Annotated in this window: 89 protein-coding genes and 1 tRNA gene (1 of these 90 running past the window's edge); 60 read left to right on the forward strand and 30 right to left on the reverse strand. The window is 40.4% G+C overall.

Features of this window, described 5'->3' with window-relative positions:
- Positions 1-386, reverse strand: partial view of a trimeric intracellular cation channel family protein gene (locus H5154_RS03475; RefSeq protein WP_182717403.1) — the 5' portion only. 244 nt of this gene lie to the left of the window's left edge; the window shows 386 of its 630 coding nt (coding positions 1-386); its start codon is at positions 384-386; the stop codon falls past the left edge of the window.
- Between the two features lie 387 nt (positions 387-773).
- On the opposite strand from H5154_RS03475, the gene H5154_RS03480 reads away from it, so the two are divergent.
- On the forward strand, positions 774-2,663 hold the full coding sequence (locus H5154_RS03480) for a peptidase M61 (protein WP_310736230.1): 1,890 nt from the start codon (positions 774-776) through the stop codon (positions 2,661-2,663).
- Between the two features lie 107 nt (positions 2,664-2,770).
- Here H5154_RS03480 and H5154_RS03485 read toward each other — a convergent pair whose 3' ends face one another.
- Positions 2,771-4,081, reverse strand: coding sequence for an amidohydrolase (locus tag H5154_RS03485; protein WP_182717404.1), 1,311 nt, complete (start codon positions 4,079-4,081; stop codon positions 2,771-2,773).
- 51 nt (positions 4,082-4,132) lie between these two features.
- Between H5154_RS03485 and H5154_RS03490 the strand changes: the two genes are divergently transcribed.
- From H5154_RS03490 to H5154_RS03505, 5 genes are all read left to right on the forward strand, one after another.
- Positions 4,133-4,807, forward strand: a complete 675-nt coding sequence (locus tag H5154_RS03490) for a Crp/Fnr family transcriptional regulator (protein WP_182717405.1) — start codon at positions 4,133-4,135, stop codon at positions 4,805-4,807.
- Between the two features lie 89 nt (positions 4,808-4,896).
- Complete coding sequence (locus tag H5154_RS23600) at positions 4,897-5,028, forward strand: hypothetical protein (RefSeq protein WP_259398447.1); 132 nt, start codon at positions 4,897-4,899, stop codon at positions 5,026-5,028.
- 277 nt (positions 5,029-5,305) lie between these two features.
- Entirely contained in the window at positions 5,306-5,809 is a 504-nt protein-coding gene (locus tag H5154_RS03495; RefSeq protein ID WP_182717406.1) for a DUF962 domain-containing protein, read from the forward strand.
- 19 nt (positions 5,810-5,828) lie between these two features.
- Positions 5,829-6,632: an SDR family oxidoreductase gene (locus tag H5154_RS03500; RefSeq protein ID WP_182717407.1), complete on the forward strand. Its 804-nt coding sequence runs from the start codon at positions 5,829-5,831 to the stop codon at positions 6,630-6,632.
- Between the two features lie 227 nt (positions 6,633-6,859).
- Entirely contained in the window at positions 6,860-7,315 is a 456-nt protein-coding gene (locus H5154_RS03505) for a DUF4826 family protein (RefSeq protein ID WP_220491234.1), read from the forward strand.
- A 178-nt stretch (positions 7,316-7,493) separates the two neighbouring features.
- Here H5154_RS03505 and H5154_RS03510 read toward each other — a convergent pair whose 3' ends face one another.
- The 8 genes from H5154_RS03510 to H5154_RS03545 form a co-directional block, all read right to left on the reverse strand.
- Positions 7,494-7,952 carry a GNAT family N-acetyltransferase gene (locus H5154_RS03510; protein WP_145233126.1) on the reverse strand — a complete coding sequence of 153 codons (459 nt, stop codon included), beginning with the start codon at positions 7,950-7,952 and terminating at the stop codon, positions 7,494-7,496.
- Positions 7,953-7,964: 12 nt separating this feature from the next.
- Complete coding sequence (locus H5154_RS03515; protein ID WP_182717409.1) at positions 7,965-9,107, reverse strand: cupin domain-containing protein; 1,143 nt, start codon at positions 9,105-9,107, stop codon at positions 7,965-7,967.
- 82 nt (positions 9,108-9,189) lie between these two features.
- Positions 9,190-10,560, reverse strand: a complete 1,371-nt coding sequence (purB, locus tag H5154_RS03520; RefSeq protein WP_182717410.1) for an adenylosuccinate lyase — start codon at positions 10,558-10,560, stop codon at positions 9,190-9,192.
- Positions 10,561-10,592: 32 nt separating this feature from the next.
- Positions 10,593-11,195, reverse strand: a complete 603-nt coding sequence (gene hflD / locus H5154_RS03525; protein WP_149982535.1) for a high frequency lysogenization protein HflD — start codon at positions 11,193-11,195, stop codon at positions 10,593-10,595.
- A complete protein-coding gene (mnmA, locus tag H5154_RS03530; protein ID WP_182717411.1) occupies positions 11,195-12,295 on the reverse strand; it encodes a tRNA 2-thiouridine(34) synthase MnmA in 1,101 nt (366 codons plus the stop codon). Before mnmA ends, hflD begins: the two co-directional genes overlap by 1 nt.
- 576 nt (positions 12,296-12,871) lie before the next feature.
- Positions 12,872-14,719, reverse strand: coding sequence for an ABC transporter ATP-binding protein (locus H5154_RS03535; RefSeq protein WP_182717412.1), 1,848 nt, complete (start codon positions 14,717-14,719; stop codon positions 12,872-12,874).
- Between the two features lie 113 nt (positions 14,720-14,832).
- Positions 14,833-15,144 carry a DUF962 domain-containing protein gene (locus tag H5154_RS03540; protein ID WP_149982533.1) on the reverse strand — a complete coding sequence of 104 codons (312 nt, stop codon included), beginning with the start codon at positions 15,142-15,144 and terminating at the stop codon, positions 14,833-14,835.
- A gap of 19 nt (positions 15,145-15,163) precedes the next feature.
- A complete protein-coding gene (locus H5154_RS03545; protein ID WP_149982532.1) occupies positions 15,164-16,453 on the reverse strand; it encodes an anti-phage deoxyguanosine triphosphatase in 1,290 nt (429 codons plus the stop codon).
- Between the two features lie 176 nt (positions 16,454-16,629).
- Here H5154_RS03545 and H5154_RS03550 point away from each other — a divergent pair, with 176 nt between their 5' ends.
- The 6 genes from H5154_RS03550 (at position 16,630) to H5154_RS03575 (ending at position 22,064) form a co-directional block, all read left to right on the forward strand.
- A complete protein-coding gene (locus tag H5154_RS03550; protein WP_182717413.1) occupies positions 16,630-17,436 on the forward strand; it encodes a glucosaminidase domain-containing protein in 807 nt (268 codons plus the stop codon).
- A complete protein-coding gene (locus tag H5154_RS03555; protein ID WP_182717414.1) occupies positions 17,429-18,097 on the forward strand; it encodes a DUF2987 domain-containing protein in 669 nt (222 codons plus the stop codon). Before H5154_RS03550 ends, H5154_RS03555 begins: the two co-directional genes overlap by 8 nt.
- Positions 18,098-18,302: 205 nt before the next feature.
- Positions 18,303-18,779, forward strand: coding sequence for a GreA/GreB family elongation factor (locus tag H5154_RS03560; RefSeq protein WP_149982529.1), 477 nt, complete (start codon positions 18,303-18,305; stop codon positions 18,777-18,779).
- Between the two features lie 257 nt (positions 18,780-19,036).
- Positions 19,037-20,431, forward strand: a complete 1,395-nt coding sequence (locus tag H5154_RS03565) for a RimK family protein (RefSeq protein ID WP_182717415.1) — start codon at positions 19,037-19,039, stop codon at positions 20,429-20,431.
- On the forward strand, positions 20,431-21,537 hold the full coding sequence (gene rimI, locus H5154_RS03570; protein WP_149982527.1) for a ribosomal protein S18-alanine N-acetyltransferase: 1,107 nt from the start codon (positions 20,431-20,433) through the stop codon (positions 21,535-21,537). The genes H5154_RS03565 and rimI overlap by 1 nt, the downstream gene beginning before the upstream one ends.
- A gap of 14 nt (positions 21,538-21,551) precedes the next feature.
- Positions 21,552-22,064 (forward strand): MgtC/SapB family protein, encoded by a 513-nt coding sequence (locus H5154_RS03575; protein WP_145233140.1) that lies wholly within the window; start codon positions 21,552-21,554, stop codon positions 22,062-22,064.
- Positions 22,065-22,075: 11 nt separating this feature from the next.
- On the opposite strand, the gene H5154_RS03580 is transcribed toward H5154_RS03575, so the two are convergent.
- Complete coding sequence (locus H5154_RS03580; RefSeq protein WP_182717416.1) at positions 22,076-23,308, reverse strand: EAL domain-containing protein; 1,233 nt, start codon at positions 23,306-23,308, stop codon at positions 22,076-22,078.
- A 357-nt stretch (positions 23,309-23,665) separates the two neighbouring features.
- On the opposite strand from H5154_RS03580, the gene H5154_RS03585 reads away from it, so the two are divergent.
- Complete coding sequence (locus tag H5154_RS03585) at positions 23,666-24,484, forward strand: ABC transporter substrate-binding protein (protein WP_182717417.1); 819 nt, start codon at positions 23,666-23,668, stop codon at positions 24,482-24,484.
- A 93-nt stretch (positions 24,485-24,577) separates the two neighbouring features.
- On the opposite strand, the gene H5154_RS03590 is transcribed toward H5154_RS03585, so the two are convergent.
- The gene (locus H5154_RS03590) at positions 24,578-25,588 is read right to left on the reverse strand and encodes a GlxA family transcriptional regulator (protein ID WP_182717418.1); all 1,011 of its coding nucleotides are present in this window, start codon (positions 25,586-25,588) and stop codon (positions 24,578-24,580) included.
- 126 nt (positions 25,589-25,714) lie between these two features.
- Here H5154_RS03590 and H5154_RS03595 point away from each other — a divergent pair, with 126 nt between their 5' ends.
- The 8 genes from H5154_RS03595 to H5154_RS03630 all read left to right on the forward strand — a co-directional run bounded on the left by H5154_RS03595 (position 25,715) and on the right by H5154_RS03630 (position 36,702).
- Complete coding sequence (locus H5154_RS03595) at positions 25,715-27,622, forward strand: beta-ketoacyl synthase (protein WP_182717419.1); 1,908 nt, start codon at positions 25,715-25,717, stop codon at positions 27,620-27,622.
- Between the two features lie 185 nt (positions 27,623-27,807).
- Entirely contained in the window at positions 27,808-29,610 is a 1,803-nt protein-coding gene (locus tag H5154_RS03600; protein ID WP_182717420.1) for a M14 family metallopeptidase, read from the forward strand.
- Positions 29,611-29,613: 3 nt separating this feature from the next.
- Entirely contained in the window at positions 29,614-30,255 is a 642-nt protein-coding gene (locus H5154_RS03605) for an MBL fold metallo-hydrolase (RefSeq protein ID WP_182717421.1), read from the forward strand.
- 89 nt (positions 30,256-30,344) lie between these two features.
- Positions 30,345-30,803: an Lrp/AsnC family transcriptional regulator gene (locus tag H5154_RS03610; RefSeq protein ID WP_016707271.1), complete on the forward strand. Its 459-nt coding sequence runs from the start codon at positions 30,345-30,347 to the stop codon at positions 30,801-30,803.
- Positions 30,804-30,926: 123 nt separating this feature from the next.
- Positions 30,927-32,483: a SulP family inorganic anion transporter gene (locus H5154_RS03615; RefSeq protein WP_145233147.1), complete on the forward strand. Its 1,557-nt coding sequence runs from the start codon at positions 30,927-30,929 to the stop codon at positions 32,481-32,483.
- 268 nt (positions 32,484-32,751) lie between these two features.
- The gene (locus H5154_RS03620; protein ID WP_182717422.1) at positions 32,752-34,365 is read left to right on the forward strand and encodes an ABC-F family ATPase; all 1,614 of its coding nucleotides are present in this window, start codon (positions 32,752-32,754) and stop codon (positions 34,363-34,365) included.
- Between the two features lie 222 nt (positions 34,366-34,587).
- Positions 34,588-36,099: a BCCT family transporter gene (locus H5154_RS03625; protein ID WP_246175591.1), complete on the forward strand. Its 1,512-nt coding sequence runs from the start codon at positions 34,588-34,590 to the stop codon at positions 36,097-36,099.
- A 219-nt stretch (positions 36,100-36,318) separates the two neighbouring features.
- A complete protein-coding gene (locus tag H5154_RS03630; protein ID WP_182717423.1) occupies positions 36,319-36,702 on the forward strand; it encodes a hypothetical protein in 384 nt (127 codons plus the stop codon).
- Here the strand turns inward: H5154_RS03630 and fghA are convergent.
- Together fghA and H5154_RS03640 are read right to left on the reverse strand one after the other, a co-directional pair.
- Positions 36,656-37,498 (reverse strand): S-formylglutathione hydrolase, encoded by an 843-nt coding sequence (gene fghA, locus H5154_RS03635; RefSeq protein WP_182717424.1) that lies wholly within the window; start codon positions 37,496-37,498, stop codon positions 36,656-36,658. The genes H5154_RS03630 and fghA overlap by 47 nt on opposite strands.
- Positions 37,499-37,557: 59 nt before the next feature.
- Positions 37,558-38,679, reverse strand: a complete 1,122-nt coding sequence (locus H5154_RS03640; protein ID WP_145233151.1) for an S-(hydroxymethyl)glutathione dehydrogenase/class III alcohol dehydrogenase — start codon at positions 38,677-38,679, stop codon at positions 37,558-37,560.
- A 117-nt stretch (positions 38,680-38,796) separates the two neighbouring features.
- On the opposite strand from H5154_RS03640, the gene H5154_RS03645 reads away from it, so the two are divergent.
- The 5 genes from H5154_RS03645 (at position 38,797) to H5154_RS03665 (ending at position 43,489) form a co-directional block, all read left to right on the forward strand.
- Entirely contained in the window at positions 38,797-39,666 is an 870-nt protein-coding gene (locus tag H5154_RS03645; RefSeq protein WP_182717425.1) for a LysR family transcriptional regulator, read from the forward strand.
- A gap of 137 nt (positions 39,667-39,803) precedes the next feature.
- Positions 39,804-41,021, forward strand: coding sequence for a lipoprotein-releasing ABC transporter permease subunit (locus H5154_RS03650; RefSeq protein WP_145233153.1), 1,218 nt, complete (start codon positions 39,804-39,806; stop codon positions 41,019-41,021).
- On the forward strand, positions 41,014-41,712 hold the full coding sequence (lolD, locus tag H5154_RS03655; protein ID WP_145233154.1) for a lipoprotein-releasing ABC transporter ATP-binding protein LolD: 699 nt from the start codon (positions 41,014-41,016) through the stop codon (positions 41,710-41,712). Before H5154_RS03650 ends, lolD begins: the two co-directional genes overlap by 8 nt.
- Positions 41,702-42,946 (forward strand): lipoprotein-releasing ABC transporter permease subunit, encoded by a 1,245-nt coding sequence (locus H5154_RS03660; RefSeq protein WP_145233155.1) that lies wholly within the window; start codon positions 41,702-41,704, stop codon positions 42,944-42,946. The genes lolD and H5154_RS03660 overlap by 11 nt, the downstream gene beginning before the upstream one ends.
- A 9-nt stretch (positions 42,947-42,955) precedes the next feature.
- On the forward strand, positions 42,956-43,489 hold the full coding sequence (locus H5154_RS03665) for a DUF924 family protein (protein ID WP_182717426.1): 534 nt from the start codon (positions 42,956-42,958) through the stop codon (positions 43,487-43,489).
- On the opposite strand, the gene H5154_RS03670 is transcribed toward H5154_RS03665, so the two are convergent.
- Positions 43,486-44,250, reverse strand: a complete 765-nt coding sequence (locus tag H5154_RS03670) for a spermidine synthase (RefSeq protein ID WP_182717427.1) — start codon at positions 44,248-44,250, stop codon at positions 43,486-43,488. The two genes, H5154_RS03665 and H5154_RS03670, sit on opposite strands and share 4 nt — an antisense overlap.
- A 135-nt stretch (positions 44,251-44,385) precedes the next feature.
- Between H5154_RS03670 and H5154_RS03675 the strand changes: the two genes are divergently transcribed.
- From H5154_RS03675 to H5154_RS03695, 5 genes are all read left to right on the forward strand, one after another.
- Positions 44,386-44,859 (forward strand): DUF1456 family protein, encoded by a 474-nt coding sequence (locus tag H5154_RS03675; protein ID WP_145233406.1) that lies wholly within the window; start codon positions 44,386-44,388, stop codon positions 44,857-44,859.
- 334 nt (positions 44,860-45,193) lie between these two features.
- Entirely contained in the window at positions 45,194-46,546 is a 1,353-nt protein-coding gene (gdhA, locus tag H5154_RS03680; RefSeq protein WP_182717428.1) for an NADP-specific glutamate dehydrogenase, read from the forward strand.
- 203 nt (positions 46,547-46,749) lie between these two features.
- On the forward strand, positions 46,750-48,147 hold the full coding sequence (locus tag H5154_RS03685; protein WP_182717429.1) for a M28 family peptidase: 1,398 nt from the start codon (positions 46,750-46,752) through the stop codon (positions 48,145-48,147).
- A 216-nt stretch (positions 48,148-48,363) separates the two neighbouring features.
- Positions 48,364-48,795: a hypothetical protein gene (locus tag H5154_RS03690; protein WP_182717430.1), complete on the forward strand. Its 432-nt coding sequence runs from the start codon at positions 48,364-48,366 to the stop codon at positions 48,793-48,795.
- 14 nt (positions 48,796-48,809) lie between these two features.
- Positions 48,810-49,280 (forward strand): hypothetical protein, encoded by a 471-nt coding sequence (locus H5154_RS03695; protein WP_182717431.1) that lies wholly within the window; start codon positions 48,810-48,812, stop codon positions 49,278-49,280.
- 145 nt (positions 49,281-49,425) lie between these two features.
- Here H5154_RS03695 and H5154_RS03700 read toward each other — a convergent pair whose 3' ends face one another.
- Together H5154_RS03700 and H5154_RS03705 are read right to left on the reverse strand one after the other, a co-directional pair.
- A complete protein-coding gene (locus H5154_RS03700; protein WP_145233162.1) occupies positions 49,426-50,601 on the reverse strand; it encodes a putative zinc-binding metallopeptidase in 1,176 nt (391 codons plus the stop codon).
- A gap of 129 nt (positions 50,602-50,730) precedes the next feature.
- Positions 50,731-51,531, reverse strand: coding sequence for an SHOCT domain-containing protein (locus tag H5154_RS03705; RefSeq protein WP_182717432.1), 801 nt, complete (start codon positions 51,529-51,531; stop codon positions 50,731-50,733).
- Between the two features lie 575 nt (positions 51,532-52,106).
- Between H5154_RS03705 and H5154_RS03710 the strand changes: the two genes are divergently transcribed.
- From H5154_RS03710 to H5154_RS03730, 5 genes are all read left to right on the forward strand, one after another.
- A complete protein-coding gene (locus H5154_RS03710; RefSeq protein ID WP_182717433.1) occupies positions 52,107-55,418 on the forward strand; it encodes a DUF2126 domain-containing protein in 3,312 nt (1,103 codons plus the stop codon).
- A gap of 146 nt (positions 55,419-55,564) precedes the next feature.
- Positions 55,565-58,084, forward strand: a complete 2,520-nt coding sequence (locus H5154_RS03715; RefSeq protein WP_182717434.1) for a circularly permuted type 2 ATP-grasp protein — start codon at positions 55,565-55,567, stop codon at positions 58,082-58,084.
- Positions 58,081-58,959, forward strand: a complete 879-nt coding sequence (locus H5154_RS03720; protein WP_145233166.1) for a transglutaminase family protein — start codon at positions 58,081-58,083, stop codon at positions 58,957-58,959. The genes H5154_RS03715 and H5154_RS03720 overlap by 4 nt, the downstream gene beginning before the upstream one ends.
- A 43-nt stretch (positions 58,960-59,002) precedes the next feature.
- Positions 59,003-60,457: a circularly permuted type 2 ATP-grasp protein gene (locus tag H5154_RS03725; protein ID WP_182717435.1), complete on the forward strand. Its 1,455-nt coding sequence runs from the start codon at positions 59,003-59,005 to the stop codon at positions 60,455-60,457.
- A gap of 1 nt (position 60,458) precedes the next feature.
- Positions 60,459-61,388: an alpha-E domain-containing protein gene (locus H5154_RS03730; RefSeq protein WP_182717436.1), complete on the forward strand. Its 930-nt coding sequence runs from the start codon at positions 60,459-60,461 to the stop codon at positions 61,386-61,388.
- A gap of 82 nt (positions 61,389-61,470) precedes the next feature.
- Here H5154_RS03730 and H5154_RS03735 read toward each other — a convergent pair whose 3' ends face one another.
- The 3 genes from H5154_RS03735 to H5154_RS03745 form a co-directional block, all read right to left on the reverse strand.
- On the reverse strand, positions 61,471-63,216 hold the full coding sequence (locus H5154_RS03735; RefSeq protein ID WP_182717437.1) for an AMP-binding protein: 1,746 nt from the start codon (positions 63,214-63,216) through the stop codon (positions 61,471-61,473).
- A gap of 201 nt (positions 63,217-63,417) precedes the next feature.
- The gene (locus H5154_RS03740; RefSeq protein WP_145233170.1) at positions 63,418-63,864 is read right to left on the reverse strand and encodes a DUF3010 family protein; all 447 of its coding nucleotides are present in this window, start codon (positions 63,862-63,864) and stop codon (positions 63,418-63,420) included.
- Positions 63,865-63,930: 66 nt separating this feature from the next.
- A complete protein-coding gene (locus H5154_RS03745; RefSeq protein ID WP_182717438.1) occupies positions 63,931-64,944 on the reverse strand; it encodes an endonuclease/exonuclease/phosphatase family protein in 1,014 nt (337 codons plus the stop codon).
- A 258-nt stretch (positions 64,945-65,202) separates the two neighbouring features.
- On the opposite strand from H5154_RS03745, the gene thrS reads away from it, so the two are divergent.
- The 6 genes from thrS to H5154_RS03775 all read left to right on the forward strand — a co-directional run bounded on the left by thrS (position 65,203) and on the right by H5154_RS03775 (position 70,591).
- The gene (gene thrS / locus H5154_RS03750) at positions 65,203-67,113 is read left to right on the forward strand and encodes a threonine--tRNA ligase (RefSeq protein ID WP_145233174.1); all 1,911 of its coding nucleotides are present in this window, start codon (positions 65,203-65,205) and stop codon (positions 67,111-67,113) included.
- A 59-nt stretch (positions 67,114-67,172) separates the two neighbouring features.
- A complete protein-coding gene (gene infC / locus H5154_RS03755; protein ID WP_145233176.1) occupies positions 67,173-67,736 on the forward strand; it encodes a translation initiation factor IF-3 in 564 nt (187 codons plus the stop codon).
- Positions 67,737-67,944: 208 nt separating this feature from the next.
- Positions 67,945-68,145, forward strand: a complete 201-nt coding sequence (gene rpmI / locus H5154_RS03760; RefSeq protein WP_004587840.1) for a 50S ribosomal protein L35 — start codon at positions 67,945-67,947, stop codon at positions 68,143-68,145.
- Positions 68,146-68,160: 15 nt separating this feature from the next.
- Positions 68,161-68,523, forward strand: coding sequence for a 50S ribosomal protein L20 (rplT, locus tag H5154_RS03765; protein WP_008110477.1), 363 nt, complete (start codon positions 68,161-68,163; stop codon positions 68,521-68,523).
- A gap of 173 nt (positions 68,524-68,696) precedes the next feature.
- On the forward strand, positions 68,697-69,770 hold the full coding sequence (locus H5154_RS03770; protein WP_149982502.1) for a sensor histidine kinase: 1,074 nt from the start codon (positions 68,697-68,699) through the stop codon (positions 69,768-69,770).
- Positions 69,767-70,591, forward strand: coding sequence for a LytTR family DNA-binding domain-containing protein (locus H5154_RS03775; RefSeq protein ID WP_149982501.1), 825 nt, complete (start codon positions 69,767-69,769; stop codon positions 70,589-70,591). The genes H5154_RS03770 and H5154_RS03775 overlap by 4 nt, the downstream gene beginning before the upstream one ends.
- 104 nt (positions 70,592-70,695) lie before the next feature.
- Here the strand turns inward: H5154_RS03775 and pyk are convergent, their stop codons facing one another.
- A complete protein-coding gene (gene pyk, locus H5154_RS03780; protein ID WP_182717439.1) occupies positions 70,696-72,132 on the reverse strand; it encodes a pyruvate kinase in 1,437 nt (478 codons plus the stop codon).
- 404 nt (positions 72,133-72,536) lie between these two features.
- On the opposite strand from pyk, the gene gndA reads away from it, so the two are divergent.
- Positions 72,537-73,910 (forward strand): NADP-dependent phosphogluconate dehydrogenase, encoded by a 1,374-nt coding sequence (gene gndA, locus H5154_RS03785; RefSeq protein ID WP_182717440.1) that lies wholly within the window; start codon positions 72,537-72,539, stop codon positions 73,908-73,910.
- Between the two features lie 85 nt (positions 73,911-73,995).
- Here the strand turns inward: gndA and ansA are convergent, their stop codons facing one another.
- Positions 73,996-75,006 (reverse strand): asparaginase, encoded by a 1,011-nt coding sequence (gene ansA, locus H5154_RS03790; RefSeq protein WP_182717441.1) that lies wholly within the window; start codon positions 75,004-75,006, stop codon positions 73,996-73,998.
- Between the two features lie 70 nt (positions 75,007-75,076).
- Positions 75,077-76,942: a signal peptide peptidase SppA gene (sppA, locus tag H5154_RS03795; protein WP_182717442.1), complete on the reverse strand. Its 1,866-nt coding sequence runs from the start codon at positions 76,940-76,942 to the stop codon at positions 75,077-75,079.
- Positions 76,943-77,160: 218 nt separating this feature from the next.
- On the opposite strand from sppA, the gene H5154_RS03800 reads away from it, so the two are divergent.
- The 7 genes from H5154_RS03800 (at position 77,161) to H5154_RS03830 (ending at position 82,457) form a co-directional block, all read left to right on the forward strand.
- On the forward strand, positions 77,161-79,122 hold the full coding sequence (locus H5154_RS03800) for an FAD-dependent oxidoreductase (protein WP_182717443.1): 1,962 nt from the start codon (positions 77,161-77,163) through the stop codon (positions 79,120-79,122).
- A gap of 64 nt (positions 79,123-79,186) precedes the next feature.
- Positions 79,187-79,864, forward strand: coding sequence for a DoxX family protein (locus H5154_RS03805; protein WP_149982495.1), 678 nt, complete (start codon positions 79,187-79,189; stop codon positions 79,862-79,864).
- 114 nt (positions 79,865-79,978) lie between these two features.
- Entirely contained in the window at positions 79,979-80,527 is a 549-nt protein-coding gene (locus H5154_RS03810; protein ID WP_182717444.1) for an NAD(P)H nitroreductase, read from the forward strand.
- Positions 80,528-80,729: 202 nt separating this feature from the next.
- Positions 80,730-81,107 (forward strand): hypothetical protein, encoded by a 378-nt coding sequence (locus tag H5154_RS03815; protein ID WP_182717445.1) that lies wholly within the window; start codon positions 80,730-80,732, stop codon positions 81,105-81,107.
- A 101-nt stretch (positions 81,108-81,208) separates the two neighbouring features.
- Positions 81,209-81,299, forward strand: a tRNA-Ser gene (locus H5154_RS03820).
- 49 nt (positions 81,300-81,348) lie between these two features.
- A complete protein-coding gene (locus H5154_RS03825; protein WP_182717446.1) occupies positions 81,349-81,735 on the forward strand; it encodes a hypothetical protein in 387 nt (128 codons plus the stop codon).
- Between the two features lie 104 nt (positions 81,736-81,839).
- Positions 81,840-82,457, forward strand: coding sequence for an FKBP-type peptidyl-prolyl cis-trans isomerase (locus tag H5154_RS03830; protein WP_182717447.1), 618 nt, complete (start codon positions 81,840-81,842; stop codon positions 82,455-82,457).
- A 70-nt stretch (positions 82,458-82,527) separates the two neighbouring features.
- Here H5154_RS03830 and H5154_RS03835 read toward each other — a convergent pair whose 3' ends face one another.
- Positions 82,528-84,930, reverse strand: coding sequence for a TonB-dependent receptor domain-containing protein (locus tag H5154_RS03835; RefSeq protein ID WP_182717448.1), 2,403 nt, complete (start codon positions 84,928-84,930; stop codon positions 82,528-82,530).
- A gap of 149 nt (positions 84,931-85,079) precedes the next feature.
- Here H5154_RS03835 and H5154_RS03840 point away from each other — a divergent pair, with 149 nt between their 5' ends.
- Positions 85,080-85,607, forward strand: a complete 528-nt coding sequence (locus H5154_RS03840; RefSeq protein ID WP_182717449.1) for a YaeQ family protein — start codon at positions 85,080-85,082, stop codon at positions 85,605-85,607.
- A 4-nt stretch (positions 85,608-85,611) separates the two neighbouring features.
- On the opposite strand, the gene yfaE is transcribed toward H5154_RS03840, so the two are convergent.
- From yfaE to ubiG, 5 genes are all read right to left on the reverse strand, one after another.
- Positions 85,612-85,884 carry a class I ribonucleotide reductase maintenance protein YfaE gene (yfaE, locus tag H5154_RS03845; protein WP_145233207.1) on the reverse strand — a complete coding sequence of 91 codons (273 nt, stop codon included), beginning with the start codon at positions 85,882-85,884 and terminating at the stop codon, positions 85,612-85,614.
- Positions 85,884-87,014, reverse strand: a complete 1,131-nt coding sequence (gene nrdB / locus H5154_RS03850) for a class Ia ribonucleoside-diphosphate reductase subunit beta (protein ID WP_145233209.1) — start codon at positions 87,012-87,014, stop codon at positions 85,884-85,886. The genes yfaE and nrdB overlap by 1 nt, the downstream gene beginning before the upstream one ends.
- A gap of 69 nt (positions 87,015-87,083) precedes the next feature.
- Positions 87,084-89,366, reverse strand: a complete 2,283-nt coding sequence (gene nrdA / locus H5154_RS03855) for a class 1a ribonucleoside-diphosphate reductase subunit alpha (RefSeq protein ID WP_145233211.1) — start codon at positions 89,364-89,366, stop codon at positions 87,084-87,086.
- Between the two features lie 401 nt (positions 89,367-89,767).
- The gene (locus H5154_RS03860) at positions 89,768-90,451 is read right to left on the reverse strand and encodes an HAD family hydrolase (protein WP_149982490.1); all 684 of its coding nucleotides are present in this window, start codon (positions 90,449-90,451) and stop codon (positions 89,768-89,770) included.
- The gene (gene ubiG, locus H5154_RS03865; protein WP_145233215.1) at positions 90,451-91,161 is read right to left on the reverse strand and encodes a bifunctional 2-polyprenyl-6-hydroxyphenol methylase/3-demethylubiquinol 3-O-methyltransferase UbiG; all 711 of its coding nucleotides are present in this window, start codon (positions 91,159-91,161) and stop codon (positions 90,451-90,453) included. Before ubiG ends, H5154_RS03860 begins: the two co-directional genes overlap by 1 nt.
- A gap of 179 nt (positions 91,162-91,340) precedes the next feature.
- Between ubiG and gyrA the strand changes: the two genes are divergently transcribed.
- From gyrA to pyrF, 9 genes are all read left to right on the forward strand, one after another.
- Positions 91,341-94,040, forward strand: a complete 2,700-nt coding sequence (gene gyrA / locus H5154_RS03870; protein WP_182717450.1) for a DNA topoisomerase (ATP-hydrolyzing) subunit A — start codon at positions 91,341-91,343, stop codon at positions 94,038-94,040.
- A 114-nt stretch (positions 94,041-94,154) separates the two neighbouring features.
- A complete protein-coding gene (gene serC / locus H5154_RS03875; RefSeq protein WP_182717451.1) occupies positions 94,155-95,237 on the forward strand; it encodes a 3-phosphoserine/phosphohydroxythreonine transaminase in 1,083 nt (360 codons plus the stop codon).
- Positions 95,237-96,514, forward strand: coding sequence for a 3-phosphoshikimate 1-carboxyvinyltransferase (gene aroA / locus H5154_RS03880; protein WP_182717452.1), 1,278 nt, complete (start codon positions 95,237-95,239; stop codon positions 96,512-96,514). The genes serC and aroA overlap by 1 nt, the downstream gene beginning before the upstream one ends.
- Before the next feature lie 107 nt (positions 96,515-96,621).
- Positions 96,622-97,332 (forward strand): (d)CMP kinase, encoded by a 711-nt coding sequence (cmk, locus tag H5154_RS03885; protein ID WP_149982486.1) that lies wholly within the window; start codon positions 96,622-96,624, stop codon positions 97,330-97,332.
- Between the two features lie 93 nt (positions 97,333-97,425).
- Complete coding sequence (rpsA, locus tag H5154_RS03890; protein WP_029216020.1) at positions 97,426-99,093, forward strand: 30S ribosomal protein S1; 1,668 nt, start codon at positions 97,426-97,428, stop codon at positions 99,091-99,093.
- A 62-nt stretch (positions 99,094-99,155) separates the two neighbouring features.
- Positions 99,156-99,443, forward strand: coding sequence for an integration host factor subunit beta (ihfB, locus tag H5154_RS03895; RefSeq protein ID WP_016707218.1), 288 nt, complete (start codon positions 99,156-99,158; stop codon positions 99,441-99,443).
- A 21-nt stretch (positions 99,444-99,464) separates the two neighbouring features.
- Complete coding sequence (locus H5154_RS03900) at positions 99,465-99,746, forward strand: lipopolysaccharide assembly protein LapA domain-containing protein (RefSeq protein ID WP_016707217.1); 282 nt, start codon at positions 99,465-99,467, stop codon at positions 99,744-99,746.
- Between the two features lie 2 nt (positions 99,747-99,748).
- Positions 99,749-100,885, forward strand: a complete 1,137-nt coding sequence (gene lapB, locus H5154_RS03905) for a lipopolysaccharide assembly protein LapB (protein ID WP_145233226.1) — start codon at positions 99,749-99,751, stop codon at positions 100,883-100,885.
- Between the two features lie 49 nt (positions 100,886-100,934).
- Entirely contained in the window at positions 100,935-101,639 is a 705-nt protein-coding gene (pyrF, locus tag H5154_RS03910; protein WP_182717453.1) for an orotidine-5'-phosphate decarboxylase, read from the forward strand.
- A gap of 516 nt (positions 101,640-102,155) precedes the next feature.
- Here the strand turns inward: pyrF and H5154_RS03915 are convergent.
- Positions 102,156-102,464 (reverse strand): hypothetical protein (locus H5154_RS03915; protein WP_182717454.1); only part of this gene is annotated, 309 nt, incomplete at its 5' end.

The raw sequence follows: 102,464 nt of genomic DNA on the forward strand, positions 1-102,464 counted from the left end.
CCCGTGGTCATGCCCATAGTAATAGCCACAATCATCGTAGTGCCTTCGATTAAGGATTTTTCAATGCCAACAATATTAAAAATTGCCATGCCCAAAGCATCGACCAGCAACATGTAATAGTTTGATACGTGAGGTAAATGACGAATAAATATTACGGCGATAAATATGGCGCTGTATGTTGCGTATAAGTAATCCGGTTCGGCTATCCAAAATACTGGCTGGTTTAACAATACGTCGCGCAGTGTGCCACCGCCGAGCGCTGTTACTGACGCGACAACCACAACACCAAAACCTCCTATGTTTTTTTCATGGCCCATTAGAGTACCTGAGATGGCAAAAAACGCTACCCCGATCAAATTTAACAAATGAAAATAGTCAGATGCCATTGTGGTCTCCATACCATTACCAAAAAAGTAGCCTATTAGGATAGCGTACTGATGATTTATTTAGCCTGAACATAGGTATTGTGCATGATTAAGTTTTAAAACAGTGCTTGCAGCGCTCTTATATTCTCAGTACAAGAATGCAAATAAGCGCTGATACAGCTAAATTCGGCACTATAAATTGACTTAAAGCGCAAATAAATTGAACGCATTAAATGGTTGTTCGTCCATAAATCATTGCTATTAGCTGTTGTTATAGTTATAACTGATGTTGGTTGTTTCAGAAGTTTCTGAAAGTAAAAAGGAGGTTGCCGAGTGTTTTGCACTCAAATTACCAGGATAATACCCATCTAATGCGCGTGTTTTGCGCCTCTCTAATTGGAGAAGTAAGTGAATAAACATGTTTTTGCTGCTGCCGCCCTCAGCTCTGTTATGGGCTTTACGCTTCCAGCGTTTGCTGATGTTCCAAACCCGATTGATACTCCATATTCCGGCACTATAAAAATAGCGGTTGATGCCACAGATCTAGCTCATCGTATTTTTAAAATAAACGAAACTATCCCTGTTAGTGCTGGTGAAATGACTTTGCTTTATCCACAATGGATACCTGGACATCACTCACCAGTTGGACCAATAAGTCAGTTGGCTGGATTGAAAATGTCAGCAAAAGGTAAAGTGATCGAATGGCAACGAGATCCTGGCAATGTATATGCTTTTAATCTTAAGGTTCCTAAAGGTGTACGTGAGTTGCATGTTGAATATCAATTCTTGTCACCACAAAGTTCAGCGCAAGGGCGCGTTATGATGACGCCAGAAATGCTCAATTTACAATGGGATACAGTAGCGCTTTACCCTGCTGGGCACTATAGCCGTAAAATTAAATTTCAACCGAGTGTAACGTTACCAAAAGGGTGGCAGTTTGCTACTGCACTTGAAAAATCTTCGCAAAAAGGCAATACAGTTACCTTTGAGGGAATTGATTTTGAAAACCTTGTAGACTCGCCAATGTTTGCCGGTAGCCACTATAAGCGTGTTGATTTAAACCCAAATGCAGATACTCCGGTGTTCTTAAATGTCTTTGCCGATAAAGAAAAAGATCTTGAGATCAGTGCTGAAGGGTTAACAGCACACCGTGAGCTTATTCAACAAATGTATGCGCTTTATGGTGCACATCACTTTGATCATTATGACTTTTTACTTGCCCTGACAGATAAGTTAGGCGGCATCGGCATGGAACATCATCGCTCAAGTGAAAATAGCGCGAAAGAAAATTATTTTACTGACTGGGATAAGTCATGGGTCGGTCGCGATTTATTAGCACACGAATTTAATCATTCATGGAATGGTAAATATCGTCGCCCTGACGCATTATGGACACCGACCTATAACCAAGTTAAAGAAGCTAATGGTTTATGGGTATATGAAGGGCAAACACAGTTTTGGGGGCAAGTCATTGCGGCTCGTTCAGGACTTTGGAGCCAAGAAAATGCGATGGATATGCTAGCTCGTTTAGGTGCAACCTACGACCAAGGCCGACCTGGCATGGCATGGCGTAATATTTTAGATACAACCAACGATCCAACTATCGCTCAGCGTTCATCTTTGCCTTATCGTAGTTATCAAATGAGCGAAGACTATTACTCTGGTGGAGAATTAATTTGGTTTGCGGTTGATGCAAAATTACGTGAATTGAGTAACAACAGTCATTCATTAGATGATTTTGCCCAGAACTTTTTTGGCGTAAACCCGGGTGATTGGAATGTGTTGACCTATAAATTTGATGATGTGATTAACACGCTTAATGGTATTGAAAAGTATCAATGGGATGACTTTATTAATTCGCGTTTAAAAGGCCATGTTAACTTATCTAAATCACTGGAAGACCAAGGTTGGAAATTGACCTATAACGATAAAGCCTCTGATGGCATTAAAGCAATTGAAAGCCGCTATAAATCGACTGATTTACTTTATTCTCTGGGCTTCTCGGTAAATAAAGAAGGCAAAATGCGTGACGTATTATGGGATAGCCCTGCATTTAATGCGGGTCTTGCGCCAAGTATGCAAATTGTTGCCGTTAATAATACTCAGTTTAGTGCTGATGCACTCAAAGATGCAGTGACGGATGCTAAAGGCTCAAAAGCGCCAATTAAGCTCTTGGTGAAAAACTTTGATCAGTACAGTGAAATTCAGATCGATTATCATGATGGCCTTAAATATCCTCACCTTGAACGTATTGAAGGTAAGCCTGACTATTTATCACAACTACTAACCGCACGATAAAATAAATCCGCGTAGGTTTATCAATACTTTTAAATATACCCACAGAGTGTGGGTATATTTATTTCATGCCAACCGATTATGATTTTGCATGTACGTTGAAGTTATGGTTATTTTTTCATTGCAAAGTAATCCACAACTAACTGCGTCATAGCATTCACGCCTAATTGCAGTGCTTGCTCGTCAGCGAAAAACTGTGGTGAATGATTACTTGCTGCCGTTTTTGCATCTTGACCTTGTGGGGTAACACCTAAAAAGAAAAACAATCCAGGAGTTTCTAAAGCGTAATAGCTGAAATCTTCAGCGCCGGTGATCAAATCAGTGGTAATGATATTCTCAGCCCCAGCAACTTTAGTTAGTGTTGGCGTCATTTTTTGCGTGAGTTTTACATCGTTTACGGTGACAGGGTAGCCGTGGTCGATATGTACATCAGCTTTAGCACCACCGGATTCAGCGACCATTTCAGCTGTTTTCACTAAACGTTTTTTGATATCAGCGCGCATTGCTTGGTCAAAGGTGCGAATCGTGCCAATTAACTCGACACTATCCGGAATGATATTGGAACGTACGCCGCCATTAATAGCACCAAACGAAATAACTGACGGCGCTTTAGTAACATCAACTTGGCGAGATGAAATTGTTTGTGTGGCCATAATTATTTGTGATGATGCCACAATCGGATCAACACCATTCCATGGTCGTGAACCATGAGTTTGGCGGCCTTGTACATTGATTGTAAATGAATCTTCACTGGCCATAAGCGGACCTTCACGGAAGCCAATTTGGCCTGTGTTTAATGAACTGGTTACATGTAAACCAAACACGGCATCAGGTTTTTCTTTAAATAAGCCTTCTTTTAGCATGAGTTCAGCACCGCCTTCTTCACCTTCTGGGGCACCTTCTTCAGCTGGTTGAAAGACAAATAATACATCACCCGCTAAGTCATCTTGAATTTTAGCCAAAGATTCAGCTACAGCCATTAGAATAGCGACATGGTTATCATGGCCGCAGGCGTGCATAACACCTACTTCATTACCACGGTAGGTTGAGGTCTGAGTTGAAGCAAACGGTAAATCAACTTGCTCAGTGACAGGCAAGGCGTCCATATCGGCACGCAGTGCCACCAAAGAGCCTTTTTTACCACCTTTGAGTTTAGCAACTACACCAGTATGGGCTATCCCAGTTTGTACTTCGAGCCCCAGTGCTTTTAAATGTTTAGTAATGTATTTAGCCGTTTCAAATTCGCGGTTACTAAGCTCTGGGTATTGGTGAAGATGGCGTCGCCAAGTGATCACTTTTTCACTTACACTGTGGTTAGCTTTTTTTAGATTCTTGTTGAGCTGTTGATCAGGAGCTGCTGCAAAACTTGGTGCAGATAACGTACTTAGCAATAACCCGCTGTAAATAACTTTGTGTAACATAGTGATCCCTTTTATTATTTGATTATTAAAACTAATGTAGAGTAAACCGATATGAATGAACAGGACCGTGCGATAATTAACCAAGGAAATTGGTTTAGTAGCCGCTCGGAAGAATTTCAACACCAGCTATTGTTACATGCAAAAGTAATTAAACTCGATGCGGATGAAGCATTATTTTTAAGAGGAGATGAAAATGCGGGTTTATACGCTGTTGTTAATGGAGTTATGCGAGTCAGTGGAGTAAATGGAGGAGGTAAAGAAGCGGTACTGAGTTTTATAGATCCCGCTATTTGGTTTGGTGAAGTTGCTTTATTTGATGGTGGTTTGCGTACCCACGATGTTTATGCACAAACACCCGCTCGATTGCTACATGTACCGCATCGGGCACTGATACAATTATTAACAATCACGCCTGTTTATTGGCATGATTTTGGTGTTTTACTTTCACAAAAAATGCGGCTGCTGTTCACTTCATTAGAAGATCATGCTTTATTAACTGCACAGCAGAAAGTCTGTAAACGGCTGGTTATGATGGCAACCATGTCGCTGCCCAGTAATACCGCTACTATTATGTTATCGCAGCAACAACTCGCAGATATGACCTATTTAACTCGTCAAACTATTAATCAAATCTTGCAGTTATTAAGTGAAAAAAAGCTTATTTCCCTGCATTACCAGCGTATAGAAATTCTTGATAAACAACAGCTGGCTTTACTTGTACATTAGCTGTGCTATTTTTTACCTGATATGGGTTCACTGGCCTTAAATTTGCTTTATAAAATAAAACTATCAATGGATTCGAAGCAATAACCGAATTGCCAGAAACGGCAAAAAATAGCCAAGCTGATACTGTTAGTAGCCTTAAAAACCCTTCATATGGAAAAGACTTTTTAGAAGAAGTAAATGAAGCGCTTATTTATCAACGACTAGGTGTTGATAAAGATTAAATAGCTGAACATAAGGCCGCGATTGAAAAGCTGACAGAAAAAATACAACAGCAGGGGGGAATGACGAATTAGCAAAACAAATGGAATCGTTACAAAAAATGCTTGGACAAGAATATCAAAAAGGCCGTGAGTTACAATCTAAAACCCCGGATCACGATAAAGGTAAAATCATAAGCGCATTTGTATAAGTGGATTTTACAAATGTCGGGTAGAAGATATTGTTACGTTGTGTTAACTGCTAAAGTAAATAATAAGATAATTATATAAAGTAGAGAAAATGAAAACACTGCAACAACAACTGGGCAATTATGGCTTATATCACCGTTCAAAACGCAATGTACTCACACACTTTTTTGGTATTCCACTCATTGTATACGCTGTATTGTGTTTATTAGCGCGTATTAATTTACCGGTTGCTGATCATGTTATCAATGGCGCTCATGTTTTTGTGTTAGTTACTGTGATTTATTATTTACTGCTTAATGTCTCACTAGGTTTGATAATGGCTGTTATTTTAGTAGTAATGAGTATAGCGGCTGCGCCAATTGCATCACTTAGTTTTACTAGCTGGTTAGCTGTTAGTATAGGTGTTTTTATTTTTGGCTGGGTTTTACAGTTTATTGGGCATTATTTTGAAGGTAAAAAACCAGCTTTTGTTGATGACTTAATCGGGCTTATCATTGGGCCATTATTTGTGCTTGTTGAGGCGCTTTTTTTACTCGGACTATATAAACAACTCGAGCAACAGATCACAGACATTGCGGGTCCTACAAAGCCTTAATAATAATCATAGGTAGAGCATGAACTTTAATAATAAAACGGTGTGGATCACCGGGGCATCATCAGGTATTGGTAAAGAGTTAGCGATACAGTTAGCGATACAGTTAGCACACTTAGGCGCTAATATTATTTTATCAGCCAGAAGTGCAGATAAACTAAATCAACTTTGTAGCGAGTTACCGGCTGGACAACACAAAGTAATACCTCTTGATTTATCACAACCTGAGCGGGTACTTGAGTATGTTACAAATAGTATGGCTACGATTGGTAACGTTGATATTTTAATTAATAATGGTGGCGTGTCGCAGCGTAGTTTGTTTTTAGAAAATGACTTTATTGTGTATCGTCAACTTATGGAAGTTAACTATTTTGGTTTGATTGCGCTAACTAAAGCGGTATTACCGAGTATGGTTAAAAATGGCGGCGGCTGTGTAGTATCAATCAGCAGTGTCGCAGGTAAAGTTGGCTCTAAGTTCAGAACCGGTTACTCAGGCTCTAAATATGCAGTCGTTGGTTTTATGGATTGTTTGCGAGCTGAAGTGGCCAATAAAAACATTCATTGTTTGACTATCTGCCCAGGCTCTATAAAAACGGCTATTGCTCATAATTCACTTAATGAACATGGTATTGCGCAAAATAAGGCTGAATACTCCATTGAAAATGGTATGGATGTAACGGCTGCTGTGAAGCAAATGGTCAGTGCAATAGCTAAACGTAAAGATGAAGTGGTGGTTGGCGAGGGGATCAGTGGCTGGGCTCCGACTATAAAACGTTTCTTTCCTAGTTTTTTTAATCGTATGACAGCGAAAAAGAATTATCGTTAAACAAACGATGAATAATACCGTGCTGGTATGCATTAACAACGGCTTTATAGTTTATAAATTAGCTATAAATTGATTTTTCTGCTGTATTAGTAAACAGTTGTGCGTAGAACGATGGGTTAGAGTGTAGAAAAAACAGGCGATCGTTTATGCTCTCGCTGGAATTGGTCTTTTATACTTGCACCGATAATTATATGCCCTTAAAGTAACTAAAATTATGTAAACGAGTGATGAATACTGTGGAACAAAAACAACTTAAAGAATTAACACCAGAAGAACAAGAACAAGCAAAGCAGCAAAGTATTGCATGGCAACGTGAGTGTTTTCAAAATGCACAAAAGCATTTAGCAGAGAAGGGCGTAATGCCAAAAACTTTGCTAGAAAAAGAAAGCCGCTTTATCGCTCCGTTATGTGCCCTATGGAAGTTTAAAGGCCAAGACGGTAAAAGTTATTGGGTTATCACCGGTCGCTTACCAACTGATCATGCGTTAGCATCAGTTGCCGAAAATGCGCGTGATGCGCTGCGATATTTTTCTCTGCAATGGCAGTTAAAAGCAGATCAAATTATGCAAACCGGTGGACACGATAAAACTAAAGTTGATTTTGCAAACCTACTAATTAATCGTGCGCATGGTATTTATGAAATGTACGAAAAAGAACAGCTGTGGGCAAACGAAGTTAATTGACCTGAAAGCTTATTTATAATTTTAACTTAAAGATTTTAATATAAAGAACAGCTTTAAAAATTAAAAAAGCGAACGTGTTATGTGGAGTTGCACATTAATATGTTCGCTTTTTTAATGCCCATTGCGTTAAATTGGTGGTTTTTAACTCGCTAGGATGGCCATTTTTAATAAATTTTTATCAATGCACCAGTGTAAATGGTTTCGTATTGAATTTATTAATGGGGCATTGCATACGAAGCCGTGGAATACCTGCTTCCATAAACACACAACCTTGTTGTTCAAAGCCATTACGTTTAAATCGTTCTACCTCATTTAAAATACAATTAATGCTGACGCAATCACAACCCTGCTGTTGTGCAAGCTCAACAATATAATTCAGCAATGAACGATAGACGGAGCGATTACGGTGCTCTGGCAGCACCGCAATACGGCCAATAAGGCCATCGCTACATAATCGGCCTGTTGCAACTGGGCCTTGGCTGTCATCTGTTACCAGTATATGATGAGCATATCTATCAAGATTATCAAACTCGATATGTTTGGGAATATGTAGTTCACATACAAATACCCGCTCTCTGATCTGTTGTAGTAACTCCTTGCCTATATCCCATTCTACCTTGTTGATATGATAGCCCATACAAACACACTCCTAGCAAAACCAAATCCCCTCATTAATTAGTGTAGTAAAGGTTTGTATAAAAACTAAACTATTTTTTGAACTATTTAGTTGCTCTGCTGTCACCATAGTATGGTCAGTGAGTAATTTAACCGCAGTTAAGTCACTAACAGGGAGTGGGTAGTTTTCACCATTTACGCTGAGAAGTATTTCATTTTCAAAAACTTGATACAATGCACGGGTGCCACCGAGGCGCTCAAAAATCACATCATCATTCAATAGCTCAGCTATTTGTTCACTATTAAATAAATCTTCTGGCGGCATTAAATCCATTTCATGCTTAGGTTGACTAAGTGTATTACCTAACCAAGATTTAAGTAATGCATCGTCATTTAGGGCCGCTTGCATTAATAGTTTAATGTTTTCGACTTCGCAAGCTTGGATCTCACCTTTAGAATCGCGCAGTGTTATTGCAGGGTCTTGATAACGGCTATTTCCCGCTTCTTTATCAATAATGTGATCAGCAAAGTTTGATAATAGATCGCGTTGATTTGGTGCACGAAATCCGATCGAGTAGTTTAATGCGTTTTCTACAGCATAACCTTCATGTGGACAGCCCGGCGGGATGTATAAAATATCGCCTGGTTCTAGGATGCAATCAATCACGGCTGGAAATTGTTCAACTTGTAATAAACTTTTATTTTGTGCAAATTGTTTTAGTTTATTATCTGGCATACCGACACGCCAATGACGCTTGCCTTCACCTTGAATAATAAATACGTCGTATTGATCTAAATGCGGACCGACTCCACCCCCAGGCGTTGAAAAGCTGATCATTAGGTCATCAATACGCCAATTAGGAATAAACCGAAATGGTTCCAGCAGCTGCGCAGCATTAGGATGCCAATGATCGACTGCTTGTACGAGTAGGGTAGAATGTTGCTCGGTTAGTAATTCAAAATCTTCAAATGGGCCATGATGCGCTTGCCAGTCATTATCATGATTAGTGATAATACGCGATTCAATGCTCTCTTCCATGGCAAGACCGGCAAGCTCATTAGCATCAAGCGGGTCGGCAAAGTCTGTAAACCCTTGCTTGATCAAGAGCGGTTTTTTTTGCCAAAACTGTGTTAGAAAGTCTTGCTCGGATAAGTCGTTAATCGTTAATTGATACATGCTGCGCCCATTAAAATGAAAAAAGCGAAAGGCAAGAGCCTTTCGCTTTATAGTGTATATAAAATAAGTTGTCGCAGAAAGCTTAAACTAGGTTGTCGATAAACTCGACAGCACGACCAATATAGTTAGCCGGTGTTAGTTTTTTCATTTCTACTTTTGCTTCTTCCGGTAACTCTAAACCATCGATGAAGTCAGCCATGATCTCTTGATTTACACGTTTACCACGGGTTAAATCTTTTAGCTTTTCGTATGGTTTTTCGATGCCGTATTTACGCATTACCGTCTGAATTGGCTCTGCTAGCAGTTCCCAGTTCTGATCCAACTCGTCAAGTAATCGTTGCTCGTTTACTTCTAACTTGCTTACACCTTTTAGGGTTGACTGGTATGCAATTAGCGCATAACCCATACCAACACCTAAGTTACGCAGTACTGTTGAGTCAGTAAGGTCACGTTGCCAGCGAGATACCGGCAGCTTTTGCGCTAGATGAGCGAAAATAGCATTTGCTAGACCTAAGTTACCTTCTGAGTTTTCAAAATCAATCGGGTTAACTTTATGTGGCATAGTTGATGAACCAATTTCACCCGCAATGGTTTTTTGTTTAAAGTGATTTAGCGCTATATAGCCCCATGCATCACGGTCAAAATCTAATAAGATAGTGTTAAAGCGAGCAATCGCATCAAATAACTCGGCAATGTAGTCATGCGGTTCAATTTGCGTTGTAAATGGGTTGAATGTTAACCCTAGGCTAGTTACAAATTGCTCAGCATGATTGTGCCAATCGTAATCAGGGTAGGCACTGAGGTGAGCATTGTAGTTACCTACAGCACCGTTGATTTTACCTAGCATTTCAACTTGTGAAATTTGGTCACGTTGACGCTTTAAACGCATATATACGTTGGCAAATTCTTTGCCCATAGTTGAAGGTGTTGCAGGTTGACCGTGAGTACGTGTCATCATTGGTACTGCTTTGTACTCAATGGCTTTTTCTTTAATTGCATTAAGTAGTTGATCACAGTAAGGAAGTAATACTTCGTTACGTGCTTCAGTGAGCATTAAACCGTGAGACAGGTTATTGATGTCTTCTGATGTACATGCAAAGTGAATAAATTCATTAATTGCATGTAACTCGGCGTTGTCAGCTACTTTTTCTTTTAATAAGTATTCAACGGCTTTAACATCGTGGTTTGTAGTACGCTCGATATCTTTTACACGTTGCGCATCGGCTTCGCTGAAGTTATCAACAATCGCGTTAAGTAAAGCATTGGCTTCGTCGCTAAATGCCGGTACTTCTTTGATCGCATCAGCTGCTGCAAGGGCTTGTAACCAACGAACTTCGACTGTTACACGGTATTTTATCAAGCCAAATTCGCTGAAAATACTGCGTAGTTCAGTGGTTTTGCTGCCGTAGCGACCATCCACCGGAGAGATAGCTGTTAACGCTGAAAGCTCCATAATAACTCCTAAATTTTAGTTTTGAACGATAATTAAATATGGTTTTTAGCAATGGCGATAATTCTTCTTTTCGCAAAGAAAAAGTGACGGCGTTTACCGCCCATTTGTCGCCATAATACTGCACTGCGAATACCTGCTAATAATAATGCACGTATTTTGTGTTGTACTAATTGCTGTTTTAGTAAGTCAGGCTTGCCATAAACCTGAATTCGGTGCCCTAGGGGGCTAAGCACCTTTGAATAAATATCGGCAAGAGCCGTAATAACAGTGTCATCAGTAATAGCAAAGTGATCAAGACGTCGCTTGATATCATCAATGCTTTTACCAAGCTCTGCTAAGCTACTTGCTTTTGCGCTCAGTGCACGCTCAAGTTGCATTAAACCGCCAACGTATTTGACGATTTCAACATCTTTCTTTTCACCTGCACTGAGTTGATCAAGTAAGATTTTATAACCATCTCTTAGATTCTCAGTGCCTTGATACACATCACTGGGTGAATCAGGGGAGGTTTGTACAATACTGGTTAATAGTTTTTCTAATTCGTAATCGTTGCTACTGCCGTACTGCGCTATTTTTTGAACTTGTTTAGCAACTTGGCACATGGCTGCTAATGCCATGACTTGGTGTTCATTCATTATTTGATCACCGAATCAATAATACCGCCACCTAAACATATTTCGTTGACATAAAACACCGCAGATTGTCCTGGGGTTACTGCTTTTTGTGGTTCATCAAATAATACTCGGGCAAAACCATCATCGCCAACGAGCAGCGTACAGTTTAGGTCTTCTTGACGATAGCGAGTTTTTACCGTGCAGCGGGTGGTACCTTTTGGCCCAACACGATCAACCCAGTGTAATTGGTTGGCATTTAGTCCATTGCTGTAAAGACGCGGATGGTCTTTACCTTGACCAACAATCAATACGTTGCGTTCTAAGTCTTTATCTACTACATACCATGGTTCGCCAGAGCCTTCTCTCATGCCACCAATTAGCAAACCTTTGCGTTGACCGAGAGTGTGATACATTAAGCCTTCGTGCTCACCAACGTTGTTACCGTCTGTGTCTTCAATAACACCCGGTTGTGCAGGTAAGAATTTTTGTAGGAAGTCTTTAAACTTACGCTCACCGATAAAGCAAATACCGGTACTGTCTTTTTTATCGTGGGTAATTAAGTCTTGCTCTTCAGCAATGCGACGCACTTCAGGTTTGGCAATATCACCAACTGGGAACAGCGTTTGTGCAATATGTTCATGACTTAATGTGTATAAAAAGTAGCTTTGGTCTTTGTTATCATCAAGACCACGACACATAACGTATTTATCATCGCGTAATTCACGGCGTACATAATGGCCCGTGGCTATAAAATCAGCGCCAAGCGCCGTTGCTGCAAATTCTAAAAAAGCTTTGAATTTGATTTCTTTATTACACATGATGTCAGGATTTGGCGTACGGCCTGCTTTATATTCAGCAAGAAAGTACTCAAATACGTTATCCCAATATTCTGCGGCAAAATTAACTGTGTGTAGTTCAATCCCCAGCTTGTCACAGACTGCTTGCGCGTCTTTTAAATCGTCGGCAGCAGCGCAATATTCATCATTATCATCTTCTTCCCAGTTTTTCATAAACAGGCCTTCAACTTGATAGCCTTGTTGTTTTAATAAATAAGCTGATACAGAAGAATCAACACCGCCGGACATGCCAACGATGACTTTAATGTGACTATTTTCGCTCATGGATAATTTCGCTTATACAGGTTGCTGTCATTTAAACTACTAGCGCATATGCGTATTACAGAGCTAAAAGGAGACACTCTGACAAATTACGCAGGCTATGAAAGGCCGCGATTATAGCAGTATACCCAAACCACCTCAAGGTGCAGAATTCAGCGTTTCACAGGGGCTTAATATCAAGGCGTTACTTTGCAACAATGGCAGTCCCTTTTAAGAAGTAACAACGCTGAGAGTAAGTGCCTGTGAAACTCCCAACAGGTTGGTTTAAAGCGATTTATACTGCGTTATTGATTTTAACAATAGAACCACTATTCCTTGCAAGCAATGCCTTGCCTAAATCGCTTTTAATTCCAACTGAAACTCGCATCTTGAGGTGGTTTGGGCATAAATAGACGGCCAAGCCACCCAAAATATGAGTTTTGTAGGGAACAGTTTCATAGCCAAATTGGCAGGGAAGGTATGGTTTTTAAGTTGTATTAAAAACGATAAAAATTTTCGTAATGACACTTGGCTGGTTAAGTTTCAAAAAACAGCGCTTGGATTTTGAAACTTAACTAAGGCGTTATGGCTAGGTAAAAATTATTCTACACCAATAAACCCGCCGGTTTGGTGTGTCCACAACGCGGCATAAATACCATTTTGTGCCAGCAGTTCTTCATGGCTACCTAGCTCTACAATGCCGCCCTCATCAAGTACGATGAGCCGATCCATTTGTGCAATAGTGGATAGTCGATGCGCGATGGCAATGACGGTTTTACCGGCCATTAAATCATCAAGACTAGCTTGAATAGCCGCTTCAACTTCAGAATCGAGCGCGCTGGTGGCTTCATCTAAAATTAATATCGGGGCGTTTTTCAGCAGCACCCGAGCAATGGCGATACGTTGGCGTTGACCTCCAGAGAGTTTTACGCCGCGCTCACCCACTTGGGCTGCAAAACCTTTGTTGCCTTTGCTATCTTCAAGGTCATCAATAAACTCTAGCGCTTTGGCTTGTTTAGCCGCTTTCATCATTTCTTCATCGCTGGCATCTGGGCGGCCATAAAGGATATTTTCTTTGACTGTCCGATGCAGTAAAGAAGTATCTTGGGTAACCATCGCAATGTACTTACGCAGGCTTTCTTGACTCACTTTTGAGATATCTTGGCCGTCGATGTTGATACTACCGCTATCAATATCGTAAAAACGTAGCAACAAATTAACGAGTGTTGACTTACCAGCGCCAGAGCGACCAACAAGACCTATTTTCTCTCCGGCTTTGATGTTGAGATTTAAGCCATTGATAACAGCGCCGCGATTCGTTTCGTTTGCGGCCTTACCATAGTTAAAATGCACATTATTAAAGTCAATTGCACCTGTGGTTACACTTAATGTGCTGGCATCAGGCAGATCATCGACTTCAATTGGGTTTGATAACGTTTTCATACCATCAGCGACAGTGCCGATGTTTTCAAACAAGCCACTAATTTCCCACATGATCCACTGTGCCATGCCATTTAAACGCAGTGCTAAGCTTACCGCAATTGCAATTGCGCCGGCACTAATGGCACTCAGAGTCCATAAATACAAAGATAATGCCGCAACACTAAATACTAAAAAGTAGTTAAGCGTTTGAATGGCAAAATTTAAACTGGTAACTAAGCGCATTTGCTTATACACAGGTTGTAAAAATACATCCATGCTGTCTTTTGCGTACTGCTCTTCACGTTGGGTATATGAGAACAATTTAATAGTCGAAATATTAGTGTAACTGTCAACTATTCGGCCGGTCATCTCAGAGCGAGCGTCTGCTTGCGAGCTAGCCACTTTTTTGAGCTTAGGTACATAGTACATTTGGATCAAAATATACAGAGCTAACCATACAAGCAAAGGAAGCATTAAGCGCCAATCGGCTTCGGCTACTAAAAACACCATAGCGCCAAAATAAACCACTATGTACATTAATACATCAAGTAGTTTCATCACGGTTTCACGCACCGCGAGGGATGTTTGCATTACTTTGGTGGCGATGCGCCCTGCAAATTCATTTTGGTAAAAGCTCACACTTTGGCGAAGCAAATAGCGATGTGCTAACCAACGAATTGACATCGGGTAATTACCTAACAAGGCTTGGTGCAATATCGCAGAATGAAAAAACACCACGATAGGTAGGACAACAAGTAGCACTATCGCCATTTTTATGAGTTCAGATTTTTGCTCAACAAATAATGTTTCAGGGGTGTAGATACTTAGCCAATCAACAAGCTGGCCCATATAGCTAAACAGTGATACTTCTAAAATCGCGAGCAATGCTGCGCTTAGCGACATAAAAAATAGCGAGACTTCCATACCTTTAGTGTAGTGACGACAAAATGCAAATAGCGTCGCAGGAGGCTGGGTTGGCTTTTGTTCGGGAAACGGCTTGATCATCCGCTCAAATAATCGATACATTTTAATATCTTGAATAGCAAAAATGGCGTTAACTATATCACTGAAAAGCGACAAAAACAGGTTTGCATAATGATCTTTTTGCTTGTTTGTCGGTTATTACAAAACAACAGTGACTACCATTTTATTTTGCCAATCAGCATATCTTTAAACATCACCCAGTCTGCCCATAAGCTATAAAACGGGTATTTGAACGTAGCAGGGCGGTTTTTCTCAAAGAAGAAATGACCAACCCAGGCAAAACCATAACCAATAATGGGTAGCAACCACAACAGCATAAATTGTTGGCTATACAGCACATACAAAACGATAATAAGCACCAAAGAGCTACCAAAAAAATGTAACCGTTTGCAGGTAATATTTTTATGTTCTTGTAAGTAGTATGGGTAAAACTTCTTAAAGCTAGTAAATTCTGGTGTACTTTTCATATCACATATCTTGTTAATGCTAGCTATTACTTGAAAAAAGGCGTTGGTGTGTTTTAAACGCATACTCGTCAGTCATGCCACTTAAATAATCACAAATTACTCTGTGTGTATTACCATTTTGTTGTTGTGCTAGGCGAAACACATTTGCTGTGGTTTCAGGTAAAAGTCGTAATGGTTCGCAGGCAAATGCTTCAAATAATTCAATAATTAACTTTTGTCCTTTAAACTCAATTTGCTGCATATGTGAAGCACGAATGAGTCGTTGATAAATAAATGACTTTAAAGTCTCAAGTAAATGCTGATAACAGTGGGGTAGTTCAACGGTGTAATTTAAAATTGGATTTTCAAACTCAAGTTCTGTGTGCACAATGGATGATTGAGTAATAAATAAGTTTACTAATTCCCCAATCACATCTTTACGTTGTGCTTCGCTACCTAAAAATAGCCGCTCGGTTAAGTTACTGTCGCCAAGCCACTCACATTGCACAAGCTCAAGTGCGGGTAAGGCATGATTTTGCCACTCTTTTAGGGTGATTTGCTCTGTTGCAATTGCGTCTTCAAGGTCATGTACGGCATAAGCAATATCGTCGGCAAGTTCCATAATTGCTGCATCAAGGGATTTAAAACTGGTTTTAGATCTAAACTCATCGACGGCCTTAAAATCGCCTAAGCGTTGTTTATCAGCGTCAGATAAAGGCGCTACAATCCAGTCAAAGGTCGCTTTATCATCCTTGTATAAACCTTTTGCTGGACGCCAGTCGTCAGCTTTTATAAATGCACGTTGCGGATCATGATGTGGGATGGTGTGCCATAAGTCATCAATAAAAGCCGGGTATTTTATAAAGCCAAGCAAAGTACGGCGCGTTAAGTTCATACCATGACCATCACTGTATGGTTCGAGTCTTGAAACAATGCGCAGTGTTTGTGCATTGCCTTCAAAACCACCATGTTCACGCATCATGTAGTTAAGGGCAATTTCACCGCCATGGCCATAAGGAGGATGGCCTATATCATGCGCCAAACAAAGCGTCTCAAGCAAACTAGGGTCGGGAAAATGTGTGAAGTCAGGGTGTTGTTTCTCTAAATGACGAAGTAAACCACTGCCAATTTGCGATACCTCTAAAGAATGAGTTAATCGTGTACGATGAAAATCATTTAGGCCAATTCCCATTATCTGAGTTTTAGCTTGCAAACGTCTAAATGCAGCTGCATGGATTATCCGGGAGCGGTCTACTTGCCACGCTGAGCGATTGTCATTAGGGCGAAACTTGTTTTGATTTATTATGCGGCTTTGCCAGTCTAATTCCATTAATGAGTATCCGGTAACTTTTTTAGCGTTTCTATGCGCATAATTGTAGCTGATTTTTTTAGATTATAAATCCTTCAAATGGGTATATTCGCCTTTATTGAAGGGCTTAGGTATAATGAATGGTCAGATGCGTGTGGATATACCATGCATAAATGTTAGTTTCTTTGAGAGAATACATGCTTAAGTATCTTTTTCGTTTAATCGTTAGCCTATTTTTTATTTGGGCATTGAGTTACCCATTTATAGAAAAATCGGATCCAGTTATTGAGGACGAAACAACCTCAATCAAGCCACAAGTCAAAAAGAAAGAAAAGCCATTACATAATGTTAAACTTCCTGACTTTGATGGTTTTAGTGATGTAAAAGAAAAAAAACATGCTTTTTTTAACTTTATTCGGCCGCATGTTGAGGCTGAAAATAAAAAAATTCTGCAGCAGCGGGCAACGTTGGAGATTGCATTGATGATGATGCAATACGATGAGCCATTAAGTCGCACGCAAACCAAGCAAGTTAAAACGATTTTAAATAGCTATAAATTACCAGAAACGATTGATAGTTTGTCTTTGCGTAAGGCATTAAGCCGAGTTGATATTATTCCTAAAGAGTTAGCGCTGATGCAAGCGGCCAACGAATCAGCATGGGGAACGTCTCGATTTGCTCGAATAGGTTTAAACTTTTTTGGTCAGTGGTGTTATAGCAAGGGCTGCGGTATGGTGCCTAATCGTCGTAATACCGGTGCAGATCATGAGGTGGCGGCATTTAAATCTGTGCGCGCAGCCGTGACTTCTTATTTTAAGAATATTAATACTCATGCTGCCTATAAACATTTACGTAGTATCCGCGCCGATTTACGTTTACAAGAAAAGCCAATTTCAGCGACTAAACTAAGCTACGGATTAACCTCATACTCTGAGCGTGGTGAGGCGTATATCGAAGAATTAAATCAAATGATCAACCAAAATAGAGCCTACTTTGATGAATAACCCAGTACGTAGTATCAGTCATATTATGGCAGCTGCCGCTGTACTAATAGCAACATTTACTGTGCAAGCAAAAGAGTTTGTGGTCTCCTATGATGGCTTTTATGATCGTTTAAAAGTCGTCAATAAAGGTGATTTTCAATTTGCTCAGGTCAATTTTTATATCACCGACATTGCTAGTAATGATGAATGTTTAATTAAAACCGGGCGCATTATTACTGAGCGAGAGGAGTTTCCACTTAATTACACTGAGCATGCTCAGCTTTTACTTCCTTTTGATAAACAACTTGATACAAATAAAGCTGTGGTGGTTATCGAGCCTCAGAACGAAAATCACGATTGCCAGTTAAAACTGCAAATTGAAGCGCGTGAGTTTAATAATAGTAATTTGAATAAACACCAGTTGTATCAGCTTAATAATGAATTTGATGAATTATTATCGGATCTGTCGGGTTTTTTTGTTAGCAAACTGATGAGCTTTTTATTGCCTGAACAACAAGGTGTAGTGCTGACTTTTGCAGATCCAGTCACTATTGCCGATCCTGCTTTTGATTGCCAAGGGGCAATTTGTCATGTCAGAGTTACTGAGCAGTGGGAAGACGATAAAACAGCATTTGCTGTGTCGGTGCCATTACTAAAAGTAACGCCATGGATAGCTAAGTAGTAAAAAACAGTTCAGCAAGCGTTGTTAACAACAGCGCTTGATTTATGTTATTACTAATCAAGAGTAATCAAGAGTAATTAAAAAATATCCTTCCATATTTACTAATCAATGCCTATGAATAACCATGTTTTTAGGCAATTGAGTTACATGCAGCCCAAAGCACGTTAAAATACAGTCATTATAGATTTAAAATAATTCCTTAGATATGAATAAAACCCATGTGATTGAATGCCTGCGTTTTGCTTTAGAAGCGCAACTTACTACCGCGCAGGCTGCTGCAAAGACAGCCCATGACACCGCCACTCATGAAGAAAACATTGCTGAAAATAAATACGATACATTAGGCCTAGAAGCTGCCTATTTGGCACAAGGGCAAGCACAGCGTGTGAATGACTGCCATTTGAGTATTATCGAGTTTGAAAAGGCATTTAAAATCGCTGTATCAAGTAAAGTTACCATTGGTTCGCTGGTCTGTATCTGCGATGAAGACGAAAATCTAAAATGGTATTTTTTAGGACCACTTTCTGGTGGTTTAAGCATTAAAATAAAAGACACCACAGTGTATGTTCTCACACCACTGTCGCCATTAGGTCAATTACTGATGGATAAGCAACAAGGTGATGAGTTTAGTTTTACAATAGCAAATAAATCCACGTTATTAGAAATTGTTTCAATAAGTTAGTGGTGATGAAAGGCGCTTTAACCAGCTTTATTAGACCTTACTGTGGTTGATTAAATTTACTTATCTTAACGCTAAAAATTACTCGTTGGTAAGGTAGCGAAAAACCCTTTATAAATCACCTGTAGATTAAGCAGTAGCTGAATCTAAAGCACCCATCCTGTTAAGTACACCAGTAGCACAACAATGACTTAGCAGTATGGGTGTTTCTATTTACATTCACTCTTATATTTGTATTTTGACTTATTTTAGGAAAAGTCGTGTTTAAAACCTTGATTGTGGTTGATAACAACGAGCAGGCACTTGCTCATTCATTCGAAAACGTAATTACCTTCAACACTTACTTACGAGATTACCCAAAGCATAATGAGCCAAAAACGCGCATTATTAATCTATGCGACTCAAGCCAATACTTGAGTAAAGGCTATTATTGCTCATTACTTGCTGAGGCACGTAAACATCAGGTATTACCAAGTGTAAAAACGATTAATGCGCTACGTAGTGGCCAAACTTTAATGCTTAATATTGGTCATCTTGATGATGCCTTATATTTTGGGCACGCAGTAAATGAATTACAAAATAAAGCGGCAAAAATGGTATTTAAACAATATCCAGCGCCTATTTTATTTGTAGATGAAGCTGGGCTGTTACAGCAAGGTTCATTGGCGTCGCTTAATGCTCAGCAGCATCAAGACTTTGTTGCTAAATTAACTGAGTTTACGCAAACACAGTGGCGTATAAGCAGTACGCAAAAACGTTACCGCTGGGATATGGCTATTTTAGTTGATCACAATGAAAAAGTACCACCAAGCGATAAAGATGCAATAGCCCGTTTTATCAAAGCGGCAGCTAAACATGGTATCTATGCTCAAGCGCTAAGCTTTGACGAAATAGATAATATCGCTCAGTTTGATGCGCTATTTATTCGTCAAACAACTGCAATTGACCACCCAACTTATCGTCTGGCAAGTAAGGCGCAGAGCCTAGGATTAGTGGTGATTGATGATGCTGAGTCTATTTTACGCTGTTGTAATAAAGTGTATTTGCATGATGCGTTTAATTATCAAAAAGTACCGAGCTTAAAAACCGTAGTAGTAGCTGATCAAAGTGATGAAACCATCAGTCAGCTTGAAGAGGCATTTACTTATCCACTAGTGCTTAAAATGCCGGAAGGGTCGTTTTCAAAAGGTGTCTACAAAGTAACTGATCGCAATGAGCTGGCAGCAAAATTGGCTGAGCTATTTGAATTTAGCGCTTTAGTTCTAGCCCAAGAATATATGTACACAGAATACGATTGGCGAGTAGGGGTACTAAATGGTCGTGCTATCTATGCATGCCGTTATTTAATGGCTCGCAATCATTGGCAAATTTATAATCATGATGCAAAACGGTTTTTCTCTGGTGGTTTTGAAACACTGCCTACTTTTGAGTTGCCAAAAGCAGTTTTAGATGCGGCATTAAAAGCATGTAAAACTGTAGGCAAAGGGCTCTATGGTGTGGATGTTAAAGAACACCAAGGCCGTGCATATGTGCTTGAAGTAAACGATAACCCAAGTATTGACCATAAAGTAGAAGATGGTTACTTAGGTGATGAACTCTATATGATCATTATGGAAGAATTTAAACAACGCCTCGAAGCACGAGGCCGGAGTTAATGACCGAGCATAGTGTGGCAGTTCGCGCTGCCACAGATAGCGATTTAAAAGCGTTACTTGAGATAGAGCAGCAAAGTTTTAATCAAGATAGATTAAGTGCGCGTAGCTTGAAGCGCTGGATTGCAGCCAAACATGGTATTTTAATGGTTGCAGAGTTAGATCAACAGATACTCGGCTATGGCTTAGTGTGGTGTCATAAAGGCACTCGTTTAGCACGTTTATATTCGCTAGCAGTTGCACCAAATGCACAAGGCAAAGGCATTGCTCAGCAGCTTTTGAAAGCACTAGAAAGAGCAACGGCTGAACGCGGGCGGTTATTTATGCGTCTTGAAGTGGCGGTAAATAATAAAGCTGCAATCGCACTTTATGAAAAGCTTGGCTATCGGGTATTTGGGCAATACAGTGACTATTATGATGATCATAGTGATGCCTTGCGGATGCAAAAAAACATTCGTAAAACTAATGAGCTTGAGTTTTCGCGTGTAACGCCTTGGTATCAACAAACAACCGAATTTACTTGCGGGCCAGCGGCATTACTAATGGCAATGTCATCAATAAAAAAAGCGATTATTTCACAAGTGAATGAGCTTGATATTTGGCGTGAAGCAACCACTATTTTTATGACCTCAGGTCATGGCGGTTGTCATCCATTAGGACTTGCTTTAGCTGCCAATAAACGCGGTTTTACAGCCGATGTGATTATTAATACACGTGATACATTGTTTGTTGATGGCGTAAGAAGTGACAAGAAGAAAGCGATTTTACATACGGTTCATAATCAATTTGTGGTTGAGGCAATTAATCACAAACTAGATGTGAAGTATCAAGACTTAACCCTTGAGCACATAGAGCGCTGGTTAGCAGCAAAAATGGCCGTGGTGCTATTGATCAGTACGTATCGCTTTGATGGTAAAAAGTCACCGCATTGGGTGTGTGTAACGCATTTAGATGAGCATTGTTTATATGTTCATGACCCTTTTTGTGAAAGCGATAAACAGCTGGCGATTGATTGTCAACACGTACCCATCGCTAAGAGTGACTTTTTAAAAATGGCCAGTTTCGGTAGTTCTCGTTTGAGTACGGCACTGGCTATACACATGCAGTAATTTTAGGATTTTGAGTGACTTTTTTTGAATTAGTAGATATCGCCCCCTATTCGTGGTCGGCAATAGGCAGTGCTGCATTTTGTGGCGCTTTGATTGGTATGGAACGCCAGTTACGGGGCAAACCAGTAGGAATAAGAACCTCAGTACTGATTATATTAGGTACTTATTTGTTTTTAGCCACGGCGTTTATGCTCCATGGTGATGTGATTGACCACTCGCGCGTGGTTGGTCAAATTATTACTGGCATCGGCTTTTTAGGTGCTGGAGTTATGCTCGCTAAAGATGGTGCTGTGGTTGGGGTAACATCGGCGGCAACTATCTGGGTTTTGGCATCTATTGGTGTAGTGATTGCAACCGATAATTTATTGGCAGCTATTAAACTATCCATTTTAGTGGTGGGTATTTTATATGGTGTAGATGTCCTTGAAGCTAAGTTTAAAAGCTTAAGTAAAGGTGTACACGCTAAAGTTAAAAGTTATCACAAACGATACTATCGAAAAGAAATTAACGAGTCAGAACGCCACTAAGAGTGGCGTTTTTATGTTGATAAAGTCATGCTTTGATAGCTCAATGCATCTTCAATAGGAGCAGGGCGGCCAATAAAGTAACCTTGCACATTATCAACATTTAATTTTCTTAATGCGTTAAGCTCTGCTTGCGTTTCAATGCCTTCGGCAACAATCGTACAGTCTATTGCTTTAGCAAAGCCACACAGTGCCTTGGCCAGTAAAAACTTCCGATTGTCTTTATTTATATTTTGCGTAAGGCTGATATCTAATTTAATAATGTCGGCTTCTAGTTCTAAAATATGTTGAAACGACGAAAAGCCAGCACCTACATCATCAATAGCCAAACGTAGCCCTTTTTTTCGCAGTGGCGCTAATGCAGCTCGCATTACTGTATAGTCTGATATTGGTGAATGTTCAGTTATTTCTAATACCAACCTTGAACAATCGGCTCCTTGCAGAGTATATTCAAGTGCACCCGAGAGTATATGGGATGGTGAACAATTAATGGCGATATAAGTGGTATCATTAAATTGCGCAATATAGGCGAGGCTGTTTTTTATTGCCAGCATTTCCAGAGATTCATCTAGGCCCACATCTGTTGCCTCTTTAAACCAGAGATCAGGTGTTTTATAAGGTTTGGTAAAAAAGCGTGACAGTGATTCAAAGCCCGCAATTTTATTACTAAATAGATTAAAAATAGGCTGAAAATAAATACTTATATTGTTGCTTGCAATAACCTCTTCAATTGCTAATTTGGTTTGGCCATGCAATGCAGTGTTATGCAGGTTTTTTTCAATTAATCCAGTTGCAATTTCAGAGATTATGTTTAAAAAAGACAAGTCCCGCTCGTTTAAGCTTTCATCATGATGCGATTTGTAACAACAAAATGTACCATATAATTTACCATTTGAAAGATTGATAGGCACACCAATATAAGCGCCTATGTTTAACTTGTCGGTTACTGGCATTATTTGAGTAATTGGATTTGTTTTTGAATTGGTAATAATAGGGCTAAGCTGTTTCTCACTGATTTTATGGCAATATGTTTCATTAATAGGATCGGAATTGCCCACTTTAACCGTTTTATTTGCTGATGGATTATCGACAACTTTGAAAACGCGCTCATCGTTAATAAACTCTGAAATAAAAGCAACATCCATATTTAAATGTTTGCGCACCAATCCCAGCAAATTTGTCAATTTAGCATCGATTGTTGAATTATCTTTTTGATCCAAAAGCACATCGCTAAAATTTGCCGTCATGGCGCCTCCATGTAATTTTTAGCACTTTTAATGCTATTACTATAATTTATATAGATATAAACGTCTAATTAGCGTTTGATTTTATTTGCTGCTTAGTTCGGTTTTCTCTATCTATGATCGAGGGACTAGCTCGTTTAAAGATTTACAGTCCAGCGCGATTAAATCGGTTGTTAGTGGCCTAGCAAGTCCGGCATCTAGATGGTCCTTGTCGTACGCTTATCGTAATAATAAGAGTAAGCCTATGCTTTTGTTATTTTAGCGTTTGAGTAGGTATACTAATTGGGGAAGTTAAGATTTGTAAAAAATATTAATCTGACTACGCTAATAACCAGTGATTATTTATTTAGGTGTTGTTTAATGGAATCGAGTTGGCAAATAATACAGTGGAATGGGCCGAAAAGAATTGCATTACTGCTGTTTGCTTTCTTTTTTACAATACCGGTAGTGGCCCAACCAAGCTATCGTGTTGTGATATTAGTCGATGATAGTTATCCCCCATATTCTTACCTTAAAGACGGTGAGTTAGTGGGCTTATATGTTGATGTAGTTCGTCAAGCTGCCGATTTGGTCAGTGAAAAATATATTATAGAGTTGCAACCAGTACCTTGGAAGCGCGGTGTTGACGCACTTAGACGAGGAGAGGACTTTGCCTTACTACCTCCTTATAAAAATGTGCAAGGGCGCAGTTTTATTTGGCCTTACTCAGAGCCGCTGCATGAAGAAGTAATACAAGCTTTTTGTAATCCAAACTCAAGCTTACTCAAGATTGAAAACACAGAATATCCATTAAAGCCGATTAATGTTGGTATCAATGCAGGGTATCTCTTATTCGATCAAGCATTGAACACTGCCCTGGAGCAAAACAAAATAAAAATATGGGAAAACAAAGATACATTATCAAATATTTTGAAGCTGGCTAAAAATAGAATCGACTGTTATATCAATGACAAGTGGGCCATCTTATCAGGTATTAAAGCACTTAAGCAAAGCCATCCATTTGTTGATTTGAGTCAACTTCAGCAAGACAGAATTATTTTCAAGCGAACTGCTCACATTGGTTATTTGAAAGCGCCATCAGAAAAATTTCCATTTAAGGATGACTTTATTAAAGAAATGGACGCAGCATTAAAGTTAGTATTTGAAAGGCGTACTCAAATCGACAGCGATGGTAAATGATGCGCGTTAAACGTCGATACTCATGTTTAACCCGCACTGTATATTTTGCTATCTAAAAGGTTTAACTGTTTAAAAATAACACCCCGCAACTTATTAACCAAATAACTTTCTTCTAACCACTTTTCGATACTCGCTAGGCGTTTGCGAGAGCACTTTCTTAAACACGCGGGTTAAATGACCTTGATCATTGTAACCCACCTCTAAAGCAACCTCCTGAATTGATAAGTTAGATGATGCAAGTAGCTCTTTGGCTGTTTGTACGCGTAATTGCTGCCAATATTCAATGGGGCTTTGGTTGGTCGCAATGCGAAAACGGCGGGTAAAAGAGCGGTAACTCAAACTAAATAGTTGAGCTACCTCTGTTAAACTTTGTTCTGTGGTTAAGTTGTTTTTTAACCAAAATTGAATTTGCGCGATGAGTTCATCTGGATGCCGATCAACGGCGCCTTCAAGGTAGCGCTGGTCTTCGTAAGGTTTCCTAATTTCGTGAGAAAAGTTGCGCTCAACATGCTGAGCGGCGGCCTGTCCGTAGTATTGGCTAATAATATGCACGATCACATCTGCTAAGGCATTTAGACTTGCCACACTGTATAAGCGCTCAGATTGAGTGATAAAAAAATCAGGCTTGAGCAGCACTTGTGGGTAGTCGCGTTTAAATTGTTCTGCATAATGCCAATGAGTGGTAGCGGGGTGACCATTTAATAACTTAGCTTCAGCGACTAAGCAATTGCCAGTACCCACGCCAATGATTGAGCTACCCGTTTGCCAGCTGCTGGCAAGCCACTGAACTAACCCAGAGTTTGCTCTGACAACAGGGCGAGGATTGCGCCAAATACCGGGCACAATAATCAAGTCACTGTAAGGTGCTGTGCCGTAAGTGTGATCCGGTAATATTGCTAAGCCGCTGCGATTTTTGATAGGTTCGCTGTCCTCAGCGATTAAATTAATCGTTAATGGCCGAAAAATTTTGCTGTTTAGATGCCCCTTGGCGTACGCCTCACCGGCTCTGAGCATTTCAATTGGCAAGGTGACACTGGTGATCAATAAGTGCTGGTATACCAAAATACTTATTTGCAAAGGGCTAAGTACCAAGTTGTTGTCCATTTAATTGCTCCGACCAGTTTGATTTGGCCTCATAGGCTCATTATTTGGCTATTTAAGCACAATGTTGATAATTAAATCCATCTAAACTGCAAGCTTCTCCTATAACACGTTTTCTCAAGGTAAATTATGACAGCATTACCCGTTATTATCGGCATGGGTGGAATTAACGCCGCAGGCCGTACTTCTTTTCATCAAGGTTATCGTCGTATCGTGTTAAATAACTTAGATACTCAAGCCCGGCAAGAAACATTTTTAGGCCTCGCCACGTTAATGAATTTAGTGAGTCTTGTGAATGGGCAACTGCAAGATTTAAAAGGCAATACTGTTGAGCAAAGCGACATAGAAGCACGCTTTGGTGAGCAAATTATTGCCGGTACGTTAATTCGTAAAATTGAAAAAGAGCATTTTGATGTCGATGCAACACCATGGCAGCAAAAAATGACGTTAACCGCGTCAGATGAAAGCGCCATTGTGTTTGAAACACGTCGTCGAGATTTACCTTCGCCGGTCCCTACAAGTTGGCAAGTAGAAGAGCTTGAAAATAAAAAAGTAAAAGTAACCATTGCGGCTCAGTTTGATATTAAACATGATTCTACTCGCGATAATCCGATTAAATCGGCTGGGCAACTACCAACAGGGTTTGATCCATCTCTTATGTACAACAGTCGCTACCAGCCACGTGGTTTACAAGCCACTATTTTTGCTGCTACTGACGCGATTAAATCAACCGGACTTGATTGGCAACACATTATGAATAGTGTTGAGCCTGATAAAATTGGCACTTATTCAGCGTCGGTTATTGGTCAAATGGATGACAAGGGCTTAGGTGGTTTAGTAAAAGCGCGCCAGCAAGGTGACCGCGTCAGCACCAAGCAGTTAGCGCTTGGCTTAAATACAATGTCGACCGATTTTATTAATGCCTATGTGACGGGCAATGTAGGCACTACGTTTTCAACTTCTGGCGCGTGTGCAACATTTTTATATAACTTGCGCGCTGCAGTAAACGATATACAAGCAGGGCGAACACGTGTTGCTATTGTGGCAAGTGTTGAATGCGCAATTACTCCTGAAGTTGTTGAAGGCTTTGGCAATATGAATGCGCTGGCGAATATTGAAGGTTTACGCCGCTTGGATAACTTAAGCAATGATGATGAGCCTGATTATCGTAAAAGTAGCCGCCCATTTGGCGAAAATTGTGGCTTTACTTTAGGTGAAGGCGCACAAGTAGCGATTCTAATGGATGATGTGTTAGCACTGGAGTTGGGTGCAGACATTCTAGGCTGCGTGCCTGATGTATTTGTAAATGCTGATGGCGTTAAAAAATCAATTACATCACCGGGACCGGGTAATTATATAACCATGGCTAAGTCGGCGGCATTAGCCACGAGCTTATTAGGTAAAGAAGCATTACAACAACGTAGCTTTATTTTAGCGCATGGTTCAAGCACACCGCAAAACCGCGTAACAGAGTCATTAATTTATCATAAGGTGGCACAAACGTTTGCCATTGATAATTGGAAAGTAGCAGCACCAAAAGCGTATGTAGGGCACACAATTGCGCCAGCTAGTGGCGACCAATTAGCGATGGCGCTGGGTGTATTTGCACATAATATTATGCCGGGTATTACCACCATAGATAAAGTGGCAAAGGATGTGCATAACCAGTATTTAGATATTCGTACTGAGCATTATCAATGCGAAGACATGGATATTGCTTTTATTAATTCAAAAGGCTTTGGCGGAAATAATGCCACCGCCACTGTTTTGTCACCCATGGTGACCATGAAAATGTTAGCAAAACGCCATGGTAGTGCGGTGATGGATGCATATGCATTGAGCAATCAAACCGTTACAGCTGCTCAGACTAATTATCAGCAACAAGCTGACCTAGGACAATATGAGCTAATCTATCGCTTTGGTGATGGCATGATTGATGAAGATGAAATTGTCATTTCTGATACCGACATGCATATTCCCGGTTTTGATAAAGCCATTGCATTTAGTAAAACGAATCCTTATCAAGATATGTTTTAAGCACATTATTCTTGAGTGGCAAGGCGCTTTTATAGCGCCTTTTTTAATGCGTGAAAATTAGCCCTATAAAGTTTTTAAATTGTCATTGGCTGCATTTTTTTGTTGAATCACCGCAGTTTACGCGATCTGTCATTTATCCTTGTTATAATTTCAAGCTATTAAAGAGGCCAACGTTTGAGAGTCCTATGATCGCCAGTTTATTATTGTTAAGTGCCAGTGTTACATTAGATAGCCATTTACCGCCATTGTTGCCATGGCAAGGTCAAAGTTTGGCACTGATACAACAAAAAGGCCCATTAACCACTGATTTCGAACTAAGCGAAGGGCTAAAGTCACCAAATTATCAGCAAACTATGGCCTTTGTAGATCGTCTTGTTGCAGCAAACCCTACCCAATTCCAAGTGCAAACTATTGCACATAGTGCCAGTGGCCGTGCGATCAACATGATGGTAGCAAGCGAAGATGGTGCATTTACACCTTCGCAGTTAATGCAAAACGCCAAGCCGACTATTTTTATTCAAGCGGGAATTCATGCCGGCGAAATTGACGGTAAAGATGCGATGTTTATGTTGCTACGCGATATTGCAACCGGTAAACGTCGAGATATTTTAAGCCAAGTGAACATCTTATTTATTCCTATTTTAAATGTTGATGGCCATGAGCGTAGTAGTCAGTTTAATCGCATAAACCAGCGTGGGCCAGTTGAAATGGGCTTTAGAACCAATGCTAATAATTTAAATTTAAATCGTGATTTCACCAAACTAGATACGCCGGAAGTACGTGGTGTATTAAAGGTGATCAAGCAGTTTAACCCAGATTTATATATCGATGTGCATGTGACTGACGGTGCAGATTATCAATACGATGTAACTTACGGGTACAACCCCGTATTTGCCAGTGAATCGCCAAGTGTGTCAGATGCGCTCAATAATTATTTTAAACCTATCATCGACACAAAATTACAAGAGCAAGGCCATATACCTGGGCCGCTGGTATTTGTAATGGATAAGCGCGAGTTTAAAAAAGGCTTAGCGGGCTGGGTTGCCACGCCTCGTTATTCGAATGGTTGGGGGGATTTAAGATCGTTACCCACAATTCTTGTCGAAAATCATTCATTAAAACCGTATAAACAACGTGTACTTGGCACCTATGTATTTTTAGATGGGGCTATTTCAGCATTGGCGCAACATCATCATCAATTAACCGAAGCGGTTGAAAAAGAACGAGCTTTTGTGCCAAGCCAGCTTATTGTTGAACGCAGTTATGCAAAAGAGCCAAACACTATCGCATTTGCAGGGATCAAATATTCGCGCAGTAAAAGCGCCTTGAGTGGCCAGATGGAAGTAAAGTATTTAGGCGAAAAACAGCACTATGATGCGTTGCCTATTTACTGGCAGAAGGACGCAAAAACCGTGATCACCGTACCAAGTACATTTTATATTCCACCTGCGTATCCAGACATTGTCGAAAAACTCAAATTACATGGTATTACAGTAGAAAACGTGAGCAGTGATGAGCTGGTAACTAATTTAAAAGTCGCGGTAGTAACAAAGCATGAATTTGATAAAGCGCCGTTTGAAGGACGCTTTCGAGTAAACACAGATTTTGATTTTGTTGATGTACCAGAAAAGTCTTTGACCGGTTGGTATAAAGTTGAAACTGCTCAACCTTTCGGTGAGTTAGTTGCCCATCTTTTACACCCCAAAGCACCGGATTCATTTTTTGCGTGGGGTGAGTTTAATACGATTTTTCAACGTACTGAGTACATGGAAAACTATGCATTAGCGCCGTATGCTCGCCATATGCTCAAAGATAAACCGGCACTTGCACTTGAGTTTGATAAAAAAATTCGTGAGGATGCCGCTTTTGCTAAAGATGCACAAGCACGATTAAACTGGCTCTATGAGCATACGCCATTTTATGATCAAGCTTATTTAAAGTATCCTGTGCTGATGACATTTGACACTAAACCGCAAATAAAGAATTAACATATGGAAATAATTACCGTACCGGTGACCGCTTTTGCACAAAATTGCCGAGTGGTTATTTGTAAACAAACACGCCACGCAGCGGTTATCGACCCGGGTGGCGACGCTGATAAAATCATTACTGAGCTTGCCAAGCATCAGTTAAGCTTGCAGTGTATTTTACTCACCCATGGCCATCTTGATCATGTCGGTGCGGCAAAAGTACTTGCTGAGCATTTTTCTGTTGATATTGTCGGGCCACAAAAAGAAGAATTGTTTTGGTTTGATGCATTACCTATGCAAGCGCAAATGTTTGGCTTTGCACCAATTGCGCCTTTTCATCCTCAGCATTGGTTAAGTCATGGCGATACGTTTACATTGGGTCAATTGCGATTTGACATTCGTCATTGTCCGGGCCACACGCCTGGGCATATTGTATTTTATGAAGCAACACATCAGTTAGTGATAGTGGGTGATGTTATTTTTAAAGGCTCAGTAGGGCGTACAGACTTCCCTAAAGGGGATGCCCAGCAGTTACTTGACTCGATTAAAAATCAAATTTTGACACTGCCTGATGAAACGCGAATTCTATCTGGGCATGGACCTGACACTAAAGTGCTGACTGAGCGCATATCGAATCCATTTATAAGTGGTAAATTTGGTTAGTTGCGCATAATAAATGCATAAAAGTACAAGACTCAACCTATAAACCAATGTATAATTTAACCAATTTAGTAAAATAAATAAGAAATAAAATGTCTCTAAATCATGTTGACCGCCAAATTTTGGCACTGTTACAGCAAGATGCAAGTCTTTCGACCGCTGATATTGCTGATAAAGTCGGTTTATCTCAATCACCTTGTTGGCGTCGTATTGCTAAGCTTGAGCAAGATGGTTACATCAAAGGCAAAGTTGCCTTATTGGATGAGAAAAAGCTCGGCTTTGATATGCTAGTGTACGCTCATGTTCGTTTATCAAATCATGGCCGTACAAATTTAGCTGAGTTTGAACGACTTATCCTAAGTTATGATGAAGTAACAGAATGTTACAGTATGGCTGGCACTATGGACTTTATGTTGCGGATCATTTCTAAAGGCATTGAAGGCTATGAACAGTTTGTTCGTGATAATTTATTGAATCTTGAATTTGTTCAAGAAGTTCACTCAAACGTCACTATGACTTGTGTCAAACGCAGTACATCGCTGCCACTTTAATCGTATCTAATCATGCTAGCGCTATAAAGGCGTTAGCTTGTTCCTCTTACTGCAATTGTTAACCTTAGCTTAATTTGTTAGAATTCAGCGCTTTTTTGATCCCACACCCCGAAGAGGAATTCAATGTTTAACTTATTAAGCAAGGCGCCGAGCTCTGCTAAAAACGATATCTTATCAGGTATAACGGTTGCCCTAGCACTCGTTCCTGAAGCTGTTGCATTTGCGTTTGTTGCAAATGTAGAGCCTTTAGTTGGTTTATATGCAGCATTTATTGTTGGCTTGATCACCGCTATTTTTGGCGGCCGCCCAGGTATGATCTCCGGTGCAACCGGTGCACTTGCCGTTGTTATGGTAAGTTTAGTGCTAGATCATGGGGTTGAGTATCTCTTCGCGACTGTATTGCTGATGGGGATACTGCAAATACTAGCAGGGGTGTTTAAGCTCGGTAAGTTTATTCGTATGGTTCCGCATCCGGTGATGCTTGGGTTTGTAAATGGTTTAGCGATTGTCATCTTCTTAGCGCAACTAGGTCAATTTAAGGTGTCCGATGGTCAAGGTGGCATGCAGTGGATGACAGGCACGCCGATGATGATCATGCTAGGATTAGTCGCTTTAACGATGGCTATTATTCACTTTTTGCCAAAGTTGACTACAGCTGTGCCATCAACATTAGTCGCTATTGTTACTGTAACCGCCATTGTTATCGGATTTGATTTAGAAGCGCGTACAGTACTTGATTTCTTAAAAGATATGACCGGTGACAGTGCGGCAACTATTGCTGGTGGTTTACCACAATTTCACATTCCAATGGTGCCATTTACCTTTGAAACACTGAAAATTATTTTACCTTATGCACTTATTTTAGCGGCAATTGGTTTGATTGAATCATTATTAACCCTTAGCCTGATTGATGAAATCACAGAAACCCGTGGTCACAGCAATAAAGAATGCATTGGTCAAGGCGCTGCAAACGTTACCTGTGGTTTCTTTGGTGCGATGGGAGGCTGCGCGATGATTGGTCAATCAATGATCAACATTAACTCAGGTGGTCGTTCGCGTCTATCTGGTATCACAGCAGCATTAATGCTCCTAGCATTCATTATTTTTGCCGCCAGTTTGATTGAAATGGTGCCGCTGGCAGCATTGGTTGGCGTGATGTTTATGGTGGTATTAGGCACCTTTGAATGGGCGAGTTTCAAAATGATGAAACGCGTCCCAAAATCAGATGCTTTTGTCATTGTATTAGTATCGGGTGTAACGGTGATAACTGACTTAGCAATTGCAGTATGTGTGGGTGTGATTGTGTCAGCCTTAGTATTTGCATGGCAACATGCTAAACATATTTTTACTACAAACTACATTGATGAAGAAGGTTCTAAAGTCTACGAACTACACGGCCCATTATTTTTTGGCTCAGTGAAAAAGTTCGCGGAGTTGTTTGATGTTAAAAATGACCCTAAAGACGTTATCATCGAATTTAAATACAGCCGAGTGGCAGATCACAGTGCCATTGAAGCAATTGATACTTTAGCTGATAAATACACCAAGGCAGGTAAGCAGTTGCATTTACGCCACTTGAGCCCAGACTGTATACAGTTATTACATAAAGCGCGCGACTTAGTAGAAGTTAATGTAATAGAAGATCCAACTTATAAAGTTGCTTCAGACAAGCTTGCTTAAACGAGACGTTTGATAAAAAAGCGAAGGCACTGCCTTCGCTTTTTTATTGCTATCGAAAAAATCATTGGCTGAAACCGTAGATGACATTAAAATTTATTTAAGTCACATAAAAACCAGTGCTCGGTGAGTCAATTATTGAGACTAAGCTCGACTAGTGCAGCTAGTGCCTGTATAATTCGCGGCCTCTTTATACCGTCTTATTGCCTGTATTAACTTTTCCTTATTCAGCGAACAGTGTACTTGTCAGTATTTGCTTAGGAAATTCATTTTGATCTCTACCGCTAATATCACCATGCAGTTTGGTGCCGAACCCTTGTTCGAAAATATCTCCGCTAAATTTAGTAACGGTAATCGTTATGGCTTAATTGGCGCCAATGGATGCGGTAAGTCAACCTTCATGAAAATCCTCAATGGCTCATTAGTGCCAACATCAGGTAACGTATCAATTGGCCCAGGACTGAAAGTCGGTAACTTAAGCCAAGATCAGTTTGCATTTGAGCAATACTCAGTGGTTGATACTGTGATCATGGGTGACGTTGCATTATGGAAAATAAAGCAAGAACGTGAACGTATTTATTCACTGCCAGAAATGAGTGAAGAAGATGGTATGAAAGTCGCTGAGCTTGAAAGCATTTTTGCTGAAATGGATGGTTACAGTGCAGAAAGCCGCGCGGGTGATATTTTATTAAAAGCGGGTATTGAAGAAGAATTTCATTTTGGTCTAATGTCACAAGTAGCCCCAGGCTGGAAGCTGCGCGTCTTACTTGCGCAAGCCTTGTTTGCTAACCCTGATATTTTATTACTGGATGAGCCAACCAATAACTTGGATATTCATACCATTAGCTGGTTAGAGCACGAACTTAACCAGCGTAAATGTACCATGATCATTATTTCTCATGACCGCTATTTTCTTAATGCGGTATGTACTCATATGGCTGATATTGACTACGGTGAGCTGCGTATTTACCCAGGTAACTACGAAAAATACATTGAAGCATCAACACTTATTCGTGATCAATTACTTGCTGGTAATGCTAAAAAGCAATCTGAAATTGAAGAGTTACAAGATTTCGTTAACCGCTTTGGTGCTAATGCGTCAAAAGCAAAACAAGCGAGTTCACGTGCTAAACGCATGGATAAAATCAGCTTAGATGAAGTGAAGTCGTCAAGCCGAATGGCGCCGTCATTGTATTTTGATGAAGGTAAAAAGATGCACCGCCAAGCATTGATCTTAGAAGACTTTGGCCATGGTTTTGACGGTGAAGTATTGTTTGAAGGCGGCGAGCTGATTTTAGAAGCGGGTTCAAAACTTGCGATTATTGGTGAAAACGGTGTTGGTAAATCAACCTTTATTCGCTGTTTAGTGGGTGAACTTGAAGCTAATCACGGTGTTGTAAAATGGTCAGAAAATGCATCGATTGGCTATTGTCCGCAAGATAGTAGTAAAGACTTTGATAACGATTTAACCTTGTTTGATTGGATGTCACAGTGGCGTACAGCCAAGCATAACGATTTAATGGTGCGTGGCATGTTAGGTCGGTTATTGTTTACTGCGGATGATGCGAATAAAAAAGCTAAAAACTGCTCAGGTGGTGAGAAAAATCGCCTATTGTTTGGCAAATTAATGATGCAAGACGTAAATGTTTTGGTGATGGACGAACCGACAAACCACATGGATATGGAAGCCATTGAAGCGCTTAATAATGCATTAAAAGGCTTTGAAGGTACGCTGATTTTTGTCAGCCATGACCGTGAGTTTGTTTCATCATTGGCAACTCGTATTATTGATATTCGTGACAAAGAAGTGGTTAATTTCCACGGCACCTTTAACGAATTTATGGCAAGCCAACAAGAGCAAGCGAAGCTTTTGGCTGCAAAGTAAAGTTTATTGATCTCAGTTTTATTAAATGCATGATCATGCAAGCGAGTTCAAGAGCTCTGTAAATCAATATAATTGGTATTAAGTATCAGAAAACCGGCTGCGGCCGGTTTTTTTATGTCTAAATTATGTAAAATTAAAAAGTTGCTTTGGTGTAGCTTTAAAGCGTCGTAACGTTAGCGCTGATAAAACCGATTTAATTAGTATAATTTTTAAGGTATCTATGTGGTAATTAAAGCTCGTATTACTAAATTAGTGTCGAATCTTGAAAAACTAGCGCTCACCTTGTGTGTGCTATTTGTTAGCGGGGCTCTATTATTTCCTGATATGCTCACCGCGCATATTCAACCACTGATCATTAATGCATTATCAGTGTTGGGTGGACCATTTTTTCTGTTAGTTAATTTTTTATTGATAAGCGTTATTGTGCTGGCTATTAGCCCACTCGGACAACGTAAAATAGGTGGAGAGCATACATCTGTCGAGTTTTCAACTTTTGGTTGGTTGTCAATGTTATTTGCTGCAGGAATGGGATCGGGTTTAATTTTTTGGGGCGTAGCAGAGCCTGCCATGCACGTATTGCAACCGCCATTAAAGCAAAGTCTTTACCCTGATAGACAAGGTGCTGCATTGGCTATTACGTTAGTAAACTGGGGCGCTCATGCATGGGCACTCTACGCAGTATTTGGCTTAGTCTTAGGTGGTTTGAGCCATAACAGTGGCAAAGCGGGAGATATAAGTGCTCCGGTGTTGAGTGTAACAACTTCATTTTTAAGTCGCGCAGGGCAGCTAAAGTGTAAATACGTGATTCAGTTAGTGGCCATTTTAGCTATTTTTTTTGGTGTAGTTGGCACGATTGCAAATTCAACATTATTACTACGAAAAGGGATTGAGCTTGAGCTTGGCATTAACTCGCCTTGGTTAGTTGGTTTGATTATTATTATGTTATTAGCGCTGTTGTTTAGCTTATCTGCGCGCTTAGGATTAAAAAAGGGTATTCAAACACTCAGTCAATTTAATGTTTTTTTAGCATTTGGAGTACTTATTTGGCTCATCATGATGGTACCACTACAACCGATTATAGATGTGGCGATCAGTGGCGTTAAATTTTATAGCCACTTATTAGTGACAGGGACATGGCAATTATCAAGTCAACTAAATGATCCTGCTTGGGCTAATAGTTGGACGTATAATTATTATTTTTGGTGGCTAGCGTGGGGACCTTTTGTTGGGGTTTTTTTAGCTAAAATAAGTCAAGGTCGGCCAGTTTGGCAATACATTGTTGGCGTAGTAATTGTGCCAACTTTCGTTACTTTAATTTGGTTTAGTGTTTTTTCGGGATCTGCTATTGCTTGGGATAGCGGCCATAGTAGTGGCATTATGGCCGCTATTAAAACTGATTATACACAAGGCTTATTTGTATTTTTTAAGCAGTTAGGTTGGCAAGGAGGTGTGCTTATTTGGTCGAGCTTATTATTATTACTGATCTTTGTTGCTACTTCGGCAGATTCTGCAATTTTAGTGATCCGTAATTTAGCGGGGACAAAAAGCAGTCATCGATTTAGTTTGTATGTGTGGTCTTTTACTTTAGCTCTAAGTAGCTGGGTATTGTTATTACAAAATAATGAATTACTTAACCGAAGTATTGCAATTATTGGTGCAGTGCCATTTTTGTTTATTTTTATTTTGCAGCTGATAGGATTTGTAAAAGAGTTTATGAAGGAGTTACAAGTGTAGTTAAACCTATTACTGTTGCTATGCTCGAGCTAGTTTATAGTTTAATTACTTTATTGTCATTCACTTACAGTTTTTTACAGTGTTTTATACTCGTTCGTTTATAGTGAGTATTACAGATACAACCACTAAGCAATACTAATGCTATTAAAAACTGGCTCATTCGAGGTAGTTAAATAATAACTTACGCATTTAAGCAATGGGATATAAAGGATTAAATTTATGTTCAAGCACTTTATTACTGTTTTACTTGTCAGCCAATTACTAAGCGCATGCACTGTAGCGGGTGTATTAGTTGATGGAGTTATTTATTCAAAAGCGGATACAAATTATGGTGCTGATTTAGCGCAGGCCCCCGCACATGTATCGCCTCAAGATAATACTTACTTTAGTCATGAACAGACTTTGTCATTTGCGGACTTAGGCATCGAAGTAGATCGTTTTTTAGTGGGGTTAGTGCAAGAAAGCTCAGAGCCTACTCTGGTATGCAAAAGAATAACTAAATCAATACAACAATGTGAGGAAGTAACGAATGACAACCTCACAGTAGAGGATACAATTAACGCTGAAGATACAGTTGATGAAATGATAAGTGTTCGTCGATAAAGCTGCTGATAAAAAAGTAACTATGATCGTAGCCTGCGTGCATATTCAACGTTAGCGGGTAATTAACTTGCTTTGCTACTGCAGTTAGGTTGTCTGGTTTTAGTTGCTCGACTAAAAAATTATCGGCATCACCTTGGTCAATACGCATTGGTAAAAATTCGTTACTGTGTGCCTTTTTCATTAGTTCACAGCTATCGTAATTGGCCCATTGTGATTGATCATCTCCTAAGTACTGACTAAACGCTTTTTGCCCCCAAGGACAGTCAATAGGGTTAGTGATTGGGCTAAAAGCAGAAACACTGGTGTAACTTTTTGGATTGCGCAATGCAATCATCAACGCACCGTGCCCCCCCATAGAATGCCCGCTAATCGCTTTTTTATCAGTCACGGGAAAGTGCTGTTCAATTAGCCAAGGCAATTCATTTACCACATAATCATACATATTATAGTGCGTGTTATAGGGGGCTTGGGTGGCGTTTAAATAAAACCCTGCGCCTTGGCCAAAATCATAACTGTCTTGGTCTGGCACAGTGTCGCCACGAGGACTGGTATCAGGTGCAACGATAGCAATACCAAGCGCTGCCGCTTTTTTAAATGCACCTGCTTTTTGCATAAAATTTTCATCCGTACAGGTTAAGCCTGATAACCAATACAGTACCGGTACTTTATTAGTTTGGCTGGCACCGGGTGGCAAGAAAATAGCAAACCGCATTGGGCAATGGGTGCTTGTAGATGTATGGCTGTATTGCTTGTGCCAGCCACCGCTAACTTTTGTGGCGCTTAAATTATCTAACATAGATTCCTCGCTAAAATACCACATAGCTTACACGCTATGCGGTATCTGTATTTTTAATATTAGTAGTGGATCACAGTACGAATACTTTTGCCTTCATGCATTAAATCAAACGCGTCGTTTATGTCTTCAAGACCCATGGTATGAGTGATAAAGTCATTTAATGCAAATTCGCCAGCCATGTAACGTTCAACAATCTCAGGTAGTTGTGAACGACCTTTAACCCCACCAAATGCGCTACCACGCCAGACGCGGCCAGTGACTAGCTGGAATGGGCGAGTTGAAATTTCTTGTCCTGCACCAGCAACACCAATGATCACCGATTCCCCCCAACCTTTATGACAACATTCAAGGGCTGAGCGCATGACATCAACATTACCTATACACTCAAATGAGAAATCAACGCCACCATCGGTCATTTCGACAATAACTTCTTGAATAGGCTTATCGAAATCTTTTGGATTGATCAAGTCTGTGGCACCTAATTTAGTGGCTAAATCAAACTTAGATGTGTTGATATCAATACCGATAATACGCGAGGCACCAGCCATTTTCGCGCCGATAATTGCTGATAAACCAATACCACCTAAACCAAAGATAGCAACGGTATCGCCTGCTTGAACTTTTGCAGTGTTTGTGACCGCGCCCATACCAGTTGTAACACCACAGCCCAGTAAGCAAATTTCTTCAAGTGATGCTGCTTTGTTTACTTTAGCCAGTGAGATCTCTGGCAGTACCGTATATTCAGAAAAGGTTGATGTGCCCATGTAGTGATAAATTGGTTGGCCATCTTTGAAAAAGCGAGTCGTGCCGTCTGGCATTAAGCCTTTACCTTGCGTTTCACGTACAGCGGAACACAAGTTTGTTTTGCCTGAAGTACACATTTTACATACACCGCATTCTGCAGTATATAAAGGAATAACATGATCGCCCACAGCAACACTGGTTACGCCTTCGCCGATAGCATAAACAACACCAGCGCCTTCATGCCCTAAAATGGCTGGGAAAATCCCTTCAGGATCGGCACCTGATAATGTAAATGCATCGGTGTGACATACGCCAGTAGCAGTAATTTTTACCATTACTTCGCCTTTTTTAGGCATCATTACATCCACTTCTTCTACAGATAGTGGTTGATTTGGACCCCAAGCAATTGCGGCTTTTGATTTTATAAATTCAGACATAGTAACTCTCTTGCTGGTTAAATACGAAGATGACTTGAAAACAATAACGCTATTTTATTTGTTTCTCAAACAATGTTAATCTTCATTTTAATAAAACACTTTTACAGTATGGTAATAATGAGTCGTTGGTTAGGCATAGACGAATTTATCGCAGTCGGTGAAGAAGGCAGCTTTACCCGCGCTGCAACCACATTAGGGGTATCCGTTGCACACATAAGCCGCCATGTAACGCAATTAGAGCAGCGCTTAAATACCCAATTATTAACGCGTACTACCCGTAAAGTTGTACTGACTAAAGAAGGCGAAGTCTTTTTACATCAAACAAAACATTTACAGCATGCAATGGACGACGCCACCGCGTTATTAGCGCAACAGCAAAATGCTCCTAAAGGTAAAATTAAACTCACAGCTCCGGTTATGTATGGCGAAAGCTTCGTGATGCCAGCAGTGCATACTTTTATGCAACTGCACCCTGATGTAGAAGTGGTGATGGCGCTGAGCAATGAACAAGAAAATTTACTTGAGGGCGGCTTTGATTTAGCTATTCGCCTTGGTCATTTAAAAGACTCTAGCTTAAAAGCACGACGCTTAAGTGCACGTCATTTTGTAATTTGCTGCTCAAAAGCCTATTTAGCCCGTTTTGGCGAACCTCACACATTAGCTGAATTACAGCACCATCAATGCTTAGTCGGCAACAGCAGTTATTGGCGGGTTTGCGAGCAAGGGCGTGATAAACATATCAAAATTGCGGGGCGGTTACAGTGTAATAGTGGCTGGGCCTTAGCTGATGCAGCTAAAAAGGGTCTTGGCATCATACAAGTGCCAAACTACTACATTGAGAGTGATTTAGCCACGGGTGAGTTAGTGCCTATTTTAACCAATAATCAGCCAAAACCAGAAGGTGTATGGGGAGTGTATCCTCCGCGACAATTTGTTGCGACCAATGTCAGAGCATTACTCGATCACCTTATTAAATCTCTAAACTAAAAGTTTAAATAAAGCGGCTTAATTTTGATACAGCAGTTGATTTGTCATGAATTTTTACACTTTTGCGCATACCCAATGGCGCTTTATTTATGCTAGTATGAGCGCTGAATTGGCATTAAATGTGACCATAAATAATTATGTTTCAACCTGTTAGCCTGTTTATCGGGCTGAGATACAGTCGCTCCTCGAAAGGGAACGCATTTATCTCTTTTATTTCGTTTTTCTCCATTGCCGGTATCGCCATTGGTTTAATGGCATTATTTACTGTCAGCTCAGTGATGAATGGTTTTGAAAATAACCTTAAAACCAATATGTTGGGCCTCATTCCTCATGTTGAAATTGCGTCTGATGGACAAACTCAAGCACAAATGATCCAGCTGCAAGATACCATTGTTGCGTCCAAATTTGTGAAAAGAGCGAGTTTGTATCGCCATGGTGAAGCCATTTTACAAACCAATCGCGATTTACATGGCGTGCTATTGCAAGGTTTGTACGACGATAACGCATCGCTTTATAAAATCAGCGATAAAGTTATTCAAGGTAACTGGCAAACAGTCATGACATCGCGCTATCACATTGCGGTTAGTCGTTATTTAACACGTAAACTGGGAATTGGTTTAGGTGATAAAGTGCGCGTGATCATGCCTAATGCGTCAACCTATACACCTTTAGGTCGCGTACCAAGCCAACGTTTGTTCACCGTTGCTGCCATTTATGAAACAGGTTCTGAAATTGATATGGGACTTGCTTTTACTAGCGGCGAATCGCTACAACGGGTATTAAAGTTGCCACAAACTAGTGCTCCTAATTTGAGTATTTCACTGAACGATCCTTTTCAACTAGATGCCTTTAGCGCTTCAGCTAGTGCAATTTTAAGTCAACATACAGTCACCGATTGGCGCCAGTCACAAGGTACTTTGTTTGCAGCAGTCGCAATGGAAAAACGCATTATGTCGATGCTGCTGGCGCTGATTGTATTAGTTGCGGTATTTAATATTGTCTCTGCGTTGACCATGATGGTGAGCGAAAAACAAAGTGAAGTGGCTATTTTACAAACGCTTGGCTTAACGCCGGCTCAAGTGCAGCAAGTATTTATGATCCAAGGTTTGTACAATGGTTTGATTGGCACCAGTATCGGTGCAGCCCTTGGCTTATTACTCAGTGCTTATATCAACGAAGTGCTGGCAGGCATAGGTTTAAACTTGTTAACAGGGATTGCCTTACCAGTAAAATTTGACGTAATGAGCTTATCGCTGATTGCCGTAGGCAGTATTACCATGAGCTTTTTAGCCACTTTATATCCGGCGCGTAAAGCTGCCAATGTTAGCCCAGCAGAGGTATTGCGCTATGAATGATTTAGTTATCCAATGTGAACAGTTAAGTAAAGTGTATCAAGATGGTGAAAATCACGTTGAGGTTTTAAAAGGGGTTGATTTAACCTTACAACAAGGTGAGATGCTGGCTATCGTTGGCAGCTCTGGTTCTGGTAAAAGTACTTTACTGCACATTTTGGGGACTTTGGATTCACAAAGTGCCGGTGTGGCAAAAATTAAAGGTCAACAAGTTGCTAAGCTATCACGTGCTGAGCAAGCAAAATTTCGTAATGAGCATTTAGGGTTTATTTATCAGTTCCATCATTTATTAATGGAGTTTAACGCGTTAGAAAATGTTGCGATGCCGCTGTTGATCAAAGGTCTCAGCGCTAAAAAAGCCAATGCTAAAGCCCTCGTAATGCTCGATAAAGTAGGGCTATCGCACCGTAGTAGCCATAAACCATCAATGCTCTCTGGTGGAGAGCGTCAACGGGTGGCAATTGCGCGGGCATTGGTGAGCGAACCTGATTTAGTATTGGCCGATGAGCCAACAGGTAACTTAGACAAACAAAATGCGATTAAAATTTACGATTTGATCAAAGAGCTTAATAGCAGTTTGAATACCAGTTTTGTAGTGGTGACGCACGACTTAGAATTAGCCGATAAGCTGGGTAAAATTGCTTACCTTGATGATGGGAAATTGGCAATTAAAGAGGCCAGCCATGTTGCTTAGTGCCTATTTAAGTAAACGTTTTAGAGCAAGCTCCGGCAGCAGCGATGAAAAAAATGGCTTTGTTAGTTTTATTGCCAAAGCGTCAACCATTGGTATTTTACTCGGCGTTGCAGTGTTAATTGTTGCTTTGTCGGTGATCAATGGCTTTGAACAACAACTAGTACATCGCTTATTAAGCGTTGTGCCACAAGTTGAATATGTTGCGCCTAATCGTCCAATTGATAACTGGCCGGATAAAGTTCAAAAGCTCTCAGAGCAACGTGGCGTAACCGGTGCAGCACCTTTTATTAGTGTCAATGGCATGGCGCAATATAAAAGTGAACTAAAAGCGGTTGAAGTGCGAGGGGTTGATCCTGCTCTAGAAAGTGACGTATCGGCGGTTAATCAGTTTACCCATGGCAAGTTGGTCAGCCAAATAAGCGAAGACGAAATTATTTTAGGCCAACAAATTGTTAAACAATTAGGTGTTAAGCAAGGGGAGTTAATTACCTTATTGATCCCGCAAGTTAACGAGATAAGTACTGAGATTTTAGCACCCAAAAGGGTCACTTTAACCCTTGCGGGTATTATTGAAATGGGGGGCCCTATTGATAGTTCTGCTGCCTTCATCCATCTCAGTAAGGCGCAATCAGTACTTGGTTATGAGCCACTGCAAGTAACAGGGCTTCGCTTAGCAGTAACCGATGTTTTTCAAGCACACCAAATTGCGCTACGGGTTGGCCAAACAATTGATGATTATGTTTATATCTCTAGCTGGTTTAGAACCCAAGGTAGCTTATACCAAGATATACAAATGGTCAGAACCATTGTTTATATTGTGGTGTTTTTAATCATTGCGGTGGCAAGTTTTAATATTGTTTCGTCATTAGTGATGGAAGTACGTGAAAAACAGGCCAACATAGCGATATTAAAAACCATGGGCGCTAAAGACAGTACGATATTAGCGACCTTTATTTTACAAGGACTTAGCCAAGCATTTATTGGCGTGGTACTGGGCTCATTTATAGGTGTGATACTGGCGCTGAACATCAGTGAGCTTTTTACCCTACTGAGTCAGTTGTTAGGCTCAAACCCGCTGGAAGGGGTGTATTTTATTGAGTTTTTACCCAGTAAGCTGGTATGGCAAGATATTGTGATCACTGTTATTGTAACTTTTGTGTTGGCAGTATTAGCCACTATTTACCCTGCATGGCAGGCAACAAGAGTGGATCCAGCCAAGGTATTAGGCAACTAAGGGAAATTTATGTTTAGTTATCAAGTAGTAATAGATTATTGGTTTGATGAACTCGGTCCATCTGGTTGGTATAAAAAATCTGATGCTACAGATATTAAGATACGAGATACATTTAGTGATCTGTTGATAGCTATTACAAAAGGCGAGTATGCGTCTTGGCGAGTGACTGCCTTAGGTGCATTAGCTGAAGTGATTGTGCTTGATCAGTTTTCTCGTAATATTTATCGGGATACCCCTCACGCGTTTAGTCAAGATCCGCAAGCGTTAACATTGGCACAGTTGGCAATCGAAAAAGGCTTTGATCAATTATTACCTGTTGAGCAGCGGGTGTTTTTTTATATGCCGTTTATGCACAGCGAATCGAGCTTTATACACCAACAGGCGATGGTATTATTTAAAGGTTTGAGTAATGAAGATTATGAACTTGCCCATAAAAATATTATCGATCAGTTTGGTCGCTACCCACACCGAAATACTATTTTAGGGCGTCAGTCCAGCGCCGAGGAAGTTGCGTTTTTAGCTCAACCAGGCTCGCAATTTTAATCAAGCTTAGGTATATAAAATAATTGTTTAATTTCAGCAGCTAAATCAGGCGAGCTAAAATCTTTGTGCTGTTTTATCTGTTCAATATTTATAGCATCAAGGCGTTGCTCACTGGCGATCAGCACAATATTTTTATATTGGTTAAATTCAATCACCACAATATGACTGAATAGACTTCGAAGTGTCGTTAGTAGAGCGATTAATTGTTGTTTATTTTTTGCAGTAAAGTTGATGCAGATCTTACCGTATGTGCTAAGTCGGGCATGACAGTCGCACAAAAATGCCTGCTTTTGTAAAAACGCTGGCTGCGATTTACCACTAAAAACATCAATTAAAATCACATCAAATTTGCGGCTACTTTGAGCAACAAACTGTTCAGCGCATTGCGCTACAATATGATTGTTGTCATTGAGGAAAAAATACTGCTTAGCTGCTTTAATTACATTCGGATTAATTTCTACAGTCGTTAATTCAAATCCGGCTTTATTAGTCACTGCTCGTTCAAAACAACCGCTGCCTAAACCTAAATTTAATATCTGTGAGTAGGGCTCGCTACAAAGCAAAAATAGCAGCATAGCTTGATTTACCGGATTACATACTTGCTGCGGTTGTGACTTTTCCATTACACCTTGTAAAGTTAGCTCATCCCCGAGTGTAAGCCAACGATAATTAGCATTTTCAAAAATCTTTAGCGTGTCTTGCTTACTTTGGATCGTTGCTACTAGGTATGCATCGGTAGTAAATGGCGTTAAATCAATCATGCCGTTCCTTCATAATGGGGATGTTGAGCAAAACAAAAAATCAATAGGGTGACCTTGTTAACTCTGCTAAACTGTATGGCTACTCATAAGCCAGCAATACCTGCTTGGTTGTCTTATCTTACTCTGGAATTTACTTTGACTAATAATGATATTTTACGCCGCCTTCGCTATACCTTTAATTTAGCTGATACTACCATGATTGAAATTTTTGCTGCAGCAGATCATGACGTGACTCAACAACAAGTGATTGGTTGGCTAACCAGAGAAGGGGAAGAGGGTTACGTAGATCCAAGTGATACTGAGTTTGCCATTTTTTTAAATGGTTTTATTAATACAAAGCGCGGTAAGCGTGACGGTGAGCAACCAGCGCCAGAAAGTAAATTAAATAATAATATTATTTTAATGAAATTACGTATCGCATTAAATATGAAAACGGAAGACGTAATCGATGTCCTTGCCTTAACTGATTTTAGTTTGAGTAAGCATGAGTTAAGTGCATTTTCTCGAAAAGCCGATAACAAGCATTATCGTGTATGTAATGACCAAATATTACGTAACTTTTTAACTGGTTTACAGCTACAACTTCGTCCAGAGGCAAGCGGCGAATAATTTACGTGTTCATATCCGTATTTATATCGTACGGATATGATTTTTAACCCCACTTTAAGCATCGGTGTTTTAAGCTGCTCTCTGCGTTAGTATTTAAATCTTTATTTATTCACATTTCATAAATTTATATTCTGTTTTAATGAGCGTTAATTGTTGCTCTTGCGTATCAACTCAAAAATAATTCACGTTATCGAACGTTAAATATATAGGTTTATCATGTTACAGTGTTAAAAATATTACAATTTTTAAGGCTCTTAACTAGATGACCCATAAACTTGATCACGTCTATTTTAACATCTGAGACAAGCATAACTTTTAACACGGAAGAATAATTATGAATTATATCCATGATACCATTGCACATTTAAAACAAACTAGCCCAGCACAATGCGAATTTTATCAAGCCGTTGAAGAAGTGCTTGAATCACTTGAACCTATTCTTGAAAACTCAGCCGACTATCAAAAAAATGCGATTATTCAACGTCTAGTCGAACCTGAACGTCAAATTATGTTTAGAGTCCCTTGGGTTGATGATGACGGTAATATTCATGTCAATAAAGGCTATCGAATTGAATTTAACTCAAGCTTAGGTCCATACAAAGGTGGTTTACGTTTCCATTCAAGTGTAAATGCCAGCATCATAAAATTTTTAGGGTTTGAGCAAATTTTTAAAAATGCGTTAACTGGCTTACCGATTGGTGGTGGTAAAGGCGGCGCAAACTTTGATCCTAAGGGCCGCTCTGACAGCGAAATAATGCGTTTTTGCCAATCATTTATCAACGAGCTGTATCGTCATATCGGCCCAACCACCGATGTGCCTGCGGGTGATATTGGCGTTGGGGCACGCGAAATAGGCTATATGTTTGGTCAATATAAACGGTTGACCGGACGTTACGACGGTGCGTTTACCGGCAAAAGTTTATTGTGGGGTGGATCATTGGCTCGAAAAGAAGCGACAGGATATGGCGCTGTTTATTTTGCCAATTACATGTTGCAAGACAATGATGACTCACTTAAAGGTAAGCGCTGTTTAGTTTCTGGTGCCGGGAACGTGGCAATTTACGCGATGGAAAAACTTTATCAATTAGAGGCAACACCTATCACTTGCAGTGATTCAAGCGGTACGCTGTATCATGAATCAGGTATTGATGTTGCACTTGTTAAAAAGCTTAAAGAAGGTGCGCGTGAAAGTTTAGCTGTCTATTTAGAAACCCACAGCGATGCGAAGTATATTGCTTGTGCAGATTACCCAAGTGATGGACATGCGGTATGGCGTTTTGTTGCTGATGCCGCTTTTCCCTGTGCGACGCAAAATGAGTTAACCGAAGCTGATGCGCGAACGTTAATAAGCAATGGCTGTATATTAGTTTGTGAAGGCGCAAATATGCCAAGTACTAAAGAAGCGGTCGATGTGTTGCTTGCTGCTAAAATAGCCTATGGCCCTGGCAAAGCAGCTAATGCGGGTGGTGTTGCGACGAGCCAATTAGAAATGGCGCAAAATGCCAGTATGCAAATGTGGACGTTCGAAGAGGTCGATACTAAGCTGCAACAAATAATGAAAAATATCTTTGATACTGCAAGTAATACAGCCGCTGAATTTGATCAACCTGGTAATTTAGTGTTAGGTGCTAATATTGCTGCTTTTCGTCGTGTAGCAGATGCTATGATTGAGCAAGGTGTTGTTTAACATACGATAGTTTTACTATGCATAAGCCTACTATATTGGTGGGTTTTTTATTGACGTATATTTGTTCATACCGCGATTATTATCCCGTTTATCTAACCAATCAGTGATTGAACGAGTTAAACAGGTGTTGGTCTCAAAATTATTTGCAGCAGGTAACTGCTCACGTATTGTATATTTATCAAATAATAAAGAGCATCAACACTATGTCTGATCATAAAACCTATCAGCTATCGACCCTCAAGCCCGCAATTTTAATAACTACATTGTTTATTTCAACAAGCACCTTGGCCGCTGAGCTAAATTATCAAGATCAAACCAAGCTTCATGATATTGCCGCTGATGTTTCAGCAACACGTATTGGCAGTGATATTCAAACACTTGTTGATTTTGGCACTCGTCATACGTTATCAGAAACGAAATCAAACACCCGAGGAATTGGTGCAGCTCGGCGTTGGATCAAGGCTGAGTTTGAGAAAATTTCTCAGCAATGCGGTGGCTGTTTAGAAGTAATAGAAGTTAAAGATACCATTTCTGGCGAAAAGCGTATTCCAAATCCTGTTGAAGTGGTGAATATTATTGCTATTCAACGCGGTACTGATCAGCCAAACCGGATGGTGATGATGTCGGGCGATATTGATTCACGGGTCAGCGATGTAATGGATTTTACCAGCGACGCACTAGGGGCGAATGATAATGCATCGGGTGTTGCTGGGGTGATTGAATCAGCTCGCGTGTTATCTAAATATAAATTTAATGGCTCAATTGTTTATGCCGCGCTTTCAGGCGAAGAGCAAGGACTTTTTGGTGGTAAAATTTTAGCCGACTATGCACAAAAGCAAGGCTGGCAAGTACACGGTGTACTCAATAATGACATGATTGGTAATATTACTGGTATTAATGGCGTTACTGATAACACGACTGCACGTATTTTCTCTGAAGGTACGCGGGTTATCGAAACCAAAGAGCAAGCGCATAAACGCCGTTTTACCGGTGGCGAGGTCGATTCAGCTAGTCGTAATTTAGCCCGTTATATCGATACCATTGCCGATCGCTATATTCCCAATCTTGACACATTGCTAGTTTATCGACTCGATCGCTTTGGTCGAGGAGGGCATCATCGCCCGTTTAACGACATGGGTTATGCTGCTGTAAGAGTAATGGAAACGAACGAAAATTATAACCATCAACATCAAGACTTACGCACTGAGGATGGTATTGTTTATGGTGATACCATTGATGGCGTTGATTTTGATTATACCGCAAAATTAACAGCGCTTAATGCGGTAAGTTTAGCGTCAATGGCATGGGCACCGGCACCACCTAATAACGTTGAAATATCAGGTGCTGTGCAACCTAGTACGACCTTAAAATGGCAAAAAAATAATGATAAAACGACCACGGGGTACAGACTCTATTGGCGTTATACCAGTGAACCACAATGGCAGTTTAGCCGCTATGTGGGTGATGTAAGTGAAGCGACTCTTAAAAATGTAGTCATTGATAATTATTATTTTGGGGTTGCTGCGGTTAATAAAGACGGTATTGAATCACCGGTGGTTTTCCCTGGCGATGTAGGTGCGTTTGAGCAAACACTAAAGTAATGTGTAGCGTCTGATATTCAAGCGTAATTACAGTTGCGCTTGAATATCAGGCAAGACAATTTAGTAGCGGACTTCGCAATTGAACAGCAATAGTTGTATTTTATGTTGACCGTAGTTTATGAATGTACACTTTTCATACAATAATTTCAGTGAATACTTGAAGTTAATGGCTTTTTCGTATTATGGTGGAGTTAAATGTGAATTAGTTGACAGTGTATGAATCTATTTTTGCTGATTGCAGGCAGCTTAAGTGCTTTAGCCGCACTCGCTCACCTTGGTTGTATTGTTTTTGGTGCGCCGTGGTATCGCTTTTTCGGTGCTGGTGAGCACATGGCAATGCTCGCAGAGCAGGGTAAGTTGACGCCTTCGCTGATCACTTTCTTCATCGCTTTTGTATTAAGCGTTTGGTCGTTATATGCTTTTTCAGCCGCGGGTTTGTTCAAACAGCTACCTTTCATACGCTTTGTGTTAGTTGTGGTAACTGCGATTTATTTGTTTCGCGGTATTGCAGGATTATATTTAATGACTAATCCGCTAGGACGCAGTGAGATGTTTTGGCTTTGGAGCTCGATCATTTGTTTACTGATTGGCGGCTTTCATTTTATAGGATTAAAACAACAATGGCTGGTTTTATCAGTTAAATATTAGCAAGGAAGGAAGCAATGTCTTTATTTGTATCGACGGATTTTAACCCCCCAGAAGCGCTGCAAACAACTGCGTTTTATTTTACCCCATTAAATGAGCAGGTAGTCGAGCTTGATTTTACTGCTGTAATGTCAAGTGTGCCGCAGCTAAAAGGTATATTCGCCCCCAAGCCTGATTGGCCAAAAGCCGATATGACCCTTGAAGAGAATCGTCAAAGCTTAGCTCAACATGCCGCAGAGTTTAACGAAAAAAAAGCATTTGCTTATGCAATATTAAACCCGAAAAAAACACGCTGCCTAGGCTCAGTGTATATCGATCCTGGGGTAAACAATGAATTCGATAGTGAGATTACTTTTTGGCTACGTAATGATAGTCAGGAATTAAATAATACCTTACGGTTATGCATCTTACATTGGCTCGCTGAGCATTGGCCATTTGAACGAGTACGATTAATTTCAACTAAGTATCAGGCAAGCTTTAGTTTGTAATACCAAAAGTTTATAACGCAATGCAGGTCATACTCATTAGCGGATGTGTTGTGTTAGTTGGCTGATAACGTACTGCGGTTTGTTATCTGTGTCAGTGCTGTTAATCCGGGTAGCGCATTTGGAAATTACATTATCAAGGCTGTTGTTATGTGTCCTCAGCTGTTGTATTTAAATCAGGCATAAGATTAAGTCTGTTATGGATCGCGTGATGAACGAACGAAAGCTTAGTGCGTACCGCCTGCGTTAAAACAAATGGATAAGCATCAGCTAAGCCCATGCTGCGATTTAACGAATTTAAAATAATCGAAAATTCCATCCAGCTATCCAACATTACTGAGATTGATGTTTGGCTATTAAAGTAATACGAGTTTTGCGGTAGCCTTAACTCATCAGTGTCCTCAACTTCAAATTCATTACCGAGTGTAGAACCGGTAATAGAGAAATTTTTTGCTGTCTCTAAAGTATCAATAATATGCATGTAGTGCGCCCAAGTTTCTGCCCAGTCTTCAAAAGGGTGCATGGTGGCGTATTCACTAATATAGTTTTCATGCCAATTAGCAGGAGCGCCATTTTTATAATGGGCATCAATCGCTTGTTGGTAATCTAAAGAATCATCGCCAAAATATTGTTTACATAGAGCATGTTTATGCGGTGAATTTGCAATTAACTGGTCAAAGTAATAATGTCCTAACTCATGACGAAAATGACCAAGCAAAGTGCGATAGCGCTCACCCATAGCATGCTTTGTTTGTGAGCGAGCGACATCATCAGCTTCAGCCAAATTGATAGTAATATGGCCGCAGTTATGGCCAGTAAAAACATTTTCTTGACCTGCTAATTTAGTCACAAAATGGTCATTAACACTGCGGTCGGTTATAAAATCAAAACTAAGGCCACCTTCGGCATCTTGGCTGAGGTTGTTTAATGGTAAAGAAAGCGCTTTAAGCGTATACAATGCTCGGCGTTTTGCTGTTTCCATTTTGGTCCAAAGTGGAATGTGTTGATTAATACTTAGATCTGGGATTGTTTCATTAAACCGACATGCGAAACACAGCACTTCTTCTGTGTCTGGCGCTGGTACAAAACTGTTGATATCAACCATGCCATTGCATGCCTTATAGTGTGCATTGTTATCACATTTCTGATAAGGCACGTCAGGGGCTGACGCTTTGTAATATAAGCCCGTTGTGTCATTAAATTCGTAGGGTTCTACAAGGTTAAAATTATCATCAATACCAACAGTTTTGCCACAGGCAAGGCAGTGACTACTTTCAAAAAACAATATTTGATTATCTTTGCAGTTACATTTAAACGTTTTCATATTTTCTTACCGTATCCGTTGATAAATACAATGACAAATTATTCAGTGAACAGACTTACATTAGCTATATTGCTAACAAATTATATAGTTAGCAAATTATAAAATTAATAAGCCTGAGATTACTTGCCGTTAAATTCGTTGCAATAAATCTGATTTTTTTTCATTAAACTCAGCATCAGTGAGTGCGCCTAAATCACGTAATTGTGCTAATTTTTCAATAATGTCGAGGGTTTCATTCACTGAGTATTGCGAAGCATTAATAGCTGTCGACTCGCTACTCATCATTTTATCATTTAAGCCTGTCTCAGGGGGAGATTGCTGTTGTTTTGCAAAGTCTGTTGATTGGGCAAAGTTGGTATTGTGACTTGAATGTGTCTGAGTGAAGCTATCATCAGCAATCACTGGCAAACTATTTACGCTAATGTTTCCCCACTGGCTACTAAAGGTAAGCGATATATCGTTGCCTTGTTGCTGGCTTACCCCCCCGATCTGGTGATCGAGTGTATCATAGACTGTGACCTGACCATTTTTTTCAATGGCTAAGCGATTAGGGAAGACAGCATATCGGGTGTTGTTTTGTGAACCGGTACTCGATGGATTACCTAAATTAACTGGCCACCACTGGTTGCTTCCTAAAGTACCTGCAGGAATGACGGGGAAAACTTGGTTGTTTGCTAAAATAGTGGCAAGTTCGTTACATAAGTTATCAACGGTGTTTTTCAAGCCATTATTGAACATGTCTCCTACCATTGTCATTCCACCGCGCATCCATTGACCTGAGCCGCCAAGTTCTGGGCAATTAAACTGCGCCATTGAACCGCCGCCATTATTTACTGCAACTAACATATGTACTACTGCCCCATAACTTAAACCATAGCGGGCAGATATCCCTTTAACCAAGTTGTCACCAATGTTTGTTAATGTTTGCATAAATAGCGTCCTTAATATGAAGATAGGCGGGATGTGTATTACGTCATGATCTAACTGTGAACAATCTACCTTAAGCATTGATGCTAATCATAAATTAGCAAAATAAAATGCCAACATTGCTTGTTTAAAGACACTAAGCTTGCTAGTTTGGCTTTCAGGGCGATTAAAAATCAAACTACTATAACACTGTTAAGAAGCTTAATCGTGGTTTTATTGTGAACTATTTTTTAAGTTCGTTTTAGCGAAGCATTTAACTGGTGTTGTGATTAATTGGGACTTTTTTCTATTTAATCGCTAGAAAAAACAGGCATGCTTTATTGGTGAATTACATAAAATAATAAGCGCTGTGTGATTTTTAATACCTAGCTTTGTGCTAATTTGGTGCGGATGTCGCACCAAATAATTCTTCACAGCGCTCGCTCTTTGATTCTAAACAGTCAATAGTGACCAATATATAGGCTAACAGCCTAATTTTATTATGTAATCTATATGGAATGTATATTGCTTAAATAGCAGGCAGGTAGTAGTAAGTTATACTTAAATGGCTATACAAAAAATTAAAGAGGGATTAATCGATGACAATTACTGTTGGTATAGCGCACCATACTCAATACAAGTACGACCGCCCAGTAAATATGGGGCCGCATATTTTCCGCTTACGTCCAGCACCGCATAGCCGAACTAAAATTAAAAGCTATTCATTAAAAATAGTGCCGGAAGATCATTACATCAATTGGCAGCAAGACCCTTTTGGTAATTATCAGGCAAGAGTGGTATTTAATAGCCCCACAACTGAGTTTAGTTTTACTGTTGATTTAGTGGCCGAAATGACGGTAATTAATCCGTTTGATTTCTTTTTAGAAGAATATGCTGAAGAGTTTCCATTTGAATACGATAAAGTCGCAAAGGCTGAGCTTAATCCCTATTTAAAAAAACGTAAGGCGAGTCCTAAGTTTTTAGAATTGATTGATTCGTTACGTCCGGAAAAACCAATCAGAAGTGTTGATTTTTTAGTTGCGGTCAATCAGTCAATTTATAATCTTGTTGGCTACGGCATTCGTTTAGAGCCTGGAGTTCAAACGGCGAACGAAACCATCACAAAAAAAACCGGTTCATGTCGAGATTCTGCGTGGTTGTTAGTACAACTGTTTCGTCACTTAGGTTTGGCGGCTCGTTTTGTATCTGGTTATTTAATCCAACTTACATCAGATCAAAAATCACTTGATGGCCCAAGTGGTCCTGATGAAGATTTTACTGATTTACACGCATGGACTGAAGTATATATCCCAGGCGCAGGTTGGATCGGGCTTGATCCTACCTCCGGCTTATTTGCTGGCGAAGGCCATATTCCGCTTGCGTGCACACCTGAACCTAGCTCAGCAGCACCTGTCTCTGGTGGCATAGATAAGTGCGAATCAGAATTTAGTTTTTATAACAAAGTAACGCGCGTACATGAAGACCCTCGCGTTACAAAGCCATATTCAGAAACACAATGGGCTGCAATAAACCGCTTGGGTCAGCAAGTTGATGATGTATATGTTAAGGAAGGTGTTCATTTAACAATGGGCGGTGAGCCGACGTTTATTTCTATTGATGATATGGAACATCCCCAATGGAACACAGAAGCCGACGGTAAAGAAAAACGAGTGTTAGCACAAAGCTTATTTATTGCGATGAACAAAGCATATACCAAAGGTGGCTTTACACATTATGGGCAAGGTAAATGGTATCCGGGAGAGTCACTGCCTCGCTGGCAATATGCATGTTATTGGCGAAAAGACGGTGAAGCTTTGTGGCAAGATGCCAGTTTATTAGCTGATCCGAATAAAGATTATAAATTAGACCACACAGATACCAAGCGTTTTACAGAACAGCTATGTGCAGAAATAGGCCTTGAAACCAAGGCTATCACTACAGCCTATGAAGATATTTTATATCATTTATGGCAAGAGGCATCGTTACCCAAAGAGGTGGGGCCTAAACAGCCTGAACTTCTTAGTGCAATGAGCCGTAAAGGCTTTTTAGCTAAAATGGAACAAGGTATTGAAAAGCCTGTTGGTTATGCATTGCCGCTGCAGTTTAATCAAGCGAAACATTGCTGGCAGTCATGCAAATGGGAATTTAAACGCGAATACTGTTTTTTATTACCAGGTGAATCACCCCTTGGTTATAGATTACCGCTTGATAGCCTTGAGTGGACAAGCAACATTATTGAGCGAGATCCGTTTGATATTCCAGATAACTTTACAAAAGCTAAAAAACTGCAAAAAGGCTTTATTGGTCAACAAATGATCAAAACCGCAATGGCATTGGAAGTAAGAGAAGGGCGGTTGTACATCTTTATGCCCCCAACGAGCCATTTTGAATATTATATGTCGCTATTAAATGCGATTGAAAGCACCGCAAAAGCCCTGCAAATCCCGGTTGTTATTGAAGGCTATAGCCCGCCTAAAGATAGTCGTGTAGAAAAATACGCCGTGACACCTGATCCAGGTGTCATTGAAGTGAACATCCACCCATCTTCGTCATGGCAGCAATTAGTTGATAGAACAACGACACTTTACGATCTAGCCAAACAAGCACGCTTAGGAACAGATAAGTTTATGGCGGACGGTCGTCATACCGGCACCGGGGGTGGTAATCATGTCACTTTAGGTGGTGAAACGCCGCAGCAAAGCCCGTTCTTACGACGCCCAGATATTTTAAGAAGTTTTATTACTTATTGGCAGCACCATCCTGGATTATCTTATTTATTTTCAGGTTTATTTATCGGCCCTACAAGCCAAGCACCTCGTGTGGATGAAGCACGTGATGAGTTGCTCTATGAGCTTGAAATCGCATTTTCACACATGCCTGAAGGGGAAGTGCCTGAGCCATGGCTCGTTGATCGTTTGTTACGCAACTTACTTGTTGATTTAACAGGTAATACACACAGGGCGGAGTTTTGTATTGATAAGCTATATTCACCCGATTCAGCAACAGGACGACTAGGTATTGTCGAGTTTAGGGGGTTTGAAATGCCACCTCACTCACAAATGAGCTTAGTGCAAATGTTGTTATTACGGACTTTATTAGCTTGGTTTTGGAAAAAGCCTTATCACAAACCGTTGATCCGTTGGGGCACCGAATTACATGATAAATTTTTATTACCTCAGTATGTTGAAAATGATTTAGCTGAGGTTGTTAGAGATCTGCAGCAAGCTGGTTTTGCATTCCAAGTAAGTTGGCTAAACCCATTTTTTGAGTTTAGGTTCCCTGTTTGCGGCACCCGAGAACTCGATGATGTGACGTTAGAGCTTAGAACCGCGATTGAACCTTGGCATGTACTGGGTGAAGAAGCCAGTGCATCTGGTACTGCTCGGTATGTTGATTCGTCATTAGAGCGCGTGCAAATCAAAGTAATTGGCACAATGAGTGACCGCTATATCGTTACGTGTAATGGCCGACGCGTGCCGCTTAAAATTGTTAAAGGCAAAGCGAAAGATGAAATGGTTGCTGGGATCCGTTACCGTGCATGGCAGCCACCAACAGCGCTGCATCCTACAATTGGTGTACATGCACCGTTAGTATTTGATCTGATCGATACCTGGGAAGGCCGCTCAATGGGTGGTTTTGTCTACCATGTTAGTCATGCTGGTGGGCGAAATCCAGAAACATTACCCGTTAATGCATTTGAAGCTGAAGGGCGAAGGGTTGCACGATTTTGGGAGCATGGTCACACACCATCATTATTAGCATCTGATCAGCCTAGTTGGAGCCCATCGGCTGCGACACGAAGCTTTGAATCAGCACAATCGGTGAGTGAATTTGTTGTTCCCGATGAAGAAAATACTAATTCAGATTACCCTAATACGCTCGATTTAAGGAGACAACCTAAGTTCAAATAAATCATATTTTTGGGTTGTTAATTGTATGACTCCACTTTGACATTACGCAAAGTAGAGTCATTATTTAACAGACGCTTTTGTTAATACAATTACCAACAAATTGAACTAGAATGATAGTTTACTTTTTATAGCGGAGCGCTTTTAGCTTGTACATTAATAATAATACGATGCCAGAGCTTCCTAATTGGTTGTCTTTATACCTTGATAAACGCCACGGTCATGATGAATTGGCGGATCACAGTGGCTTAAACCCTGAGCATTGGGATACTTTATTTAATCGTTTAGCAAGTTTAACCGCTGAAGATGTAAGTAGTCGTGCCATTGAAATTACGCAACTTTTGCAAAATGGCAATATTAAAAGTGAGAGTAATCAACAGTGGCACTTCGATCCACTGCCTTTTATGTTTTCTCGAGCAGATTGGAATACGTTAGAGCAAGGCATAAAACAGCGAACTTTATTACTTAATAAGATCCAACAAGATGTTTATTCTGAGCAAAAGCTACTTTTGAGTGGGCAAATATCACCGCAGCAGCTGTACCAAGATAGTCATTACTTACGTGAAGGATTTAGCTTACCAAGTGATGAGCTAAAACTGTTTTTTACAGCGGTTGATGTGTATCGCGCACCATCGGGTGAATTTAAAGTCTTAGCTGATCATTGCCAATGTCCGTTAGGTCTAGGGCTATTGCTTAAAAACCGCATTATAGCTAGGCGCGTTATGGCTGAAGAGTTTGCTGAATGCAACGTGCAACAAATTAAAGAGTTTTTAAATTTGTTTCAAGAAGGCATTAACGAGTTTATTCATTATATGGATGATCCTCGTATTGTTATTTTAACTCAAGGGATCGATGATCCAAATTATAACGAGCATGCGTTTCTATCTACTTACTTTGGCTATACTTTAGTGCAAAGCGCTGATTTAACAGTGCGTAATGGCGAAGTGTGTTTAAAGTCATTACAAGGGTTGGGGAAAATCAATGTGATTTTACGTTGGATCCCAGATCAAAGTATCGATTCACTTGAACAAACACAATACTCGTTACATGGTATTCCAGGCTTATTACAAGCTGTACGTGAGGGCTCAGTAAAAGTATTAAATCCTTTTGGTAGCGGGGTACTCTCATCACCAGCAATACAATGTAATTTAGCCCAGCTATCAGAGCAACTTTTACAACAACCATTATTACTAGATTGCCCTAAGTACCACAGCATTGAAGATGTTAAATCATCGGATTGGTCACAGTTAGTGTTTGGTAGTTATAAAGATCCTAAACTAACACTTGATGGCCATTTAGACGCGGATAAAATTAAACAACTTATAACTAAGCAACCTAGCGATTATTATTTTCAAGATAAACCCGCATTTAGTAGCGCACCATTTTGGGATGACGGTAAGTTAATTGCAAAACCTGTGGTATTTAGGTGTTATGTATTAACCACAGAAAATGGCATCGAAGTGCTGCCATCGGCACTGTGTTTCTCTTATCAAAATAGTGCTAACGCTAAGGGCGCTGGTTGGCTCAAAGATACTTGGATAAATACCAGTAAAGATATTGATTTAACTGAGCAAAGTGTACCAACACCAATTAAAAAAAGAATGGATGTAAGCTTACTTGAAGGGGTTATATCAAGTCGTACTGCAGAACATTTATTTTGGCTCGGTCGTTATTTAGAGCGCTGTGAAAATACCATAAGAATATTACGTATCTTTATTGATCGTTACACTGAGTTGGCTATTTATCCAGATTTAATACGCCGCAGTACTGTTGCTCGTTTGTTGGCTGCTATCAGCGCTCAGCATATTGTCTACCCTTATGTAGAGCAAGCTATCAAGCTTGAAGAATTTGATAGCGCAGTGTCTAAGCAAACAGCGTTTGCTTTACTCGCTGATGAGCTACGCGCGGGTAGTATAATAAATACGTTACATTATTTAGCGAATGCATCAGTACAGATCCAAGAATTATTGTCCCATGATAGTCGTCGTATTATTGATGAAATCAATGAACAAGTTAAAGTGCTAAAGCATATCAATATCAATATTTCATCACGTGCGATGCAAAGTATTTTAGATAAAGTGATTGGTTTGATCATGGCCTTTAATGGCTCGTTAGTGGATTGTATGCCAAACAGCAATGGCTGGTTTTTACTTGAGATGGGTCGCAGGATTGAGCGCAGCTTACAAATCACCTCATTAACAGGGGCTTTATTAACGCAAGAACTCGAGCAAGCTGAAGAGCTTGGTTTACTCGAAGCGGTTTTGAGTAGTCAAGTTAGCTTAGTGACCCATAAACGTCGCTATAGAATGTATCAAAGTATAGGTACTGGGCTTGAGCTATTATTACTTGATGCAGAATACCCTCGCTCATTACTTTTTCAGTTAGAGCAAATAAACCAGTTATGCAAGCATTTACCGACTAAACGCAGACAGGGAGTGATAGCAGCACATGAAAAAGCAATTTTACTTTCTAAAACGAGTTGCTATGTCACAGAAAAAGACTACCTGCAAAGGACGGACGCTGGAGTTCGTAAACAGTTAATCGAGTTTAACCATAATATTCGCCTGAACTTAAATACCTTTTGTGATGTATTATTATTGCAGTATTTTTCTCATACACAAACGGCGAATAAATTGAATTGGACTAATATTGAGCAAGCTCAATCGTGAAATATAAAATAAAGCATTCCACAACTTACAGTTATGCCGATTTTGTTAGCTTGTGTCAAAACCAAGCACGGTTAACACCAAAAACAAATCGTGCCCAGATATGCCACAGTAGTCGCATAGATATTGAGCCGCCGGCAAATTATCTACAAGAATTTACGGATTATTTTGATAATAAAGTGACCGCGTTTGAAATAGCCACTCAGCATAAAAAACTGAAAGTGACTATGACCAGTGAAGTGGAACTTTTATTAAGTGCAAATATTAACCTCGTCGACACTGATATGCCTTGGCAAGAGGCTCGCGATATCGTCGCAAAGCCAAATACATATCAGCTGTTAAAAACATCGGAGTTTATTTTGCCATCTCAATATACTCCTTTTGTACAGGGTATAAAGGAATACGCTTTAACGTCGTTTTTAGCTGATATTAGCTTGATTTGCGGCTGTAAAGATCTCATGGCACGGATTTTTCATGAGTTTCAGTATGATCCCGGTTTTACTACGATTAGTACGCCTTTGAGTGTTGTTTTTGCACAAAAAAGGGGCGTTTGCCAAGATTTTGCACATTTTGCGATAGCGTGCTTACGCAGTATTGGTTTAGCAGCACGTTATGTTAGCGGGTATATAGAAACAATGCCTCCCGAGGGGGAAGAAAAGTTAGCTGGTGCAGATGCGACCCATGCATGGTTTTCTGTGTTTGTGCCAAGGTTTGGTTGGGTAGACTTTGATCCAACAAACAATGTTATGCCTAATGAGCAGCATATAACACTTGCTGTTGGCCGTGATTTTTCTGATGTCACTCCTTTGAAAGGCGTTGTTTTTGGTGGCGGTACACAATTGCTTGATGTAGCGGTTGATATGATTCGATTGGAGTGATTAAAACAACTCAATATTAATAATGGATAAGGCGGAAGGATGTATGAAAATTGACTGGAAAGCATATCAAACAAATGGCTTTTTTGATGAATTAATAGACGCACAAGGAAATATTCGAACGCATGGTAAACAGTTAGCACAGTTTTTTTCTAGCTTATCAAAAGAAGAATTAGTTAAAGCCAGAGCTGTTGCCGATCTAGCCATAAAAGAAATGGGCATTACTTTTACAGTTTATAATGAAGGCAATATGATCGATAGAGCGTGGCCGTTTGACATTATTCCGCGCACTATTGGTAAAAAAGAATGGCAAACTGTTGAGGTAGGTTTAAAACAGCGTGTTGAAGCGTTGAATCTGTTTATAAATGATTTATACCATGATCAAAAAATAATAAAAGACGGTATTTTTCCAAAAGGCTTACTCGAAAAATCAGTTAACTTTCGCTCTCAATGTGTTGGAATTACTCCGCCAAATAATATATGGGCGCATATCTGCGGCTCCGATTTAGTGCGCGATGGAAATGGCACTATGTTTGTACTCGAAGATAACTTACGCGTGCCGTCTGGGGTGTCTTATATGCTTGAGAACCGCTCAGTGATGAAACGTGTTTTCCCTGAGTTATTCGAACAAGTGTCGATTTTACCAGTTGATGATTATCCTTCACAACTGTTTGATATGTTGGCAGCAATGTCACCTCGTCCAGACGATAAGCCTGAAGTAGTGGTATTAACACCCGGTGTATTTAACTCCGCCTATTTTGAACATTGTTACCTTGCTCAAGAGATGGGCTGTGAATTAGTAGAGGGGCGTGATTTAGTAGTCGAAAAAGACGACTGTGTCTATATGCGCACAATTACAGGCTTGCAACGCGTTGATGTAATTTATCGACGCATCGACGATTTATTCTTAGATCCCGACGCTTTTTTACCTGAATCACAATTAGGTGTACCCGGTTTAATGCGAGCATGGTCGAAAGGTAATGTGGCGTTAGTCAATGCACCCGGTGCAGGGGTTGCGGATGATAAGGTGGTTTATGCCTATGTACCTGACATCATAAAATATTACTTGGATGAAGAACCCAAGATCGAAAATGTGCCAACCTATAAGTGTTTAGATCCTAAAGAATGTGATTATGTTATTAAAAATATCGATAAACTAGTTGTCAAACCTGCAAACGAGTCGGGTGGCTATGGTTTATTGATTGGTCCTAAATCGACTAAAAAAGAGCAACAAGCAACCATTGCACAAATAAAAGCCGATCCACGGAATTGGGTAGCGCAACCAACTCTTGATTTGTCTACGGTTCCGACCCTTGACGGCACAGAGCCTGATGGACGTCACGTTGACTTGAGACCGTTTATATTATCGTCAGGTAAAGACACACAGATCACTACTGGTGGCCTTACTCGTGTTGCGATGGTGAAAGGTTCATTAGTGGTAAATTCATCTCAAGGCGGTGGTAGTAAAGATACCTGGATTGTTGACGAAGAGGCTAAATAATATGTTATCAAGAGTAGGTGAAACTTTATATTGGGTAGCTCGTTACGTTGAACGTGCAGAAAATGTTGCACGGTTAATTAATGTCAACAACATGCTGATGTTGGATTTACCTAAAGGCGTATGTACAGGCTGGGAGCCATTAATAGATATTATTGGCGCGCGTCAGGCGTATGAAGATAAACACGCTGATTACACAGAGCAAAAAGCGCTGCGTTATTTACTTGTAGGTAGTGATAATGGCTCGTCTATTTTAAATTCTATTATCTATGCAAGAGAGAGCGCTCGGACGATCCGAGACGTAATGCCTCGCGATGTATGGGAAGAAATTAACTCCCTTTATTACTATGTAAAAGATAATCAAAAAGAAGGGCTTGCTAAGCGTGGCCGATTTGCTTATCTAAAGAAAATCATCGAATCAGCCCATCAAATATTTGGTGCTTTAGATGCGACTATTAACCATGATCATGGTTTTACGTTTATCCGCTTTGGGTCGTTAATAGAACGTGCTGATATGACGTCACGAATATTAGACATTCGTTCAGAGACGTTGATCACCAGCGATGAAGCAAAACCTTATGAAAATATTCAGTGGATCAGCTTATTGCGCTCGCTTAGTGCTTATCAAATGTATCGACAAGAGATGAGCGTACGGGTGCAACGTGCTGATGTATTAGAATTCGTGATGCACAGTGAAGTATTTCCACGGTCAATTTTGTTTTGCTTAATAGAGCTGAAAACGCTGATTTCACCTTTGCCAAATTCTACAGAGATTATAAATTTAATAGATGCAGTGGTAAAACAATTGAAAGCTAAAGATGTAAGAGCGCTTAAAAATGGCCACTTACACAATTATATGGATCAAATTCAAATTGAATTAGCGGGCATTCATAATGCATTAGCGCAAACGTATTTTTTAAAACCGCCAGAATAGGTCTGTTAAGCTATTAATCTTATAATACGCCCAAGGTTTTAAATTACATTGGGCGTTATTAACTAACGTGAGCTTTGGCTAATTATGAAAACGCGTTGTCTTTTAATTGTGCTTGCATTTGTTCGCGCATTTTAAATTTTTGCAGTTTTCCGGTAACCGTCATAGGGTAACTTTCAACAAATTGAATGTGTTTTGGTATTTTAAAATAAGCTAATTTATCTTTTAAGAAGCTGCGAATTTCTTGCTCTGTTAACACGGCATCATCTTTAGGCTGCACCCAAGCACATACTTCTTCGCCGTACTTGTCGTCACTGATGCCAAAAATAGCAGCATCTTGCACGCCAGGGTAAGTGTAAAGTACTTCTTCAATTTCGCGCGGGTAGATATTTTCGCCACCACGAATGATCATATCTTTAATTCTGCCCACTATTGCAACAAAACCTTCCGCATCCATTACACCTAAATCACCAGAGTGTAGCCAGCCTTCTTTATCGATAGTTGCGGCGGTTTTTTCTTCATCATTCCAATAGCAACGCATAATACCCGCACCACGGCTGCATACTTCGCCAGCAAGCCCTATTTTTTGTATATTACCCACTTCGTCAATAATTTTTACTTCTGTATGCGCCAGCGCGCGGCCGACGGTAGTAACTTGTTTTTCAATGGATGAGTCAATCTCCGTGGCATTATTAATGGGACTACATTCCGTTTGACCGTAACCGATAACAACTTCATTCATATGCATCAGCGATTGTACTTTACGCATTACTTGCTCAGGACACGTCGAGCCTGCCATGATACCCGTACGTAAACTGGATAAGTCAAAACGAGCAAAATCTTTTAGTTCCAGTTCAGCAATAAACATAGTCGGTACGCCATGCAGTGCAGTACAGCGTTCTTTTTCAACCACCTCAAGCGTGATTGTTGGATCAAAAGAATCTCCCGGAAATACTGCCGTAGCTCCTTTACTTATACATACTAAATTACCTAATACCATTCCAAAACAGTGATATAACGGCACTGGAATACACAGCTTATCATCTGCAGTTAAGCGCATTGCATTAGCCATAAGAAAACCATTATTTAAAATGTTTTTATGGGAGAGCGTAGCGCCTTTAGGATTGCCTGTTGTGCCGGAGGTAAACTGAATGTTGATATCTTGATCTGGTTGCAAAGTTGCACCAATGGCGTTGAGCTCAACGCGGTGGGCGGCCGTTGGCATTGTCATAACTTGACTAAAACTAAACATGCCTGCGGCAGGCTCATCACCAATGCGAATAATATTTTTTAAATAGGGGAGGTTTTTTGCCTGCAGTTGCCCAGCTTTTGCAGCGGCAAGTTCGGGCAGTAATTCATTAAGCATGCCTAGGTAATTACTGGCTTTGAAACTTGAAGCGGTTATAAGAGTTGAACACTCGACTGAATTTAGTGCAAATTGTAGTTCGTTTGGACGATACGCTGGGTTAATACAGACCATGATTGCGCCAATTTTGGCGGTCGCAAATTGGGTTAAGCACCACTCAAGGTTGTTTGGTGACCAGATACCAACACGATCACCTGGTTTTACACCTAAAGCCAGTAACCCCATTGCCAGCTGGTTGATCTGCTGCTGATATTCTTTATAGCTTAAACGAATGTTTTGATGATGCAGTACTATTGCAGGGTGGTCTGGGTTATTGTCGACAATGGAGTCGAAGTAATCACCTATGGTTTTATTGATCAATGCTGGGCTTTGTGCTCCTTTATAGTAGCTATGCTCTAAGCCTGCTGCATCTTTGACTGTTTTATTCGCATCGGTTGCAGTTGTATTATTGTTACTTATTTGCATGTACGGTCTCCGTGTCAATGTTGTGAGAGTCTACTTAGTTAGAAAAACACAGATTGTCGACAAATGAAAGCGCTATACGACCAATGTAGTAATAAAAATGATAAATATTAGGCAATAAAAAACGCTAGCTGTAGCTACAACAAAAACATTGCAGTACACACTAGCGTAGTATCTGATTATAAATTGAACTTTAATTGAAAATTAAAGTTCTTCGCTGCGGTAGGTTTTTTTCATTAAATGTACATATGCATTTACAAACGCATTTTCTTGGTACTTTTTAAGCCCCGTTTCAGCGAAATCAATAGGAATAGGATTACGTTTTAATTGCTCTTTGATCTCGGTTGTGCTGAATAAATAAACACTCAGCTCAGGGATCAATTGAATTGCAGTTTCCATTTTGAAACCGTTCGCACTACCGGCAAATTTACCTTTAGGCGCACGTTGACGAATAGCAACTGAGTCAATTTGATAGTCCTGCATAAGTTTCGCAAAATCAAATTGGAATTTACGCATTACTTCAGTGTCATTACCATTACCTAAGGTAAAGCGAGTTTGGCGAATATCTCGTATATCAAATACATCGTTATCTTTTGTTAAAATACACAGTAGTACGTCACTACCGGTAATTTCTACACCGCATGTTCTCATTGTCATTCTCTAAATAACTAATTTGGGCAGCATTATATCAATTAAACGCCTTAAAAACAGTGCATTTTAAAAACCGATTTCAATCCCAATGCCGCTGTGGTCGCTTACGCAGATATCTTCATCAATTTGGTTTGGATTTAAGTGTTTATCAAAGCTTAGATAGTGCAACGATTTTATCCGCGATAATGCACAATCAGTATTAAAGTGTCCTGAGGTCAAAATATAATCAAGCACATTGCCACGACCTTGATAGTAATGTGTTGCTGGTTTTACTTTACCATTTGCTGATTCACTGCTTAATGCAAACGAATCAGTTAATCCTACAATGGGTTGTTCAAGCTCTAAACAGGGCTCGCAACGAGTAGGGTGAAATCCTTGGGTCATGAATGACAGCGCAGGGCTGTCAATATTGTCGTTAAAATCCCCCATTACTAATGTTGCACAGTTTTTTTCACGCTGGGTTTTTAGCGCATCATAATAAACAATCGAAGCTTCCAGTGAGCGTGATATTTGCGATTGCATCATGCCAACGGTTTGTTGTAATAGATTTAATAAGGGATCGTCTTGATTATGAATGTTTAAAATATGCGCCATTGAATGCACCCGTTGTGATTTAAAGTGCACCACATAGCAGGTTAAATCACCAAATTCAGGTACATCAAAACTGCATTTAATAGGTGTGCGATTAAATTTAAATTCATTTTGATTATTTAAGTACTCAAGTAGTTCTGGGCAAGGGGTGAGTTCGTGACACGCTTGAAAAGGGATTTTCGCGGCAATCGCCACCACAGGGTTAAATAACACCTGTGGATAGAGATGATCACTGCGTGGACTGGCAACAGTAGCAAAATAGTCATAGCCTTGCTCTTTACACAAAATAGCCAATTCTTTGGGGCTAAACACCTCTTGGAAAGCAACAACCGTTGCTTGACTTTGCTGTAGAAAGTCAGTGATAAATTGCTGTTTTTGCCGCCATTGCGTTGCGTTGTAACGTTCATGTAATTGATAAAAAGAATAAGGTGGCGCCGTAAAATTAAGTAAATTTAAAGTGGCAAAACGGATACGATTAGACGTCGTCATTAGGTTATCCAACAGCTGAAATTAAATTAAGTATGAAATGCGAGGGTTATTTGTCAATTTGTCTGGCTAAATACTTGTATTTAGTGGCTCCAAACGCGACAATAACTGCTTGTGTTTGCTAAGACTCAACAAATACATTAACCAAATACGGTTAAAATTAACAATGCTTATTCGTAAAAGCGTTGTCGAGTTATTCATTTTAATTTAATAAATACATGTGATGCATTGTAGGCGTCACCACTGTAGTAAGGACTTATAATGCCAGTTATTACTCTTCCTGACGGCAGTCAGCGTAGTTTTGAAAACCCTGTAAGTACACTTGATGTAGCCAATGATATCGGCCCAGGCTTAGCAAAAGCCACTATCGCTGGTCGTGTTAATGGCACTCGTGTTGATGCCTGTGATTTAATTTCTGACGATTCTCGCCTTGAAATCATCACCGCAAAAGATGATGACGGCTTAGAAATAATTCGTCACTCATGTGCTCACTTAATAGGACATGCAGTTAAGCAACTGTTTCCTGATGCAAAAATGGCAATTGGTCCAACGATTGATAATGGTTTTTACTATGATATCGATATGGAACATTCATTAAGTCAAGATGACTTAGAAGCTATTGAAAAGCGCATGTTGCAACTTGCTAAAACAAACTACGACGTGGTTAAGAAAACCGTAAGCTGGCAAGAAGCCCGTGATGCCTTTGCAGCGCGCGGTGAAATGTACAAAATTCAAATCCTTGACGAAAACATTGCTAAAGATGACCGTCCAGGATTATATCACCACGAAGAATACATCGATATGTGTCGTGGTCCACACGTACCGAACATGCGTTTTTGCCAACATTTCAAAATAATGAAAGTAGCCGGTGCCTACTGGCGTGGCGATTCAGATAATAAAATGTTGCAGCGTATTTATGGCACTGCATGGGGCGATAAAAAGCAACTTAAAGCCTACTTGCAACGTTTAGAAGAAGCCGAGAAACGTGATCACCGTCGTATTGGTAAAGCACTTGATTTATGGCATTGGCAAGAAGAAGCGCCAGGCATGGTGTTTTGGCACAACGATGGGTGGAGCATTTACCGTGAACTTGAAGAGTTTGTGCGTGAAAAGTTACGCGAGTACCAGTACGAAGAAGTAAAAGGTCCAATGATGATGGATCGTTCTTTATGGGAAAAATCAGGTCACTGGGAAAAGTATTCAGAAGCAATGTTTACCACTGAATCTGAAAAGCGTGAATACGCAATCAAACCAATGAACTGCCCAGGTCACGTACAGATCTTTAATCAAGGTTTAAAATCGTACCGTGATCTTCCACTGCGTATGGCTGAATTTGGTTGTTGTCATCGTAACGAGCCGTCAGGCGCACTTCATGGTCTAATGCGCGTACGTGGCTTTACTCAGGATGATGCCCATATCTTCTGTACTGAAGAGCAAATCATGGACGAAGTATCAGCGTGTATCCAAATGGTTTACGATACGTACGAAACATTCGGCTTTGAAAAAATTGTGGTTAAGCTGTCAACACGCCCTGAACAGCGTATTGGCGAAGATCATATGTGGGACAAAGCAGAGCTTGCATTAGCTGATGCACTGAAAGCAAATAACATCGAATTTGATTATTTACCGGGTGAAGGTGCTTTCTACGGTCCAAAAATTGAATTTACTTTGTACGATTGCTTAGACAGAGCGTGGCAGTGTGGTACAGTGCAACTAGATTTTGCATTACCAGGGCGTTTAGGGGCAACTTATGTTGCTGAAAACAACGAACGTCGTACACCTGTTATGATCCACCGTGCAATATTGGGCTCTATCGAGCGCTTTATCGGTATTCTTACAGAAGAGTACGCGGGTTTATTCCCGACTTGGCTTGCACCAAAGCAAGTAGTGATTATGAATATCACTGATAAACAAGCTGCTTATGTGCAGGAAATTGTACAAAAATTAAATAAACTTGGAATTAGAGCCGCTGCTGACTTGAGAAATGAGAAGATTGGCTTTAAAATCCGTGAACATACATTAAAACGTATCCCCTATTTACTTGTTGTTGGTGATAAAGAAGTTGAACAACAAGAAGTAGCAGTACGTACCCGCACAGGTGAAGACTTGGGCAAATTTAATGTTGATGAATTTGTCGCTAAAATTAGCGAAGAAATTAAAAATCGACTATAAAAACTCTGCGTGTAGGGCATACATTTAATTGCTAACTACACGCTTATTATTTGATATTCTTGGAGGAACGTACTATTAGAGGCGGCAAGAAAGGGCAACAAACAGCCCAAAAAAATCGTATTAACGAAGAAATTACAGCTCAAGAAGTTCGCTTAATTGACATTGAAGGCGAGCAAGCTGGAATTCAGTCATTAAAAGACGCGCAAACTATGGCTGATGCCGCTGGTGTTGATCTAGTAGAGATTAGCCCAAATGCTGAGCCGCCTGTTTGTAGAATCATGGACTACGGTAAGTTCATCTTTGAAAAAAGCAAAGAACTAAAAGAGCAGAAGAAGAAGCAAAAGCAAATCCAGATAAAAGAAATCAAATTCCGTCCTGGCACGGATGAAGGTGATTATCAGGTTAAGCTTCGCAACTTACGTAAGTTCTTAGAAGGTGGCGATAAAGCTAAGATTACCATCCGCTTCCGTGGTCGTGAAATGGCCCACCAAGAAATTGGTATAGAATTATTAAACCGTATCAAAGGCGATTTGGAAGAGCTTGCAGTTGTTGAGTCTTTCCCTAATCGTGTTGAAGGTCGCCAAATGGTTATGATGATGGCGCCTGTTGCTAAAAAGCAATAAACAAGCTAAGATACGCAGCGAATTTAGCTCAGGTCACCAAGTAATATGCAAATATTCACCTGTGCTAACCGGTAATAAAGTAAAACTGCAGCATTTATGTTGGGTTTTCACCGGAATATGGCAGTAAGTTAGGCCTAAAAGTGGAGCTATAGCAATATATCTCACGCCTGCTTACTAATTTTAAAGCAATACATTTGGAGTTATTGCAATGGCTTATAAGCTAAAAAGTCACAGAGGCGCGGCTAAGCGTTTCAAAAAGACTGCTTCTGGCGGTTTCAAGCGTAAACAAGCGCATCTTCGTCACATTCTGACTAAGAAAACTTCTAAGCGTAAGTTACACCTACGTCCTAAGATGATGGTTCATAAGAACGACCATGGTCTAGTTTCACGTATGTTACCATTCGCTTAATAGGGGTTTTTAGAAATGGCAAGAGTTAAACGCGGCGTTGTCGCACGTGCACGTCACAAAAAAGTTTTAAAACAAGCAAAAGGTTACTACGGAGCACGTTCACGTGTTTACCGCGTAGCTTTCCAGGCTGTTACTAAAGCGGGTCAATACGCTTACCGTGACCGTCGTGCGAAGAAACGTACTTTCCGTCAATTATGGATTGCACGTATCAATGCTGCTTCACGTCAAAATGGTCTGTCTTACAGCCGTTTTATCAATGGTCTTAAAAAGACATCTGTAGAAATCGATCGTAAGATCCTTGCAGATATCGCTGTTTATGACCAAGTTGCATTCGCAGCGCTTGTTGCAAAAGCTAAAGAAGGCCTAGCGGCAGCTTAAGCTTTTAAAATAAGTATTAAAAAGGAGCCTATGGCTCCTTTTTTTGTGGCTAAAATAAAGTTTTCACCAACAGTTATTTGCGGTAAGGCTCGTGAAAAGCGAGATAGTCGGTAGTGATCCCAACCGCGCTAACGCTATATAATAATTACAAATAAATGAGGTAATTAACTATTTTGAATTGGCAATCCTTAGTTGATAACCGTCAACGCTTTTTCTGGGTATTACAGATTGCGGGTTGGGTCGGTTATGCACTTGTTAACTACATTGGCTCTAAAGTCTTTGAGATGCGCGATATTTATGTATTTGTGATCGTACTCAATGCTTACGCCGGCTGTTTAATGACTGTGCCATTGCGTTATATGTATCGCAAAGCCTGGAATGCATCTCCTTGGGTTTTAATGTTAGTAGTGTTTGGCGCTTCGTACATTACAGGGACTTTATGGGCGGTAATACAAAAGTTCAATTTATGGGAAATTTATCGCCATGGCTATCGTCCTACAGAGTGGTTTTACTATCTACAACAAGGCTTAGATTCGGTTTATATTATTCTTTGTTGGAGTGGTTTGTACTTTGGCATTAAATATTATCAACTACTGCAAAGTGAGCGCCAAAAAGCTCTAAAAGCTACTACGATGGCGCATGAAGCACAACTGAAGATGCTACGTTATCAATTAAATCCTCATTTTTTGTTTAATACTCTTAATGCTATATCTACATTGATTTTGGTAAAAGAGAATAAAGATGCTAATTTAATGGTGTCGAAATTGAGCGACTTTTTACGTTATACACTCAATACCGATCCGATAAAGAAAGTCCCACTTGAACAAGAGTTGCATGCACTGATGCTTTATCTTGAAATAGAGCGAGTACGCTTTGATGAACGGTTGCAAGTGAATGTGCAAATCAGTGATGAAGCAAAAAATGCATTAGTGCCGAGTTTAATATTGCAACCGATCATCGAAAATGCGATTAAATATGCGATAGCTCATCTGATCGAAGGTGGGGTGATTGATATTAAAGCACAAGTTTTTGCTAATGAACTATTACTGGAAGTAGGCGATAATGGCCCTGGTACTGAATTACTTAATGGCCAATTAGTTAATTCACAAGGGGTAGGGGTGGCAAATACGAAAGACCGCCTGAAAACTTTGTATGAAAATAACTATTCGTTTGTGTTATCACATAATACGCCAAGTGGATTGAAAGTGAATCTGCGCGTTCCGTTTGAGAAGGCTGTGAAGAAATGAGCAAGATTAAGACCCTGATTGTCGATGATGAACCATTAGCCCGTAGAGGCTTAGCTGTAAGGCTAGAGGAGTTTGATGATATCGAAGTCATTAAATTATGTAGCTCTGGCCAAGAGGCAATCGATGCATGCCAAGCAGGGAAAATAGATTTAGTTTTTTTAGATATTCAAATGCCTGGAATGAATGGATTTGAGGTTGCCAGAGCACTCAGTGAAAGTGTCAGAGCGTTACCTGCTATTGTATTCGTAACCGCATTTGATCAGTTCGCAGTCAAAGCATTTGAGATCCATGCTTTAGATTATATCCTTAAACCAGTCGACGACAACAGACTAAAACAGGCGGTAGAAAAAGTGCATACCTACTTGAAGACGCAACAAGACAACGCCCATAAAAAGAAATTGGCGAGTTTTGTAGCTGGAATTACTGGTAATAATTGTGAAGAGATTTTGAAAAAACTGGCAACTGGCGATACATTAACAGATCGCCGTTACCCAGAATCTTTAGCGGTGAAAGAGCAGGGTGAAATAATCCGTGTACCTGTAGCGACAATTCAATGGGTTGATGCCGCTGGTGACTATATGTGTTTACATTGCCAAGATGGTCAAACGCATATTTTACGAAAAACTATGAAAGAACTAGAACAGGAACTTGATCCTCAGCTATTTGTACGTGTACACCGCAGTGCGATAGTAAATACTAAACAAATTAGCAAGCTTGTAACTCAGGTAAGTGGTGAGTATTTATTAGTGCTTGATAACGGCCAAGAATTAAAAGTAAGTCGTAGTTATCGCGATAAAGTAAAAGCTGCGTTAGCAAGTTAACTTAGAAACGAGCTCAATAGCTGTTATATAACGAAGTAAATTAAACCATGTGTTTTAAATAAAAAACGCGAGCCTTGGCTCGCGTTTTTTTATAACTGCGTTAATTAAGCAACAGTAACAATTTTCATCGTGTTGGTTGCGCCAACAGTTTCCATTGCATCACCGTGAGTGATAATAACGGTATCACCAGATTGTAATGAACCTGCCGCAACTAACGTGTTTAGGGCATCTTTTACCATGTTCTCTTTTTCACATTGTGTAGAGTCAAAGAATACTGGGTAAACACCACGATATAGGGCAGTTTGACCAAGTGTACTTGCATGACGAGACAATGAATAAATAGGTAAACCAGAGCTGATGCGTGACATCAATTTAGCTGTACTACCAGATTCAGTTAAAGTAATAATCGCTTTTACTGAATCTAAATGGTTTGCCGCATACATAGCTGACAATGCAATTGATTCTGCATTAGAAGAGAAACGGCTGTCTAAGCGATGTTTAGAAACGTGAGTTTCTTTTTGTGATTCTGCCCCTAAACAAACGCGCGCCATGGTTGCCACGGTTTCTTCTGGGTAATCGCCTGCCGCTGTTTCAGCTGAAAGCATTACCGCATCAGTGCCATCAAGGACTGCGTTGGCAACATCCATAACTTCTGCACGGGTAGGCATTGGGTTATCGATCATTGATTCCATCATTTGTGTTGCTGTGATCACGGTACGGTTAAGTGAGCGAGCACGACGGATAATGAGTTTTTGTTTACCCATTAAGGCAGCATCACCAATTTCAACACCTAAGTCACCACGAGCAACCATCACCGCATCTGAAGCAAGAATAATATCATCAACTGCTTCTACCGTTTCAACGGCTTCAGCACGCTCAATTTTAGCTAAAAGCTGTGCTTTAGAGCCTGCAGCTTCAGCTAGTGAACGCACATAACGCATATCGTCGCCACTGCGTGGGAACGATACTGCGATATAATCAACATCAATTTCTGCTGCAGTTAATAAATCTTCTTTATCTTTATCAGTGAAGGCTGGAGCAGTTAAACCACCACCTAAGCGGTTGATGCCTTTATTGTTAGATAACACACCACCAACAGTTACTGTGGTATGCACTAAATGACCTTCAACATTTACTACTGTTAATTGAATTAAACCATCGTTTAAAAGTAGTAAGTCACCAGGGGCAACATCTTGTGGTAATTCTTTATAATCAATACCAACGGCGTTGATATCGCCTAGGCCTTTTTCCATTTTTGCATCAAGAATAAATTTTGCACCAACAGATAGCGTTACTTTGCCATCTTTAAATGTCGACACACGAATTTTTGGGCCTTGTAGATCGGCTAAAATAGCAATGTGCTTGCCTAGTTTTTTGGCAATGTCACGCACAGCTTGGGCACGGTCTTTGTGATCTTGTGCAATGCCGTGTGAGAAATTCAAACGCACTACGTTTGCACCAGCACGGATTATTTTTTCTAAGTTGTTATCTCGATCGGTTGCAGGTCCAAGGGTCGCGACTATTTTTGTGCGTCTAAGCATCAAATTCTCCTGTAGGCTTACGATGTTGTAAGCAGGTTGACGGTTTTTCGTTATTTATAGGTGTTAGTTTAACTGACACGCATAATACAGTTTTTACTGACAGCAAATAGCGCGTTGACATCAAGGTAACGTGTAAAGCTGTCATTATTTTATACAAAAAAATTATGACCACATTATGACACCGGTGTCAGGTCTCGTCAATGCTCGACTCAGAAATCCATATCAGGAAAATTTATCGCCCCGAGGCAACGGTTGTTTGATATAATCACTGTATCTTGCGTGTTTGTCTTGCGCAAAGCGTTGTATCTGTTGTCTAGGCTCGCAATTTTAAGTGGCTTGGGTATATAATGCGCGCGGTATTATTTCATTTACTAACCAATAGTTGTTACCGAGGAGGACACTAAATGCAAGTTGCATTAGTAGGGTTAGGCGTTATGGGTAAAAATCTTGCTCTCAACTTGATTGAACAAGGGATGACGCTAGTAGCTTATGATAAAAACCCAGACGCGGGCGAAGAGCTATTAAGCTGTGCTAAATTACAAGGCATGGCAGATCGTCTGCACATTGTGTCTGATTTAGGTGATATGGTAAAACGGTTAACGCCGCCTCGCTCAATTTTGTTATTAGTGCCAGCGGGTGAGTTAGTCGATAAAGTTTGCAGCGATTTAGTTGATGCAGGCGTTGATTGTGACGATATTATCGTCGATTGTGGCAATAGTAATTATAAAGACGGTATTACTCGTAAACTTAAATATCAAAATAAATTTGAATTTGCCACGATGGGTATTTCTGGCGGTGCCGAAGGCGCGCGTCATGGTCCTGCGATGATGGCAAGTGGTTCAGAAGGCGGCTGGGAACGCGTTGAGCCATGGTTTGAAAAAGTAGCAGCAAGCTACAAAGGTGAATCGTGTTTTGCCCGTGTTGGTCAATCAGCCAGTGGTCACTTTGTAAAAATGGTGCACAACGGAATTGAATATGCATTAATGCAACTAATCGCAGAAATGTATCAATTATTACGCTTAGGCACTAACCGCACTCCACATGAAGTTGCAGAGATTTTTAATCAATGGTCTGAAGGCACACTCAATAGCTATTTATTATCTATCTCAAGTCATATTTTATCGTTAGAAACCGATGCGGGTGAAGCGTTAGTTGATTTGATTGATAATAAAGTTGGCGCGAAAGGCACTGGTTTGTGGACGGCACAAAATGCATTAGAACTGGGTATCGCCGTTCCTTCATTGGTTGCAGCTGTGCAAGCGCGTCACTTAACCAATACTGGTGACACACATGCAGCGAAAGAAATGACCTATGCAGCTAAATCAACTTCACAGGTTGAATTAGATTTAGATGAACTTAAAGATGCCTTCTTGTTTGCAAGTTTACTGGCTTATCGTCAAGGCCTTGCGCTGATCAAAGGTGCATCACGTGCACATCAATGGAAAGTCGATTTATCTAAAACACTGCAAACGTGGCGTGCTGGTTGTATTATCCGTGCTGATTACTTAGATAACATCGCTGAAGGTGTTGAGTTTATCGACACTTTAGAAAAAGAGTCATTAGCGCTGCGTAAGATAGCAGGTCAAGCAATGATGACTGGATTAGCATTTCCGGTACTTAGCTCAACGCAAACGTATTTTGCGACGTTGACGACACCAAGCAATGGTCATCTCGTACAAGCACAGCGAGATTATTTTGGTGAGCATGGCATTAAAACTCATAGTGGTGAGGTATGTCATTTAACTGATTTAGTAGAGATTGACGCGAAAGTACGTTAATTAGACCAATAGGTTTAAATGAAAGGCACGCTAATTAGCGTGCCTTTTTAATTTAAAAAATAGTTTTTATTATAAAGCGCTCAGCTTATCTACTTAACTCACCACGTAAGTTGTCTTGCATTAAATGGCGAATAGTTTCAATTTCAAGCTTTTGGCTAAATAAGTAATGTAATTTAGTTAAGCATGCCTCTAAGGTCATATCGTAACCGCTGATCACACCAATGTTAAGTAATGCGTTACCAGTTGCATAGCCGCCCATATTTACATGCCCTTTTAAGCACTGGGTTAAATTGACGATAACCATTCCGCGCTTACTTGCGCTGAAGAGGATCTCTAAAAAGTCTGGATCTTGTGGCGCATTGCCCACACCAAAGCTCAATAATACGAGGGCTTTGATATTGTCGTTTACCAGACTTTTAACTACAGCATGACTGATCCCAGGATACAAGTATAAAACACCAATAGGTTGCGGCGTGATGTTGGTGACTTGTAGCTCATTTTCAACATACGGGCTTAACTGGCCTTTTAATAATTGAATATTAATACCTGATAGTGCTAATGGATCTAGGTTAGGGGATGCAAAGGCATCAAAGCCATCGGCATGCGCTTTAGTCGCACGATTGCCGCGAAATAATTGATTATTAAAAAATAAACTAACCTCAGCAATCGGATAATTAGCCGCTAAATACATCGCATTAAGTAAATTTACTTGGCCATCAGAGCGCAATTGCGACAGTGGAATTTGCGAGCCTGTCACTATCACTGGCTTTGTTAAGTTTTCAAACATAAAGGACAAAGCAGATGCGGTATACGCCATGGTATCTGTGCCATGAAGCACGACAAAGCCATCATAATCTTGGTATTTACTTTTAATATCATCTGCGATTAGTTGCCAATGAGCAGGGGACATGTCTGATGAGTCAATCAGCGGGCAATACTCGTGAATATCGAATAAGGGCATTTCATCACGATTAAATTCGGCATTGTTTTCTACGGTTTGTGTTAAAAAACCTTCAGCGGGAATATAGCCTCGACTCGATTTTTTCATCCCAATCGTACCGCCAGTATATGCGATATAAATACGTTTACGTTTCATAAAAAAAGCCCAGTAAAAAAACTGGGCTTAGTATAACGGTTAGTTGCTGCGATTACAGCCTATACACTATTTATTGCGAAATATTACACACTAAGCAGCGGGCATAAATGCCTTGCGGATCGTTGTAATCTTTTAGACCTTCAACCTCAGTTGTTAATTGCTTAACTAAACCATTGATAGATGCTTGGTTTGAGAGTGCGTTTTGTAGCGTACTTTGTGAGCCAATTAGCGATCTAATCGATGCATTTCCAAAAATATCCTGCATTAATTTCTCTTCCGCCGATAGACTCTGCTTAATGGTTTTAACTTCATAAAAATCAAGCTTAGCCAGTTCAGCTGCCGCTTTGATAGCGTCTTGCTTATTGCCTAATTTGTCAACTAAGCCAAGCTCTTGCGCTTGACTTGCAATCCAAACACGGCCTTGTGCAATAGAGTCAACTTGCTCAGGGGTCATATTTCGTGCTTCACCAACAACCTCTAAGAAGCGTTGATAAGCATCTTCTACACTTAGTTGAATAACCTGTGCCATTTTTTCATTAAGCGGGCGAGCGATTGATAGACCAGCCATTTCAGTTGTGGCAACGCCATCTGAATAAACACCTAATTTAGCCATGGTGTTTTCAAAGGTCATAAAGTTACCAAATACACCAATTGAGCCGGTAATTGTGCTCGGTGCTGCCCAAATTTCGTTGGCAGCAGAGGCAATCCAGTAGCCGCCAGAAGCTGCTACTGAGCTCATTGAAGCAACCACTGGTTTACCAGCTGCTTTAAGAGCAAGTACTTCAGCACGAATAACTTCAGAGGCAAACATACTGCCACCGCCAGAATCAATACGCAGTACAACCGCTTTTACTTTATCATCTAAGCGTGCTTTACGTAGTAAGGCCGCTGTAGAGTCACCACCAATTTCACCGGCTTTACGTTCGCCGTCAGAGATAGTACCGCGTGCAACCACAACGGCGACTTTTTCTGTCATTGGGTTATCAAACTCAATCGGCGGTTTAACCAATGAGAGATATTCTTTAAATGATACTTGGTTGAAGGTTTTGCCCGTTTCTTCAGTGCCTACTAAGGCAATTAATTGTTGACGCATTTGTTGATTGGTTTTTAAAGAATCAACCCATTGATGTTCAAGGGCATATTTACCTGAATCGCCATTAACTGCTTGCATTTTAGCCAGAAAAACGTCCATTGTTTCATCAAAGTTTGCTTCATCAAATGGGCGCACAGCGGCAACGTCTTGTTTGTATTCTTTCCACAATGCACCTAGCCATACATTATTAGCTTCTTTTGCTGCATCTGACATATCGTTACGAATAAACGGTTCAACAGCCGATTTAAATGTACCAACACGGAAAATATGCTGAGTGATACCGAGTTTTTCAAGCGCATCTTTAAAATACAATGGGTACATGCCAAAGCCTTGGATCTCTACACCGCCATAAGGGTGCATCGATATTTCATCAGCGTGCGCAGCAATGTAATATTGTGCTTGTGAGTAATAATAACCAGAGGCAATTACTTTTTTGCCGCTCGCTTTAAACCGCTCTAACGCTTGAGTGATTTGTTTTAATTTATTTAAATGCGCGTTAGGCATTTTTTGTAAATCCAGCAAAATCACACTAATGCGTTTATCTTCAGTGGCTTGATCAATTACTTCGATAATATCATCAAGTAAAATTTCAGCCGGCTCGTCGTTGCCCTGTGTTGCATCATTGATGGCAGCTTCAATTGGATCAACGTAAACTTTTTCTTCTACGATTGGACCATTGAGGTTTAGCCTGAGCACCGATGTGTCAGCAACATTGATTTCATTGTCATCGCTTGCGATTGAAACAATGAAAAGAATAACGAGTAACACAAATAAAAAATTGAGGACTAAACGACGAGAAAAGTTAATTCCTGCCCACAGTCCTTTAAATAGCTTTGCAATCAAAATAAATCCTTAGTCTGGTACAACTTATATCTGTCACCATCTTAGCCCAGAATAAAAATTAATTTAACTGTTAAATCGTAACTAAGTATTTATGAGCGAGGTTTTAACCGTGAGAATGTGAAAATATTAGCTAATTTATCGCTTTTGTTGCTTATTGCTTGCCAATCGAGCAAAATTGGCTAATGTATAGAGGTTAGACCAGTTCATTGGGGCAGAGGATGTTAGAACAACAATTACAATTGAAACACACACAGCTACGTAACCGTTTGGTAATGGGCTCAATGCACACGGGGCTTGAAGAGGGATGGCATAATCGAAAACGCCTGCGTGCTTTTTATGAAGCGCGCGCTAAAGGTGGTACTGCGATGCTCATTACGGGGGGCTACAGTCCTAATTTGCGTGGCAAATTAACCCCAATCTCATCGTCTTTTAATAGCTATTATGATGTGTTTAAGCACCGTGCATACACTGATGTTGTCCATCAACACGGCGGTAAGATTTGCTTACAATTATTACATGCTGGACGTTATGCGTATCATCCATTTAATCAAGCACCAAGTGCAATTAAAGCACCTATTAACCCATATCAACCCAAAGCAATGTCGCTCAGTGCAATAAAAAAAACCATCAAAGACTTTGCTCATTCCGCCTATTTAGCACAAAAGGCAGGCTACGATGGCGTTGAAGTGATGGGCTCAGAAGGTTATTTGATTAATGAGTTTATGGCACCGCATACCAATAAACGCTCAGATGAATACGGTGGAAGTTTAGAAAACCGTATGCGTTTAGCGTTAGAGATAGTCAAAGCTGTACGTGCCAAAGTAAATAAAGAATTTTTAATTATCTTTCGATTATCGGTGATGGATTTAATTCCTAATGGGTCAACACCTGAAGAGGTTACGATCCAGGCCAAAGCATTAGAGCAGGCTGGAGTTGATATTTTAAATACTGGCATAGGCTGGCATGAAGCACGAGTACCTACCATTGCGAGTATGGTGCCAGCAGGTGCATTTAAAGAAGCTTCAAAACGTTTAAAAGAAGTGGTATCGGTTCCTGTCATTGCTGTAAATCGTATTAATACTCCTGAGATTGCCAATGAAATTTTAACTGCAGGGGATGCAGATCTGATTTCGATGGCACGACCACTATTAGCCGATCCAGAATTTTTTAATAAATATCAAGCACAACAAAGTAAACACATTAATATTTGTATCGGCTGTAATCAGGGCTGTTTAGATCATGTATTTAAAGGTAAACGAGCAACATGCTTAGTGAATCCTCAAGCGGGGTTTGAGCTAGATTATCCTCTTGAGCTGACCAACAAGGCTAAAAATGTGTTGGTTGTAGGTGCTGGGCCTGCGGGCTTATCTGCCAGTTGTTACTTAGCGCAAAAAGGCCATACGGTAACGCTGATTGATAAAAATACAGATATGGGCGGCCAATTTAATTTAGCGATGCGAATTCCTGGTAAAGAAGATTTCAATCATACCTTGCGTTATTTTATTAATGAACTTGAACGTCTGAAGGTCACGGTAACACTCAATACTCCTTTTACCGATAAAATGCTTGAGCAATACGATGACGTGGTGTTTGCAACGGGTGTGCGCCCGCGTGAGGCAAACTTTACCTGCGCGGATAATAAACGTGTTTTTTCATACGATGAAGTTATTCGAGGCGAAGTTGAATTAGGGCAATCGATTGCAATTTTAGGTGCCGGCGGCATTGGCTTTGATATGGTTGCTTTTTTAAGTGAACATAAAGACCAAAGTATTGCTGATTTTAAATCGCAGTGGGGAATTGAGTGTCAGCCAAGTCCAGATAAAGATAATCGTCAATTGTTTATGCTAAAACGCAGCGCCGGGCGTTTTGGCAGTGAGCTTGGTAAAACAACGGGCTGGATACATCGTCAAGTTGCAAAGCAACATGGTGTAAAACAGATCGCTGATTGTCAGTATCATCATTTTGATAAGCAAGGTCTAAAAATTACTGTGGCAGGAGAGGAGCAGGTGCTACCTGTTGATACAGTGATCGCTTGTATCGGGCAAGTCTCTAATAACGAATTAATGTCGGGGTTAATCGATAATCCTAAAGTACATGTAATTGGCGGGGCCAAATTAGCATCAGCAATTGATGCAAAACGAGCTATTTATGAAGCGCTTCAGGTCGCGCGTAAAATTTAACTGAAATAAACTTTTAATCGTAGCGGTCTTTGTTTAATACATTACAAAAGACTAGACTGCTACGATGAATACATTGATCACACTATATAAAACTTCCCTCCAAAAAATAGCCATTTTTGATGGTATCCCTGCTTTACTATTTAGACTGATACTGGCGCCAGTTATGATCATCGCAGGTTATAACAAGCTAAATATCAGTGGTAATGGTAATGGGTTTTTTGAATTCTTTTTAGCTTCTCCAGATGTTGTTGCTTGGTTTGGTAACCCAGACTGGGGCTTAGGCTTACCTTTTCCTGATTTACTGGCTTTTTTAGCTGGCTGGAGTGAATTTCTCGGTGGCTGGCTGCTCTTAGTTGGTTTATTAACCCGTCTGGTTAGCATACCGCTGATGTTTACTATGGTCGTTGCCGCAACCTCTGTACATTGGCACAATGGCTGGTTTGCGATTGCGCCGACAGATCCAGATACCAGTGCTGCACAAGTACTTGATTGGTTGGCGATCCCCGGTGCAAAAGAAAGTTTAGATAATTCTCGTGAAGTAAAAGAACGTATTGAGAAAATTCGAGGACTTGTACAAGAACATGGTTTCCCAGATTACCTTTATGAAAAGGGTAAACCGTCGATTTTGAATAATGGCATTGAGTTTTCAGCAATTTATTTTGCGATGTTATTGAGTTTATTTTTTACCGGCGGTGGGCGTTTTGTTAGCCTTGATCACTGGTTACGGAAAAGATTCGAATAATCTAAATCTCTACCTGTCAGTTTGCGACGCCCGTCGCAAACTTTCTAACTTTCAAACTTTCTCAGCAATCCCTATCAATGCTATGCTAGTTTCTTTTTTAATTAGAGAATCGCTATGGACGCTATTGAGCTTTTATTGACTCGTCAGTCAGATCCTCGACTGATTGCACCTGCCCCAAACAACAGTCAACTTGATATTATTAAACAAGCAGCGCTTCGTGTGCCTGATCATGGTTGCCTTGCGCCTTGGCAATTTATTGTTGTTGCAGAAGATGCGCGAGAACGACTCGGCGAAATTTATTATCAAAGTGCAGTTGCAGAACAACAAGATGAAAAAGTCATTAATCGTGCCAAAGAGTTACCGCTGCGTGCACCGATGATAATCATTGCCATTGCCAAATATCAAGCGCACCCAAAAGTACCGCGTATCGAACAAGTACAAAGTGCTGGTTGTGCTGTGTTAGCTATGCAACAAGCAGCTTTTGCGCAGGGACTTGGTGGTGTCTGGCGTACTGGTTACTTTGCGCAAAGTGAGGCGGTAAAAGCGGCGTTAAAGCTTGATAATGAAGATGAGATTGTCGGTTACCTGTATTTAGGCACTCCAGAAGTGGACTGTAAAAAGGCTGTTCGTCATAGCCCAGAACACTTTTTCACACACTTATAGTTGCCAAAACGTAATTAATTGGAACTTTGTCGTGTTATTTCAGTCAGAGTGCATTAAGGCTACCTTTGTTATTATCTTTAGGTAGCTTGGCTGTCTGAAGCGCTTGGATGCAATAACCCTCAATACAATGGTTTGTTATTTTTCTGCAGTTTGTTAATGTATGGAGTGTCTTAATTAGAATAACAACAAGAAGACGAGGATAATGGGAAATTTATTTTTACGTGAAAAAGAAAAATGGTTAACGTGGTCCTTATGGGGCTTTGTTGGTGCGGCTATCACTCTTTACACAGCATTTAGTACACAGACTCCTCATTTAATCGCGATCTCATCAACTGCTATTGTGGTTATCTTAGCGTGGTGGATGCAACACACAAGACGATTTGATTTTGGTAGAGCGTTTAAAGTGTGTTGTTACGTGTTGTTTGTGAGTATTTTACCCGCTTTTGTATTGGTGCTTGTACCAAGTGATGATCTAAACCGCTTTGATTTAATCTTTCAGAGCTTAAGTTTTGTAACTTTTAGCTTATTAGTCTGCTTACTGTGTTCGTGGGTCGCGAAACGTCCAAAACAGTATTATTGATGTATTTTTAAGCGCTTCGAGTAATTGTAACGATTAATTTGAACTTTTTTACTTTTAGGGCTTTACAACAAGGCGGCTAACCCCTATTATCCGCGCCGTACGGAGAGATGGCAGAGTGGTCGAATGCACCGGTCTTGAAAACCGGCAGGGGTTTATAGCCCCTCTAGGGTTCAAATCCCTATCTCTCCACCATATTTAAAAAGCCGCCTTATGGGCGGCTTTTTGCTATCTGGAGTTTAAGATGTCACAGCAAAATCAATTAAACACCACACAACGGGTGCTAAAACACATACTGTTATGGTCGGTGTTTGGCTACTGTTATCACAGTGCTATTAACTTACTCGTTAAAATGGCGATGGATGCACAACCAGAGCATGTATTGCTCACAGCTATGCTTTACTGCCTAGGCTTTAATCTATTAGCTGGGCATTTAATTACTAAATATGATAAATACTGGCCAGAAATTGCGGCAATATTTATTGGTTGTATCGGTTTATTAGTCGTGCCGGTGTTATTAGTTGGTACGCAGGCATTACTGAGTCGTCCATTACTTGCTGGTATTTTAATCAGCTTGCCAATCTTGACTTTTGCTGTGCGATTAATAAAGCGAAAACTCACTAAAAACTAGCTCTAAAGAAGCCCAAAAGGGCTTTTTTTTATGATAGCATAGGCGCGTCTTTTAACTGATACCAGCGTTATTAAGCTTGGTATAAACAAAACGTGAAACATATTATGTCAGATAATTTTACTACAGATGCTGAAAAAGCAAGTTACGGTATTGGCCTACAGATGGGTGAGCAACTTAAAGCTAACCCTTTCGAAGGTTTAAACTTAAATTCAGTATTTGCAGGCATGAAAGATGCGTATGTGGGCGGCGATTTCCAAGTTGAGATCCCTGAGATCCAAGCTGCATTCGAAAAAATCAACACTGAAATCCAAGCACGTCGTGAAGAAGAGGCGAAAGTACTTGCAGCTGAAGGCATTGCATTCTTAGAAGAAAATGCAAAACGTGCTGAAATCACAGTGACTGAGTCTGGTCTTCAATATGAAGTACTAGCAACAGGTGAAGGCAACAAGCCAACTGCTGAGTCAACAGTGCGTGTTGATTATCACGGTACACTTATCAACGGTACTGTATTTGACAGCTCTTATGAGCGTGGTCAACCTGCTGAGTTTCCAGTTGGTGGCGTGATCAAAGGCTGGACTGAAGCATTACAAATGATGCCTGAAGGCACCAAATGGCGTATCTATGTTCCTCATGAGCTTGCTTATGGAGAACGTGGTGCCGGTGCTGCAATTGCACCATTCTCAACACTGGTATTTGACGTTGAGCTACACGAAATTCTTTAATTAGAAATTGAGTAATAAAAAGCCGCGCTAATAACTATTAGCGCGGCTTTTTTATGGTTATTTACTGAGTTCAGAAATAACCACGTAGACCAATTCTAAAGTTACGCCCGGGTAGTGGCGCTTCATCTTTAATAAATGAACTATGTACAAAACCCAGTTCATCCGTAATATTATCAACGTTGATATAAAACTGTGTATCTACCGGACCGACACTTAATTGGTAATTTGCTTGCGCATCAAACAGTGTATAGCTATCAGTTGCGGTTTCATAAGCCGTAATATCACGTTGTTCAAAGTAGTGTGTGCCAGTTAAGCTGAACTGCCAATCACTGATATTATACTGTAATTCTGAACCTAACTTATTTGCCGGAATACGCGGTAAATACCCTTCATCATCAGCAAGTTTTGCAGTGGTTGAGTCACCAAATACTTTTACCATCGCATTTGAATTTAATTGATAATGTGCGTCAAATTCAATGCCGTATAATTTCGCATCTTTACTGACAAATTGATAAACAGCCATACCATCATCGTGGCCAGGCTCTGCAGCTTCAAGGCCGTGCTCTTCATCAAACACTAACCCCGTGTTCTGCTGATAGTAAAAATTGGCAATGTCGTTATAGAAAAAGTTAACCGTATAACCAAAATCGCCACTAAAGCGTCTAAAGCCAAAATCAATATTGGTTGATGTTTCTTGTTTGATATTTTCAGGTTCGAAGTGAATTTCACCGTCTTCTATCGCGTAGCCTAAACCAAGCTCATAGGTGCCAGTTGCAATATGGACACCATTTGATAATAGCTCGGCTGATAACGGTGCGCGTTCAGAGTGTGACACGCTCAGCGCAATACTTTGTCCGGGTGTATATTGCCAAATAGCGCCTGCTGAAGCGCTCAGATTAGTAAAGCTTTTACTGTAAGGCGTTATTTCATTGGCATGTTCATCAGTATGATCATCTTCATGGTCATGGTCATGGTCATGGTCATGCGCAGCAGCACCGACATTACTATCAATATTATAATCTTCAATACGCGCACCTAATTCTAATGTCACGTCGCCAAACTGTTTTTCTTCGAGGATAAATAATGCATGAGTAGTCGTTTTGCTAGCGGGTGTGAAGGCTTCTTCACCATCGGCATCATAATCAGAGTCACTAAAATGATAACCAGCCATACCATGCCAATTACCTAACTTATGCTCAATATTTAAACGTGCTTCAGTGGTTTCATTACTAAAGATAGTACCGATCGCGCCATCTTCAATTTCAGCATGGCGATAATCAGTATAACCTAGACGTAAATTAATAGTTTCAATCCAGTTGTTGTGTAATGCATAGCTCATCAAACCTTGCCAGCGATCTTGTTCTACACGCGCATAAACGGCTTCTTCTTCGCCTTCATCATGCTCGTGTTCGTGATCATGGCCATGTTCATGTTCATGGCTATGTGCTGGAATACCGTAGTCGGTTTCAATACGGCCATAAGAAACACCTAGCGTTAAATGCTCACCTACATAGCTGGTACCAAAGTTAACGGTTTGGCTATCAATAAAGGTATTTTTTACCGAGGTGGCTGTTTCATGCTCTTCTTCGTCATGACCCTCATGATCTTCGTGCTCTTCTTCAGGTAAGTTAAAACGCGGAGTTTGGTAGTCATCACCAGTGCGTTTGGTACCGTCAAAATGGAAGTTAAAGTTGTTATGGCCCGTCTCAAGCTTGGCAGCATAGGTGTTGGCATTTGAAACCGTGTCATGGCTGTATTCAACAGCCCCAGTTAACTGCTCGATATTATCAGTTGGAATGCGGTTATCTACTACGTTAACTACGCCACCAATCGCGCCTGAGCCATAAAGTAGCGTAGCTGGGCCACGCAAAACTTCAATCTGTTCTGCAGCTAGGCTGTCATTCGATGTTGCGTGATCTGGGCCAATACGTGACGCATCGCTGCTGTCTAAGCCATTTTGGGTGATTTTAACGCGAGGGCCATCTAGGCCACGGATTATAGGGCTAGATGAAACAGGGCCAAAATAGCTGGCATTAACACCCGGAAGGCCTTTGAGCGTTTCGCCTAACGTGGGTTTTGCTTTATTGCGCAGTTCATCACCACTGAGTACACTCACTGGTGAAATCATCTCTAAGCTATTTTTATGCAGGGCGGAGGCATACACAACGACAGATTCAACTGACGTAGGTACAAGCGTGATATTTAGAGCAGAACTGGTTTCAGTTACTTGAACTCTAGCATCAACAAAATTATTTTTACTAATATGTAATTGGCTATTAGCATCAATATTAATACTAAATCGGCCATTCTCGTCAGTTTTAATTGACTGTGCTTTACCGTGTACGTGCACATCGGCATAGCTGAGTGGTTGCTTGTTATTGTCAAAAACTTGCCCAGTTACCAGCGCAGCATGAGCAGAAAAAGAGCTTAAAGCAGTGATAATTGCAGTTGATATTAATGAATGTCGGATCATGGTTACTACGTTGTTGCTATTATGTTGTGATATAATATAACACCATCATTTGTGCTGATCAATAATGTTATACCATAACTTTAAAATAAACGTGCTTATATCAGATTGGGCTATACTCAATAGGAGTAACGGCGAGACTGGTGAATATTATGTCTGATAAAACACGTATTTTTAAAGCGCGATTTAGCATAGCTGATCTGCGTCATCAGCGTAATCACAAAGAAATTTTTACCACAGCGTTGACTAAAAATGAAACACTGGAGCATTTTGTTTTAAAGCTGTTAGGCTATTGTATTTTATCTTATGACAGCCATGCAGTGCTTAATAAACTTGCTGATAAACTACAGCCAGATGTAGGAATTCAAGCGTTGGATGAACATTATAAAACCTGGTTAAGTGTTGATAAACCTGACCTTGATGAATTAGTTAAGATCGCTAAGCAAGTGGATGAATTATTAATTTTAACAACGGGCAATAGTGAATGGTTAACGCAATCTCAGTCACGGTTAAAGTTATTTGATAATAGCCATATTATTGAGATTGACCAGCAGTTTATTGATGATATTCAGGTGGATTTAACCCGCAGTTTAAATTGGGATGTAACCATAGATGAAAGTAGTTTAATGATCAGTGATAAAATACATTGCTATGAAACAAAGCAGTTTGACTGGCATTAACAAATTACTTCAAATTGAGAGTGATATTGCCATCGGGTTTACAGCAGCACAGCAGTACTTCTCCATCACGTACAAAGGCGAGTGGTTCTTCGTTATAGGTGACTTGCCCTGCTACTAGGGTTGCTCTACAGGCACCACAATATCCTTCTCTACACTGAAAAGGAATTTCATATTGCTGTTGTTCTAGGCAGTCTAAAAGGGAATGACAGCCAGTGTCAAAATCTACACACTGGCTATTATCTGCAAAGTGGATCTTTGCAGTTTTGTTGCTGGTCATTAGAGATCGAAGTCACCGAAATCAGAGGCATTAACTTGAGAGTCAATTTGGCCTACAAGGTATGAGCTGATCTCCGCTTCTTGTGGAGCAACTTGTACATTGTCTGACACTAACCATGAATTGATCCATGGGATAGGGTTACTGCTGGTTTTAAACTGTGTTGGTAAACCAACTGCAGTCATACGAGCATTAGTAATGTACTCAACGTATTGGCATAAAATATCTTTGTTTAAGCCAATCATTGAACCATCTTTAAACAGGTATTCAGCCCATTCTTTTTCTTGTTCAGCAGCATCAACAAACATCTTGATCGCTTCATCACGACACTGGGCTGCTACGATAGCCATTTCAGGATCGTCTTTACCATCTTGCATAATATTCAAAATATGCTGAGTACCAGAAAGATGAAGCGCTTCATCACGGGCGATCAGCTTAATAATTTTAGCGTTACCTTCCATTAATTCTCGCTCTGCAAACGCAAATGAACAGGCAAAGCTGACATAAAAACGGATCGCTTCTAAGATATTCACTGACATCATTGCAAGGTATAAAAGCTTTTTAAGTTCAAATAAACTGATATGAACTGTTTCGCCATTAAGTTCATGTTTACCTTCACCGTATAAGTTATACACAGCCACTTTATTAATTAATTCATCGTAATATTTAGTTACGGCATCAGCACGTTCACTGATCTTTTCGTTACTAACAATATCATCAAAAATAAGCTCAGGGGCTTGGGTAACGTTACGAATAATATGTGTATATGAACGGCTATGGATTGTTTCACTAAATGCCCATGTTTCAATCCAGGTCTCAAGTTCTGGGATCGACACAATTGGCAGTAACGCAACATTAGGCGAGCGACCTTGCACACTATCAAGCAATGTTTGATATTTTAAGTTACTTAAAAAGATATGTTTTTCGTGATCAGGTAAAGCCTGAAAATCTAACCGATCTTTACTTACATCGACTTCTTCAGGACGCCAAAAAAACGATAGTTGTTTTTCAATTAGCTTTTCGAAAATAGGGTACTTCTGTTGATCATAACGCGATACGTTAACGGTTTGGCCGAAAAACATCGGTTCTTGTAATTGGTTATTATGGTTTCGGCTAAAAGTAGTATAAGACATAAGATCACTCAAAAAACGAACAGGGCAAAGCGGGCGTATAGCCCGCTTCCAATTTATATTTATTACCGATTAGATTTTACACGCACCGCCTGCACAATCATCATCTTCCACTTCTGGTGTATCTTCTTGCATATCAGATGCACCATCACGGGTGTTATGGTAGTAAAGGGTTTTAACGCCAAGTTTGTAAGCACCCAGTAAATCTTGTAATAAGACCTTCATTGGTACTTTACCACCTTCAAACTTATTTGGATCGTAGTTAGTATTGGCAGAGATTGTTTGGTCAACAAACTTTTGCATAATACCCACTAATTCTAAATAACCTTTATTTGATGGGATATCCCACAATAATTCATAATTATTTTTAAGGCGTTCATACTCAGGTACAACTTGTTTTAAAATACCATCTTTACTGGCTTTAACACTGATATGACCACGTGGTGGTTCAATACCATTAGTTGCATTTGAAATTTGCGACGATGTCTCAGATGGCATCAACGCAGATAACGTTGAGTTACGCATACCATGCTCTTTAATATTGGCACGTAATGTATCCCAATCTAAATGCAATGGTTCATCACAAATTTTATCCAAATCACGTTTGTACGTATCGGTTGGCATAATACCTTGCGAATACGTTGTTTCGTTAAATTTAGGACATGCACCACGTTCTTTAGCCAGTTCATTTGAGGCTTTCATCAGGTAATACTGAATTGCTTCAAATGTTTTGTGAGTCAATGCATTGGCACTGCCATCAGAATAACGTTTGCCATTTTTAGCAAGGTAATATGCGTAGTTGATTACGCCTATTCCGAGTGTACGACGGCCCATCGTTGCATTATGTGCTGCTGGCACCGGGTAGTCTTGGAAATCCAGTAAGTTATCAAGTGCACGTACCGCAAGTTCTGCAAGCTCTTCAAGTTCATCCAGTGACTCAATCGCACCTAAGTTAAAGGCCGACAGCGTACACAGTGCAATTTCACCTTCTTCATCATTAACATTGTTAAGTGGTTTTGTTGGTAATGCAATTTCTAAACATAAGTTAGATTGGCGAATTGGTGCCACTTTAGCGATGAACGGGCTGTGTGTATTACAGTGGTCAACGTTTTGTAAATAGATGCGGCCAGTGCTAGCACGCTCTTGTGCAAACATTGAAAACAGCTCAATCGCTTTAATACGTTTTTTACGAATTGACTCGTCTTGTTCATATTGTACGTAAAGACGATCAAATTCATCTTGATCTTCAAAAAATGCATCATATAAACCAGGCACATCAGACGGGCTGAATAATGTGATGTAATCATCTTTGATCAAACGTGAGTACATTAGTTTATTAAACTGTACACCGTAATCTAAGTGACGAACGCGGTTATCATCAACACCACGGTTGTTTTTAAGCACTAATAAGTTTTCAACTTCTAGATGCCAAAGTGGATAGAACAGGGTTGCTGCGCCACCACGGACACCACCTTGCGAACAACTTTTAACGGCCGTTTGAAAGTGCTTATAAAACGGGATACAACCAGTGTGGTATGCTTCACCATTGCGAATAGGGCTACCTAGTGCGCGAATACGACCAGCATTAATACCAATACCTGCACGTTGCGATACGTATTTTACAATCGCTGATGAGGTTGCATTAATTGAATCTAGGCTGTCACCGCATTCAATCAGTACACATGAACTGAATTGACGCGTAGGGGTACGAACTCCCGCCATAATAGGCGTAGGTAATGAAATTTTGAACAATGACACCGCATCGTAAAAACGCTTTATGTAGTCTAAACGCGTTTCTTTTGGGTAATCAGAGAACAAACTGGCCGCAACTAAAATATATAAAAACTGTGCGCTTTCATAAATTTCACCCGTAACACGGTTTTGTACTAAATATTTACCTTCAAGCTGTTTAACAGCAGCATAGCTGAAGTTTAAATCACGTCCATGATCAAGGTATTCATCCAGTTGATCAATTTCTTGCTCTGTGTAGTCAGCTAGTAAGTGTGCATCGTAACGCTTATCTTCAACTAACTTAACGATATGATCATACAAGCGCGGTGGCTCAAATTGACCATAGGCTTTTTTACGCAAATGGAATACAGCTAAGCGGGCTGATAAATATTGATAATCAGGCGACTCTTTAGAGATCTGATCAGCGGCCGCTTTGATGATGGTTTCATGGATGTCTTCAGTACGAATACCATCATAAAACTGGATGTGCGATTTCAGCTCAACTTGTGAGACAGACACATTATTTAGACCTTCGGCGGCCCAAGCAATAACGCGATGGATCTTATCTAAATCAAGTGACTCTTTACGGCCGTCACGTTTGCTTACAGATAGCTGTTGGTTCATAGTTTTGCCTGTATTCCTTGGGATATAATATTTTTTAGTGACACATTTTTCTTAAAATAAATTTTTTATTGCAATAAAACTGTATTAGCGCGAATTTAATTGAATAACATTTAGCCACAACATCTGGTGTTCATCAAATTCTAGATCACAAGATAGTGTGGTATGCGATCATTTGCAAGGGGCATAAACGCCCCTAATTGTGGATAACGTTGGGATAACATGCTTGTGTTAGTAGCCATTAACCTTTGACCATCTGATTAAAATGAAATTTATAAAAATCAACTGATGATCGATTAAATTTACGCATTTTAAAAATAAATTTTGGCTGCTTTTTTTATCAACAAACAATGTGCAAAAAGTAACACGATCACAATATGTAGTGGTTAAAATTTAACATGGCACTATATATGGTTAAATGCATCAATAGGTGACTGCCAATTAAAATCGGCTTGCCAACTCAATGCTTCAGCTTCACTAGGGATGTAGCCCCACAACGCAGCAGCGCTATGCATGTTTGCAGCCTTGGCTGCAATTATGTCACGCTGCGCATCACCGATATACAAACAACGACTCGGATCAACATCTAACAGTTGGGCTGTATGCAGTAAAGGTAAAGGAGATGGTTTAGCGATATCGAGGGTGTCACCACTGACAATTGCTTGTGCATCTTTGAGTTCAGCAATTGCAGCAACTAATGGAATAGTCAAAAACTCAGGTTTATTAGTCATGATCCCCCATTTGATCTGTTGTTGATCAAGTGCGATCAATAATTGTGCAATTCCAGTAAAGCATTGACTATGGGTGGCAATATTATCTGCGTAGGCAGTTAATAGCTGCTGGCGTAAGTCAGCTTGATTTGGGTGATCGTGCCATTGCTGACCAAATCCAGCTGCAAGCAGCGCCATTGCACCGTTAGAAGCTGCAGGGCGATATATATCAGCGGTTACTGATGGTTGGTTATGATCAGCGAGTACGTAATTTAGCGCAGCCCCTAAATCATCTGCGGTATCGAGTAATGTACCGTCTAAATCAAAAATAAAGGCGTCGTAATCAATTGCGGGGGTTGCTGTGTTAAAACCAGCCATTACGCTAGTTTCTCAAAATGCAGAATATAATTAACGCTTACATCGGTATTTAAGCTGTACTGCTTTGATAAAGGGTTATAACTCAATCCCGCACTAGCACGTACTTTGAGGCCCGCTTGTTCTGCCCATGCAATGAGTTGTGCTGGTTTGATAAACTTTTTATGATCATGGGTTCCATCAGGCACCATCTTCAATAATTTTTCCGCCCCAATAATTGCGTACAAATATGCTTTTGGGGTTTTGTTTAATGTGGAGAAAAATACATCGGCACCAGGTTTCGCTAATTCTGCTACTGCATGAATGATAGATGCAGGGTCTGGCACATGCTCTAACATTTCCATACAAGTAATAGTATCAAAGCGGGCAGGGTGTTCGCTGGCATACTGTTCGGCAGGTATTTTTATATAGTCAACGTTTACACCGGTTTCTAAACTGTGTAGTTTCGCAACGGTTAACGGCTCTTGACCCATATCAATACCAGTCACATGTGCGCCCATTCGCGCCATACTTTCACTCAATATACCGCCACCACAGCCGACATCGAGTGTTTCTTTGTCGAATAAGCCTTTGGCCTTGTCGGCAATAAAATCTAATCTTAATGGATTAATTTCATGAAGGGGTTTAAATTCGCCTTCACGATCCCACCAACGCTCAGCGATGGCTTCAAACTTTGCAATTTCTGCACTATCTACATTCTGATGTTCGGTCATAAAAAACTTCCTCGTCAATCTCAGGCCATTATATAGGGGTAAATTAATAAATCGCAAAGATTTAGCGCCTGTAAATCTAAATAAATTGTGGTAGCATGACTTGGTAATAATAACTAAATCCCCGCAAGCGCCCATATGTGGCACTTTCGTGGGTCAATACTGAAGGAATGTGATATCAAATGACTGATTTCGCCAATGAAATTCTGCCAGTCAATATTGAAGACGAGTTAAAAAACTCCTATTTAGATTACGCAATGAGCGTAATAGTAGGACGAGCACTACCAGACGTACGTGATGGTTTAAAACCTGTTCACCGCCGCGTTTTGTTTGCTATGAACGAGCTTAATAATGATTGGAATAAGCCTTACAAAAAATCAGCCCGTGTGGTTGGTGATGTAATTGGTAAATACCATCCCCATGGCGACAGTGCGGTGTATGACACAATCGTACGTATGGCCCAGCCATTCTCTTTACGTTATATGTTAGTTGACGGCCAAGGTAACTTTGGTTCAGTTGATGGTGACTCAGCAGCAGCAATGCGTTATACCGAAGTCCGTATGGCGAAAATGTCTCATGAGCTTTTGGCTGATCTTGAAAAAGAGACTGTTGATTTTGTACCTAACTATGATGGTACAGAGCAAATTCCTGACGTATTACCGACCAAAGTGCCTAACTTATTAGTGAACGGTTCATCGGGTATTGCGGTAGGTATGGCGACGAACATTCCTCCTCATAACTTAACTGAAGTTGTGAATGGCTGTTTAGCACTTATTCAAAACCCTGAATTAACCATTCATGAACTAATGGATTATATTCCGGGCCCAGATTTTCCAACTGCGGCAATTATCAACGGTAAAAAAGGCATTGAACAAGCCTATTTAACTGGCCGTGGCAAAGTGTACATGCGTGCACGTGCGGAAATTGAAGTTGACGAAAAAACCCATCGTGAAACGATCATCGTTCACGAGATCCCTTATCAAGTAAATAAAGCCCGCTTAATCGAAAAGATTGCTGAGCTTGTTAAAGATAAGAAGATTGAAGGCATTAGTGCATTACGTGATGAATCAGATAAAGACGGTATGCGTATCGTTATCGAGATCAAACGTGGTGACGTAGGCGAAGTGATCTTAAACAACCTTTATGCACAAACTCAGTTACAAACTGTGTTTGGTATGAACATGGTTGCGTTGATCAATAACCAGCCTAAGTGTTTCAACTTAAAAGAAATGCTTGAAGAATTCATCATTCACCGCCGTGAAGTAGTGACCCGTCGTACGGTATTTGACCTACGTAAAGCCCGCGATCGTGCACACATGCTTGAAGGCTTAGCAATTGCACTTGCTAACATTGACCCAATTATCGAGCTTATTCGTAACTCACCAACGCCAGCTGAAGCTAAAGTAGCACTTGCTAGCCGCCCGTGGGAATTAGGTAATGTAAAAGCCATGCTTGAAAAAGCTGGTGAAGCAAATGTTGCCCGTCCAGATTGGTTAGCGGATGACTTAGGCATTCGTGATGGTCAGTATTATATTTCTGAGCAACAAGCCCAAGCAATTCTAGATTTACGCTTACACAAGCTTACAGGTCTTGAACATGAAAAGATTCTAAGCGAATACCAAACGTTATTAGATTTAATTGCCGAGCTTTTATATATTCTTGCTAATCCTGAGCGTTTAATGGAAGTTATCCGCGATGAGTTAGTTGAAATTAAAGAGCAATACGGCGACGAACGTCGTACTGAAATTAATGCAGCGGCTCATGATATTAGTCTTGAAGACTTGATCACTGAAGAAGACGTGGTAGTAACCCTATCTCACGAAGGGTATGTGAAGTATCAGCCATTGTCTGATTACGAAGCACAGCGCCGTGGTGGTAAAGGTAAATCAGCAACCAAGATGAAAGATGAAGATTTCATTGAACGTCTACTAGTTGCTAATACTCACGACACGATTCTTTGTTTCTCAACGGCAGGTCGCTTATATTGGCTTAAAGTGTATCAATTACCACTTGCCAGTCGTGCAGCCCGTGGTAAGCCAATTGTAAACTTATTGCCGCTTGAAGCCGACGAACGTATTACGGCTATCTTGCCAGTACGTGAGTATGAAGAAAATAAATACATCTTTATGGCAACTGCATTTGGTACCGTGAAGAAAACACCATTGACTGCGTATAGCCGTCAACGTGCTAGCGGTATTATTGCCGTTAACTTAAACGACGGTGATAGCTTGATTGGTGTCGATATCACTGATGGTAGCAACGAAATCATGTTGTTTACTGATGCTGGTAAAGTTGTTCGCTTTAAAGAAGCTGAAGAATCACCTGTTTTAGATGAAAATGGCAACCCAGTACTTGGTGAAAACGGTAACCCGGAAATCAAGTTTAAGGGTGTTCGTCAGATGGGCCGAACTGCTACAGGTGTTCGTGGTATTAAGATGCCTGAAGGCCAACGTGTTGTATCATTAATTGTACCTAAGACGAATGGTGCTATCTTAACCGTGACAGAAAACGGCTACGGTAAGCGTACATTGCTCAGTGACTACCCTGCTAAGAGTCGTGCGACTCAAGGTGTGGTATCAATCAAAGTAAGTGAGCGTAACGGTGCTGTAGTTGGTGCTGTACAAGTTGACGATAACGATGAAATCATGATTATCTCTAATCGAGGTACTCTGGTGCGAACTCGTGTTAATGAGGTTTCTACCGTTGGGCGAAATACCCAAGGTGTTATTTTGATAAGAACTATTGACGAAGAGCAAGTAGTTGGTTTACAACGTATCGAAGAGATCGAAATCGATGAGCTTAACGCTATTATCGAAGGTGAAAGCGTTGAACTAGTCGACACTGTTAATGATGACGCTGGGGATAATCCTCCAGAGGCATAACATTAATCATTAAAGCGGCTTCGGCCGCTTTTTTTTACTATAAAAATCAAAAAAATTAATTGTTAAAATTAGCAATTAAAAACAATTGTTAAATTACTGGAATGAGGAAAGGTAATGAGTATATATAATTTTTGTGCTGGGCCTGCAATGTTGCCGCCAGCTGTGATGGAAAAAGCACAAAAAGAATTTCTTGATTGGCAAGATTTAGGTGTATCGGTGATGGAGATCAGTCACCGTAGTAAAGAATTTTTAGCATTAACGGCACAATGTGAAGCAAGCTTACGCCGGTTAATGAATATCAGCGATGAATTTGAAGTGCTGTTTATGCATGGCGGTGGTCGAGGCCAATTTGCTGCAGTGCCACTGAACCTGCACCAAGCAGGTAAAGACGCCGTATATTGTGAAAATGGTGTGTGGTCTAAAGGTGCGGTTGACGAAGCGGTCAAATTCACTACCGTCACTGAGCTTGATGTCCGTAATGACACAAATGAGCAATTTTCTATCAAACCAGTTAGTGAGTGGCAATTTCCAGCCGATCCTTCATACATCCACTATTGTCCAAATGAAACCATTGATGGCATTGAAGTGTTTGATGTACCAAGTCACCCAACAGCGCCGATCGTTGCAGACATGTCATCAACTATTTTATCGCGTGAGTTTGATGTTGATCAGTTTGATTTAATTTACGCTGGTGCACAAAAGAATATTGGTCCATCAGGCCTTGCCATTGTGATCATTCGTAAAACGTTGCTTGAGCGTGAAGGGGTTGCAAAGCCAGGTATATTTGATTACGCACTCGAAGTAAAACAAGGCAGCATGTATAACACGCCACCTACGTTTGCTTGGTATTTAGCGGCAGAAGTATTTGACTGGCTTGAGAAAAATGGTGGTGTTAAAGCCATGGAACAGCAAAATATAGCAAAAGCCGAACTGCTGTACGGCTTTATTGATGAATCACCGTTTTATAGTAATAAGGTTGCTAAGCATTGTCGTTCACGTATGAATGTGCCTTTTTGGCTCAATGATGAAAGCTTAAATGCACAGTTTTTAGCCCAAGCAAAAGAAGCTGGCTTACTTGCACTTGAAGGTCACCGTATTGTTGGCGGTATGCGTGCGAGTATTTACAACGCCATGCCACTTGCCGGTGTACAAGCGTTAGTTGACTTTATGGCGAAATTTGCCAAGGAGCACAGTTAATGGAGCAGTTACGCTTAGAGCCAATCAATCTAGTAAATGGCAGTGTTACCTTACCTGGCTCAAAAAGTTTATCAAATCGTATTTTATTGTTAGCGGCACTTGCGCAAGGCACAACGGTTGTAGAAAACTTATTAGACAGTGATGATATTCGTCATATGCTTGGTGCATTAAAATTATTGGGCGTTGATGTCAGTCTTAATGATGATAAAACTGTAGCCACTGTAAAAGGTGTTGGCGGGCAGTTTTTGACTCCAGCTGAGCCATTGTTTTTAGGTAATGCAGGCACTGCGTATCGCCCACTGACTGCGGTTTTAGCCGCTGTGAAGGGAAACTATGAACTAATTGGCGAGCCACGTATGGAGGAACGTCCAATTGGTCACCTAGTTGATGCATTACAAGCGCTCGGTGGGGATGTTAGTTATTTAAAAAATAAAGACTATCCGCCACTTAAAATTGTTGGTGGGCAAATTAATGGCGGCAACGTTGCAATTGATGGCAGTATTTCGAGCCAATTTCTTACCGCATTATTAATGGCAGCGCCGTTATTTAATGGCGATACGTGCATTACAATTAAGGGGACGTTGGTATCTAAACCGTATATTGATATTACCTTAGATGTAATGGCTCGCTTTGGCATATCGGTAACTCACGATAACTATAAAACCTTTACTGTAAAAGGTGCGCAGCAATACCAAGCTGTTGAGCGTATTATGGTTGAAGGGGATGCATCAAGTGCATCTTACTTTGTCGCTGCGGCGGCAATTGCCGGTGGTGAAATCGAGATCAAAGGTGTAGGTGCAAAATCTGTGCAAGGCGATATCGGCTTTGCAAAAGTGATGGAGCAGGTCGGTGCTAAAATAGATTGGTATGACGAGCGCTTAGTGGTACGTAAAGGCGAATTAAAAGGTGTTGATATCGATGCCAATGCTATTCCTGATGCGGCGATGACCCTTGCGACAGTGGCGTTATTTGCAGATGGTCCAACCGCTATTCGTAATATCTATAACTGGCGCGTAAAAGAAACTGATCGCTTACATGCAATGGCGACAGAGCTGCGTAAAGTGGGCGCAGAGGTTATTGAAGGTGAAGATTTCATCGAAATAACACCGCCAAAACACTTTAACGATGTGGCGATTGATACCTATGACGACCACCGTATTGCGATGTGTTTTGCCATGGTAGCGGTAGGCGGCAAGCCAATAACTATCAATGATCCTAAGTGTACATACAAGACATTTCCAACATTTTTCAATGTACTAGCATCGGTTAGTCAATAAATGACTAAAGTTGAAATATAAAAAGTTACATACAAAAAGCGGATATATTTAATTAAGTAACGTATAATGTCGCAGTTTTATTTTGGTGTGCATTGCAGGAGGTTTAAATGCAGGCGTTATTAATGCCCGTGATCACCGTTGATGGCCCAAGTGGTTCAGGTAAAGGAACTGTTTGTCGCTTGTTAGCCGATAAATTAGGGTGGGATGTACTGGATAGTGGCGCGATTTATCGCGTATTAGCACTAGCAGCACTTCATCACCAAATTGCACTAGACAACGAAGAGGCATTGGTGCCTTTAGCTGCTAACTTAGATGTGCAGTTTTTAGTTGATAGTCAAACTAACGCTGGAAAGGTTATTCTGGAAGGTGAAGATGTATCAACAACAATTCGAAATGAAGAAGTAGGAGCTGCCGCTTCAAAAGTAGCAGCCTTACCGCGCGTTAGAGAAGCATTATTACGGCGCCAACGTGCATTTCGAACTGAAAATGGGCTAATAGCCGATGGCCGCGATATGGGCACTGTGGTGTTCCAAGATGCTCCATTAAAAATTTATTTAACCGCTAGTGCAGAAGAACGCGCGCGCCGACGTTTTGTTGAGTTGAATGAACGCGGTCTTGATGTTACACTTAGTGGTCTATTAGAAGATATTCAAGCACGTGATGACCGCGATATGAATCGTGCTGTTGCGCCGCTTGTACCAGCTGACGATGCTATTGAACTCGATACTAGCGAGCTTAATGCACAGCAAGTGTTTGATAAGGTTATGACTTTATTAGATGCAGCGATTGTCGAAGGTAAACTTCCAAAACGACGATAAACTATTTATGCGCCAGCAGGATGCCAGTGCTATTTTAACAACCCCATGCAGCATGGTTGCTTATTGGTAATAATATATGAGACGTATATTCGTATGTCAGAAAATTTTGCGCAGTTATTTGAAGAAAGCTTAAAGGGTTTTGAAGCAGAGCAAGGCTCTATCGTTAAAGGTACAGTTATCTCTATCGAGAACAACATTGTACTTGTAGATGCTGGTCTTAAATCAGAAAGTGCTATCCCTGCAGAGCAGTTCAAAAATGCTGCTGGTGAACTAGAAGTTGCTGTTGGCGACGAAGTAGATGTTGCACTAGATGCAATTGAAGACGGTTTCGGTGAAACTATCCTTTCTCGTGAGAAAGCGAAGCGTCACGAAGCGTGGATCCGTCTTGAGAAAGCATGTGAAGAGCAAGAGACTGTTACTGGTGTTATCAACGGTAAAGTTAAAGGCGGTTTCACTGTTGAAGTTGATTCAATCCGTGCTTTCCTACCTGGTTCACTTGTTGATGTTCGTCCAGTACGTGACACAACTCACCTTGAAGGCAAAGAGCTTGAATTTAAAGTAATCAAGCTTGATCAAAAACGTAACAACGTTGTAGTTTCACGTCGTGCAGTTATCGAATCTGAAAACTCACAAGAACGTGAAGAGCTTCTTGCTAACCTTGTTGAAGGTCAAGAAGTTAAAGGTATCGTTAAGAACCTTACTGACTACGGTGCATTCGTTGACCTTGGTGGTGTTGATGGTCTACTACACATTACTGATATGGCGTGGAAGCGTGTTAAGCACCCTTCAGAAATCGTTAATGTTGGCGACGAAATCGCAGTTAAAGTTCTTAAATTCGACAAAGATAAAACTCGTGTATCTCTAGGCCTTAAACAGCTTGGTGAAGATCCATGGGCAGCTATCGCAGGTCGTTACCCAGAAGGTTCTAAACTTTCTGGTCGTGTAACTAACCTTACAGATTACGGTTGCTTCGTAGAAATCGAAGAAGGCGTTGAAGGTCTAGTACACGTTTCTGAAATGGATTGGACTAACAAGAACATCCATCCTTCTAAAGTTGTTAGCTTAGGCGACACTGTTGAAGTTATGGTTCTTGAAATCGACGAAGAACGTCGTCGTATTTCACTTGGTCTTAAGCAATGTATTGCTAATCCTTGGCAAGAATTTGCTCGTCTTCAAAACAAAGGCGATCAAGTTACTGGTAAGATCAAATCAATCACTGACTTCGGTATCTTTATCGGTCTTGACGGTGGTATTGACGGTCTTGTACACCTTTCAGACATTTCTTGGAATACACCTGGCGAAGACGCTGTACGTGAATTCAAGAAAGGCGACGAAATCACTGCTATCGTATTGCAAGTTGACCCAGAGCGTGAACGTATCTCTCTAGGTGTTAAGCAAATCGAAGCTGACCCATTCAATAACTACCTTGATGCAAACAAAAAAGGTGCTATTGTTAAAGGTAAAGTGACAGAAGTTGATGCGAAAGGCGCAACTGTTGAACTTATCGAAGGCGTTGAAGGTTACATCCGTGTAGCTGATATCGCTCAAGAGCGCGTTGAAGATGCAACTACTGTTGTTTCTGTAGGCGACGAAATTGAAGTGAAATATGTTGGTGTTGATCGTAAGAACCGCACTTTAAGCCTTTCAGTTAAAGCTCTTTTCGAAGCAGAAGAGAAAGAAGTACTAGAAAAGCTTAAGAAAGAAGAGCCAGTGTTCGAAAACGCAATGGCAGCTGCATTCGCAAATGCACAAAAAGACTAATTAATCAGTCTTAATTGGAAGGGCAGTGTTGCCCTTCCTTTATCTCTTTTTAAGGAAACGTTATGACTAAGTCAGAATTGATAGAACAATTAGCCGAGCAACACGCGCATGTACCTGTGAAAGATGTTGAGAATGCTGTTAAAGAAATTCTTGAACAAATGGCCGGCTCATTATCAAGCTCAGATCGTATTGAAATCCGTGGCTTTGGTAGTTTCTCATTACACTTTCGTTCACCTCGCACAGGTCGTAATCCAAAGACTGGCGACACGGTTGAGTTAGAAGGTAAGCACGTACCACATTTTAAACCAGGCAAAGAGTTACGAGATCGCGTAAACGCGAGCATTGCCTAGTTATTTAGTTGGAGTAGTTACTTGTTTAGGGTATTAAAAATTATCCTGGTAGCAATATGCTTAATTTTTGCATTTGTACTTGGTTCGCAAAATCCACAGTTAGTGCAAATAAATTATATTATTGCCAGCAATACTTTACCCCTCGCAATGATAATAAGTATCTGCTTTGCTTTAGGTGTCGCAATTGGTTGTTTTATTAGCTTTAAATTGTTTTCGCAATTAAAGTGGCAAAACTATCGTTTGAAAAAAAAATTAGCGCCTGAAAAAGATAATAATAAGCTTGTTGCTAATAAAGACACCTAACTATGATTGAGCTTTTGTTTTTACTTTTACCTGTTGCGGCCGGTTATGGCTGGATCATGGGTAAAAATAGCGCTAAAAACCAAGCTCATCAACTTAATCGTCAGATCACATCTGAATACAGTAAAGGCTTAAAGTTTTTACTCGACAGAGAGGAAGATCAAGGCCTTGAGCACCTCATCAACTTGCTTGAAGTCGCCGCTGACTCTGTTGAACATTATTCTACATTAGCAACGATGTTTCGCCGCCGAGGTGAATTAGATCGTGCAATAAAAATCCACGAATTACTGCTCAAACACCCAAGCCTTAATGAACAACAAGCTGCTGCTAGTCGCCTTGAACTTGCTGAAGATTATATTATGGCGGGTTTGCTTGATGGCGCCGAAGAACATTTAGTGTGGTTAGTAAAAGCCAACCACAGTGATGCATTAGAGCCGATACTTAATCTATATTCGCAAACACGCGAATGGGAAAAGGGTATCAATATGTTTGAAGCACACAGTGATTTATTTTCAAAGCCGCAACATTTCAAAGCCATTGCTAACTTTTATTGTGAAGCTGCGTTGCTTAGCAATGATCCGCAAATTATGCGCAAAGCCATTAGCCTAAATCATAAAGCGATCCGCCCATTATATGAATTAGGTAAATCAGCATTTGCAAAAGAAGATTACGTAAAAGCAATTTATTATTGGCGTGAGCTGATCTGTAGTTTCACTTTTTTTGCCCCCTTGTTTATAGATGATTTAGCTCACAGTTATGAGCAATTAAACTTAACCCACCAATTTCATGAATTATTACAGCAGCTACTTGATAAGGGTGGGGTGCTAATAAAAATAAAACATTGCCAAGCATTACTTGAGCAAGGGCATACCGAACAAGCAATTAAATTTTTAACTGATAGTTTAAAACGTCAGCCGACAATTCGTGGCTTTAGTTTTTTATTACAGCTATTAGCAAAACAAAATAATGATATTAAAGATGTACTAGACCAAATAGATAAACTGGTCACATCTTATATTGCGACCAAGCCAGATTTTCAGTGCCAACACTGTGGCTTTACCAGTCATACAATTTATTGGGTTTGTCCTTCGTGCAAACATTGGGAAACCATAGTACCGAGCCGTGGTTTAGACGGTTTTTAGTTTTCTATAAAAATATTCACTTACTTCTACAATCAGTTTTAGGAAAGTTATGTCTCTCGAACATTCAAAAAAAATTCTTATCGCCCTCGATTACGATGATCAGCAAACCGCTTTAAACTTTGTAAAGCAATTATCGCCTGATACATGTCGTTTAAAAGTAGGCAAAGAAATGTTTACCTATTTTGGACCTGCTTTTGTAAAAGAATTAATTGACCTTGGCTTTGACGTATTCTTAGATTTAAAGTTTCATGATATTCCAAATACAGTTGCCAAAGCGGTTACCGCAGCTGCCAAAATGGGTGTTTGGATGGTGAATGTTCACGCCAGTGGCGGTGTTGAAATGATGACTAAAGCCAAACAAGCGCTTGAGCAATTTGGTGATAAAGCGCCATTATTAATTGCCGTAACCGTTTTAACCAGCATGGATGAAACAGAGCTTAAGCGTTTAGGTGTTGATAAAACCCCAGAACAGCAGGTTATTTATTTAGCAAAACTTGCCAAAGAGTCAGGCCTTGACGGGGTAGTGTGCTCAGCGCAAGAAGCCAAGCAATTAAAATCGCTACTCGGTAACGATTTTAAATTGGTGACGCCAGGTATTCGCCCTGCGGGAAGTGATGCAGGAGATCAAAAACGTATCATGACACCAAAGCAAGCAATTGAAGATGGCAGCGATTATTTAGTTGTTGGCCGTCCAATTACACAAGCCGCAGACCCAGTTGCGGTTCTTAAAGAAATTAATGACTCGATAAAATAAACAAGCGTTATTTTTAACTATTACTAATACAAAGAACAAAGAACAAAGAGCAAAGTATTTACTTTGCTCTTTTTGTTTCTAGGTATACAAACTTAATAAGTTGGCGATGAATAGGCTAGAATTTAGAATTTGGCAGTTGCAGATGGTCGGCACGAGCCTGTAGAACAACTCGATTTTAATTTATTTTTATTGGTGGTTTAACCATGCCAATACTAAGCGCTAAGTTTCCCCTCATTTACTTCTCATTCCCTTCTCTTTGTGCAAAAAAAACTTAGTAAATTATTCACAAAGAGGTTAAGAGACGCTGCGCTTAAGAGTAATACAGATGATAGACCCACGGAGTGTTTATATGGCAATGGCGCAATAGCCCGCACCAAAGTACGCAGTTTTTAGATCAATATTCATTACGGGAGGTGAACCGCCCATTGCACTACCTGCTAATAAAAAGCGCATGATGGGTGGTGCGGGGGCTGGAGGTTAGAGACCTCCGGCTACCCGATTATACGCAAGCTGCGCTTACTGAATTTCTTGCTGCCAATTAACCTTTTGGTAAACTGATTTTTGATTGAAGTTAGTATTACCAGTAGTCGGGCCAACATAATAATACATACCACCTGAGAAACCTGCACCAACAACCGAAGTAAGCTGTGTGGGTAAAGCAGCCACTGCATCTTTAGCATTTAAAAATACATTATTTTCAGGGTAAGCGCTTTTAAGAGACGGATCAGATAAAGATTGTATAGACTGGTTGATGATACGGCTTGAAATTGCTTTGTGGGTTTGACCTTTTGCCCAGCCTAACGTTTTTCCAGTAAATATATTAAG

It is taken from the genome of Pseudoalteromonas sp. SR44-5 (genome assembly GCF_014163675.1).
GTDB classification, from domain to species: Bacteria; Pseudomonadota; Gammaproteobacteria; order Enterobacterales; family Alteromonadaceae; genus Pseudoalteromonas; species Pseudoalteromonas rhizosphaerae.

What these genes read in the sequence shown, in the direction of transcription:
- H5154_RS03705 (WP_182717432.1), bottom strand. Translation starts at nt 51,531, where the DNA reads ATGCAAACATTAACAAACATTGGTGACAACTTGGTTAAAGGGATATCT.
- H5154_RS03800 (WP_182717443.1), top strand. Translation starts at nt 77,161, where the DNA reads ATGTTAGAACAACAATTACAATTGAAACACACACAGCTACGTAACCGT.
- rpsA (WP_029216020.1), top strand. Translation starts at nt 97,426, where the DNA reads ATGTCAGAAAATTTTGCGCAGTTATTTGAAGAAAGCTTAAAGGGTTTT.
- H5154_RS03660 (WP_145233155.1), top strand. Translation starts at nt 41,702, where the DNA reads ATGTTGCTTAGTGCCTATTTAAGTAAACGTTTTAGAGCAAGCTCCGGC.
- H5154_RS03485 (WP_182717404.1), bottom strand. Translation starts at nt 4,081, where the DNA reads ATGTTACACAAAGTTATTTACAGCGGGTTATTGCTAAGTACGTTATCT.
- H5154_RS03555 (WP_182717414.1), top strand. Translation starts at nt 17,429, where the DNA reads ATGAATAACCCAGTACGTAGTATCAGTCATATTATGGCAGCTGCCGCT.
- cmk (WP_149982486.1), top strand. Translation starts at nt 96,622, where the DNA reads ATGCAGGCGTTATTAATGCCCGTGATCACCGTTGATGGCCCAAGTGGT.
- H5154_RS03490 (WP_182717405.1), top strand. Translation starts at nt 4,133, where the DNA reads ATGAATGAACAGGACCGTGCGATAATTAACCAAGGAAATTGGTTTAGT.
- H5154_RS03540 (WP_149982533.1), bottom strand. Translation starts at nt 15,144, where the DNA reads ATGAAAAGTACACCAGAATTTACTAGCTTTAAGAAGTTTTACCCATAC.
- H5154_RS03725 (WP_182717435.1), top strand. Translation starts at nt 59,003, where the DNA reads ATGAAAATTGACTGGAAAGCATATCAAACAAATGGCTTTTTTGATGAA.
- H5154_RS03590 (WP_182717418.1), bottom strand. Translation starts at nt 25,588, where the DNA reads ATGGACAACAACTTGGTACTTAGCCCTTTGCAAATAAGTATTTTGGTA.
- H5154_RS03605 (WP_182717421.1), top strand. Translation starts at nt 29,614, where the DNA reads ATGGAAATAATTACCGTACCGGTGACCGCTTTTGCACAAAATTGCCGA.
- H5154_RS03650 (WP_145233153.1), top strand. Translation starts at nt 39,804, where the DNA reads ATGTTTCAACCTGTTAGCCTGTTTATCGGGCTGAGATACAGTCGCTCC.
- hflD (WP_149982535.1), bottom strand. Translation starts at nt 11,195, where the DNA reads ATGAATGAACACCAAGTCATGGCATTAGCAGCCATGTGCCAAGTTGCT.
- H5154_RS03740 (WP_145233170.1), bottom strand. Translation starts at nt 63,864, where the DNA reads ATGAGAACATGCGGTGTAGAAATTACCGGTAGTGACGTACTACTGTGT.
- gyrA (WP_182717450.1), top strand. Translation starts at nt 91,341, where the DNA reads ATGACTGATTTCGCCAATGAAATTCTGCCAGTCAATATTGAAGACGAG.
- H5154_RS03505 (WP_220491234.1), top strand. Translation starts at nt 6,860, where the DNA reads ATGAATACTGTGGAACAAAAACAACTTAAAGAATTAACACCAGAAGAA.
- H5154_RS03700 (WP_145233162.1), bottom strand. Translation starts at nt 50,601, where the DNA reads ATGAAAACGTTTAAATGTAACTGCAAAGATAATCAAATATTGTTTTTT.
- H5154_RS03840 (WP_182717449.1), top strand. Translation starts at nt 85,080, where the DNA reads ATGTCTGATAAAACACGTATTTTTAAAGCGCGATTTAGCATAGCTGAT.
- fghA (WP_182717424.1), bottom strand. Translation starts at nt 37,498, where the DNA reads ATGTTAGATAATTTAAGCGCCACAAAAGTTAGCGGTGGCTGGCACAAG.
- H5154_RS03830 (WP_182717447.1), top strand. Translation starts at nt 81,840, where the DNA reads ATGTCAGATAATTTTACTACAGATGCTGAAAAAGCAAGTTACGGTATT.
- H5154_RS03685 (WP_182717429.1), top strand. Translation starts at nt 46,750, where the DNA reads ATGTCTGATCATAAAACCTATCAGCTATCGACCCTCAAGCCCGCAATT.
- H5154_RS03515 (WP_182717409.1), bottom strand. Translation starts at nt 9,107, where the DNA reads ATGTATCAATTAACGATTAACGACTTATCCGAGCAAGACTTTCTAACA.
- H5154_RS03775 (WP_149982501.1), top strand. Translation starts at nt 69,767, where the DNA reads ATGAGCAAGATTAAGACCCTGATTGTCGATGATGAACCATTAGCCCGT.
- H5154_RS03825 (WP_182717446.1), top strand. Translation starts at nt 81,349, where the DNA reads ATGTCACAGCAAAATCAATTAAACACCACACAACGGGTGCTAAAACAC.
- H5154_RS03710 (WP_182717433.1), top strand. Translation starts at nt 52,107, where the DNA reads ATGACAATTACTGTTGGTATAGCGCACCATACTCAATACAAGTACGAC.
- ubiG (WP_145233215.1), bottom strand. Translation starts at nt 91,161, where the DNA reads ATGACCGAACATCAGAATGTAGATAGTGCAGAAATTGCAAAGTTTGAA.
- H5154_RS03815 (WP_182717445.1), top strand. Translation starts at nt 80,730, where the DNA reads ATGGGAAATTTATTTTTACGTGAAAAAGAAAAATGGTTAACGTGGTCC.
- H5154_RS03810 (WP_182717444.1), top strand. Translation starts at nt 79,979, where the DNA reads ATGGACGCTATTGAGCTTTTATTGACTCGTCAGTCAGATCCTCGACTG.
- aroA (WP_182717452.1), top strand. Translation starts at nt 95,237, where the DNA reads ATGGAGCAGTTACGCTTAGAGCCAATCAATCTAGTAAATGGCAGTGTT.
- H5154_RS03585 (WP_182717417.1), top strand. Translation starts at nt 23,666, where the DNA reads ATGGAATCGAGTTGGCAAATAATACAGTGGAATGGGCCGAAAAGAATT.
- ihfB (WP_016707218.1), top strand. Translation starts at nt 99,156, where the DNA reads ATGACTAAGTCAGAATTGATAGAACAATTAGCCGAGCAACACGCGCAT.
- H5154_RS03545 (WP_149982532.1), bottom strand. Translation starts at nt 16,453, where the DNA reads ATGGAATTAGACTGGCAAAGCCGCATAATAAATCAAAACAAGTTTCGC.
- lolD (WP_145233154.1), top strand. Translation starts at nt 41,014, where the DNA reads ATGAATGATTTAGTTATCCAATGTGAACAGTTAAGTAAAGTGTATCAA.
- mnmA (WP_182717411.1), bottom strand. Translation starts at nt 12,295, where the DNA reads ATGAGCGAAAATAGTCACATTAAAGTCATCGTTGGCATGTCCGGCGGT.
- gdhA (WP_182717428.1), top strand. Translation starts at nt 45,194, where the DNA reads ATGAATTATATCCATGATACCATTGCACATTTAAAACAAACTAGCCCA.
- H5154_RS03495 (WP_182717406.1), top strand. Translation starts at nt 5,306, where the DNA reads ATGAAAACACTGCAACAACAACTGGGCAATTATGGCTTATATCACCGT.
- H5154_RS03615 (WP_145233147.1), top strand. Translation starts at nt 30,927, where the DNA reads ATGTTTAACTTATTAAGCAAGGCGCCGAGCTCTGCTAAAAACGATATC.
- H5154_RS03595 (WP_182717419.1), top strand. Translation starts at nt 25,715, where the DNA reads ATGACAGCATTACCCGTTATTATCGGCATGGGTGGAATTAACGCCGCA.
- H5154_RS03640 (WP_145233151.1), bottom strand. Translation starts at nt 38,679, where the DNA reads ATGTCTGAATTTATAAAATCAAAAGCCGCAATTGCTTGGGGTCCAAAT.
- nrdA (WP_145233211.1), bottom strand. Translation starts at nt 89,366, where the DNA reads ATGAACCAACAGCTATCTGTAAGCAAACGTGACGGCCGTAAAGAGTCA.
- H5154_RS03550 (WP_182717413.1), top strand. Translation starts at nt 16,630, where the DNA reads ATGCTTAAGTATCTTTTTCGTTTAATCGTTAGCCTATTTTTTATTTGG.
- H5154_RS03665 (WP_182717426.1), top strand. Translation starts at nt 42,956, where the DNA reads ATGTTTAGTTATCAAGTAGTAATAGATTATTGGTTTGATGAACTCGGT.
- H5154_RS03670 (WP_182717427.1), bottom strand. Translation starts at nt 44,250, where the DNA reads ATGATTGATTTAACGCCATTTACTACCGATGCATACCTAGTAGCAACG.
- rpmI (WP_004587840.1), top strand. Translation starts at nt 67,945, where the DNA reads ATGGCTTATAAGCTAAAAAGTCACAGAGGCGCGGCTAAGCGTTTCAAA.
- H5154_RS03645 (WP_182717425.1), top strand. Translation starts at nt 38,797, where the DNA reads ATGAGTCGTTGGTTAGGCATAGACGAATTTATCGCAGTCGGTGAAGAA.
- gndA (WP_182717440.1), top strand. Translation starts at nt 72,537, where the DNA reads ATGCAAGTTGCATTAGTAGGGTTAGGCGTTATGGGTAAAAATCTTGCT.
- H5154_RS03860 (WP_149982490.1), bottom strand. Translation starts at nt 90,451, where the DNA reads ATGGCTGGTTTTAACACAGCAACCCCCGCAATTGATTACGACGCCTTT.
- serC (WP_182717451.1), top strand. Translation starts at nt 94,155, where the DNA reads ATGAGTATATATAATTTTTGTGCTGGGCCTGCAATGTTGCCGCCAGCT.
- H5154_RS03560 (WP_149982529.1), top strand. Translation starts at nt 18,303, where the DNA reads ATGAATAAAACCCATGTGATTGAATGCCTGCGTTTTGCTTTAGAAGCG.
- H5154_RS03735 (WP_182717437.1), bottom strand. Translation starts at nt 63,216, where the DNA reads ATGCAAATAAGTAACAATAATACAACTGCAACCGATGCGAATAAAACA.
- rplT (WP_008110477.1), top strand. Translation starts at nt 68,161, where the DNA reads ATGGCAAGAGTTAAACGCGGCGTTGTCGCACGTGCACGTCACAAAAAA.
- thrS (WP_145233174.1), top strand. Translation starts at nt 65,203, where the DNA reads ATGCCAGTTATTACTCTTCCTGACGGCAGTCAGCGTAGTTTTGAAAAC.
- H5154_RS03805 (WP_149982495.1), top strand. Translation starts at nt 79,187, where the DNA reads ATGAATACATTGATCACACTATATAAAACTTCCCTCCAAAAAATAGCC.
- pyk (WP_182717439.1), bottom strand. Translation starts at nt 72,132, where the DNA reads ATGCTTAGACGCACAAAAATAGTCGCGACCCTTGGACCTGCAACCGAT.
- lapB (WP_145233226.1), top strand. Translation starts at nt 99,749, where the DNA reads ATGATTGAGCTTTTGTTTTTACTTTTACCTGTTGCGGCCGGTTATGGC.
- pyrF (WP_182717453.1), top strand. Translation starts at nt 100,935, where the DNA reads ATGTCTCTCGAACATTCAAAAAAAATTCTTATCGCCCTCGATTACGAT.
- H5154_RS03745 (WP_182717438.1), bottom strand. Translation starts at nt 64,944, where the DNA reads ATGACGACGTCTAATCGTATCCGTTTTGCCACTTTAAATTTACTTAAT.
- H5154_RS03580 (WP_182717416.1), bottom strand. Translation starts at nt 23,308, where the DNA reads ATGACGGCAAATTTTAGCGATGTGCTTTTGGATCAAAAAGATAATTCA.
- H5154_RS03695 (WP_182717431.1), top strand. Translation starts at nt 48,810, where the DNA reads ATGTCTTTATTTGTATCGACGGATTTTAACCCCCCAGAAGCGCTGCAA.
- H5154_RS03835 (WP_182717448.1), bottom strand. Translation starts at nt 84,930, where the DNA reads ATGATCCGACATTCATTAATATCAACTGCAATTATCACTGCTTTAAGC.
- H5154_RS03510 (WP_145233126.1), bottom strand. Translation starts at nt 7,952, where the DNA reads ATGGGCTATCATATCAACAAGGTAGAATGGGATATAGGCAAGGAGTTA.
- H5154_RS03690 (WP_182717430.1), top strand. Translation starts at nt 48,364, where the DNA reads ATGAATCTATTTTTGCTGATTGCAGGCAGCTTAAGTGCTTTAGCCGCA.
- H5154_RS03630 (WP_182717423.1), top strand. Translation starts at nt 36,319, where the DNA reads ATGTTCAAGCACTTTATTACTGTTTTACTTGTCAGCCAATTACTAAGC.
- H5154_RS03500 (WP_182717407.1), top strand. Translation starts at nt 5,829, where the DNA reads ATGAACTTTAATAATAAAACGGTGTGGATCACCGGGGCATCATCAGGT.
- yfaE (WP_145233207.1), bottom strand. Translation starts at nt 85,884, where the DNA reads ATGACCAGCAACAAAACTGCAAAGATCCACTTTGCAGATAATAGCCAG.
- purB (WP_182717410.1), bottom strand. Translation starts at nt 10,560, where the DNA reads ATGGAGCTTTCAGCGTTAACAGCTATCTCTCCGGTGGATGGTCGCTAC.
- H5154_RS03610 (WP_016707271.1), top strand. Translation starts at nt 30,345, where the DNA reads ATGTCTCTAAATCATGTTGACCGCCAAATTTTGGCACTGTTACAGCAA.
- H5154_RS03600 (WP_182717420.1), top strand. Translation starts at nt 27,808, where the DNA reads ATGATCGCCAGTTTATTATTGTTAAGTGCCAGTGTTACATTAGATAGC.
- rimI (WP_149982527.1), top strand. Translation starts at nt 20,431, where the DNA reads ATGACCGAGCATAGTGTGGCAGTTCGCGCTGCCACAGATAGCGATTTA.
- nrdB (WP_145233209.1), bottom strand. Translation starts at nt 87,014, where the DNA reads ATGTCTTATACTACTTTTAGCCGAAACCATAATAACCAATTACAAGAA.
- H5154_RS03535 (WP_182717412.1), bottom strand. Translation starts at nt 14,719, where the DNA reads ATGTATCGATTATTTGAGCGGATGATCAAGCCGTTTCCCGAACAAAAG.
- ansA (WP_182717441.1), bottom strand. Translation starts at nt 75,006, where the DNA reads ATGAAACGTAAACGTATTTATATCGCATATACTGGCGGTACGATTGGG.
- H5154_RS03730 (WP_182717436.1), top strand. Translation starts at nt 60,459, where the DNA reads ATGTTATCAAGAGTAGGTGAAACTTTATATTGGGTAGCTCGTTACGTT.